Source organism: uncultured Sphingomonas sp. (assembly GCF_964244265.1).
Classification (GTDB): Bacteria; Pseudomonadota; Alphaproteobacteria; order Sphingomonadales; family Sphingomonadaceae; genus Sphingomonas.
This window is the reverse complement of record NZ_CAXTHV010000006.1, coordinates 1-112,304: the sequence shown is the minus strand read 5'-3', so window position 1 is coordinate 112,304 and position 112,304 is coordinate 1. Positions and strand designations below refer to the sequence as shown.

The window sequence follows — 112,304 nt, the reverse complement described above, 5'->3', positions numbered from 1 at the left end:
CCGAATACCTGGTGTCGGCGCTCAAGATTCCGTTCTATCTGGGGGGTACGAGCTTGTTGATCGTGGTCAACGTCACGATGGATACGGTGACGCAGATCCAGTCGCATTTGCTGGCGCATCAATATGGCGACCTGATCAAGAAGGCCAAGCTGAAGGGCGGCCGTCTCCGCTGAACCGAGCGGGAGGATAGGGGAGACGGGTGTGAACATCATTCTGCTGGGGCCGCCGGGCGCGGGCAAGGGAACCCAGGCAAGCCGGCTGGAGGCTGATCGCGGCATGGTCCAGCTGTCGACCGGCGACATGCTGCGCGCCGCGGTCAAGGCGGGCACGCCAACGGGCATCAAGGCCAAGGCGGTGATGGAAGCCGGCGAGTTGGTGTCCGACGAGATCGTCTCGGGCATCATCGGCGAGCGGCTCGACATGTCCGATACCGCGCAGGGGGCGATCTTCGATGGCTATCCCCGTACGGCGGCCCAGGCGGCCTCGCTTGATTCGTTGCTGGAGGAGCGCGGACGCAAATTGGATTACGTGATCGAGCTGGACGTCGACGAAGAAGCATTGGTCGAACGGATCGTCGGACGCTATACCTGCGCCGCTTGCGGCGCGGGGTATCACGACACCTTTCTTCGGCCCGCGACCGCCGGGGTCTGCGACGTGTGCGGCTCCGGGGACTTCAGGCGCCGGCCTGACGACAATGAGGTGACGGTGCGCACGCGCATGGCCGAATACCGCGCCAAGACCGCGCCGATCCTCCCGATCTACGAAAGGCGCGGCCTGGTTCGCCGGGTCGACGGCATGGCGGACATCGGCCGTGTGACGGCGGCGATCGCGGCTGTTCTCGACGGGCAATAAGTCAGCGGGCGGGGCGCCGTTGACGGAAAATCAATCCATTACGTCCGGCTTGCTTGACAGCCGTTTCATACCGACTTAGGTGATGTCGCTTCCGACACAACGGCTGCGACGGCGCTCCTTTGCGTCCGTCGTATTTTCGCGTTGCGCGGCTATAATGCGATGAGATGGGGTACGTGGCAGCCATGCCGTCCCCGTGGAGCTGGGAGAACAACTTTCATGGCACGTATCGCGGGCGTCAATATCCCGACCAACAAGCGCGTGGTGATCGCGCTGACCTATATCCACGGCATCGGTCCGACCAAGGCCAGGGAGCTCACCACCAAGCTGAACATTGCGCCGGAGCGTCGGGTTCAGGACCTGACCGATCAGGAAGTGCTGCAGATCCGCGAAGCGATCGATGCAGGCTATACGGTCGAGGGTGATCTTCGTCGTGAGACCGCGATGAACATCAAGCGGCTGATGGACCTGGCTTGCTATCGCGGCCTGCGCCATCGCAAGGGCCTGCCGGTCCGCGGCCAGCGCACGCACACCAATGCGCGTACCCGCAAGGGCAAGGCGAAGCCGATCGCGGGCAAGAAGAAGTAAAACGTCTGGGGGACGTTTTACTCCGCCGGGGGCAGGCATGAGGCTGACAGCCCGCCGCTCTCCGCATCAGGATTAGGGAATTAGACCATGGCACGTGAACCTCAGCGCATTAAGCGGCGCGAGCGCAAGAACATCACCTCTGGCGTCGCGCATGTGAACGCCAGTTTCAACAACACGATGATCACCATCACCGATGCCCAGGGCAATGCAATCAGTTGGTCGTCGGCCGGCATGATGGGGTTCAAGGGCTCGCGCAAGTCGACCCCCTATGCGGCTCAGGTCGCCGCCGAGGATGCCGGCAAGAAGGCCGCCGAGCACGGCGTCCGCACGCTGGAGGTGGAGGTGAAGGGCCCGGGTTCGGGCCGCGAATCCGCGCTGCGCGCGCTCCAGGCGGTCGGTTTCCAGATCACGTCGATCCGCGACGTCACCTCGATCCCGCACAATGGCGTACGCCCGTCAAAGCGTCGTCGCGTCTGATCCGCCCGTCCGGCGCGCGGTTGATCGCGCTGCGCCGGTTTTCTTCCATGCCGCGGACCAACGTCCGTGGCCCAAAATAGAGGGACCTCCCCCGTGTCCGTCAATGCAAAGAACTGGCAGGAATTGAAGAAGCCCAGCGGCCTGGAAAAGAAGGCTGGTGGCGATGGCAAGCGCAAGGCGGTATTCGTCGCCGAGCCGCTGGAGCGCGGCTTTGGCTTGACGCTGGGCAATGCGCTGCGCCGCGTGTTGCTGTCCTCGCTGCAGGGTGCGGCGGTAACGTCGATCAAGATCGAGAACGTCCTTCACGAATTCAGCTCGCTGGCGGGGGTCCGCGAGGACGTGACCGACATCGTGCTCAACGTGAAGCAGATCGCGCTCAAGATGCAGGGGGAGGGGCCCAAGCGCCTCCAACTGGCAGCGACCGGTCCGGCCGATGTAAAGGCCGGTGACATTGCGGTGTCGGGCGACATCGAGGTGATGAACCCCGATCTGCTGATCTGCCACCTGGACGAGGGCGCGACGCTCAACATGGAACTGACCGCCGACGTGGGCAAGGGCTATGTCGCGGCAATCGCCAATCGTCCCGCCGACGCGCCGATCGGGCTGATTCCGGTCGACGCGCTCTACTCGCCGGTTCGCCAGGTGTCGTACAAGGTCGAGAATACCCGCGTCGGGCAGGAGCTTGACTATGACAAGCTGACGCTCACGGTGGAAACCGACGGTACTCTCACTCCCGACGACGCCCTGGCCTATGCCGGCCGCATCCTGCAGGATCAGCTGGCGCTGTTCGTCCATTTCGACGATTCATCGATCTCGCGCTCGACCCCGATCGGTGTCGCCGTCCCCGCCGCCGACAGCGGCATCACCGGCGATACGCAACAGATCAACCGCTATTTGCTCAAGAAGGTCGACGAACTCGAACTGTCGGTGCGATCGGCCAATTGCCTCAAGAACGACAACATCATCTATATCGGCGATCTGGTGGGCAAGACCGAGGCGGAGATGCTGCGCACCCCGAACTTCGGCCGCAAGTCGCTCAACGAGATCAAGGAAGTGCTGTCGTCGATGGGCTTGCGGCTGGGCATGGAAATCCCCGGCTGGCCGCCCGAGAATATCGAGGAGATGGCCAAGAAGCTGGAACAGGAGATCATGGGCTGAGCCGTACGGATCAGCACAAGCTGATCCCAAGACGGCATAAGCCCGGCCGGCAGGTCGGCGAAGCCGGTCCTGTCCGACGACGCGGTTTGCCGCGGTGGGCTCCTACACCGCCTTTAATGGTGTCCTCCCTGAGCAGGCCGGGAGGAGCTGAAGAAGGCAATGGGTACTGGCCTCAACAGTACCTGGATCGGGGTACCTCATCCGGCCCCCCTACGAACGAAGGAATGAAACATGCGCCACAAGGTAGGCGGTCGCAAGCTGCAACGGACCTCGGCACATCGCGCCGCCCTGTTCCGCAACATGGCCGCCGCGCTCATCAAGCACGAGCAGATCACCACGACGGTCGCCAAGGCGAAGGAGCTTCGGCCCTATGTCGAAAAGCTGGTCACGCTGGCGAAAAAAGGGGGGCTGTCGAACCGCCGCCTGGCGCACGCCCGCCTGCTCGATGATGCGCAACTAACCAAATTGTTCGACGTGCTGGCCGATCGCTATGCCGGTCGCGCGGGAGGCTATATTCGTATCGTCAAGGCCGGTGTCCGGGCGTCGGATGCCTCGCCGATGGCAATCATCGAGTTCGTCGATCGCGATGTCGATGCCAAGGGGCAGGATTCTGGTCCGGTGACGGTCGACGACGACGAGTATGATGCCGCCGCCTGATCGCATCCGCTGCTGACAAGAAGGGGCCGCACTCCTCCCGGGAAGAGAAGAGTGCGGCCCTCTGCTATTGGAGAGTCAACGGCAGCGGACGTCGCTGTTCTGCTGGTCGACCGACTTGCCCAGCAACGCGCCCAATGCGCCGCCGATCAGCGTGCCGGCAACGCGGTTGCGTCCGCCATCGACCACGTTGCCCAGGACACCGCCCGCGGCGCCGCCGATGATCAGCCCGGTCGTCCCGTCCGAGCGCTTGCAATAATAACGGCCATCGGAACCGCGATAGACCTGGTCGTTGGCGCTCAGCCTGCGCTCCTGATAACGCGGATCGTCGCGATAGTCGCGCGAGGCATCATAGGTCGTGGCATAGCGGCTGTCGTCATAGCTCTGGTCATAGCGTGGATCGCGATATTGCTGGTCGCGATACGCACCGCTCCGGCGGCGGGCATCGTCATAATAGCCGCGCTCGCGATCATAGACCGTCTGCTCCTGCTGGAAGCGACGCTGCGCGGCGTCCCAGCGACGTTGTTCGGAAGCGGTCTGTGCGGTCGCCGGCACGGCCAGCGAGGTAAGCAGTACAGCCCCCAGGGTGAGTTGGCGGAACATCGTCATTTCTCCTTGATGGAATGCGTCAACGCGCGAGAAGCGTAACGGGTCCGTATCGGCTTCTTAGCGACGCCTGGGTTGCTGCCCGGTGAATGAGTGATAGTGTAACAACCTTCGCCTTCGTGGAGTATCAAGATGCGCCCTGCCGTCACGATTGCTCTTTTTGCCTTCGCCGTTCCCGCCATCGCCCAGACGAGTTCAATGGTCAGCCCCATCCCTTACCCGACCGCCGACCGTGGCGAAATCGTCGATGAGCAGTTCGGGGTGAAGGTCGCCGATCCCTATCGCTGGCTGGAGAACGACGTACGCACCGACCCGCGCGTCAAGGCGTGGGTAGAGGCCGAGAACAAGGTCACCGATGCCTATCTGGCGACCTTGCCGGGGCGCGCGATCTTCAAGGATCGGCTGAAGGCGCTGATCGATTACGAGCGCGTCGGCACCCCCATCAAGCGGGGTGGTCGCTATTTCTACACGCGTAATGCTGGGCTGCAGAATCAGGCGGTGCTGTACGTCCGGGACAGGGTTGATGGACCGGGGCGGGCGTTGCTCGATCCCAACGGATGGTCGGCCGATGGCGCCACCGCGCTGGGCGAATGGGCGCCGAGCGAGGACGGGCGCAAGCTGGCCTATGCGATCCAGGACGGCGGGACCGATTGGCGCACCATCAGGATCCTGGACGTCGACACCGGCAAGGTCATGGACGACATTGTGGAATGGGTTAAGTTCTCGGGCCTGGCATGGGCAAAGGATGGGTCGGGCTTCTATTATTCACGCTTCCCAGCGCCGCCTGAAGGCAAGAAGTTCCAGTCGCTCAACGAGAACCAGGCGGTCTATTTTCACCGGCTCGGCACGCCGCAAGCGGGCGACAAGCTGATCTATGCGACGCCCGACACTCCCAGGCGCGGCCACGGCGCGGAGGTGACCGACGACGGCAGGTGGCTGGTCATCACCACCACCGAGGGCACCGACAATCGCTACGAGATCACTGTCATCGACCTGACCGCGCCGATCCCGAAGCCGCGGACGATCGTGAAGGGGCTGGAGAATGAATGGACGCTGGCCGGCAATGTCGGCGGCAATTTCTACTGGAAGACCAACAAGGATGCGCCCCGCGGCCGGATCGTGGCGACCAACCTGGAGGCGCGCTCGGCCGACGTTCCGATGGTCGAGCTGGTGCCCCAGGAAAAGTCGGTGCTGGAAAGTGCGGTCATTGTCGGCGGGCGGCTGATTACCGAATATCTGGTCGATGTAAAGTCGGAGATCAGGCGCTTCACGCTGGACGGCAAGCCCGATGGCGTCGTGCCGCTGCCCGGGATCGGCGCGGTCAGCGGGTTCGGCGGCAAGGCCGATGAGGCCGAGACCTTCTTCGCGTTCACCAGCTATACGACGCCCTCGACGATCTATCGCTATGACGTGGCCAGCGGCCAGGCGACCGTCTGGGCCCGGCCGAAGGTCGCCTTCGATCCCGCCGACTATGTCGTTTCCCAGGTCTTCTGCCCCTCGAAGGACAAGACCGCGATCCCGATGTTCATCGTCCGCCGAAAGGACGTTACGGGGCCCGCGCCCACGTTGCTCTACGCCTATGGCGGGTTCAACATATCGATGACTCCCGCCTTTTCGGCCACGCGCGTGGCCTGGCTGGAGCAGGGCGGGGTGCTGGCCGTCGCCAATATCCGCGGCGGCGGCGAATATGGCAAGGCTTGGCACGATGCGGGGCGGCTGGGCAACAAGCAGAACGTGTTTGACGACTTCATCGCCGCGGGAGAATATCTAAAAGCCAAAAACTACACCGGCCCCAACCAACTGGCGATCGAGGGCGGGTCGAACGGCGGCCTGCTGATTGGCGCGGTGGTCAACCAGCGCCCTGATCTGTTCGCCGCCGCGCTGCCTCAGGTCGGGGTAATGGACATGTTGCGTTTCGACCGTTTCACCGCCGGCCGATATTGGGTCGACGATTACGGCTATCCGTCGAGGGAGGCCGACTTCCGCGCGCTTTACGCTTATTCTCCTTACCACAATATTCGCAGCGGGCGGCCCTATCCGGCGATCCTGGCGGCGACCGCCGATACAGACGATAGGGTGGTGCCGGGGCATACGTTTAAATATACCGCGATGCTGCAATCCATGGATCTGGGGCCAAAACCCCGCTTGGTGCGCATCGAAACGCGCGCCGGTCACGGTTCCGGCAAGCCGACCGACAAGATCATCGAGGAGACCGCCAGCGACTGGGCGTTCATTGCCAGATGGACGGGAATGACGGTCAAGCCGATGCGGTGATGACGCCGGCGTTGCGGCCCGGCGGTTGCCGGTGTCCTGCCGACCCTGGCCATGACCGCGCCAATTTGGTTGAAATCGGACTCGAACTTCCACCCGACAGGACGCACACTTTAACCGACAGCGTGGAGGGACGAGTCATGGGAAGTCAGATGTTCTTGAAAGCCAGCGAGATAAAAGTAAAAGAAACGGATATTCAAGGAGATGTACTGGTCGGCCTGCAGAAGAAGGCCGAGATATTCCTCTTTTTCAAGATCGTCGAATCGTCGCTTTTCAAAAAGGCGTTGAACGAACTTTCCAAGCACGTCGCGACGACGCAGCAGACCCGGATATACGAGGAAAGTCATCAGGGCGACGTGATCAAGGTCAATATCGCGTTTACGGCCAACGGCTTGAGGGACCTGGGGTCGCCCGCGCCGGCGAACGCCGACCCCGCCTTTCTCGACGGCATGAAGAAGCGTGCGGCGGCCTTGGGCGACGATGTCGCCCATGATTGGCGGCCCGAATATCGTGATGAGGTTTTCGATGGCGTCCTGCTGGTAGCGGCGTGGGACAAGGATCCGGAAACGGCCCGCAAGCTGGCGCGGCAGCGCGCGGACAAGGTGGTCGCCGATTTCGGCAAGACCCCCGCAGGCCACGGCGTCATGCTCGAAGCGCATCGCGAGGAAGGCGTGGTCAACGTATTCGTCGTCAACAACAAGCCGACATTCGGTCACGAGGCCTTCGGCTTTGCCGACGGTGTCTCGCAACCGGCGGTCGAGGGGCTGCATCGACCGGTGGTGGATGACGATCAAAGCTTTGCCGGGCAGGACATCGTCGCCGCCGGCAATTTCATTCTCGATCATGCGGCGCCGGCCCCGTGGATGGTCAACGGCTCTTACCTGGCGTTCCGGCGGCTGCGTCAGGACGTTCCGGCGTTCGACCATTATGTGAGCGCCAACTTTGCGGGGCTGGCGGATAACAAGGATCAGTTCGCCGCACGCCTCATCGGACGATGGAAGGACGGTAGCCCGATCGCCCGCGATCCGCTGGCGTCCAATCCGGCGCATAATGAAGACGTCCCGACCGAAAATAACGATTTCGATTTCGGGGTGCAGGGCACCGCGCAGGATCGATGCCCGTTCAATGCCCATATCCGCCGGGTCTATCCGCGCGCCGATATCCAGGATGGTCCCGGCAATTCGGAAGACCGCCGTATCCTGCGCGCCGGCATCGCCTATAATTACGAAAAGTCCCGGCCCGACGACCGGGGGCTGCTGTTCGCATGCTATCAGAGTTCGATCGTCGACAAGTTCGAATTCATCCAGATCAGCTGGGCGAACGCCTCCTCCATCCCTTTCCAGCCCCCATACGTGAAGGGGTCGAAGGGCGTCATGCCGGACAAGCCGGGGATCGATCTGATCATCGGCCAGGGCGCCCAGCCGCGCGATGCGACCTGGGCGACCGGAACGCTGAAGGCGGTGCCGAAATTCGTCACCTCGACCGGGGGCGACTATTTCTTTTCGCCATCGATCTCCGGGTTGCGCCATCTGGCCGGGTTCGGCTGATGCTGATTGCCCGCGGGCCCATGCGCCGCGGGCAGCGCAATGGACGGGCAACCATGCGTGGGGCAGCGGGCCGTGGCTGGGGCAGACATGTCTGGCGAGTCATAGCCTCACTGTCTATGGGGCGCCATGACCAAGCCAAGCGACTCGATCCTGATCGTCGACTTCGGCAGCCAGGTGACGCAGCTGATCGCCCGCCGCGTCCGGGAGGCGGGCGTTTATAGCGAGATCGTGCCATTCACCACCGCCGCCGACGCCTTTGCCCGGATGCGGCCGCGCGGCGTGATCCTGTCGGGCAGCCCGGCGAGCGTGCTGGACGCCGACAGCCCGCGCATTCCACTTGCGATCCTCGACAGCGGATTGCCGCTGATGGGCATCTGCTATGGCCAGCAGGTCATGATGCATCAGCTGGGCGGTACGGTCGAGCTTGGCGTCAGCGGCGAGTTCGGGCGCGCATTCATCACGATCGACGACCGTTGCGCGCTGTTCGACGGGCTGTGGGCGGAGGGCGAGACGCATCAGGTGTGGATGAGCCACGGCGACAAGGTGACCGCGCTTGCTCCCGGCTTCCGCCCGGTCGCCGCGAGTGCCGGCGCGCCGTTCGCGGTGATCGCAGACGACACGCGGCGCTATTACGCGATGCAGTTCCACCCGGAGGTCGTCCATACGCCCGATGGCGCCCGCCTGATCGCCAATTTCACGCGGCACGTCTGCGGGTTGACCGGCGACTGGACGATGGCCGAGTTCCGTGAAGCCAAGCTGGCGGAGATTCGCGCCCAGGTCGGCAACGGCCGTGTCATCTGCGGCTTGTCGGGCGGGGTCGACAGCGCGGTCGCCGCAGTGCTGATCCATGAGGCGCTAAAGGATTCGGGCGGCCACCAGCTGACCTGCGTGTTCGTCGATCACGGCCTGATGCGCGCAGGCGAGGCGGACCAGGTCGTCAGCCTGTTCCGCAACCATTACAACATCCCGCTCGTGCACGTTAACGCGGAGGCACTGTTCATGAACGGCCTCGCCGGGGTCACCGACCCCGAGGCCAAGCGCAAGTTCATCGGCAAGACCTTCATCGACGTGTTCGAGGAGGAAGCGTGCAAGATCGGCGGTGCCGAGTTCCTGGCGCAGGGCACGCTCTATCCCGACGTGATCGAGAGTGTGAGCTTCACCGGCGGCCCGTCGGTGACGATCAAGAGCCACCACAATGTCGGCGGACTACCTGCGCGGATGAACATGCAGCTGGTCGAGCCGCTGCGCGAACTGTTCAAGGACGAGGTGCGCGTGCTGGGCCGCGAACTGGGCCTGCCGGACGCCTTTGTCGGGCGCCATCCGTTTCCGGGACCGGGCCTGGCCATCCGCATCCCGGGCGAAGTCACGCGCGACCGCTGCGAAACCTTGCGGAAGGCGGATGCCATCTATCTTGAGGAGATCAGGAACGCCGGCCTGTACGATGCCATATGGCAGGCATTCGCGGTGCTGCTGCCGGTGCGCAGCGTCGGCGTGATGGGCGATGGCCGGACATATGACAACGTGCTGGCATTGCGCGCGGTGACGTCCACCGACGGGATGACCGCGGATGCCTTCCACTTTTCGGGCGAGTTCCTGTCGCGAGTCGCAACGCGAATCATCAACGAGGTTCGCGGCATCAATCGCGTGACCTATGATTACACCTCAAAGCCGCCGGGTACGATCGAGTGGGAATGAAGAAGACTCAATTATCGCACTAGGTGCGATTACGGGTTCATCCTTCGCTGCAGAGTGCCGCATGGCCTTCCGCCAGGCAGATTTCTGCCTTTCTGTCACTATAAGGCTGGAATCTGTTCATGTCAGCAGCTGTGTCGAAATGCCGAGCATCGAACCGGCTTCGGCAAACCGCCGGTCGAGCGTGTGCACCGTAGCGCCCTGAAAAACGCCATTTCCAGCCGAGCGGCTCTGGTGCCAAGCGACCGGCTGTTGCATCGTCGAGCGAATGAGGGAGCGTTGTACATGTGGTCGCTCATATTGCAGATAGCGATGATGACCATGCTTGGCGGCGTGGCGCTGGCCGCGCCGGGCAAGGATCCGGCGCCACTGGTGCTGGCGGGCGATGGCCTGGCCGCGGGCGGCAAGACGTTGAAATTCGATCGTACGGCCAAGGCGCAGGCGATCGCAATCGTCACGGTAGTGCGCGGCAAGCCGTTGAAGCTGGGTAATCACGGCGATTGCGGACAGGGTGACGAGATCGGTTTCGCGACCTTTGCGGGCGGACTTGAACTCTCCTTTGTCAAGGGCAAGCTGTCGGGCTGGACGGTGGACGAGGGCGGCGATGCCAGGCTCCGGACGGCCAGGGGCATCGGCCTGGGATCGACCCTGGCGGCGGTCAGGAAAGCCTATCCGGATGTCGATATAGAGGATTTTTCGGACAGCGGCGGACCCGGACCCAGCTTTCAGCGCGAGGGCGGTCCCAATGGCTTCCTCAACGGCAAGACCGCGTCGGCCAGGGTCACCGATCTCTGGGCGGGGGCGACGTGCATGGCCGGCATCTGACGGCCGTCGCTCTATCGGTGCGCCGCCAGACGGAGGACAAGGAACCCGGCCAGCCCCGACAGCAGCGAGCCGAGCAGGATGCCGATCTTGGCCTGTTCGACCAGCTGACCCTGACCCGGAAAGGCCAGCGCGCCGATGAACAGGCTCATCGTGAAGCCGATCCCGCAAAGCAGCGCGATGCCGTATATTTGCATCCAGCTCGCGCCGCGCGGCTTGCGCGCCAGGCCAAGCCGCACGGCCAGCAGGATGCCGGCGAAGATGCCGATCTGCTTGCCCAGGAACAGCCCGCCGGCGATCGCCAGCGGCAATGGCGACAGCAGGTCCGCCGGACCGATCCCGGCCAGCGACACCCCGGCATTGGCAAACCCGAATAACGGGACGATGGCATAGGCCACCGGCGGATGAAGCGCGTGTTCCAGCCGCAGCAGCGGCATATCGACTGGCTCGACCGGCTCGACCGGCTCGACCGGCTCGACGCCGGTGCGGGTCGGCACCACCAGCGCCGTCAGCACGCCGGCAATGGTCGCGTGCACGCCCGACTGGAACAGCGCGAACCACAGCAGTGCGAAGCCGGCCAGATAGGGCCACAGCGTCGTCACCCCGCGCCGGTTGACCATCACCAGCACCGCCAGGATGCCGGCGGCGATTGTCAGCCAGGCAAGTTCGACCCCGACGGTATAGACCAGTGCGATGATCGCCACCGCGCCCATGTCGTCGACGATGGCGACGGTGACGAGAAACAGCTTGAGCGAGGCGGGTATGCGGTCGCCGAGCAGGGCAAGCACGCCGACGGCAAAAGCGATGTCGGTCGCCGCCGGGATCGCCCAGCCGGCGGCCAGGCCGGGAGTGCGGCCGGCGCAGACCAGATAGACCGCCGCCGGCATGATCATCCCCGCCGCCGCGGCGACGAACGGCAAGCGACGGGCGCGGCGGCTGGACAATTCGCCATCGACCAGCTCGCGCTTGATCTCAAGCCCGACGAGCAGGAAGAACACCGCCATCAGGCCGTCGTTGATCCACAGATGGACGGTCATCGGCCCCTTTGCGGCTTCCAAGGTCGGGCCGGTCGGATATGCCAGGACATCGTGATAGGCCGGCGCCAGGGGACCGTTGGCGGCGATCATGGCCAGCGCGGCGGCGGCCATCAGGATGATGCCCCCGGCAGCCTCGCTCCGCAGGAAGTCGCGCACGGCAGAAACGGCGTCGGTCCGCCCGTTCACGCGGCGGCGCCGTGCCGGGGTGAGTCCATCGACATCCAGCCCTCAAAACGCATGTGTCACATCCAGATCGTTCGCGGACGGCCCGCGGCATAGTGCCGGCATGATGGACGCCGACCCGCCGCCGTCTTATGCTCGTGTACCATGCTGACGCTGTATGGCATTCCCAATTGCGACACCGTCCGCCGGGCGCGCTCGTGGCTGGCGCTACGCGGCGTGGGCCATGTGTTCCACGACTATAAGAAGCAGGGGATCGACGAGGCTGTACTGCGTCGCTGGGCGGCGGTTCTGGGGTGGGAGAGGATCATCAATCGCGCGGGCACGACGTTTCGCAAGCTGCCCGAGGGCGATCGTCAGGGACTCGATCAGGATTCCAATCAGGACAGGGCGATCGCGCTGATGCTTGCCCAGCCGTCGTTGATCAGGCGTCCGATGGTGGAGGGTGACGGCCTGTTGCTCGTCGGGTTCGCCGAGGAAGCCTGGCTCGCCGCCGGGATGTGACTTGCCACCGCCAGTCCGCAAGGGCAGTCTGGGTTGAAGCAGGAGAGAGACGATGTCGACCGGATTGAGGCCACCCGCATGGTTCTGGATCGTCGCCGTGCTGCTGGTGCTGTGGGAGGCGATGGGGGTGTTCTCCTGCATCCAGCAATTCCGCCTGGGCGCCGAGGCGATGGGACCGGCGACCAATTATGACCGTGCGCTTTATGCATCGCTGCCGGTCTGGTACAATTACGCCTATGCCGTCGCCACCTTCGGCGGATTGCTGGGCGGCCTCGCCTTGCTGCTCAAGGAAGCGCGCGCAGTCATCCTGTTCTGGATTTCGCTGATCGCGGTGCTGGTCATGTTCGGCTATCTGTTCGCGACCACAGATATCATTGCCCACAAGGGCGCCGGGACCGTGCTGCCGTTTCCGATCGTCATCGCGCTGGTCGGCGCCTTTTCCATCTGGTTCGCCACGATGGCGCGCGCGCGGCGCTGGATCGGCGGGCGTTAGCCCTAGGCAGTATTCGCCGGCCATGGCGACGCTGGCAGCGTCGGGCGCTAACCGCTAAGGCGTCCGCCATGTCCACGACCTTTACGATCGACACGTCAACCAGCCGCGCCACTCCCACGCCCGCGCCGATGAAACGGCTGACCGTGCCCGCGATCCAGCGGCGCAAGGTCGCAGGGCGGACCGCCGAGCCGCTGGTGATGCTGACCGCATACACCGTGCGCATGGCCCAGCTGCTCGATCCGCATTGCGACATCCTGCTGGTCGGTGATTCGCTGGGGCAGGTGGTCTACGGCCTGCCGTCGACGCTGCCGGTCACGGTCGACATGATGGTCGCGCACGGCGCGGCGGTGGTGCGGGGCAGTTACCACGCGGTGGTCGTCGTCGACATGCCGTTCGGCAGCTATGAGGCATCGCCCGCGCAGGCCTTCGCCAATGCCAGCCGTATTCTGGCCGAAACCGGCTGCGCCGCAGTCAAGCTGGAGGGTGGCGAGGCGATGGCCCCGACCATCCGCTTCCTGCGCGATCGCGGTATTCCGGTGATGGCGCATATCGGCCTTACGCCGCAGGCAATCAACGTCCTGGGCGGCTATGGCGCGCGCGGCCGGGGCCAGGAAGAGCATGCCAAGATCATGGCCGATGCCGTCGCGGTTGCCGGCGCCGGTGCCTTTGCGATGGTGCTGGAGGGCGTAATCGAGCCGATCGCGATCGAGGTGGCACGGACCAGCGACGTGCCCGTCATCGGCATCGGCGCTTCCGCCCAATGCGACGGCCAGGTGCTGGTCGCCGAGGACATGCTTGGCCTGTTCGAGCGCACGCCCAAGTTCGTCAAGCGCTTCGACGACATGGCCGGGCGCATTACCGACGCCGTCCAGCGTTATGCGGACGAGGTACGCCTCCGCCGCTTTCCGGGACCCGACCAGATCTATCCGATCAAGCCTTGACCGTCCCGCGCGTTGCGTTTGCCGTGCGCGGCGCTAAGGTCCCGCGCACTTTCCACCCGATCGGAGCTCTTGCCTTGGCCGTGCCGCCGAAGACCGATGAAGCCTTTCTCCGCGAGGTCGATGAAGAGCTGCGCCGCGATCAGCTTGCCGGCTTCTGGCGGCGCTATGGCCTGTATACGGCGGGAGGCGTCGTGCTGGTGCTGGCGGTCATCGGCGGCGTCCTGTGGTGGCAGAGCGCCGAGCGCGCGCGCGCCGAGCAACAGGGCGTCAAGCTGCAGCAGGCCTATGATGCTCTCGCCGCGGCCGACGCGGCCAAGGCCAAGCCGCTGATCGGCGATCTTACGGTGTCGGGAGAACCTGGCAATCGCGCCAGCGCGCTGTTCCTGCAGGCCGACCAGTTGCTTCAGCAACAGGATTTGAAGGGTGCGGCACGGCTGTTCGCGTCGGTCGCTGGAGATACGTCGATCGGCCAGCCGCTGCGTGACCTGGCGCTGATCCGCCAGACGTTGGCGGAATATGACACGATGAAGCCGCAGGCGGTGATCGATCGGCTCAGGCCGTTCACCGCCGGGGATTCGCCATGGCTGGGAACGGCCGGCGAGATGACCGCAGTCGCCTATCTGCGGCTGAACCGGCCCGACCAGGCGCGCGCGATGTTCCGGACGTTGGCCGCAGCTGAATCCGTTCCCGAGCCTATCCGTCAACGTGCCGTTCAGATGGCAACCGCAGAAGATCCCGCGAACGAGCAGAAGGGCAGATAATAACGATGAGGATGACCTGGAGGATGCCGGTCGCGCTGCTGGGCCTGGCGGCGCTGGGCGCTTGCGGGGTGCTGAAGGGCGGCGGCAAGAAGACGCCGGTGCTCGGCGAGCGTATCCCGATCCTGGTATCGGAAGGCGACGCCAAGATCGATCCGGCGATGGCGCAGGTCCAGGTCCTGCTGCCGGCGCCCGTCGCCAATGGCGACTGGACCCAGTCGGGCGGCAATGCCGCCAAATCCATGGGTCACTTGGCGCTGGGCGATTCGCCGGTACGGGCCTGGAGCGTCACGATTCCCGCGGGATCCAATCGCCAGCGGCTGGCCGCCGCCCCGGTGGTCGCCGACGGCAAGCTGTTCGTGGTCGACGTGAACGGTACGCTCCACGCCTTTTCGGCGACTGCCGGCGCCGCGTTGTGGACCGCGGCGGTGGCCAAGGACGACGAGAACAAGGCGGCACGATTCGGCGGCGGCGCCAGCTATGACGACGGCAAGGTGTTCGCCACCGACGGGCTGGGCGACGTGGTCGCAGTCAATGCCGCCGACGGTGCCGAATTGTGGCGGGTGAAGCCCGGCGGGCCCCTGCGCGGCGCACCGACCGTCCAGGGCGACCAACTCTATGTGCTCAGCCAGGACAACCAGCTCTATGCGCTGGCGGTCGCCAGCGGGAAGATCCTGTGGTCGTCGTCGGGATCATTGGAAAGCCAGGGCGTGTTCGGCGTCGCGGCACCCGCCGCCGCGCGCGGCACGATCGTCGCCGGCTTCTCCAGCGGGGAACTGAACGCCTATCGCTACGAAAATGGCCGTCCCTTGTGGCAGGATGCCCTGTCGCGCACCTCGGTCTCGACCTCGGTGTCCAGCCTGGCCGACATCGACGCCGATCCGGTGATCGACAGCGACAAGGTATTCTCGGTCGGGCAGGGCGGTCGCATGGTCGCCATCGACCTCGCTACCGGCCAGCGCCTGTGGGAACAGAATTTCGCCAGCATCGCCACGCCCTGGCTAGCCGGAGAATGGCTGTTCATCGTCACCGACCAGTCGAAGCTCTATTGCCTGTCGCGCGCCAACGGCAAGGTTCGCTGGATGAGTCAGTTGCGCGGGTTTCGCGTCGAGAAGAAGCGGCAGAAGAAGGACCCGCTGACCTGGTACGGACCGGTGCTCGCGGGCAACCGCCTGATCCTGACCAATTCGGTCGGCGATACCGTCTTCGTGTCGCCCGCCGACGGCACGGTCGGCCAGACGATCAACGGCAAGGTCGGCTTTTCGCTGGCGCCGGTGGTTGCGGCCGGCACCCTCTACACGCTTGACGAGCGCGGCAAGCTCTCCGCCTATCGGTAGCCGCGGCGCGGGGTGATTGTTTGGCCCCGCCCCGCGGGCTACAGCGCGGCGATGGTCCTTCCCGTTGTTGCCATCATCGGCCGACCCAATGTCGGCAAGTCGACCCTGTTCAATCGCCTGGTCGGCAAGAAGCTTGCGCTGGTCGACGACCAGCCGGGGGTGACGCGTGACAGGCGCGAGGGCGAGGGGCATCTGGTCGGGCTCGACTTTCGCGTCATCGATACCGCCGGTTACGAGGATCTCGACGCCGCGACGCTGCCCGGGCGGATGCGCCAGCAGACCGAGGCGGCGGTGGCGATGGCCGATATCGCGCTGTTCATGATCGACGCACGCGCCGGGATCGTGCCGCTCGATGAGGAGATCGCGCGATGGCTGCGCGGCACGACGACGCCGATCGTCCTGATCGCCAACAAGGCGGAAGGGCGCGCGGGCGAAAGCGGGGTGATCGAGGCGATGGCGCTCGGCCTGGGCGGTCCGGTGCAGCTATCGGCCGAGCATGGCGAAGGAATGGGGGACCTGTTCGATGCGCTGCTGCCGCACATCCCGCAGCCGGAGGCGGATGCGGTCGAGGACGAAGGTCCCGACGTGCCGCTCAAGCTGGCGATCGTCGGCCGGCCCAATGCCGGCAAGTCGACGCTGATCAACCGGATGCTCGGCGAGGATCGGCTGATCACCGGGCCCGAGGCCGGGATCACGCGTGATTCGATCGCGATCGACTGGCTGTGGGCCGATCCCAAGGGGCCGCCGCGCGCCGTCCGCCTGATCGACACCGCCGGCATGCGCAAGCGCGCCAAGGTCCAGGACAAGCTAGAGAAATTGTCGGTCGCCGACGCGCTCCACGCGGTCGACTTCGCCGAGGTCGTGGTGCTGCTGCTCGACGCGACCCTGGGGCTGGAGGCGCAGGACCTGCGCATCGCCGACCGCGTGCTGGAGGAGGGGCGCGCGCTGGTCATCGCGCTCAGCAAATGGGACGTGGCCGAGCACGCCTCGTCGTTGTTCAACGGCGTCAAGAAGGCGCTGGAGGATGGGCTGAGCCAGGTCAAGGGCGTGACGGTCGTGACCGTGTCGGGCGTCACCGGACGCGGCATCGATCAGTTGATCCAGGCGGCGTTCGACACGCGCGACGCCTGGTCGAAGCGCGTCGGCACCGGCGAGCTGAACCGCTGGTTCGAACGCGCGATCGCGGCCAATCCGCCCCCCGCGCCCGGCGGCAAGCGGATCAAGATGCGGTACGTCACCCAGGTCAAGACGCGGCCGCCCAGCTTCGTCATCTTCGGCACGCGCGTCGACCAACTGCCGGCGAGCTATGAACGCTATCTGGTCAACTCGATGCGCCGCGAGCTTGGTTTTGGCGCAGTGCCGGTACGGCTGACCCTGCGCGCGCCGAAGAATCCGTTCGATCGCGCCGCCTGATCTTCCATCAACCGCTCGTTTACGGGTTGTCGGTACATTGTGGCATCAGTCGGCGGCGCCCGATGCGCCGATGGAGGGAAATGTGGCGATCGACAGTAGCTCGCTGGTGGACTGGACCGCATTCCAGCAGGCGCGCAGCGAATTGGGCGCCGGTTTCGTGCGCATCCTGGGCTATTTCCGTGAAGACGGCGTGAAGTCGGTCGCGGCGATCGAGGAAGCGATGCGTTGCGGCAATGCGGCGGCGATCGTCCTCCCCGCCCATACGCTGAAAGGCGAATCGCGTCAGTTCGGCGCCGAACCGCTCGCCACCCTGGCCGAGGCGATCGAGCAGATCGGGCGCCAGTGCGTGGAGACCCGCGATCGGCCCGACGAGGCGCTGCCCCACGTCGTCAAGCTGCGCCCGACCTTCGAGGCGACGCTGACCATGCTCGAGCGCGAAGCCAACCCGCTGGTCCCACGCCGGGGCGGCTTCGGCCGCAAGGTCGGCTGATTCGGAGTTTGTTTTGATACTCGCGGAAGAGCGAGTTTCAGCGCGGTGCCGCCTAAAACGCGCCCTCAGCACGTTTTCAACCAGACTCTCTCAGGACGCCGCTACCTCCTCGGCCGGCTTTGAATTGAGCTGGATATAATTGGCGATGCCCATCCGCCCGATCATCTCGAACTGGCGTTCGAGCGTGTCGACATGCTCCTCCTCATTGTCGAGGATGCGGCGGAACAGGTCGCGGCTGACATAGTCGCGCACGGTTTCGCAATGCTGGATCGCGTCGCGCAGGTCGGCGATCGCCTCGACCTCGAGCGCGAGGTCCGATTTCAGCACCTCCTCGACCGTTTCGCCGATCCGCAGCCGCCCGAGCAGCTGGAAATTGGGGAACCCGTCAAGGAAGAGGATGCGCTCCGACAGCCAGTCGGCGTGCTTCATCTCGTCAATCGATTCGTGCCGCTCGAACTCAGCCAGCCGACGCACGCCCCAATGATCGAGCAGACGGTAATGGAGCCAATATTGATTGATCGCGGTCAGCTCGTTCCGGAGCACGGTGTTCAGGAACTCGATGACCTTGTCGTCGCCCTTCATCCCGCGGCCCTCCTGTTCATCATCGAACTAGGGGACCGCCGCCCAATCGGCAAGGATCAAGCGGCGTCCTGGCATAAGACGGAGGACATGGCCGCGCGCTCGTCATCGATGATCGCCCGGGCAAAAGGCGCGCACTGGCCGCACCTGGGTTGACGGCCGAGCGCGCGATAGGCCTTGCACGGCGTAGCGGCGCCATTCCGGGCCGCGCCCCGAACGTCGCACTCGCGGATTGCATTGCACACGCATACCATCATCGCCGGTCATCCTCCCGACGTTCTCATGCCACTGATGCAATCGATTCGCAAGACTATTGAGAAGCAGTCGCAAACTTTCGGGACGATAATGTCCCATGCCGCGACACCCAAAGTTCACCAAAGTTCACACCCTCGCGCCGCGGGGAGCGCCGGCGCCGCCATCCAATGCGGCTCCGGCCAGGGGCTATCATGAAGGCTGCTCCGTAGGAAAGCGTGGATCCCGCCCGGACCCGCCTAGGCGATCGTGTCGCCCATCAACCTGGGAAAGAATCCTTCATGCGCGGCGCGCAGGTCGCTCAGCGGGATCGCCCAGTCGCCTTCGTCGAGCTCGAAGATCAGGCGGTCCCGGATCGTGCGGCCGATCGGATCGGCCGGCACGTCGGCGGCACCGGCACGAGTCAGGAACTCGGTCAGCGCCGCGTCCGGGACGGTAACAAGGTAGAGCCCCTGATCCTCGCCAAAGAACGATCCGGCGACGTCGAAGGGCTGCGCCTCGTTGACCATCGCGCCGATGCCGCTGGCCAGCGCCATTTCGGCGAGCGTTACCGCCATGCCGCCGTCGGACACGTCGTGGCATGCGCTGATCAGGCCGCTGCCGATCGCCGAGCGGATGAAGTCGCCGGTGCGGCGTTCGGCGCGCAGGTCGACCGGCGGTGGGGGGCCTTCCTCGCGGTGATGGACCTCGCGCAGCCAGATCGACCGGCCGAGATGGCCCCCGCGCTCGCCGACCGCGATGATCGCGTCGCCGGTGGCCTTGAAGCCGATTGTCGCCGAAATGCGGTAATCGTCGAGCAGGCCGACGCCGCCGATCGCCGGGGTCGGCAGGATCGCGCTGCTTCCTCCCGGTCCATCCGGGCCGTCGTCATTCCGGGTTTCGTTGTACAGCGAGACGTTGCCGCTCACGATCGGGAAGTCGAGCGCGGTGCATGCCGCGGCCATGCCCTCGATGCAGCCGACGAGCTGGCCCATGATCTCGGGCCGCTGCGGATCGCCGAAATTCAGGCAGTCGGTTGCCGCCAGCGGCCTGGCACCGACTGTGCAGAGATTGCGCCAGGCCTCTGCGATTGCCTGTTTTCCGCCCTCGAACGGGTCGGCGAAGCAATAGCGCGGCGTGCAGTCGGTGGTGATCGCCAGGCCCTTTTGCGTGCCATGGACGCGCACCACCGCAGCGTCGCCGCCGGGGCGCTGGACGGTGTCGCCGCCGACCATGTGGTCATATTGCTCCCAGATCCAGCGGCGCGAAGCGATGTCGGGGGAGGCGAGCAGGAGCAGCAGGTCGGCGGCGAGATCGGTGCATTCGGGTTCGTCGGCCAGCTCGGCGGGCGGCGGGGTGCGAACGAACGGGCGGTCATAGGCCGGCGCCTCGTCGGCGAGCGGGTCGAGCGGAATGTCGCAGACGGTTTCGCCGTTGAAAGTCAGCACCATGTGCCCGGTTCCTGTCACGCGGCCGATGATCGCGAAGTCGAGCTCCCATTTCCGGAAGATCGCCTCGGCAAAGCCCTCGCGGCCGGGCTTGAGGACCATGAGCATCCGCTCCTGGCTCTCGCTGAGCATCATCTCGTAGGGCGTCATCCCGGCCTCGCGGCACGGCACCGCGTCCATGTCGAGCTCGATGCCGACGCCGCCCTTCGACGCCATTTCGACCGACGAGGAGGTCAGGCCGGCGGCGCCCATGTCCTGGATCGCGACGATCGCGTCCGACGCCATGAGCTCCAGGCAGGCCTCGATCAGCAGCTTCTCGGTAAACGGGTCGCCGACCTGGACGGTGGGGCGTTTCTGTTCGCTGTCCTCGTCGAAGCTGGCCGAGGCCATCGTCGCGCCGTGGATGCCGTCGCGCCCGGTCTTCGAGCCGACATAGACGATCGCATTGCCGATGCCCGACGCGGCCGAATAGAAGATCTTCGCGGTCTCGGCGACCCCGACGGTCATCGCATTGACCAGGATGTTGCCGTCATAAGCGGGGTGGAAGTTCACCTCGCCGCCGACCGTCGGCACGCCGACGCAATTGCCATAGCCGCCGATGCCGTGGACCACGCCCGCGATCAGGTGGCGCATACCGGGATGATCGGGCCGCCCGAAGCGCAGCGCGTTCATGTTGGCGATCGGCCGCGCGCCCATCGTGAACACGTCGCGCAGGATGCCGCCGACCCCGGTCGCGGCACCCTGATAGGGCTCGATATAGGATGGGTGGTTGTGCGATTCCATCTTGAAGATCGCCGCCTGACCGTCCCCGATGTCGATCACCCCCGCATTCTCGCCGGGGCCGCAGATCACCTGGGGGCCGCTAGTCGGCAGCTTTTTCAAGTGGATGCGGCTGGATTTGTAGCTGCAATGTTCGGACCACATGACCGAGAAGATGCCGAGTTCGGTCAGGTTGGGTTCGCGTCCCATGGCGTGCAGGACGCGGTCATATTCCTCGGGCGACAGGCCGTGTTCGGCGACGATCTGGGGCGTGATCTCGGTCATGACGAGCGCATAGCGAGGCGCGGCGCGTCCGTCACGCCCGGGCCGTCGACCCTGGACTACAATATCGCGCGCACCTTTTCCGGCGGGCGGGCCAGCACGACGCCCGTGGCGGTCTCGACCAGCGGGCGTTCGATCAGCGCGGGCGCGGCGGCCATCGCGGCGAGGATCGTCTCGTCGTCGGCGCCCGTCAGCGCTCTGGCGCCCTCTTCGGCCATGCGCAGGCCCTCACGCGGCGTGATGCCGGCGCGGGCATAGAGCCCCGCCAGCGTGTCGCGCGATGGCGGCTGCTTGAGATAGTCGATTACCTCGATGTCGGCGCCCGCCTCGGCCAGGATCGCCAGCGCCTCGCGCGATTTGGAGCAGCGCGGATTGTGCCAGATCCTGGCCTTCATTTCGCCGCCCCGGTGAAATCCATGTCGGTGCGCTCGGGCCCGATCGCGGTCCAGGTCACCAGCACGACCGCGGTGATCCCCGCGACCAGCGCCAGCGCGAAGCCGAAATTGCCGTCATTCTCCCCGGCGATCCAGGCCTGCAACGGGCCGTTGCGCGACGCGATCAGGTTGCCGAGCTGATAGGCGAAGCCGGGGAACATGCCGCGCACCAGCGCCGGCGACAGCTCGTTGAGGTGGACCGGCACGATCCCCCACGCGCCCTGTACCGCGATCTGGATCAGGAACGCGCCCGCCGCCAGCATCACCGGCGTGCTGCTGAACGCCCATAACGGGATGACCGGCAGCGCCAGCAAGGCGGCGACGATGATCGCGCGCTTGCGCCCGATCCGTTCGGACCAGATGCCGAAGCCGATCCCGCCGACGATCGCGCCGACATTACCGATCATCGCCAGCAGGCCGATCGTGTGGGTATCGAACCCGTGTTGTTCCCTGAGGAACGTCGGGTACAGGTCCTGCGTGCCGTGGCTGAAGAAATTGAACGCGGTCATCAGCACGACGAGATACAGCGCGATCTTCCAGTTCCGGGCCAGTTCGGCCAGCGGATTGACCGCGGCATGCCCCCGCCGCGCCTCGAAGGCCGGGCTCTCCTCGACATGGAGGCGGATCAGGAACACCAGGATCGCCGGCAGCACGCCGACCATGAACATGCCGCGCCAGCCGATATGGTCGAACAACAGGAAATAGACCAGGCTGGCGAGGAAGAAGCCCGACGGATAGCCCGATTGCAGCAGGCCCGACACCGGGCCGCGCAGCTTGGCGGGCACGCTCTCCATCACCAGGCTGGCGCCGATCCCCCATTCGCCACCCATGGCAAAGCCGAACATCGTGCGGATCACCAGCAGGCTGGTCAGCGACCAGGCGAAGCCCGACACCAGGCTGAAGAACGAGAATAGCAGGATCACCGCCATCATCACCGGTCGCCGTCCATGGCGATCCGCCAGCCAGCCGAACACGAAGGCCCCGAACGGCCGCGCCGCCAGCGTCAGGAACGTCGCCTCCGCCACGGTCTTGACGTCGGTGCCGAAGTCTTTCGCGATCGCCGACAGCATGAACACGAGCAGGAAGAAATCGAACGCATCGAGCGTCCAGCCGAGATAGCTCGCCCAGATCGACGCGCGCTGCGCCTTGGTGAGCTGTTGCAGGTCGCCGATCATCGATGTCCCCCTTGACCGGCGATCATGGTCAACCCCCGGCGATGCGGCAACCCCCGATCATTCTTCCTCCTCCTCGCCCGCCAGCCACTGCTCCAGCCATTTGATCGTATAGTCGCCGCGCTGGAAATCGGGGTCCTCGATCAGCGCCTGGTGGAGCGGGATGGTGGTCTTCATCCCCTCGATCACGAACTCCTCTAGAGCGCGGCGCAGGCGGCGGATCGCCCCGGCGCGGGTGGTGCCATAGACGATCAGCTTGGCGATCATGCTGTCGTAATAAGGCGGCACCCGATAACCGGCGTAAAGGCCGCTATCGACGCGGACGTTCATGCCGCCGGGCGCGTGATATTGCGTCACTAGGCCAGGCGAGGGGGCGAAGGTTCGCGGATCCTCGGCGTTGATGCGGCATTCGATCGCGTGGCCGCGGAACTCCACGTCCTGCTGGCGAAGCGTCAGCGGGTGCCCCTCGGCAATGCGGATCTGCTCGCGGACCAGGTCGAGCCCGGTGATCGCCTCGGTCACCGGATGCTCGACCTGGAGGCGGGTGTTCATTTCGATGAAGTAGAAGTCGCCGTCTTCCCACAGGAACTCGATCGTCCCCGCGCCGCGATAGGCCATGTCGGCCATCGCACGCGCGACGATGCCGCCCATCCGCGCGCGTTCCTCGGGGGTGATGACGGACGACGGCGCCTCTTCCAGCACCTTCTGGTGCCGGCGCTGGAGCGAGCAGTCGCGCTCGCCGAGGTGGATCGCCTGGCCCTTGCCGTCGCCGAACACCTGGAACTCGATATGGCGCGGATTGCCGAGATATTTTTCGAGATAGACGGTGGCGTCGCCGAATGCGGCCTTCGCCTCGCTGCCCGCCTGCTGCATCTGGGTTTCGAGCGCGTCGGGGTCGCCGACCACCTTCATGCCGCGCCCGCCGCCGCCCGATGCCGCCTTGATGATTACCGGATAGCCGATCCGCGCGGCGATCGCCCTGGCCTCGGCAAGGTCGCCGATCGCCCCGTCTGAGCCCGGCACCAACGGCAGGCCGAGCGCGCCCGCGGTGCGCTTGGCCGCCACCTTGTCGCCCATGGTGCGGATGTGTTCGGGCTTGGGCCCGACGAACAGCAGGCCGTGCGCCTCGACGATCTCGGCGAACCGGGCATTCTCGCTCAGGAAGCCATAGCCGGGATGCACCGCGTCGGCGCCGCTGATCTCGGCGGCCGAGATGATGTTGGCGACGTTGAGGTACGATTCGCTCGCCGGCGGCGGGCCGATGCAGATCGCTTCGTCGGCGAGGCGCACGTGCATCGCGTCGGTATCGGCGGTCGAATGCACAGCGACCGTCCGGATACCCATTTCGTGGCACGCGCGGTGGATGCGCAACGCGATCTCGCCGCGGTTGGCGATCAAAAGCTTCTTGATGTCAGGCATTATCTTGTTCCGTCGCGGTGCCAGTCCGCTCCCCCGTCCGGCCGCAGCGCCGAACGGCGCTCATTCAACGACGACCAGCGGCTGGTCGAATTCGACCGGCTGGCCATTGTCGATCAGGATCGCAGCGACGGTGCCGGCGGACGGCGCGAGGATCGGGTTCATCACCTTCATCGCCTCGACGATGACGAGCGTATCGCCGGCCGCCACCTTCTGCCCGACGGCGACAAACGGCCGGGCCTCGGGCGTGGCGGCGAGATAGGCGGTGCCGACCATCGGCGACCTGACCGCATTGGCCAGGCTCGGCGGGGCGGGCGGGGCGTCGACAGGCGGCGGCGCTGTCGGCAAGGTGGCGACAGCGGGCGCGCTCGCGACGATGGCGGCCGGCGCCGGCGCGGCGGCCGGCGCGCGCGCGACGCGGATGCGGCGGTTGCCGTCCTCGACCTCGATCTCGCTCAGATTGGTTTCGTCGAGCATCGTCGCCAGCTGGCGGACCAGCTCGACATCGACGCGCATTGCCCCCGCGTTTTCCGTCTCTTCTGCCATGCAATCCTTCTAACAGCCCCGGGTGGGCGCGCCGTGTGTCAGAGACGGGCGGCCGCTTCAAGCGCGAGCATATAGGACAGCGTGCCGAAACCCGAAATGGTTCCGCGCGCGGCACGACCGACGAAGCTCTGGTGACGAAACGAGTCGCGCGCCAGCGGGTTGGAAAGATGCACCTCGATCACCGGCGTGGCGATCGAGCGGATCGCGTCGTACAGCGCGATCGAGCTGTGGGTAAACGCACCGGCGTTGAGCAGCACCGCCTTCGCGCCGCCCCCCTGCGCCTCGTGCAGCCAATCGATCAGATGCCCCTCATGGTTCGACTGGCGCAAATCGATGGCAAGGCCCAGGTCGCGCGCGCGATCCTCCAGCTTGCCGGCAATGTCGTCGAGCGTGTCGGAGCCGTAAATGTCGGGTTCGCGCATTCCCAGCAGGTTGAGGTTGGGTCCGTTCAGGACAAAGATCGTGTCGGTCAACGCTGGCCTTTCGGTTGTGGCGCGAACGGTCGCGTCCCTATATCGCGATTCGTCATGAATACCACGCACGCCGACGGCACCATCTCGATCACGCTCAATGGCGAGCACAAGCGCGTCCATGCCGGGCTGACCATCGCCGCGCTGGCGCGCGAGCTCGGGCTGATGACGGAAAAGGTCGCGGTCGAGCGCAACCTGGAGATCGTGCCGCGCTCGACGCTCGACCATGTCATGGTCGAGGATGGCGACGAACTGGAGATCGTCCATTTCGTCGGCGGCGGCGATCACGCCGCGGCGGTGGATGCCGACACCTGGACCGTTGCCGGCCGTACCTTTCGCTCGCGGCTGATCGTCGGCACCGGCAAGTACAAGGATTTCGCGCAGAATGCCGCAGCGGTCGCGGCATCCGGAGCGGAGATCGTCACCGTCGCGGTGCGCCGCGTCAACATCAGCGATCGCGCCGCGCCGATGCTGACCGACTTCATCGACCCTGAAAAGATCACCTATCTGCCCAACACCGCCGGCTGCTTCGACGCCGAATCGGCGGTCCGCACGCTGCGCCTGGCGCGTGAGGCGGGGGGCTGGGACCTGGTCAAGCTGGAAGTGCTGGGCGAGGCGCGGACGCTGTACCCCGACATGCGCGAGACGCTGAAGGCGACCGAGACGCTGGTCCGCGACGGCTTCAAGCCGATGGTCTATTGCGTCGACGATCCGATCGCCGCCAAGCAGCTGGAGGAGGCCGGCGCGGTTGCGATCATGCCGGTTGGCGCGCCGATCGGGTCGGGGCTGGGCATCCAGAACCGGGTGACCATCCGGCTGATCGTCGAAGGCGCCAGGGTGCCGGTGCTGGTCGATGCCGGGGTCGGCACCGCATCCGACGCCGCCGTGGCGATGGAGCTGGGCTGCGACGGAGTGTTGATGAACACCGCGATCGCCGAGGCGCGCGATCCGATCGCGATGGCGGCGGCGATGAAGCTGGCGGTCGAGAGCGGGCGGCTGGCCTATCGCGCCGGGCGGATGGGGCGCCGGATGTACGCCGATCCCTCCAGCCCGCTTGCCGGCCTGATCTGATGACCCGGGCGCTGCGTCGATCTCTCCTGCCTGCTGTCTGCCTGCTGGCGATGGTCGGGTGCCGATCCAATTCGCCGATCGAAGACGGCGCCAGCGGCAACGCCACCGTCGTCGCCACCAACACCGCGCCGCGTGGCGAGCCGGTGCAGTTCAGGGCGGCGGACGGCGCGACGGTGTTCGCCGCTTATTACCCGGTCGCCAATCCCAAGGCGCTGATCCTGCTGTTTCACCAGGCCGATTCGTCGAAGGACGAATATGCCGCGATCGCGCCGCAGCTGAACCGGGAGGGCTATGCCGCGCTGGCGGTCGATCAGCGCGCCGGCGGCAAGATGTACGGCACCAACCAGACCGCCGCCGCCGTCGCCGCCAAGGGCGGGGAGAGGCCCGATTACCTGTCCGCGCTGGCGGACGTGGGCGGTGCGATCACCTGGGCCAGGGCAAGGCAGCTGCCGATCATCCTGTGGGGATCGAGCTATTCGGCCAGTCTGGTGTTCATGGCCGCGCCCCAGGCCGGCGACCAGCTGAAGGGCGTCGTCGCCTTTTCTCCCGGCGAATATTTCAGCGACAAGCTGATGGTCGAGCGCCTGGCGGCCAAGGTCGACGTGCCGGTATTCGTCGACCAGGCCAACGATGTCGGCGAGATCGCCGAGGCTAAAGCGATCGTCAAGGCGACCGCCAGCGTCGACCGCCAGCAATATATCCCGCGATCGGGCATCCACGGTTCCTCGACGTTGAACGCAACGCGCAACCCGGCCGGCGCCGACGAGAATTGGCGCGCGCTGCTGGCGTTCCTCAAACGCATCGCGCCGTGATGGCGGAACCCGGATCGCGGACAGTCGTTTCAACAAGCAGGTTATGTAGAGCGTCCGATTCCGGCCGCACCGAACATAGAGGAGCTTTCCATGGGCGAGCTGACCGACAAGATCAAAGGCAATGTCAACGAGGCGTTGGGCAAGGCAAAGCAGAACAGCGACAATCCCGCCAAGCGCGAAGAGGGCGCCGGCCAGGAAGTCAAGGGCAAGGCGCAGCAGTTGGCCGGCAAGGTCAAGGGCACGCTGGGCGACGATATCTGATCGCCGATCGAGTTGCGCCGTAAGCCGGCGGGAACAGGGTCGCTCCGGCATCGGTGCGGCCCTTTTTTTTTGGGGCGGCCGGACGGACGCCGATGATTGCCGGTGGCGGCAGCAAAGCCGGCAATTGGGCCGCTTGACCGACCCTCAACCCTTTGCCTAATCCGCGATGTCCAAGCCAAGGAAGTCGCGATGAACAAGCATTCCCTACGATGCGGCCGTCGCGATCGACAGACCGCCGGTCGATGGGATCGTGTCGGCGCGAACCGGCTTGCCGTCCTCGCGCTGGCCGTCGGTGTCATGGCCCTGAACGGATGCGCGACGACCGCGACGCCGGCGCCGGTCGTTGCCGCCGTTCCCGCGGCGCCCGTCGGGGTGCCGCCGGGCATGCAGTTCCTCTATGGCTCCGGGGAGGCCGCAGCGCTCAGCTATCAGGCCTATCAGGCGCTGGCCGCGACGATTATTGCGCGGGCGGCCGACCGCCGGCTGGGCCGCCCGGTGCCGTCGGTCGTGCTGGCGGCGGGCGCGACGCTGGAGGCGCCGGTGTTCGCGCCGTGCGGCGACCGGCCGCTGGCGGTGGTGTTCGACGTCGACGAGACCGCGTTGCTCAACCTGGGGTTCGAGGCGTCGGAGGCGCAGCGCGCCGGCCCCTATGACCAGTCGCGCTGGGAACGGTGGGAGCGCACCGGTGCCGCCGCGGTAATCGCCACGCCGGGCATGGCCGAGGTCGCGCGCGCGGCGCGTGACGCCGGGGTGACGATGGTGTTCAACACCAACCGCATGGCGGCGAATGCTGCGCAGACCGAGCTGGCGTTGACCGGCGCGGGGCTGGGGCCCGTCGCGCACGGCCGCAACCTGTGGCTGCAGGGCGATGCCGGTCCGGGCAGCGGCAAGGACGCGCGGCGCTGGGCGATCGCCGCGCTTTATTGCGTCGTCGCGATGGCCGGCGACCAGCTCGGCGACTTCAGCGACCTGTTCAATGCCGGCAATCCGCCGCCTGCGATACGCCGCGCGCTGACCGCGTCCGGCGGGGTCAGGTCGCTATGGGGCAGCGGCTGGTTCATCCTGCCCAACCCCGTTTATGGCACCGGGCTGAAGGGGAGCCTTGACCAGGTCTTCCCCGCCGACCGGCGCTGGACCGATCCCGGGCCGGACCCCGCGCCCGCGCCGAAGCCGGCGGCGCCGTGACCGACCCGCCGGTCCCGATCGATCTGGCCCCCCATGCCGACCTCATCGCGGGGTCGCGCGAGTTCCTGCGGGTGTGGGCGATGGAGGATGGGCCGGTCACCTGCTTCATGAACCCGATGCCGATCGGACCCGATCCGGTCGGCTATGGCATCGCCCTGGTCGACTGTATCCGTCACGGCGCCGATGCCTATGCCCAGGCCCTTGACATTCCGGTCGACGAGGCGCTTGCCCGCATCTGGGAAGGCGTCGATGCCGAACGCGCCTTTCCAACCGATCCGGCCGAGCCGGTCGGTTTGCCGCACCGCCGCTGATCCGCCATAGCGAGCGATGCGGAAGATATTGCGCCATGTCGCGCTGCTCATCGCAGCGTCGCTCGTCACGCTGGGCATCGCGGTCGCGACGGTGTCCCCGCCCGGTTTGCTGAGCTTCCTCGACGGCGTGTCGGGCGGTGGACGCGGGACGGCTCGGGCCGGCGCGGGGGTCGCGTTCGGGACCAAGGGGCAGCGGCTCGACGTCTGGCGCCCCGCGGACAAACGGCCGCGGCATCTGCCCGTGGTGATCTTCTGGTATGGCGGCGGGTGGGTGAAGGGCGATCGGGCCGCCTATGCCTTTGCCGCGCGGGCCTATGCCAAAGCGGGGTTCGTCGTGGTGATGCCCGATTACCGCAAGGTGCCCGGGGTGCGCTTCCCCGCCTTTGTCCAGGACGGCGCGCAGGCGGTGAAATGGACCCGTGACCATATCGCCGCGTTCGGCGGCGATCCCGGCCGCATCGCGCTCGTCGGGCATTCGGCGGGCGCCTATACCGTGGCGATGCTTGCGCTCGATCCGCGGTGGCTGCGCGCGGAAGGCGTCGATCCCCGGATCGTCAAGGCGGCGGTCGGGTTGTCGGGACCCTATGATTTCTACCCGTTCGACGCCAGGCGCGCGGTCGATGCGATGGCCGGCGTCCGCGATCCCGCCTTTACCCAGCCGATCAATTTCGCGCGCGCCGCCGCGCCGCCGATGCTGCTGGTCACCTCGACCCGCGACACCGAGGTGCGGCCGAGGAATGCCATCAACCTGGCCCGGCGGCTGCGCGCGCTTGGCAGCCCGGTGACGCTGATCGACTATGCCGGGCTGACGCACGAGGAGGTCGCCATGGCGCTGTCGCTGCCGTTCCGCGGCAAGGCGCCGGTGCTGGCCGACAGCGTGGCCTTCATCCGCCGGATGGCGCGATAGCCGGTGCGTGCCGCCGATTAGGCTTGCGGTGAAGCAACAAGCGATTACCGCGCGCGGATGGCTTCGCGTCCGCTCACGCTGTACGAAAAGATCTGGGACACGCACGTCGTCGAGCGCCGCGACGACGGCACCTGCCTGATCTATGTCGACCGCCACCTGGTCCATGAAGTGACCAGCCCGCAGGCGTTCGAAGGGCTGCGCGCCGCCGGCCGGCGGGTGCGACGGCCCGATCTGACGCTGGCGGTGCCCGACCACAACCTGCCGACGACACCGCGCGTCGATGCCGCCGGCGTCCCGATCCCGATTGCGGATGCGCAAAGCGCGACTCAGCTCGACGCGTTACGCCGCAACGTCGCCGAGTTCGGGGTGCCCTATATCGATGCGCTCGCCGCCGAACAGGGGATCGTCCATGTCGTCGGCCCTGAACAGGGCTTCACCCTGCCCGGCACGACGCTCGTCTGCGGTGACAGCCATACTTCGGCGCACGGCGCGCTGGGCGCGCTGGCGTTCGGCATCGGCACGTCGGAGGTCGAGCATGTGCTCGCCACCCAGACGCTGCTGCTCCAGCAGTTGAAGACGATGGACGTCCGGGTCGAGGGCAGCCTGGGCTTCGGCGTGTCCGCCAAGGACGTCGTGCTGGCGATCATCGGCCGGATCGGCGCGGCCGGCGGCACCGGCCATGTCATCGAATTCACCGGGGACACGATCCGCGCGCTGTCGATCGAGGGGCGTTTGACGATTGCCAACATGTCGATCGAGGCGGGCGCGCGCGCCGGGCTGATCGCCCCCGACGAGAGCACCTTTGCTTATCTGAAAGGACGCCCGCTGGCGCCCGCCGGCGAGGATTGGGCGCGCGCGGTCGCCTGGTGGCGGACATTGCCGAGCGACCACGGCGCGCGCTTCGACGCGACCGTGCGGCTGGCGGCGAGCGACATCGCGCCGACGCTGACCTGGGGCACCAGTCCCGAAGACGTCGTGCCGATCACCGGCCGCGTGCCCGATCCCGACAGCTTTGCCGATCCGTCGAAACGCGAGGCCGCGCGGCGGTCGCTCGATTACATGGGGCTGGCGCCGGGCACCGCGATGCAGGACGTCGCGGTCGAGCACGTCTTCATCGGCAGCTGCACCAACAGCCGGATCGAGGATTTGCGCGCCGCCGCGGCGATCGCCAACGGCCGTCATGTCGCCGACGGCGTGCGCGCCCTGGTCGTGCCCGGATCGGGGCTGGTCAAGCGTCAGGCCGAGCGCGAGGGGCTCGACCGCATCTTCGCCGCGGCCGGGTTCGAATGGCGCGAGCCCGGCTGTTCGATGTGCCTGGCGATGAATCCGGACAAAGTGCCGCCGGGTCAACGTTGTGCTTCCACTTCGAACCGTAATTTCGTAGGGCGCCAGGGTCCGGGGGCAAGAACACATCTGCTGTCCCCGGCAATGGCGGCGGCGGCGGCGGTGACGGGACGGCTGACCGACGTTCGGGACTTGATGGGGGCGGATTGATGCGACGGGCGCTGGCATTGCTGATTGCGGGATCGATCCTCAGCGGCATCGCCGCCTATGCCGCGATGGCGACCCCCGCCGAGCCGGCAATGGCGGCCAGGCGCTGAGCGCAGGAATGCGCGCGATCAGTATTGTCACGGGCGGCGCCTATCCGTGGGGCGCCAAGAACGTCGACACCGACGTCATCATCCCCGCGCACTGGCTCAAGACGATCAGCCGCGCCGGGCTCGGCAGGGGCGCGTTCGAGACGGTGCGCGCGCAGCCGGGCAACATCTTCGATGACCCGCTTTATGCCGGCAGCCCGATCCTGATCGCCGGCGACAATTTCGGCTGCGGCTCCAGCCGGGAACACGCCGCCTGGGCGTTGACCGAAATCGGCATCAGCGTGGTGATCGCACCGAGCTTTTCGGACATCTTCTCGGGCAATGCGATCAAGAACGGCATCGTCCCGGTGGTCCTGCCCCAGGCAGCGATCGACCGGCTGATCGAGGTCGCCGCGACCGATCCGATAACCGTCGACCTGGGGACGATGACCGTCACCACGCCGTTCCAGGACCGCTTCGCCTTCGCGCTCGATCCGTTCCGCCGCCAATGCCTGATCGAGGGGCTAGACGAGATCGGCCTGACGCTGGCGCGCGACGCGGCGATCGCGCGGTATGAAACGCTGGCCGCCGCGGCCATGCCATGGCTCGCGGTGCAGCCGGCTGCCGCCTGATCGCGTGACGGCGACCGGCTGACGGTTGCGGACGCCCCGCCGCCGGCTTATCTCGTGGCGACGATCATCACCGCCGGGAGCGACCATGACCACCTTCAACGACCGCGAGCGCGCTTTCGAGACCAAGTTCGCGCGTGACGAGGAGATGGTGTTTCGCGTCACCGCGCGGCGTAACCGCCTGCTCGGCCAATGGGCGGCGGGGTTGATGAAGCTGACCCCGGAGGAGACCGACGGCTATGCCAAGGCGGTGGTCCAGGCCGATTTCGAGGAAGCCGGCGACGAGGATGTGGTGCGCAAGCTGCTGGGCGACCTGACCGCCGCCGGGGTGGACATTGACGAGGCGCAGGTCCGCGCCGCGATCGAGACGCAGATGATCGAGGCGCGGCGCCAGATGCTGGAAGCCAAGTAAAGATGGCGATGGCCGCGACCGATATCGAGGCGCTGATCGTGGCCGGCATCCCCGATGCCATGGTCGTGATCACCGACCTGGCCGGGGATGGCAATCATTATGCCGCGCGCGTCGTCGCCGAAAGCTTTCGCGGCGTGTCGCGCGTCGAGTGCACGCGCCGCGTCTATGGCGCGCTCGGCGGCCGGATGGGGGGCGAGCTCCATGCCCTGCAACTGACCACCGGGGTTCCCTGATAGGAGAGATGATGTGACCGACGATTCGCAGACACGCATTGCCGACCTGGTCGGCAAGAGCGACGTACTGCTGTTCATGAAGGGCAGTCCCCTGTTCCCGCAATGCGGCTTTTCCAGCCGGGCGATCGCGATTCTCGATCATCTGGGCGTCGCCTATGACAGCGTCGACGTGCTCCAGGACCAGGAAGTCCGCCAGGGGATCAAGGCGTTCTCCGACTGGCCGACCATCCCCCAGCTCTACGTCAAGGGCGAGTTCGTCGGCGGCTCCGACATCATGATGGAGATGTACGAGACGGGGGAGCTGGCGCAGCTGATGAAGGAACAGGGCTTCACCGCCGGCGCCTGAGCCGGCAATGGCAAGCGAGCGGCCCCTGCTGCTGTGCGACCTGACCCAGAGCTATTCGCCGGCGGGGGGCGGCGGGATCAGCACCTATCTCCGCGAGAAACGCGACCACGTCCTGGCGCGTACCCCGCACCACCTGCTCCAGATCGTGCCCGGCCCGGCGGACCGGATCATCGTCGACGGGCGTCATATCTTTGCCGAGGTCGGCGCCGGCCCGGTCCGCGGCAGCCCCAATTACCGGTTCATCCTGCGTACCGGGATCGTCCGCGACATCCTGGCTCGATACCGTCCCGACATCATCGAATCCTTGTGCCCGTGGGTGCTGCCCTGGACCGCGATCCGGCATCGGCGCCGTTTTCCGCAGACGACCCTGGTGGCGGGATTTCGCACCGATTTTCCCAACGCGCATGTCTATCGCGTCGCGCGCCAGCTGTTCGGCGAGGCGATCGGGCGCGGCTTCCGATGGCTGAGCCATGGCTATGCCGAGATCACCTATCGTGAATTCGACTGGGTCTATACCCTGGGCGAAGATGCGCGGGCGGCGCTGGCGCGGCACGGGGTGCAGCGGACCGATGTCCTGCCGCTGGGCGTCGATCTCGACCTCTTCACGCCCAACGCGCGCGATCCGGGCTATCGGCGCGATTTGGGGCTGGCGGGCGAGGGGCCGCTGCTCGTCTATGCCGGGCGGCTGGACAACGAGAAGCGCGCCGACCGGCTGATCGCCATGTTCCGCCGCTTACCGCGCGACTTGGGCGCGGCAATGGTGATGATCGGCGACGGCAAGCTCCGTGACCGGCTGGTCGCTGACGCGCGCGGCCTGGCGATCGCCTTTCCGGGGTTCCTGCGCGACCGCGCGGCGCTCGCCCGTGCGCTGGCGTCGTCCGACCTCTACGTCTCGGCGATGGCCGACGAGACGTTCGGCATTTCCGTGCTGGAGGCGCAGGCGTGCGGCCTGCCCGTCATCGGCGTCGCCAGCGGGGCGATGCCCGAGCGGGTCCACCCCCGGCTGGGCTTGCTGGGGCCGGTCGACGACATGGCCGTGATGGCGGAGAACGTCGTCCGATTATGGCAAGCGGATCATGCCGCGATCGGGCACGCCGCGCGCGATCATGTCGCCGCCAATTTCACTTGGCGCGCGACGTTCGATGGTCTGCTGGACCACACCTATCCCAGGGCGATGGCGCATGCCGCCGGGCGCGCGGCGTCGGGCAAGGGGTGGCGTTTCAAGGAAGGAATGGATGAAGCGGGCGGGAAGAGCCGGGTGAGGACGGGCCGGCGCAACTGGGGGGAGCAGCCGGCCCGTCCTGCTGAAGCGGGGGGACCGCTCGGGCATCGTGAATAGTGCAGGGGGCGTGCCAGTTCATGGCAATGGCGGAAATGCGGGCATCGATTGGTTAACGACACTGATCGGTGCAAGCGCCCTGTAAGGTTTTCCGACACGACGTGATCTATTCATTATGCATTGACTACGATTGTGGTCAATGCGACTACATGGGTAGTCAACGGGAGTGAGTCGTGGCCGAACGGATCAGCGATGCCGAGCATGCGGTGATGGAAGTGCTGTGGGAGGAGAGCCCGCTGACGGCGCAGGATGTCGCCGAACGCGTGCCCGCCGACCGCGCCTGGAGCGCTAATACGGTCAAGACGTTGCTCGGCCGGCTGCTCGCCAAAAATGTCATTGCGCACCAGGAGGACGGTCGGCGCTACCTGTATCGGCCGCTGGTTGCGCGCGAGGATTATGTCGCCGGCGAATCGAAGCGCCTGATTGAGCGGCTGTTCGGCGGTCGCCTGACCCCGCTGGTCGCCAATTTGGCCGAGCGTGACCAATTGACCGCGCAGGACATTGCCGAGATCGAGGCGCTGCTGAAGGAGCTCAAGGCGTGAACGCGCCGGTAACGGTCGGCTGGATGGTCGAGGCGCTGGCGGCATCGGCGGTGCTGATGCTGGCGGTGCTGCTGGTGCGTGCGCCGGTGCGTCGCACCTTCGGCCCGGGGGTCGCCTATGCTTTATGGGCGCTGCCGGCGATCCGCCTGGCGCTGCCGCCGCTGCCCGCCGAGTGGCGCGATCGCGCGGCGCCGCCGATCGCACAGGCGGCCGAGACGATCACGCTCTATGTCGTCGCGCCGCTCGGGGATGGCGCCCCTGCCGCCGCTCAACCGGCCGCGCCTCTGCTCGGCCCGGTCCTGTTTGCGCTGTGGGGCGCCGGCGCGATGCTGTTCGTCGGCTGGCATGTCGTCAACCACATGCGCTTCTGTCGCCGCATGCTGACCGCGCGGCACAGCGCGAGCCGTGCCGGGTCGATCGAGGTGATCGAAAGCGACGCCGCGACCGGCCCGCTCGCGTTCGGCATCTTTCGCCGCTACGTCGCTTTCCCGCGCGATTTCACCGCGCGCTATGACGAGGACGAGCGCGCGCTGGCACTGGCGCACGAGCTCGGCCACCACGAACGCGGCGACCTGATCGCCAATTGGATCGCGTTGTTCGTTCTGGCTTGCCATTGGTTCAATCCGATCGCCTGGCGCGCCTTCCGCGCGTTCCGCGCCGATCAGGAAATGGCCAATGATGCGCGCGTCCTGGCCGGGCGCAATCCGATCGAGCGGCACATTTATGCCTGTGCCATCGTCAAGGCCGCGCATCCCGGGCCGTTCGGCGGCGCCGTGTCGACCGCCTGCCACCTTCATACCATCAACGACCTGAAAGGGAGACTGAGGATGCTGACCACCGGACGCCGCTCGCGGCTTCACCTGACCCTCGGCGGCACCGCCGTCGCCGCGATGACCGTCGCCGGCCTCGCGCTGACCGCATCGGGGACCGGCGCCGCCGCCACGATGCGCACCGGCGTCGAGCGCGCCACCGGCGTCGACATCGCCGCGATCGACGCGGGGCTGCAGTCCGCGCCCACGCCGCCGGCGCCTGCTGCACCTCCCGCCCCCGGCGCGCCGCCCGCGCCCGGCGAAACCGTGACCACCGAACGGACCGCCGATGGCCGCCTTGTCACCAAGCGCTATCGGGTGATCATCCGCGACAAGGACGGCAAGCTGACGTCCTACGATCCCGCCGACGTGCCGCCGCCGCCTGTGCCCGGCGCGCCCGACGCCCAAGTCAGCCGCGTGCGGGTGATGACGATGGATAAGGACGGCAAGGTACTGAGCGACGACGTTACCGGCATCCCTCAAATCTCGTCGGTCAATTGCGACCGCGACGGCAAGGGCGGCAAGCCCGGCGAGGAGATGGTCGTCACAACGACCAAGAACGGCAGGCAGCGCATGGTGATCTGCACCGACCGCATCGAGCGCGTCGCCGCCGCCGGGGCCGCCGAGGCCGAGCGATCGGGCGACGTGGAACGCCGCGCTTATGCCCGCGCGCTGGAGGGCCTGCGCGGCGCGCGCGCCAATGTCGCCCAGGACATGTCGATGTCGGCCGAGACCAGGCGCGAAGCGTTGGCGGGCATCGACCAGTCGATCACCGAGCTGGAAAGCGACCTGGCCAAGGCGGACTGAGCGGCGCGCGGGTGGGACCGCACGCCCGCGACGCTTGTCATTCGGCGCCGGGCGCGCCATCCCGTGAGGCATGACCGATCAGCTTCCCGGCGTGCCGCAGATCCTCGAGCCGCTGGTGACGCGGGTGCTGGCCAATAATCCCTCGCCCTTCACGGACACCGGCACGCAGACGCACCTGGTCGGCACGACTGACCTGGCGGTGATCGATCCCGGCCCTGATGATCCCGCGCATGTCGCCGCGTTGGTCGGGGCGATCGGCGCGCGCCCGGTGACGGCGATTGTCGTCACCCACACCCACCGCGACCACAGCCCCGCCTCCCGGGCATTGCAGGCGGCGACGGGGGCGCCGATCGTCGGCTGCGCGCCGCTCGCGCTTGACGATCACGGGCCCCGCGCCGATGCGAGTTTCGACACGGACTATGTCCCTGATCGCATCCTGGAGGAGGGTGACAGCGTCGCGGGCCACGGCTGGACGCTGGCTGCCCTGGCGACGCCGGGCCACACATCGAACCATCTCGCCTTCGCCTTGCCCGAGAGCGGCGCGCTGTTCAGCGGCGATCACGTGATGGGCTGGTCGACGACGATCGTCTCGCCGCCCGATGGCGAGATGGCGGCTTATATGGCGAGCCTGGCCAAGCTCCAGGAACGCGACGACCGCATCTATTACCCGGCACATGGCGACCGGGTCGATCGCCCGCAGCGGCTGGTGCGCGGGCTGATCGGGCATCGCAAGCAGCGCGAGGGGCAGATCCTGCGCCTCCTCGCCGACCGGCCGCAAACCATCCCGGCGATGGTCGAGCTGATGTATGCCGGCATCGATCGGCGGCTGTGGCCTGCCGCCGAACGGTCGGTGCTCGCGCATCTGATCGACCTGGCGACGCGCGGGTCGGTCGTCGGGCAGGGCGGGGAGTGGCGAACGACCTGACTGCCCCGTCCCCCGGCGCGATCCGCGACGGCTGGTGCATCGCCCGGCGAAATGATATTCTCTCCTGCATCGTTTTTCCGGGGGAGCATGGTCGCGCTGACGCGGCCGCTCGCCTCTTCGCCGCCGATGCTGGCGCTGACCCGCTATCTGGCGGGTTGATCGGGCGGGTGCCCGGGGCCATGTCCCGGCGTCACGGGTGGAGAGATCGGGATGGACGCGCGCAAGGGCATCGGCGGAACGCTGACCGGCCTCGACCTGCGGGCCGAGATCGACCGGCTGCGCAAGGATCGCAACGCGATCATCCTGGCGCATTATTACCAGAAGCCCGAGATACAGGACCTCGCGGATTTCGTCGGCGACAGTCTCGATCTGTCGAAAAAGGCCGCGGCGACCGACGCCGGGGTCATCGCCTTTTGCGGCGTGCGCTTCATGGCGGAGACCGCCAAGATATTGAGTCCCGACAAGGTCGTCGTGCTGCCCGACATGAATGCCGGATGCAGCCTGGAGGACAGCTGCCCGCCCGACCAGTTCGCTGCGTTCCGCGACCAGCATCCCGACGCGATCGCGCTGACCTATATCAACTGCTCGACCGAGGTGAAGGCGCTCAGCGATGTCATCGTCACCAGTTCGTCGGCGGAAAGGATCCTGAGCCAGATCCCGCTCGACCGGAAGATCATATTCGGCCCCGACAAGAACCTGGGCGGTTACCTGTCGCGCAAGACCGGGCGCGAGATGCTGCTGTGGCCAGGCGTGTGCATCGTCCACGAAGCGTTCAGCGAAACCGAACTGCTAAAGCTGCAACTCCAGCATCCGGGGGCGCCGATCGCCGCGCATCCCGAATGCCCGCCCTATATCCTCGACCATGCCGATTATGTCGGCTCGACCAGCGGCATCCTGGCGTTCGCGGGCGAGATGGCGGGCGATACGCTGATCGTCGCGACCGAGCCGCATATCATCCACCAGATGGAAAAGGCCGCACCGGACAAGCATTTCCTCGGCGCCCCGGGCGCGGACGGCAATTGCAACTGCAACATCTGCCCGTACATGGCGCTCAACACGCTGGAGAAGCTATACGTCGCGCTGCGCGACCTGGAACCGCGGATCGAGATCGAGGAAGGGCTAAGGCTTCGCGCCAAAAAGAGCCTCGACGCGATGCTAGCGATGGCGAGCGGCACGGTGGGGTTGGGGGACCTGGGGCCGGTAAAGGTGACGGGGGATTGACGCGAGACCATTACGGTAATGGTCTGAACAAACGGACGGGCCGTTTAAAAGTAACGCGCCAGGGCGAACCGCGCGCGGACCCGCGACGATGCGTAAAAGTCCAGGCTGCTGTCGATCCGGCCATAGCTGACGCTGATCGACGGCGAGAAGCCGAGCACGCGAATCGCCCGATTGCCGATCGCGAGGCGGCCGTTGAACCGCCAGTCGCGACGCGGATCGAGCGAGAAGAGCGCGATCGGCGCATCATACGATGCACGCGACGCGCCCGCCGAGACCGCGAAATTGAACCCCCAGGGCAATTCGCCACCAAGCCCCAGCATGCCGCCCGCCTCGACGCTGGAATAAGCCGGCGCGCGCAGCCAGTCGCGCCGCACATAGAGCGTGGCCGAAGCGATCATCGATTTGGCGACGACGCGTTCATAGGTGGCGTAGGCGCCGACCTGCCAGCCGTCATAATTGGCGTCGAACCGGGCATCGGTGCGGCGCGCGTCGATCTGGAGGCCAAGCCGCTGGGTCGCGCCCAGCGTCGTGTCGGCGCCCAGCTTCACGCCATATTGGCGGCTGGCGATGCGCGCGCCGTATAGCCGCTCGGCGACCACGCCCTGGATGCGCATGCGGGTCGCGTCGCTCACCTTCAATTCGGAGCCAGCGGCGCCCTCGAACGTGTAATCGTCGAATGCGGTGCCGTCATAATCGGCGCCCAGCGCATCGACATCGGCGACGATGGCGATGCGCTTGCCGACCGGCAGGCGCAGCCCCGCCTCGATCGTGGCGGTACGGCCGATCCCCGACCGGGCGCGCGCTTCCTGGTTGAGCGTCAGCGGGATCGGCTGGGCGCCGAACAGCACCGTGACCGTGTCCGAGGTCGTCGCGTTGTTGATGTTGGAATCCGGCGCCAGCCCGACATCGAAATTAAGCGACCAGGCGCGTTTCGAGCGGATGATGGTCCGCACCGAGCGGAGGGTGCGGGCAATGTCGGGGGGCAGTTCGTCATCGGCCTGGGCCAGGCGGAACTGCTTGTCGGCGCTCTGTGGCCGCCCCATCGCCAGCAGCGTGCGGCCCAGTTCCAGCCGGACACGCGTCTGGCGCGGATCCCTGGCCAGGATATCCTCGAAGATCGATGCGGCCTTTTTGTAGTCGCCGGTCTGCTCGGCGACATAGCCGGTCAGGAACTTTACCTCGAACCCAAATTCCGGCGCGCGGGCCAGCGCGGCGAGCATCGGCCCGGCCTCGTCGAAGCGGCGCGCGGCGATCAGCGTCTGGATTTCGTCGAGCAGCTCGCGCGGGGTCAGGCGCGCGACGCAGACCTGGGCGGTGCACTTGTCGACCAGCGCCTGCGCGTCGGCCGCGGCGGGCGCCAGCACCGCGGTGCCGGCCAGCGCCAGCGCCGCGGCGGGATGGCGGGTCATTTCTTGCCCGTGAACGCGCCGAGGATGTCGATCCGCTGGTCAGGCGTGCCGCCGACGACGCGGAAGCCGGCGCCGATCTCCTCGCCATTAGGACCGAAAAAGGCGCCGTCGACGCTCGACCCGGCGATCACGACGGTGAAGTCGGACATCCCCGGACGGGTGAACTTGGCATCGGTGAAAGTGCCCGAAAAGCCACCCCTGGCGGCCAGGTCGATCACCGCCTGCGCCGAGGCAGTGAAGACCGACCCGGCGGGCAGGTCATAGGTGCCGCTGGTATAGGCATCGAGCGCGGGCGCGACGACCTTGCCCGTCAGCGTCGTCACGACCTTCAGCGAGGCAAAGTCGATCGTCGTGGACTGCGACCCGTCGAGCCATTGCAGGTAGTTGGGCGCGTCGGGGCTGGTGTCTGGACGCGGGTTGAAGATCACCGTGGCGATCATGTCGCCGGTATAAGTGGCGGTCCCGGTCTTTGGCACGGCGCCATTGGTGGTGCGCTCCCCATACGCGAAGACGGCGCGGTCGAAGGCGTAATCCTGGCGGTAATAAGGGGTGACGGACCCGGTATCGGTCTGTTGCGAGGAAGTGATCGTGGTGCGCAGGAAGCCTGCATAGGTGACGTATTTCGTCGTCGTGCCCGGCTTCTGGTAGAAAAAGGTCTGCGACGTCGAGGTGTAGCCGGCGCCGCCGACCGGATAGTCGGTCTTGGTCTTGGGATAGGCCGGGTCGGTCGGCGACAGCAGCGGACCCGAACTCGACCCCGCGGTCAGATACTGGATGTTCTTGCTCGCGTCGAGATTCGGGGTGCCGGCCTGCGGCTCGCGCAGGCCGCCAAAGGCGGTGCGGTGCAGCGGGTCCTGGAACCGGCTGTTCGCCACCGAGACATTGCCCTTGGTGCGGTTGATGGTGATGTCGAAGATCGCGTCGCGCGGATCATAGGCGATCGTGATGCCGCTGTCGCGAGCGGTATTGGCGTCGCCGGCATAAAGCTGGCCGCTCTGTCCGATGCGGTCGGAGCGCGTGAAATAATCGAGATGCTGGACCGCGCCGATCCCTTCATAGGTCTTTGACTCAGTCGGGTTGACGAAGCTCGCGGCGGGCGTGGCCGTCCCGGTCGATCCGGCCGGAGGCGCGACGCTGGCGATGGTCTGTAGGCCGGTCCCGCTGCACGCGGCGAGAAGCGAGGCGGTGGCAAGCAGCAGATAGGTCCGCATGGCGGCAGGTTTCCCCCGGTTGATCGGTCCGGGAGTGGTACGACGACAGGGTTAACGAGCCGCTAAAGCGCGGGGCAGAATCGAGCCACGACCCGCTTCTTTATTTGCCGCGCTCCTTGCGATGCTGTTCCAGGTCGAGCACTGCATGGTCGGCGCCTTCGGGCAGCAGGCCGAGCCGTCGGGCGACCTCCTGATAGGCCTCGACCTCGCCCCCCAGGTCCTGACGAAAGCGGTCCTTGTCGAGCTTTTCGTTGGTCGCCATGTCCCACAGGCGACAGCCGTCGGGGCTGATCTCGTCGGCCAGGATGACGCGGCCGTAATCATTGTCCCAGATCCGCCCGAATTCGAGCTTGAAATCGACCAGCCGGATGCCGATGCCGGCGAACAGGCCGCTGAGAAAATCGTTCACGCGGATCGCCAGGTCGGCGATGTCGTGCATCTCCTCCTGCGTCGCCCAGCCGAAGCAGGCGATATGCTCCTCGGAAATCAGCGGGTCGCCGAGCGCATCGTCCTTGTAGTAATATTCGATGATCGTGCGGGACAGCTGGACTCCTTCCTCGATGCCCAGTCGTTTCGACAGCGACCCCGCCGCGACGTTGCGCACCACCACTTCGATCGGTACGATCTCAACCTGGCGAATAAGTTGCTCGCGCATGTTGAGACGGCGGATGAAGTGGGTCGGCACGCCGATCGTGCCGAGCAGGGTGAAGATATGCTCGCTGATCCGGTTGTTGAGCACGCCCTTGCCGCTGATCGTGCCCTTCTTCTGGGCATTGAAGGCGGTCGCGTCGTCCTTGAAATACTGGATCAGCGTGCCGGGCTCGGGACCCTCGTAGAGGATCTTGGCCTTGCCCTCATAGATTTGGCGGCGGCGTGCCATGATGCGCGGAGGTCCTGGAAATGAGCAGCCCCGGCAACGCCATCTGCGCGCCGGGGCGGGAAGATTCCCATCATAGCCGAGATGGCCGATGCGTGCAATCAGCCGGCGGCGGGGTCGTGGGGCGGCACCACCTGACGGGGCCGGCGCCGCCACGCGGCCGGCCAGAACCGGCGGGCCAGGAAGAAGATCAGAGCGAACAATATCGCCCAGGGCGCGATCAGGATCGCCAGCCGCGCAATCGTGTCCAGCCCGGTCACGAACAAGGCGCCCGACTGGCCGATCGTCTCGGCAATCGGGCCGCGCGCGCCGCCTGGCGCAGTGAGCGCGAGATAGTCGATGTCGATCGTCGACATGGCGACTCGTCCGGTGAGGTCGGCCAGCCGCGCCTTGGCGGCGTCGAGTTCCTCCTGCGCGTCGGCGACGCCGCGTTCCGCCTCGACCAATTCGGCGACGGTCCCCTCGCGGGTCTGCAGGATCTGGGTCAGACGCGCGACCAGCGCCTCGCGCTGGTGGATCCGCGCCGCGACGTCGGTCATGTCCTTCGAGACGTCGTCGGCGGTGATCGACTGGTCGGTGGCGCGCCCGCCGGCCCTGGCGACGCCGGCGATCAGGTCGGCGCCGAAGCGGCGGGCGATACCGGTGGCGACGCGCAGCTTCAGCGATGCGGTGCTGTCGTCGCCGGACTGGGCCTGGGACGCGACAAGCTGGCATCGCGTCGCACCGAGCCGGTCGCACAGAGCGAGGTGGGCGGCCTGGGTCCGGGCAACCGCGTCGCCCGGCAGGCGGAAGGCATAATGATAGCTATAGGCGATCTGCGGCAGGGTGACGGCGACGGGCGCCGCGCCGCTCCTGGCGGCAGAGGCGCCTTCGCCCGATGGAGCGGCGGCGCCGTCGGGCGAGGCCATCGGGGTGGAGCCGCTGTCCGACCGGCTGCACCCCGCCCCGACGATCGCCGTCGCCAGCAAGATAGAAGTGATCCGCATTGTCGTTCCCCCCCGATACGCCTGACTGGTGACTATGGGCGGCTGAGCAATCCCGTCAGTAATGTCACGACGTCGCGCGCTTAACGGTAGGCGGCGGCGATCAGGCGTTTCGCCTCCGCCCAGGCCGCCGTCTCCGGGGCGACCAGATCGACATGGCCGGTGGCGGGAACGGTGTGGAGGGTGACCGCGTCGCCCTTGGCTCTGGCCTTGGCAATATAGCCGGTCGCCAGCCGATAGGGGATGATGCGGTCCTGGCGTCCGTTGACCAGGTCGGTCGGCACGCCGATCGGCAACAGCCGCGGCAGCGACGTGTCGGCGTAGGGATCAGGCCGTCCGCTGCCGACAAGTTTGCCGACGACCTCGGTGCCGCACCCATTGTCGGGGCTGGCGGCGGTCGCCTCCAGATCGGGCAAACCGCCCAGGCTGATCACGCGCGCGATCGGCAAAGGGGTCGCGCGCCACAACGGGCTGACGCGCGGCAAGCGGGGGCGCGCCGCCAGCCACAAGGCGAGATGGCCGCCGGCCGAATGGCCGATCGCCACGATGCGCTTGGTATCGAGCCGGTATTCGGCGGCCTTGGCGACCAGCAGGTCGGCGGCGGCGGCGGTATCGGCGAATGTACCGGGATAGCCCCCGCCGGGACGATCAACTCCTCGATAGTCGATGTTCCACACCGCATATCCCGCCTTGCGCAAATCGTCGGCGACCCAGTTCATCAGCGTGCGGTCGGCGATCCGGGTCGTCCAGCAGCCGCCATGAACCATCACTACCACCGGGAACGGCCCGTCGCCGGCGGGCAGCCACAGGTCGACCTTCTGATACGGATCGTCGCCATAGCTCAGCGTCGCCTGCGGGACGGGGCGGGGCCGGACGAGCAGGTCGGACCAGGTCAGCGGTTTGGCGGTCGGAGACTTGGCGGTCTTGGACGCGGCGCTCATCATTCCGGCAAGCGCCAGCATCGCGATCATAATAAGGCGGATCATCGGTTTAGCCTTAGCGTCTGTTTGAAAACGTGGCGAGGGCACGTTTTGCGGGAAGGCACCGTACCGAAACTCGCTCTTTCGCGAATTTCCAAACAGCCTCTTAGCCCGGTACGCGTCAAAAGCGAGCGACTAGGCAAGCTGCCCGTCAATCCGCCCGGCGAGCGGAAGCCGCCGGCCGTTCATGACGGCTAGCGGAAATGCCCGGATCTGGGGCAAGGCGCGTGGCATGGAACCGGCTCGCGAAAAAATGGTCTCGTCGCGATGCGCAAGATAGTCCTCGCCACGATCGGGACGCTGGGCGATCTCCATCCCTTCATCGCGATCGGTATTGCCCTGAAGCAAAGCGGTTGCCGACCGGTGCTCGCGGTGCCGGCCGACCATGTCGAGCGGGTCGAGGCGGCGGGGCTGGAGGCGGTGGCGATCTTCCCCTGTTTCGATGCCGTGCGCCAGCGGATGGGGCTGAACCAGGATGCCGCGGTCGAGATGCTGATGCGCGACCAGCGCAACATCATGGACGAGGTGCTGTTCCCCGAACTTGCCTCGTCGGCGCGGCTGCTCGACGCGGTCGCTCAAGATGCCGACGCGATCGTCGGCTCGATCTTCGCGTTCGCGGCGCCGATCGTCTGCGAAAAGCGTGGCATCCCGTTATTCGCCGTCGTGTTGCAGCCGATGGCGATGCTGTCGCCTTACGATCCGCCGCGCACGCCCGATTTCCGGATGTTGCGGTCGCCGCCGGTGCGCGGCGCCGGGCTGCGCTGGAACCGCCTGATCTACGCTGCGCTGCGCCTCGTCCTCCAGCGTCGTTACGGCAAGGCGATCGACCGGGTCCGGGCCGAGCACGGACTGCCCCCGCGCGGCGCGCGGCGCCTGTTCGAGCCGGGATCCGGCGCGGCGCGCATCCTGTGCTGCTATTCCACGACGTTCGGACCGCTGCCGCTCGACGCGCCGGCCAATGCGCGGTCGGTCGGCTTTCCCGTATTCGACGCGCCGCAGGCCGAGGGCGAACTCGATCCCGCGCTTGCCGAGTTTCTTGGCGCGGGGGCAGCGCCTTTGGTGTTCACTCTCGGCTCGTTTGCGGTGCTCGCCGCGGGCAATTTTTATGTCGAAGCGGCCAAGGCAGCGCGGCTCGCGGGACGGCGCGCGGTGCTGCTGACCGGCAACGGGGAGGACGGCAGGCAACAGGGTGACCTCTTCATCACCGGCTATGCGCCGCATTCAAAACTGTTCCCGCGTGCCGCGGCGATCGTCCATCATGGCGGCGTGGGCACGACCGGGCGGGCGCTGGCATCGGGCAAGCCGCAATTGGTGGTGCCGTATATGGGCGACCAGTTCGATCATGCCCACCGCATCCGCCGGATGGGCATCGGCCGGGTGCTGGAGCCGGCGCGGTTCACCGCCGACCGCGCGCTACCCTTGCTGAACATCCTGCTGGAAGATGGAGCGATGCAGCGCGAGGCGGCGCGGATCGGCGCGCTGATCGCCGCCGAAGACGGTGCTGGCAATGCGGCGCGGGCGATCCTCGATTTGCTTTGAGGCGCGTTTCGGCGGTGCCGGCCCGCTCCCCCTCGACACGCGTTCATCCAGACTCCGAGAGGCCGTCACGGCGCGGGTGTTCCCTCGCGCCGCAATCCGCTTTAACCGTGGTCAATGGCTTCCGACACCGACCTTCCCGAAAAGCCGCTGGTCGGCGTGCTCGATGCCCCGTTCGACAGCGCGTTGTCCGAGCGTTACCTCGTCTATGCGTTGTCGACGATCACCGCGCGGTCGCTGCCCGACGTCCGCGACGGGCTGAAGCCGGTGCATCGCCGCCTGCTCTGGGCGATGCGGCTGCTCAGGATGGCGCCCGGCGATGCGTACAAGAAATCGGCGCGTGTCGTCGGCGACGTGATCGGCAAATATCATCCGCATGGCGATCAGTCCGTCTATGACGCGATGGTGCGCCTGGCGCAGGATTTCGCCCTGCGCTATCCGCTGATCGACGGGCAGGGCAATTTCGGCAATATCGACGGCGATAACGCCGCGGCCTACCGCTATACCGAGGCCCGCCTGACCCAGGTCGCAATCGACCTGATGACCGGCCTTGACGAGGATGCCGTCGGCTATCGCCCGACCTATAATGGTGAGGACGAGGAACCCGAGCTGATGCCGGGGCCGTTCCCCAATTTGCTCGCCAACGGCGCCAGCGGGATCGCGGTGGGGATGGCGACCAGCATCCCGCCGCACAACGCGGCCGAGCTGCTCGACGCGGCGATCGCAATGATCGACGATCCCCGGGCGGCCGATCCGCTCGCCTTCGTTCAGGGTCCCGATTTCCCGACCGGCGGGCTGGTGGTCGACAGCGCAGCGTCGATCGTCGAGGCCTATGCAACGGGGCGGGGCGGGTTTCGCGTGCGGGCGCGCTGGCATGTCGAGGAACTGGGCCGGGGCACCTGGGCGGCAATCGTCACCGAGATGCCGTACGGCACGCCCAAGAACAAGCTGATCGAGCAGATCGCGGCATTGATCAACGACAGGAAGCTGCCGATCCTGGCCGACGTCCGCGACGAATCGGACGCAGAGGTGCGCGTCGTCCTCGAACCGCGTAGCCGAACGGTCGATGCGGGGATGCTGATGGAAAGCCTGTTCCGATTGTCCGACCTGGAGGTTCGCGTACCGCTCAACCTAAACGTGCTCGACGCCATGCGGACGCCGCGCGTCATGAGCCTTAAAGATGCGCTGTCGGCGTGGATCGACCATCAGTTCGTCGTCCTGCGCCGCAAGTCGCAGCACCGGCTAGCCAAGATCGCCGACCGGATCGAACTGCTCGACGGCTATCTGGTCGCGTATCTCAATCTGGATCGGGTGATCGAGATCATCCGCGCCGAGGACGAGCCCAAGCCGGTGATGATCGCCGAATTCTCGCTTAGCGATCGCCAGGCGGAGGCGATCCTGAACATGCGGCTGCGGTCGCTGCGCCGGCTGGAGGAAATGGAGCTGCGCGGCGAACGCGCGGGCCTGGAAAGCGAGCAGGCCGAACTGACTCAGTTGCTTGGCAGCGACGCGCGCCAGCGTACGCGGCTGAAGCGCGAGCTGGGCAAGATCCGCGATCGTTATGGTCCGGCGACCAGGCTCGGCAAGCGGCGTACGACGATCGAGGAAGCCGCCCCGGCGCTGAACATCCCTCCCGAGGCGATGATCGAGCGCGAACCGATTACCGTGATCCTGTCGCAACGTGGCTGGATCCGCGCGATGAAGGGACATGTCGAGCCGTCGTCGGCCGAGGCGCTGAAGTTCAAAGAGGGCGACGGCCCGCGCTTCGCCTTCCATGCCCACACCACCGACAAGCTGTTGCTGATCGCTGAGACCGGCCGGTTCTATACGCTGGGCGCCGACAAGCTGCCCGGCGGACGCGGCCTGGGCGAGCCGGTGCGGCTGATGATCGACCTCGACGGCGACGTTCCGATTATCGCGTTGATGCGGGCAGGAGACGCGGAGCGGCTGTTGCTGGTTGCGAGCGACGGGCGCGGTTTCGTGCTGAAGATCGCCGACGCCATCGCCGAGACCCGCAAGGGCAAGGCGGTGATGATGCCGCGCGCCGGCTCCAGGCTCCACGTGGTGCGCGCCGTTGCCGCGGATCACGATTACGTCGCAGCAATCGGCGACAATCGCAAGATGCTGGTCTTCCCGCTCGATGAAGTCGCCGAGCTTGCCAAGGGACAGGGCGTGCAACTCCAGCGATATCGCGACGGCGGCCTGTCCGATGCGATCACCTTTCGCTTCGCCCAGGGATTGAGCTGGACGATGGGCGGCGACAGCGGCCGGATCCGCACCGAAGCCGATCTGGGGCCGTGGCGCGCGGCGCGCGGTGCCGCCGGGCGCATGCCGCCGACCGGGTTTCCGCGCGACAATCGTTTCTAACGTACGCGCAAGTATCTGACAACGCTTCAGGCTTCAGGCGGTCTTAACCTCTAATCTTTACACGACGGGCAATGTCGCTCGGCTCTTCGCGTGCGTTCTCCGCCAAGTCAGCCCGCGCCGCGGCGGGGGCGGTCGGCGCATGCCCGCCCGAGATCGACGACACCGCGATGCTCGTCGAGCTGATCCCGGTGGCAATGGCGCTGGTCGGTGTGACTGCGGCGGGTGGTGTCGTGATCCAGGCCAGCAATCGGGCCTTCCGCATCGCCGGGCTGGGCATGCCGAAATGGAATTCGCCTCTGGTTGTGGCGATTGGCGCCAGGATCAAGGATTTCATTGCCAGCCGGGAGGTAAGGCGCACCTTTCCCTGGGAGTTTGGCGACGCCGTCGACTGCCGCCATTTCTGCGTCACGCTGGCTCGCGGCAGGGCGGGGACCGACCGCTGCCTGGTCACGCTGGTCGACCAGACCGGCGAGTTGCGCACCGAGCGCAATCTGCGCCGCGAGATGATGACCGACAGCCTGACCGGGCTGCCCAACCGTGCCGGATTCAGCGAACGGCTGGAGCAACGCATCGCCATTGCCGGCGATAGCGTGCGTTATGCGGTGCTGATGATCGATCTCGACCGGTTCAGCCGGGTCAATGCGTGCTTGGGATCGATGGCGGGCGACGAATTGCTGATCACCGTGGCCCGTCGCCTGAAGGGCGCGCTCCGCGCGGTCGACGTGCTGGCACGCACGGGCGGCGACGAGTTCGGCATCCTGTTGACGCTGGAGGACAGCCATGACGAGGCCGAGCAGGTCAGCCGCCGCATCCAGGGTGCCCTGGCAGCACCGTTTCGCCTTGCCGATTACGAGATCCGCGTCGCCTGCTCGATCGGCATGGCATTCGGCTCGGACGCAATCGAGGATCCCGAGGACCTGATCCGCCAGGCTCAGTTCGCGGTGAAGCGATCCAAGACTTCGGGTCATTCCGAGCTTTACGAGACGCAGGCCTTCGACATCGCGCGCGCGCAATTCGGCATCGAGACAGAATTGCGCCGGGCGATCGAGAATGGCGCGTTGCGGTTGAGTTACCAGCCGATCTGCGACCTGGCGACGGGCCGGATAGTATCCTTCGAATCGCTTGCGCGGTGGACCGACGAATGCGGTCGTGAGCGCTCGCCGGTCGATTTCATCCCGGTCGCCGAGGAATCGGGGCTGATCGTGCCGCTGGGCCGCTGGGCGATGGAGGAGGCGGCGCGCACGCTCGCCGCATGGGACGCGCGCGCCGGTGGCAATTGCGGCGTGCGCTTTGCCGTCAATGTGTCGGCGATCCAGTTGCAGCGCGACCAGATTGCGCCGATGGTCGAAAGCGCGCTCAGCCGCCACGGCCTGGACGGCTGCCGGTTTACGCTGGAGCTGACCGAAAGCGTGCTGGTATCGGACCCGGCCCGCGTCGCCGCGACGATGCGTGCGCTCAAGCTGCTTGGCACGACGCTGGCGATGGACGATTTCGGGACCGGCTATTCGAACCTGGCATATCTCCAGAAGCTGCCCATCGACGTGCTCAAGATCGACCGCAGCTTCGTTACCGGCATGCTTGCCGATCGCGACAAGATCGCGATCGTCCGCGCGATCCTCAGCCTGTCGCAGGCGCTCGGCATGCAGACCATCGCCGAAGGCGTCGAAACCAATGAGCTTGGGCAGACGCTGGCCGCGCTTGGCTGCACTTATGGCCAGGGCTTTGCCTATTCGGCAGCGCTGGAGGCCGACCCGGCCTATGATTTCCTGATCGCCGCCAACGCCTGAGCAATCTCGTCGGCGGCGATCGCGTGGGCGCGGGCGGTGTCGGGAAACCCCTCGGCGATCCAGCGATCCTCGATCCGGTGGAGCGTGCGCGCGACGTCCGGCCCGCGGGCCAGCCCGCGCTCGACAAGCATGCCGCCGCTGATCGGAAGGATCGGGGGCTCCCAGTCGACGATCGCCGCGATGCGGTCGGTTACTTCGTCGTCGGGCAGGTCGGACAACAGCAATTGGTCGATCGCCCCCTGCCGTCCCAGGCGATAGCGCAACGTCCGGGGATCGTCGCGCGGCGCCGCGACCGCGATCGCCATCCGCTTGCGGTCGGCATTGGACAGCTTGAGCCGCGCGCCGATGGCGTCGACCGCGCCGGCCGGGAGCAGCGCGGCCAGTCGCAGCGTCGCCGATGGCGCCTGGCCGCTCGCCGCCTCCCGATCGATCGTGCGGCGCAGCCGTCCCGGCCGGGTAATCTCGGGCAGGACCGGCGCCAGGATGGCATGATCGAGCATCAGCGCGACGATCGCCGCTGCCCCCGGCGCGACGAGCAGGCGCAGCAACTCGCCGGCGATCCGCTCGCGCGACAAGGCCATCAGGTCGTTGGCCCGCGCCGCGCACGCCGCCAGCCCGGCGGCATCGGGCTCGTCGCCGAAGCGCGCTAGGAAGCGGAAGAAGCGGAGGATGCGCAGGTGATCCTCGGCAATCCGCGTCAAGGGATCGCCGATGAACCGTACCCGGCGCGCCATCAGATCGTCGAAACCGCCGAAATAGTCGAACAGCGCCCCGCCCGCCGGGTCCGCATAGAGCGCGTTGATCGTGAAGTCGCGCCGTGCTGCGTCCTCGCGCCAGTCGTCGGTGAAGGCAACCGTGGCATGCCGGCCGTCGGTGGCGACGTCGCGGCGCAGCGTGGTTACCTCATAGACTTCGCCGTTCGCGATGGCGGTGATCGTGCCGTGCCGGAGTCCGGTCGGCACCGGCTTGATACGCGCGGCATCGAGCAGGTCGATCACGCGATACGGATCATGAACGGTCGCCAGGTCGATATCGGCGGTGTCGATCCCGATCAGCGTGTCGCGCACCGCGCCGCCGACGATCCGCGTAGTGCCCGGCTCCAGCGCCGCGATCACCCGGGCAAGGCCCGGCCGGTCGCGCCATGCCGCCCGCGGCAGTATCAGCCGGTCCAACGCAGCCGCCGCGACAGGTTGACGATCATCGCCGCGGTGGCGCCCCAAATGCGTCGGTCCCGCCACGTGATCTCATAATAACGCCGTGCCCGCCCCTCCCATTGCACGCTCGCCTCGCCGACATTGCCAGGATCGAGGAGGAACGCCAGCGGCACCTCGAACACCGCAGCGACCTCCGCCGTGCTCGGCCGAAAGGTGAGGTCGGGCGGGATGACCCCGACGATCGGCGTTACGCCATAGCCGGTGCCCGTCAGATAATGGTCGGCCGGCCCGATCACCGTGACCGCGGCGGGCGGCAGGCCGATTTCCTCCTCCGCTTCGCGCAGCGCGGCGGCGGTAGCGTTTTCGTCCTCGGTGTCGATGCGGCCGCCGGGAAACGCGATCTGGCCGGCATGGCGCCGCATCGTCTCGGTGCGCCGGGTCAGGATCACCCCCGGATCATCGCGATCGGTGATCGCCACCAGCACGGCGGCGGGCGCGGGCGGGGCGCCGTCGTCGGGCAGGCCGGGCAGGTCGCCGGGGAGCAGGACCGGTGCGTGATCCTCGGCAAGGGCGACCCGCAGCCGATCGGCCAGCGTCACGCCGGCCCCTCGAGCGGGAAGAACGTGCCGCCGCTCCACAGGCCCGGCGGATCGTCGTCGCCGGCGATCGCCAGGTCGGCCAGCTCGTAATAGACCGGCCGCGCGACCAGCGCCTCGAGCCCGCCGCGCACCAGCAGATAGGGCCGCGGACCGTCGTCATGCTGCTCGAAGCGCAGGGGATGGTCGGCATCGGCGACGACCAACTCGCCGGTATTCAGGCGAAAGGTCAGCATGGCCTCGCGGCCCGACCCCGCGACCTTCAGCTCGACGCCGACGAACGGCGCATCGTCGACCGCGATGTCGAGCTTCTCGACCGGGGTGACCAGCACGAACCCGCCATCGGGCTCGCGACGCAGGATCGTCGAGAACAGGCGGACCATCTCGGCGCGACCGATCGGCGATCCCTGATGGTACCAGGTGCCGTCGCGCGCGATGCGCATCTCGCTGTGGCCGCAATGCATGGGCTGCCAGCGCTCGACCGGCGGCAGGCGCTGTTCGGCGACCAGCCTGGCAATCTCGGCCAGCGACAGGCCGGCGAGGTCGGGAAGGGAGGGCATCGGCATCGCGCGCCCTCGCTAGGGTCCATACCCGATTCCCGCAATGGTCGTGATCGCCGGGCCGGGTACAGCTTCAGGCGCCAACGGCCCGGCGCGGCCCCAACATGCCGGGGACCGCCGGCACCGCGGGCCCGCGCGCGAGCAGCCGGCGTCGCTCGACCGGGCCGGGAAGGCGCCAGTCCGCCGTGCGATCGGCGGTGAAGCCGAAGAACCGGCCGTAATATTCGGAGTCCCCGATCAGCATCATTGCCCGATCGTCGCCGGTCCGCCGTGCCGCTTCGAGCGCCAGCGTCACCAGCCGGCGGCCCAGTCCGCCGCGCTGACGGTCGGGCGCGACCGCGACCGGCCCCACCATCGCCAGCGGATAGGCGACATTGTCGTCGCCGCCCAGCTCGACCGGCCAGCACTGGATGGTGCCGACCAGCGCGTCGCCGTCAGTCGCTGCGAAACTCAGCGCGGCGAGCATCGCCCCGCTGCCGCGAATGGCATAGGCCGTCCGCTTCCTGCGTTCCGGTCCGAACGCGCCATCCAGCAGCGCCTCCACCCGGTCGCTGGCGATGCTGGCAAGTGGTATGAAGTCGGGCACGGCGCTGATTCTCGGTATAACCCAATGACGGAGCGGCAATGCCCGGGGCGCGCGGCTGTAGCCTGCGCCTCGACGAAGACAAGCAAAACCGAACAGGCCGCCAGTCTCGCCAGGTATGCCGGGCGCCACGGCTGCGCGGCGCAGGGGCTTGATTGCCGCCGCGCGCGAGGGCAGGGGCGCGGACCCGGCGCACTCCATGCCGCAGAGCGAGGACGATAGGTTGGACGACCGACTGCAACTGCAGGTGCACGACATCGAAACGATGGTCCTGACCGGGATCTATTCCGAGGAGACCCGGTTGCCGCAGCCGCTGCGCCTCTCGGTCACCGTCGACCTTGACGTGGCGCCGCGCTTTGCCGCCGACGCCCCGCTATCGCTGTCCAAGAATTACCTCGACCTGAAACGCGCGGCGACCTCGGCCTTGCCGCCAGGGGTGCATTTCACGCTGATTGAGGCAGTCGCCGACCATATCTGCGAGACCTTGCTGCTCCAGGACGGCCGCGTGCGCCGGGTCGAGGTGAAGATCGTCAAGCTCGCCATCGCCGAGCATCGCGAATCGATCGGCATGACGCTGACGCGGCATCGGCGGTAGCTCAGGGCCAGCGCCGGTTTCTGCCCCATCCATGCCGGCGGTCGCCAATTATCATCCGGCTGTGCCAGTTCGGCACGGACCCAGTGCTCGGCGGACCAGCCGGTAATCCTCGCGCGCGATCGCGGCATTTGCCGGATCGTCGCCCGCCATGATGGCGTCGGGCAACGCCGCGGGCAGTCCACCGCAGGCCAGGCGATACCACAGGAAGGTGTCGCGCGCCGGCGGCGGCAATGCCTGGTCGACGATCTCGTTGAGCGCGACCGCCCAGGTCGGCGGCTGGTCCTGGCGGCGCTGGATACCGATCGAAACCGGGCCGCCGGTCGTCGTCAGGAAGATCTGCGTCTCGCCTTCGCCGGGCAGCGTGCCTGGGGTATGGAAGGCGTTGCCGATCCCGGTCACCCGGGGCGCCGCATCCGGGGCGGCAAATGCGGCGGCGATGGCGCGGGTCATTGCCTCGGCCGGCGGCGTCCAGCCGATCTGGGCATCGGGCTCGACCAGCTGGATCTGGTCGATCCGGCCGGCCACCGGCCGGGCGAACAATAGCACCCGCGCCTTGCGCAACTTGGGAATACGGCCCGCCGCATCGAGCGGCACGTCATAGACATAGCCGAGCCGGGCGGGAGCGCCCGCCGGCGCGCGGATCAGCGCCACGACATCGACCGTCACGTACAATCTCTGGTATCCTTGCGCGACGCTCGCCGCTTCCGCGCCGCGGATTCTGGTGGTGTCACGGACGGTCGCGTCGATCACCATCGGTGCCCCGGTCACCAGGTCGGCAATGTCGGCATAGGCCGGTGCCGCAACGGCGGCAGGCGGCAGATTGCCGCGCGGGATAATGGTCTGCCCCGCGGAGGGCGCGACGGCCATGGCCAGCGGGAGCATCCCGAGCACCCGAAATGGGGAAAGCGCGTGCATCACCATCGCCTAGCCGAACACCGTCCGTCCACCCAGACATAAATATCGGCGATCGATTGCACGTGTCATGGGTCCGACAAAGCGTTTGCGTCGTTATTAACCTCACGATAGGGACTCGTCGACCGCCCGGCCGGGTGCTAGCCTCGTGCTTGCCCAGCGAATCTCACGGTTCATCGGTCGATGGGCGGTCGATATCGCAGGTCCGGGCAGGTCGGGTTAGGGAGTTCAGTTGCTGGATGGCATACGCTGATCGTGATACCAGTGGCAGCCGGATCGTGGCGATCATCATCGTCTCGTTGATCGTTGCCGGCTTTGGCTACGCCTTTGTGACCGGGCTGGCGATGGACGCCGTCAAGAAGGTTGCTGAGAAACTCAATACATTCGACGTCGCGCCGCCGCCGCCGCCGCCGCCGCCGGACAAGCCGCCGCCCCCTCCGCCGGATCAGCCGAACCTGCCGCCGCCGCCGACTCAGGTGGTCGTGCCGCCGCCGCCGATCCAGGTGCCGGCGCCGCCGCCGCCGTTCAGCGTGACCTCCAATATCCAGCCGCCGCCGCCGGTGACCCCGCCGGCGCCGCCTGCACCCCCGGCGCCGCCCGCACCGCCCAGGGTAGCCACGCCGGTATCGCCGCGCGGCAATCAGGGGTCATGGTTCCCGCAGGATTCCTATCCTGCTGCGGCCAAGCGCGCCGGCGCGTCTGGCAAGGTATCGGTGCGCGTCAGCGTGGGGACCGATGGCCGCGTAACGAACTGCACCGTCACTTCATCCAGCGGCAATGCCGATCTCGATGCGACCACGTGCAATCTCGCCAAGCGCAACGGCCGGTTCAATGCCGCCAAGGATACTAGTGGTGCGGCGGTCGCGTCCGAGTTCACGCTGCGCAACGTCGTCTGGCGGCTCGAGGATCAGTGACGTCGTTTCGGAGCCCGGTCCGCCGGGCGCTTACCCCCTAATTCTGCCCAGTTAATTCTGCACGGTCATCGCACGACATCTAAGAGGAAGCATCGGACATGAACATCAATATCCTATCGGCCGGTGCCTCCGGCAATGCCGCCGAACAGTTCGGCGTCCTGAACGCCCTCCAGCAGGGCGGTTTCATCTCGTGGAGCGTCGCTATCATCCTGACGGTGATGCTGTTCTTCTCGCTCTACATCCTGTTCACCAAGGTGTTCGAGCAGCAGAAGATCATCAGTCAGGGCCGACGCGTCCGGGCGACCTTCTGGAATTCCAATTCGCTGCGGGAAGGCGCCGCCAAGCTGGAGAAGAATTCAGCCTATAAGCAGATCGTTGATGACGGACTCGCCGCGCAGGACCAGCATTCGCGGCTGACCGATCCGGTCGAGGCGCATGACTGGCTGCACGGTTCGCTGTTGCGGTCCGAAAATCTGATCAATTCCCAGCTCAACGGCGGCCTTGCCTTTCTGGCGACGGTGGGCGCCACGTCGCCGTTCATCGGCCTGTTCGGCACCGTGCTTGGCATCTACCGCGCGCTGATCGCCATCGGCCAGGCCGGCCAGGCGTCGATCGACAAGGTCGCTGGCCCGGTCGGCGAGGCGCTGATCATGACTGCTTTCGGTCTGGTCGTCGCGGTTCCGGCGGTGCTCGCCTACAACTTCCTCCAGCGCCGCAACAAGGCAATCGCCGAGCATCTGAGCGCGTTTTCGAACGACGTGCTCGGCTATCTCGCCTCGAACGGCGCGGTGAAGCCGACCGCGGCGGCGCGCAAGGCGCAGACCGCGCCGCCGGCCAAGCCGACGACGCCGACCAGCACGGCCGGTTCGGGCGGCGGCGTTCAGACCCGCGCGTAAAAGATCGACGGCGGGGTGCTTGCGCTATGCGTCCCGCCGCCCGTCCCGGCCGCTTACGGCCGGCAGTATCAAGATAGGATTGTTCTTCCATGGCGATGAGTTCTGGGTCCAGTGCCGAAGACATGCCGATGTCGGACATCAACACGACGCCGCTGGTCGACGTGATGCTGGTGCTGCTGATCATCTTTCTGATCACGGTTCCTGTCGTGGTCCAGAACATCAAGCTGAAGCTGCCCGACGTCCGTTACGACCCGACCCAGACCAAGCCGGAGAACGTATCGCTGTCGATTACCGCCAATGGCGGGACTTGCCAGGTCTATTGGGGTACCTCCCCGATCACCTCGAAGGAACTATACGAGCGCGCGTATAAGAAGCTCGACGCCGACATCAAGCGGCTGAAGGCGGCCGGCACGATCAGCCCCGACGACCTGCCCGAGGTGCACATTCGTGGTGACGTGAGCACGCCTTATCGTTGTATCGGAGGCGCTATCTTCCAGATGCAGTCGGCCGGTTTCCAGAAGGTGGGCTTCATTTCCGAGCCGCCGCCCCAGGGCGGTCCGTCAGCCTGATCCCCGCACGACATCCAGGAGTTATCAAGTCATGGCAATGAGTGGCGGCAAGGACGACGGCTCGCCGATGATGGAGATCAACACGACGCCGTTAATCGACGTCATGCTGGTGCTCCTCATCATGTTCATCATCACCATTCCGATCCAGTCGCATGCGGTGAAGGTCGATCTGCCGGTCAACCAGCCCAACCAGCCGCCGCCGGTCGATGCGCAGAAGAACAAGATCTACATCGACCCGCAGGGTGTGGTGACGTGGAACAGCGTGCCTGTCGACGATGGCACACTGGCCCAGTTTCTCGAGCAGACCAAGAAGATGCCGATCGAGCCCGAACTGCACTTTCAGCCTGATCCCGCGGCACGCTATGAAGTGGTCGATCGCATCCTTGCGGTGATCAAGCGGTCGGGCATCACTAAGCTGGGCTTTATCGGCAACGAGCAATATCGCAACGACTTCTGATATCCGGCCGATCGTAAGGACATGGGGCGGTCGCGGTGCGGCCGCCCTTTTCGTGCGTCTTGCTTATGCATGCTCGGTGGATGAGTGGAGTTGTGTGGATGCTTGCCCCGCTGCCATGCGGTCGCCCGACGTGCTGCAACAGGACGCCATTCTGTTACAGAAATGTTGCATTCCTGTAATATAGATGTCATCATCCCATCATCGAACCGTAATCCGGCTTTGTACCGGAACCATCGGGAGGTCGACGATGCGTACATTGCTCCTTGGACTTTCGATCATCGGCACGTTGGTCAGCCTGCCGGCCATCGCGGACGACCGGATCGGCTATGCCCAGATCCGGGCGGGCGACTATAGTGCAGCCGAGCGGATGATCCAGGCCGAGCGCCGTATCTATCCCAACAAGCCCGAACTCCTCCTCAACCTGGCGGTCGTGTACAACCGTACGGGTCGCGAGAAGGAGGCGTCGACCCTTTACCGCCGGGTACTGGCGCAGCCCGAGGTCATGCTCGATACGGCGACGGATAGCATGTCGTCATATGCGGTCGCGCGCGCCGGCCTGGGCCAGACGGATTTCGCATCGCGCTGAAGGCGCGTTTCACCTGACGGAAATCCGTTCTTTCAAGAATTTCTAAATGGACTCATCGTATCCGGTCCGGTGGGCCCGCCGGCCCCGGCGGTAATCGTCCATTACCCGCCGATCATCGTGATCGGCGCATGATGCATCACAGCCGGGGCAGGGTCACGCCGCGTTGGCGCATATATTTACCCGCGCGGTCGGCATAGCTGGTCTCGCACGGCTCGTTGCCCTTGAGGAAGAGGAACTGGCAAGCGCCTTCATTGGCGTAGATCCTGGCCGGGAGCGGCGTGGTGTTCGAGAATTCGAGCGTCACATGCCCCTCCCATTCCGGCTCCAGCGGGGTCACGTTGACGATGATCCCGCACCGCGCATAGGTCGATTTGCCAAGGCAGATTACCAGCACGTCGCGCGGCACGCGGAAATATTCGACCGTGCGCGCCAGCGCGAAGCTATTAGGCGGGATGATGCAGATGTCGGTCTTGCGGTCGACAAAGCTGTTGGCGGCGAAGTTCTTAGGGTCGACCGTCGCCGAATCGACGTTGGTGAAGATCTTGAACTCGTCGGCGACCCGGGCATCATAGCCGTAGGAGGAGAGCCCATAGCTGATGCAGCCGTCGCGGCGCTGCGCCTCGACGAACGGCTCGATCATGCCGTGCGTGGTCGCGGCCTCACGAATCCAGCGGTCGGACAGGATGGACATAGCGGCTCCCCTTTTCCGGCGCCGCTTTCGCGGCAATGTCGGCAATCGGCAAGCACGTTTCAGGATAGGGAGGAACAGACGTCAGACGTCCGCCACCTCCCGGCCCAGGCTTGCCGGTCCAAAGGCGTGCGGCAGTAGGTCCGACAGCCGATATTCCTCGACAGCGCCGCCGGTCAGCCCCGAACAGAAGATCGACAGGTCGCGTCCGCCGACCTGCGCGGCCTCGTTCAGGACTTGGCGGCAGCGCCCGCAAGGCAGGACCGGGGTGTCGCCGGCGCCCTCCGTCATCCCGCCGACAATGCCCACCGCGACCACGTCCGCCATCCGCCCCGCCGCGCTGGCCGAGGCGATCGCTACCGTCTCGGCGCACAAGGACAGGCCATAGCTCGCATTCTCGACATTGGCGCCGCTGACGATCGCGCCATCGGTCATCAACAGCGCAGCACCGACCTTGAATCGCGAATAGGGCGCGTAAGCATTGCCCGCCGCCGTGCGCGCCGCCGCGAGCAGCGTGGCGGCGGGCGATCGGTCGGTCGTCATCGTCATCCCCGAATGTGCAGCACGCAGATCAGCGTAAACAGGCGTCGCGCGGTATTGAAATCGATCTCGATCTTGCCGTCCAGCCGCTCGCCGAGCAGCCGCGCGGCATCGTCATGGACCCCGCGCCGCGCCATGTCGACCGTCTCGATCTGCGCCGGCGTCGCATTGCGGATCGCGGCATAATAGGAATCGCAGATCGCGAAATAGTCGCGGATCGGCCGGCGCAGGGTGCCGAGCGACAGGATCAGGGTTTCCAGCGGGCTGTCGTCCTCGCGCGCGAGCGACAATACCAGGCGCCCTTCCTCGACCCCCAACGTCAGCAGATACGGGCCCGCATAGCCGTCGGGATAGACGCGCCACGGCCGGAATAGATTGCCCTCGATCAGGTCGTATATCGCGATGCGCCGTTCCTGTTCGACATCGGCGTTGCGCCACAGGATCGAGCGCTCGTCGAGTCTCACGTCCTTGATGCGATGATCGGCCACGATGCACGTCCTACCGTGGCGGGGGGGGATTATCCACAATCGCCTGTGTCGGCCCGTTGGCCCCCGGCGATGCGGCGCGTACAAGCCGTGGATGGCCACCGCGATCCTTCCCCATCCCCGCCCCGATGCCCCCGCGCTGCCGCAGAATGTCGAGGCGGAGGCGGCGTTGCTGGGCGCGATGATGATCGACAACCGCATCGCCGACGACATCAGCCGGCTCAGGCCCGATCATTTCTTCGAGCCGCTGCACGGACGGATCTTCGCCGCGATCAAGACGGTGCGCGACAAGCAGCTGAATGCCACCCCGGTCACGCTGCGGCCAATGTTCGAGGCCGATCCGGCGATGATCGAATTGGGCGGGCCGGGCTATCTCGCCCGGTTGACGGGCAGCGGCGCTGGGTTGATCGGGGCGCGGCAGTTCGCCGATCAGATTTATGACCTGGCGATGCTGCGCACATTGATCGGTGTCGGGCGCGAATTGATCGACAAGGCGATGGATACGTCGAAGGAAGTCAATCCGCGCGGCCAGATCGAGGAGGCCGAGGAGGCGCTGTTCAAGGTGGCGGGCGACGACGCCGGCGAGAATATCGTCAAGACCTTTGCCCAGGCGACGATGCTGGCAGTCGAGATGGCCGACCGCGCGCTCAATTCGGGGGGGGGCGTGTCCGGCGTGACGACGGGACTGTCGTCGATCAACGGCAAGATGGGCGGCCTGCACCGCTCCGACCTGATCATCCTCGCCGGCCGCCCCGGCATGGGCAAGACGAGTCTGGCGACCAACATTGCGTTCAACGCCGCCCAGCGCTGGATGCAGGATGACGAGGACCGGATCGAGGACAAGAAGCGCGTCGGCGCCAAGGTCGCGTTCTTCAGCCTCGAAATGTCGGCCGACCAGCTCGCCACGCGCGTGCTTGCCGAACAGGCGCGGATCAGCAGCCAGGACCTCCGGATGGGCAAGATCAGCCAGGCGGAGATGGACCGGCTGGTGGTGACCGCCGGCCAGCTCCAGAACCTGCCGTTCGTGATCGACGACACGGCCGGACTGACCATCGGACAATTGCATACCCGCATGCGACGGCTGCAGCGCCGGCACCAGGGCGCGATCGGGCTCGTCGTCGTCGACTATCTCCAGCTGTTGTCGGGCAGCGGCCGGCACGCCGGCGAGAACCGCGTCCAGGAGATTTCGGAGATCAGCCGCGGTCTGAAGACCCTGGCCAAGGACCTCAACGTGCCGGTGCTGGCGCTGTCGCAGCTGAGCCGCGCGGTCGAACAGCGCGAGGACAAGCGCCCGCAGCTGTCGGACCTGCGCGAATCGGGATCGATCGAACAGGATGCCGATGTCGTGATGTTCGTCTATCGCGAGGATTATTACCTCCAGGCCAAGGAGCCCAAGCACCCGGCACCCGGCGACGACGCACGCGTGTTCGAGGACCATGCCCGCTGGTCCGACGACATCCAGCGCATCGCGGGGCTGGCCGAGCTGATCATCGCCAAGCAGCGCCACGGCGCGACGGGCAAGGTGACGCTGCGCTTCGAGCCCGAAATTACACGGTTCAGCGACTATGCCGGTGCGTGACGCCCCGCCGGGGGTGTTGGCGCCGGCGTCATCGCGGCGTTGATGGCGAGCGCAGGCGCCGGAGCGGGCGATAGGCGATCGTCGCCTTGCCTTCGGCCCTGACCGGCATGAACAGCCCGCCGCCGGTCACCCTGATGCGGCCATTGGCGACGTCGGTCACGTCGACCGACAGGATGAAGTCGCCCTCGCGACGCTGGCCGATCGCCTTGCGCGCGGCGGCCAGCACGCGCTGGTAATCGGGTGCGAAATCGTGGGTCAGCGAGCGGCGGACGCCTTCCTGGACGCGGGCATCGTTGAACAAGGCGAACAGCACGTTGACGATTCCGCTGTCGGTGGTCCCGGCGAGCTGGACGTCGCGGGCGCGGACGACCTGCGAACCAGGGTCGTTATAGGGTAGCGCCGACAGCCAGATCTCGCCCTTGGTGGTGGTCAGCGTGCTGGCGCGGGCACGCGCCTTGGCCTCCACGCCGATCGCAATGTGCCCGCCGGTGGTGGCGTAGACCGTCACCTTGCCGAATTCGGCGTCGACCGGCCCGACGCCGCGCAGGGTGATGCCACGCGCGGCGATCTTGCGCAGCGTGCGCTGGATCACCAGCTCTAGCTGGGCGTAATCCGCCACGACCGGCACGAAGAACCTCAGGCCCGGCGTTCCCGCCGTGCGCGTCGGCGGGGGCAGGGGAGTGGCGACCGGATCGGCCGGACGGTTGCCGACGAACGTCTCGGTCAGCGCCTCGCCGGACAACAGCATGCTAAGCTGGCGGCCGGCGATGCGATAGCCGCCGAACCCGAGTTGCCGCGGCGTCACCCGCAGCCATGCCGGCGGCTTGTCGCGGTTGAGCTCGATCGTCGTGAAGGCGCGGCTCCAGACGGCGGCGAGCCGCTGGCGCAGCCGCAGCTTGGCGAGTTCGCCGGGCAGCGAGCGTTCGAGCCCCGCGATCACGCCCTTCAGCTTGGCATCCGCCTTGCTGGCGAAGGTGATCCGCTTGCCCAGGAAGTCGATGCCGGGCGGGTCCTTCCAGTCATAGGCGATCGCCACGCTGGCGCGGGGCGACCAGTCGCGGGCGATCGACAGGCGGGCGACCGCACGCACGACGGCGCTGCCGGTCGCGGTCTTGTTCTTGATGATCCCACCAACGTCCTGCGCGCTGATCGCGGCATGAACAGGGAAGGTGACGATCAGCGTGTCGCCCCGGCCGCTGAGCGAAATCGTGCCGCGGGTCACCTGGCCGACGATCCGGCAGCCGATATCGGGCAGCACCTTGACCTTGCCGATCTTGAGTTTGCCGATGCCGATCTTGACGCGCTGCGCGGGCAGGCAATCGGGCTTGCGCTCGTCGATACGCCACAATTGCCGTGGCGCCGATCGGTTGATCCCGGCGGCGAGCTGGTCGAGATCGGCGGTAACCGGCACGACGATGATCGATGATTGCGCGGGAAGCGTCGTCGCCTCGTCGATGCGCGGCGGCGCGGGATTGCTGACGTTGCGCGCGCAGCCCCCGGCCACGGCGACGCCCGCCAGCGCAAGCATCCTCGCAAACCGCGTGAGATCGACCCTCAAGCTGTTGCCGTCGCCTCGTCGCATCGGCGGCACCATATACCGAATGAGGAATCGATCCAGTGCGCAACCCGTCCGTCAGCCGTCCGTCAGAATGCCGGTTCCTCGCCGGGTTTTTCGGGGACGTGAATGCCGCATTCGGTCTTTTGCCAGCCGCGCCAGCGCCCCGCGCGGGGATCCTCGCCCGCCAGCACCTTGCTGGTGCAGGGCAGGCAGCCGATCGAGGAATAGCCGTCGGCCTCCAGCGGATGGCGCGGCAGGCCGAATTCCGCGAAATAGGCGTCGAGATCGGCCTTCAGCCAATCGCCCAGCGGATTGACCTTGAGCCGCCCGTGTTCGATCTCGAACCGGGCGATGTCCTGCCGGGTCTGCGACTGGAACGCCTTGCGTCCTGAAATCCAGCTGTCGAGCCCGGCCTTGGCGCGGCGGAGCGGCTCGACCTTGCGTATGTCGCAGCAGCCGTCCGGGTCGTACGACCAGCGCAGGCCGTTGGCATCCCTGGCCGCCAGAGTATCCGCCTGTGGTTCGAGGGTGCGATGATCGGTCAGCCCGAAGGCGGCGAGCAGCGTGTCGCGATAGGCAAGCGTTTCCGGGAACATCTTGAGCGTATCGACGAAGATCACCGGGGTCGCCGGATCGGCCCGTGCGACCAGGTGGAGCAATACCGCGCTTTCGGTTCCGAACGACGACACCACCGCCGTCCTGCCCAGCATGTCCGCAGCGAACAGGGTCTTGAGCATGTCGAGCGTGTCGACGCCGGCGAACCGATCGTTGAGCGCGGCTGCATCGGCCTGGATAAAGGCGGGACGAACGTCGATCAGGTCCAGCTTGCGGATGGGCTCACCCATGGCGCAATTTCCAGACAGGCACCGCGGCATCGGCGGCGCGCTGATACACATGGTCATAACGGCCGAGCGATGCCGCAAGCGTCGTGCGGTCGATCGCGGCGATGGGGGCGAAGCTGTCGAACCCGCACCGCCGCATCAGCAGCATCTGGTCGACCAGCACGTCGCCTGTTGCGCGCAACTCGCCGGCATAGCCTGCCTCGCGCAGGAGGCGCGCCGCCGAATAGCCGCGCCCGTCGCGAAAGGTGGGGAAGGCGATCTCGGCCAGCGCAATGCGGTCGAGGTGCGGCAGCAGCGCGCGCGCGTCGTCGGCGGATTCGAGCCGGACCGCGGTGGCGTTGGAGGCGCCGAGGAACACGGCAAGCGCGACCGGCGTCTCGCCGACCGGCACGTCGTCGCGAAGACGAAGGGAGGCGTCCGCCTTTCCCAAGAAGCGACCGTCAACCATAGATCGCCTCCTTGAACGGCGCCATGCCGACGCGGCGATAGGTATCGAGGAAGCGTTCGCCGTCGCCGCGCACGGCAAGGTATCTGTCGGTCACGCGCTCGATCGCGTCGACGATGCCGTCCTCGTCAAATCCGGGGCCGGTGATCCTGCCGAGCGACACATCCTCGGCGCCCGATCCGCCGAGCAGGAGCTGGTAATTCTCGGTGCCCTTCTTGTCGACGCCCAGGATGCCGATATGACCGGCATGGTGGTGGCCGCAGGCGTTGATGCAGCCGCTGATCTTGAGCTTGAGTTCGCCCAGATCGCGTTGCCGCCCGGGATCGGCGAACCGCGTCGCGATCTTCTGCGCCACCGGGATGGACCGGGCATTGGCCAGGCTGCAATAATCCAGCCCCGGGCAGGCGATGATGTCGCTGATCAGGTCGAGATTGGCCTCGGCAAGGCCGGCCTTCCCCAAGGCCGTCCACAATGCCGGCAGGTCGGCCTGGCGGACATGCGGCAACACGATGTTCTGGGCGTGGGTAACCCGCAATTCGTCGAAGCTATAGCGTTCGGCGAGGTCGGCCATGGCGTCGATCTGCTCGGCCGAGGCGTCGCCGGGGATGCCGCCTGTGGGTTTCAGGCTGATGGTGACGATGGCGTAGCCGGGCTGCTTGTGCGGCTTGACGTTCTGGTTGCGCCACCTGGTGAAATCGGGGGCGAATTCGGTATCGTTCGTCGCGCCGGCCGATGCCGGGGCGATGAACGGCGGGGGCGCGAACATCGCCGTGATCCGCTCCAGTTCGGCTGCCGGGGGATCGAGCCCCAGCGTCTTGACGTGGGCGAACTCCTCCTCGACCTGGCGGCGATACTCGTCGGCGCCGATTTCGTGGATCAGGATCTTGATCCGCGCCTTGTAGATGTTGTCGCGCCGGCCGTAACGATTGTACACGCGCAGGCACGCCTCGACATAACTGAGCAGGTCGTCGGCGGTGACGAACTCCTTGATTTCCGGCGCGATCATCGGCGTGCGGCCCATGCCGCCGCCGACGAACACCCGGGCGCCGAGCACGGCATTCCCGTTTTCGTCGGTCCGCTCGACCAGCTGGATGCCGATATCGTGCAGCCGCATCGCCGCGCGATCCTCGTCGGCGGCGATCACCGCGATCTTGAACTTGCGCGGCAGATAGCTGAATTCGGGATGGAAGGTGCTCCACTGGCGGAGCAGTTCGGCCCAGGGGCGCGGATCGGCGACCTCGTCGGCGGCGGCACCGGCGAACTGGTCCGAACTGATGTTGCGGATGCAATTGCCCGACGTCTGGATGGCATGCATCTCGACCGTGGCGAGATCGGCGAGGATGTCGGGCGCCTGATCGAGCTTGATCCAATTATACTGGATATTCTGCCGCGTTGTGAAATGGCCGTAGCCGCGATCGTAGGTGCGGGCGATGTGCGCGAGCATCCGCATCTGGCGGCTGTCGAGCGTGCCGTAGGGAATGGCGACGCGCAGCATATAGGCGTGGAGCTGGAGGTAGAGGCCGTTCATCAGCCGCAGCGGCTTGAACTGGTCCTCGGTCAGCTCCCCGGCGAGGCGGCGCGCGACCTGGTCGCGGAATTCGTCGACGCGCGCGTCGACGATCGCCTGGTCGTACCGATCGTATCTATACATTGGTTCCTCCCACCGAGGATGTCACAGCACCACCTCGGGCGACACGCCAGGCTTCAGGGTCAGGTCCATCCGCACCGTCGGCCCCAAGGCGCGGACGCGGTCCTTGATGTGCGCCGGGCGCGGGCCGTCCGGGGCGGCGGCGGCGTCGATCACATAGGGCGCGTTGACCAGCCGCGCGGCTTCCTGGGCGGTCGCGATAACGGCGCCTTCCTCGCCGACATCGACGGCATCCTCGACATGGCGCGACCAGTTCGAGCCGGTCCACCAGATGACGTCGCCCGACGCCAGGTCGTTTCCGGTCACTATCCTCATGCCTGGGCGCTTTCGGCAATCCGGGCCCAGCGCGCCAGCTTGTCCTCGGCGTCGGACAGGTCGACAACCTCGCCGACGACGATGATCGCCGGGCTGACGACACGTTCGCGCGCCACCATCTGGCCAAGGTCGGTGAGCAGGGTCCTGAGCGCGCGATGTCCCGCCAGCGTGCCTTTTTCGAGCACGGCGACCGGCATGTCCGGCGTCACCCCGTCGGCGATCAGCTTGTCGGCGATGTCGGCCGCGGTGGCGACGCCCATGTAGATCACCAGCGTCCGGCCCTTGCCCGCCAGCCCCGACCAATCCTGGTCGGCCAGGCCCTTGCACTGGCCGGCGACGAAGCTGACCACGCTGGCATGGTCACGATGGGTCAGCGGCAGCATCGCCTCCGCCGCGCAGCCCAGCGCCGCCGAAACGCCGGGAACGACCTCCACCGGCAGGCCCGCGGCGCGCACCGCCTCGACCTCCTCGCCGCCGCGCCCGAAGATGAACGGATCGCCCCCCTTCAGCCGCACGACGATCGCGCCGGTCCTCACATGCGCGACGATCAGCGCGTTGATCGCCTCCTGCGGCAGGGTATGCCGCGCGCGCTGCTTGGCGACCGAGATGCGGTGGGCGCCCGCCGGCACGAGATCGAGCACGCGCGGGTCGATCAGCCCGTCATGGACGACGACATCGGCGACCCCCAGCGCCTCGACCGCGCGCACGGTGAGCAGCCCGGGATCGCCGGGCCCGGCCCCGACCAGGATCACCCGGCCGCGCGATGAAGGATCGAGAAGGTTTGCCATTTCCATCAGATGGTCCGTACGGCGTTGCGACGCAATTCACGCATAGTTTTCGCAGCGCAAGCGGAGCTATGGGATCACCCGTCGCGCAGGCCGATGCCGATCGTCGCGCGTGCCGCGTCCGATTCGTTGCTCACCACCGGATAGGCGCAATAATCGGCGGCATAATAGGCGCTGGGCCGGTGGTTGCCCGACCAGCCGATGCCGCCGAACGGCGCCGACGAACTCGCGCCGTTGGTCGGGCGGTTCCAGTTGATGATGCCGGCGCGGGCATTGGCCCAGAACCGGTCGTAGAGATCCGGGTCCTGGCTGACGAGGCTGGCCGACAGGCCGTAGCGGGTGTTGTTGGCTTCTTCGATGGCGGCGTCGAAATCGTCCGTTCGGATCACCTGCAGGATCGGGCCGAACAGCTCGACGTCGCCCCGCGCCGCCGTCGTCATGTCGATGATGCCCGGGGTCAGGAACGGGCGATCGGCGACGGGGCGGCCGATATGGCGGATCGGGCGCCCGCCCTGCACCATCATCGCGAGGAAGCTTTCGGTCAGCTGGTCGGCGGTCTCGTTGTCGATCACCGGGCCCATGAACGGCGCCGGATTGTCGTGCGGCGCCCCGACGATCAGGCGATTGGCAAGCTTGACGATCTCCGCCACCAGCGGTTCGTAGAGAGCGTTATCGACGATCAGCCGCCGCGCCGCGGTACAGCGCTGGCCGGCGGTGGCGAAGGCCGATTGCACCACCAGCACGGCGGCGGCGTGGAGATCGGGCGTGCTCCACACGATCATCGGGTTGTTGCCGCCCATCTCCAGCGCCAGGATCTTTTCCGGATGCGCGGCGAACTGGCGGTTGAGCGCAAGTCCCGTGGCCGCCGAGCCGGTGAACAGCAGCCCGTCAATGCCGGGATGGCCGGCCAGCGCCTTGCCTTCCGCGGGGCCGCCGACCAGTAGCCGGACGCAGCCTTCCGGTATCCCGGCCTGGCGCAGGCAGTCGATCAGGAACGCGCCGGCGGCGGGCGCCTTTTCGGACGGCTTGAACACCACGGCATTGCCCGCCAGCAACGCCGGCACGATGTGGCCGTTGGGCAGGTGCGCGGGGAAATTATAGGGGCCGAGCACCGCCAATACCCCATGCGGCTTGTGACGCAGCGCCATGCGGCTGCCCATCGGCGAGTCCAGCCGCCGCTGGGCGGTGCGTTCCGAATATGCGGCGACCGAAATGTCGACCTTGGCGATGACGCTGTCGACCTCGGCCTGCGCTTCCCACAAGGGCTTGCCGGTATCGCGCGCGATCACGTCGGTGAACGCCTCCGCTTTAGTGCGGACGACATTGGCGAAGCGGCGCATGGTCTCGATGCGGTTGGTGACCGGGCGCGCGGCCCAGGCCGCCCAGCCGGCGCGGGCGGCGGCGACCTCGGCATCGACATCGCCGATCGGCCCGCGCCACAACGCGGCGCCGGTCGCCGGTTCGGTGGAGATGAGGTCACCGGTCATGGCCGGAGCCCTTGGCCTAGTTCGCCGACTTTTGCCACCCGTCCAGCGCCTCGCCCATTCGGCGGATCGCGGCGATCTTGGCGTGGAAGGGGGCCCAGTCGTCCGCAGTGTCGATCGCGCGCCAGATCGCCTCGACCTCGTCGATCAGCATCGCGCACGGCTCGGGATCGGCAAAATACGGGTGGCCGCGCCCCTGGCGGATTGGCTCGAACGCCGCAAACAGCGCGCGCGCGTCGTCCCACGCCGCGCCATAGCCCGGGGGCAGAGCGCCGCCATAAGCGTCGAAGAAGAACCGGTCGATCGACACGCCGGTCGCCGTCAGCGTCTGGCCGATCGCCTGGACCAGCAATGCCGCCGCCTCCGGCGACGATTTGTGCAGGCCGAGACGGCGGAGCGCCCGGTTACCCAGCGCGGCACGGTAATGAGCGCCGAACCGTTCGAGGCATGCGATAAGCGGAGGCGCCTCGCTCAACAGCCTGAGCGACGCCGCCAGCTGGCCGACGTCCCAATGGATCGCCTCGGGCTGGCGGCCGAAGGCGTAGAGTCCGGCATGGTCGAAATAGGCGGCAGTGAAACTCGCATCCCAGGTCGGCGCGAATCGCCACGGCCCGTAATCGAAGCTTTCGCCGGTGACGTTGATATTGTCCGAATTGAGCACGCCGTGGACGAAGCCGGCGATCATGTAGCTCGCCGCGAGACGCGCGGTATGCGCGACGACCAGATCGAGGAACTGCGCCACCGGATCGGCGCCGGCCGGCACCCTGAACAGCTCGGCGAGGCAATAATCGACCAGTCGGCGCATGCCCGCCGCATCGCCCTCGTAAGCGAGGCGCTGGAAGGTGCCGATGCGGATATGCCCCAGGCTCATCCGCACCAGCACCGCCGACCGCGTGGGCGACGGCTCGTCGCCGCGATCGAGCGCCTCGCCGGTCTCGATCAGCGAGAGGCTGCGCGAGGTGCGCACGCCCAGCGCCTCCAGCATTTCGCTCGCCAATATCTCGCGCACGCCGCCTTTCAAGGTCAGGCGCCCGTCGCCGAACCGGCTGAACGGCGTCTGCCCCGAACCCTTGGTGCCCAGGTCGAAAAGGTCGTCCCCGCCACCGCGCAGCTGCGCGAAGGTGAAGCCGCGCCCGTCGCCGATATCGGGATTGTACACCCGGAACTGGTGGCCGTGATAGCGCAGCGCCAGCGGCCGGGTGAGCGTTCCCGGCAGCGGATCGAACCGGCCGAAATATGCCAGCCATTCTTCGTCGGTCAGCGCATCGAGTCCGACCTCGCTTGCCGCGCGATCGTTGCGGAAACGCAGTATCGTCCGGGGAAAGCGCGCCGCGTCGACGGGCACGTAGAACGTATCGCCCAGGGCCAGGATGGCGGTTTCGGGGCGATAAGCTTGCGGGTCGACGGGCATCCCGTGATATGAGGGCGCCGCCCATAAGGACGCAACCATGGCCGAGTATGAAAATCGCTACTGGTGGTCCAATGACGGCGTGCGGCTGCACTATCGCGACTATCCCGCGCGCAATGCCCTGGCGGAGGGGCGGCCGCCGATCCTGTGCCTGCCCGGGCTGACCCGCAACGCGCGAGATTATGCCGACCTCGCGGCGCGGCTGTCGGCCGGCTGGCGCGTGCTCGCGATCGAGCTGCGCGGTCGCGGCGACAGCGGCTATGCCAAGGATCCGATGAGCTATGTCCCGCTGACCTATGTCCAGGACATCGATGCGTTGCTTCGCGAGCTGGCGATCGAGAGGTTCGTCGCGTTCGGCACCTCGCTGGGCGGCATCCTGACCATGCTGCTGGCGTCGGCGGCGCCCGAACGGATCGCCGCGGCGCTGATCAACGATGTCGGCCCGGCGATCGAGCCGGCCGGGCTCGGCCGCATCCGCGGCTATGTCGGCCGGGCCAATACCTGGCCGACCTGGATGCATGCCGCGCGCGCGATGCAGGAGGGCAATGCCGATATCTATCCCGGCTGGACGATGGAGCAATGGCTGGCAATGGCCAAGCGCCTCTACCGGCTCAACGCGGCGGGGCGCATCGTGCTCGACTATGACATGAAGATTGCCGAGCCTTTCCGGGTTCCGGGCAACGAGGCCGGCCCAGACATGTGGCGCGCGCTGGCGGCGTTGCGGGAGGTGCCGACGCTGCTGGTGCGCGGTGCGCTGTCCGACGTGCTGGGCGCCGATACGCTGGCGCGGATGCAGGCCGCGCTCGACCGGGCGGAAACGGTCGTTGTCGCCGAGGTCGGACATGCGCCGACGCTGTCGGAACCGACGGTGACGCAGGCGATCGACCGCCTGCTGGATCGCGTTGCCAAGGAACCTCGGGCGGCCTGACGCGTCTCCTGGCATGAACGGGAGAAGCGGATGGAATTGGCGATCGATCGACCGGCGACGGATGTTGCCGCGGACGGTGATGCCAGGCCGCTTGCGGGCCGTCGGGTGGCGATCACCGGCGGCACCACCGGTATCGGCCGGGCGATCGCGATAACCCTGGCGCGGGCCGGCGCGCGGATCTTCATCTGCGGCCGCAGCCAGGACCATCTGGACGATGCGCTGGCGGCGATCGGCGATGTCGGGCAGGGCGACGGCATCGCGCTCGACCTTGCCGACCCCGACAATAACGTGCTGTTCATCGATCGCGCCGTTGCCGCCATGGGCGGGATCGACGTCGCCGTCTTCAACGCCGCGATCGCGGCGGGCGCTCTGACCGACATGGACGAGGCCGACCTGCGCCGGGCCATCGCCACCGATTTCACCGCCTATCTGCTCGGCGCGCATGCCGCCGCCGGGGTGCTGGGCGACGACGGCGCGATCGTGCTGATCGGATCGATGTCGGCGCATGTTCTCGGGCCGAAATCGACCGTCTATGCGGGGATCAAATACGGCATTCAGGGTTTTGCCGAGGCACTACGCCGCGAATTGGGACCCAAGGGCATAAGCGTGTCGCTGGTCGAGCCCGGCAAGACCGGCAGCAACATGCAATATCCCGACATTCCCGACGACAAGCAGCGCGAGATGATCGGGAAGGAAGAGATGCTGCGGGCCGAGGACATTGCGGCAGGCGTGCTTTACCTACTGGTCCAGCCGCGCCGGGTGGTCGTCCAGCAGCTGACGATCGTGCCGCGCCTGTCCGGTGGCGAATAGCCCGGGCCGCCACGATCCGGCGCCGACGCCGACGCCAGAAGGATATGCGCCACGATGACGTCATACAGCTTTGACGCGCTGGTGCTCGATCCGCGCGACATCGACCTCGGCCAGGGGCCGCTCGCCGGCCGGATCGATGCCGAGACCTATGTGCTGGGCGCCTTCAACCCCGGGATGACGCGCCTGCCCGACGGCAACCTGCTGCTGATGGTCCGCATCGCCGAAGCGCTGAAGAAGCCGGTCTTCGACGGGCATATCCACGCCATCCGCTGGGATGCGGGCACCTATCGCCTCGACGCGTGGCCGCTCGAACATGTCGACACCGCCGATCCGCGCAAGTTCGTGATGCGCGGCGGTGGATGGAAGGTGATGGCGCTGACCAGTCTGTCCTGGCTGCTGCCGGTCGAGCTCGATGCCGAGGGGCGATCGGTGGTGGCGATCCATTACGACCGGGCGATCGCGCCGCGCGCGCCGTACCAATGCTATGGCGTCGAGGATGCGCGGATCAGCAAGATCGGTGATCGCTGGCTGATGACGACCTGCTCGGTCAGCCCGGAACGCCATTCGACGACGCTCTATACTTCCGATGATGCCCGCGACTGGCGGCTGGAGGGGATCGTCCTCGATCACCAGAACAAGGACATGCTGATCTTCGAAGGGCTGATCGACGATCGGCATTGGGCACAGACGCGGCCGCTCGGCGATCTCTACTTCGCCTATCCGCCGGGCAGCGAATGGCGCGCGGGACCGTCGATCAACCTGGCGACCTCGCCTGACGCGCTGCACTGGAAGCCGTGCGAGCGGCCCGGTATCCGCCCGCATGCGGCAACCATGGCGACCGCGCGGATCGGCGGGGGCAGCCCGCCGGTTCTGACGGACAAGGGCTGGCTGACGCTGTGGCACGGCGTCGAGCCGTCGGGCGTGGTCGGCATCTATCGCACCTATTGGTCGCTGCTCGATGCCGGCGATCCGTCGATCGTCGTCGGCGGTGCGCATCACCCGCTGCTGGCGCCCTCGCCGGCCTTAACCGAGCCGCTGAAGGACCTGATGTACCTCGATGACGTGGTGTTCACGACGGGGATCGCGGATGGCGGCGATCATTATGTCGTGGCCAGCGGTGAGGCCGATCTGGCGTGCCGCATCACCCATGTTCCCAAATCGGCGCTGGGGCTCGCTTGATCGCGCGGGGCAAAGCCCGGTAACGCATGCGCGATGGCCGCGCCGCTCAACATCCTCCACATGCATTCGTCGTTCAGCCTGGGCGGCAAGGAGGCGCGCGCGGTACGCCTGATGAACGCGTTTGGCGACACCGCGCGGCATATGATCGTCTCGGGGGTGGCCGACCAGCTCGATGCGCGCGACGCGATCGCCCCGGGCATTCGTTACGAGATCGCGCAGGACCCGCCGCCGCTGACCGGCCGGCCGTCGGTCGCCCGGTACGAGCGGATCGCCAGGTTCATGCGCCGCTTCGACCTGGTCCTCAGCTATAATTGGGGGGCGATCGACGCAGTGATGGCGAAGCGCGTATTCGCCAGGGGGGCGCCGCCGGTGGTCCATCACGAGGACGGCTTCAACGCCGACGAGGCGGCCCGGCTGAAGCCCGAACGCACGATCTATCGCCGGATCGCCTTTCCCGCCGCCCATGCCGTGGTGGTGCCGTCGCGGACGCTGGAATGGGTGGCGACCACGCTCTGGAAACAGTCCGCGCCGCGGCTGCGCCGGATCCCCAATGGCATCGCGACCCCGGCCTATGCCGGCAAGCCCGACGTCCGGGCGATCCCCGGGTTCCGCCGCCAGCCCGGCGAAGTGGTGGTCGGCGCGCTGGCCGGGCTGCGCGCGGTCAAGAACCTGCCGGCCCTGGTCCGCGCGGCGGGCGGGGTCTCGGCGCGGCTGCGTCTCGTGATCGTTGGCGAGGGACCGGAACGCGCGGCGATCGAGCAGGCCGCGGCGGCGATGGGCATGGCCGACAAGGTGCTGCTGCCGGGCTTCCTGCCTGATCCGCATCGCTATGTCGGCCTGTTCGACATCATCGCCTTGTCGTCGATGAGCGAGCAGTTCCCGATCTCTGTGATCGAGGGAATGGCCGCCGGGCTGCCGGTGGCGGCGATGCCGGCGGGGGACATCAAGGCGATGGTATCGTCCGAGAACCAGCCGTTCATCACCGACCATAGCGGCGAGGTGGCGCTGCGCGACGCGATCGAGAAGCTGGCGCTCGACCCCGCGCTGCGCAAGGCGGTGGGGCGTGCCAACCAGGCAAAGGCTCGTGCCGAATTCGACGAAGCGGCGATGATCGCGGCGTACGCCGCTCTGTATGGCGACGCCGCCGGACGCCCGGGAACACTGGCCGGCATGCCGGGGTGATGCTATTTTCTCGCGCCGCCGCATCCGCGCGCTATACCGTACGTTCCTTTTTCAGGAGACGCGCGTGTTCAAGGGCCTGAAGCCGATCATCTATAACGGCGGCGAGGTATGGCCGCTGGTCGAAGGCGGCAAGGGCGTGGCGGCGACCAATCATGCCTCGGCCGGGGCGTGGGCCGCGGCCGGGGGGATCGGCACGGTCAGCGCGGTCAACGCCGACAGCTATGATCCCGAGGGTCGGATCATTCCCCAGATTTACCGCGCGCTGAACCGCCGCGAGCGCCACGAGGAGTTGATCGACTATGCGATCGAGGGCGCCGTCCAGCAGGTCAAGCGCGCCTTCGACATCGCCGGCGGCAAGGGCGCGATAAACATCAATGTGCTGTGGGAAATGGGCGGCGCGCAACGCGTGCTGCACGGCGTGCTGGAGCGGACCCGCGGGCTGGTCGCGGGCGTCACCTGCGGCGCCGGCATGCCGTACAAGCTGAGCGAGATTGCCGCGTCATACAACGTCAACTACCTGCCGATCATCAGTTCGGGCCGTGCCTTCCGCGCGTTGTGGAAGCGGGCTTATTCCAAGGCGTCGGAATGGCTGGCGGCGGTGGTCTATGAGGATCCCTGGCTGGCCGGCGGGCATAACGGCCTGTCCAATGCCGAGGACCCGCTGGTCCCGCAGGACCCCTATCCGCGCGTCTGCGACCTGCGCGCGACGATGCGCGAAGGCGGGATTTCGGACGAAGTGCCGATCGTGATGGCCGGCGGGGTCTGGTATCTGCGCGACTGGAACGACTGGATCGACAATGACGAGCTCGGCGCGATCGCCTTCCAGTTCGGCACCCGCCCGCTGCTTACCAGGGAAAGCCCGATTCCCCAGGCGTGGAAGGACCGGCTGACCACGATCGAGGAGGGCGACGTCCTGCTCCATCGCTTTTCGCCGACCGGTTTTTATTCCAGCGCGGTGCGCAATCCGTTCCTCCGCCACCTGGAGGCACGGTCGGAGCGGCAGATCGCCTTTTCGACACAAGAAGCGGGAGACCACAATTTCCAGCTCGACGTGGGCGTGAAGGGCAGAAACTTCTGGGTGACGCGCAACGACCTGCTGCGGGCCCGCGCCTGGTTCGGCGAGGGCTTTACCGACGCACTCAAGACCCCTGACAATACGCTGGTGTTCGTCACGCCCGACGAAAAGAACGTGATCCGCAAGGACCAGGCCGATTGCATGGGCTGCCTGTCGCAATGCGCGTTTTCGAGCTGGGCGGATACCGCGACCAACTCGACCGGGCGGCTGGCCGACCCGCGCAGCTTCTGCATCCAGAAGACGCTGCAGGACATCGCGCATGGCGGCCCGACCGAGGAGAACCTGATGTTCGCCGGCCATTCGGCGTATAATTTCAAGCGAGATCCATTCTATTCGAACGGCTTTGTGCCCAGCGTGAAGCAATTGGTCGATCGCATCCTGACCGGCGATTGACAAAAGGCACTGTCCACAATGTCGCTGACGATGTGGACGCGAGTTGGTGATGTCCAATGCTATGACGTTAAACGTCAGGGTGGATGACGCACTCCAGGAACATATTGCCGCCTGCATTGGCAAACGGCGTGTACGACAATGCCAGTACGTATGTTCGCAACCTTATCCCCCGCGATTTGCAAAGGGATGAGCATATTGGCGCGATCGCCATCGTCGCCATCCTCCACGAACGGCTGCACCAAATCGAACGTTTACGCCGACTCATCGAGGGCGAGGATTAAACCCACCCTTCCAGCACCTGGTCGGGCGGGCGGTGGCCGTCGGTCCAGTGCTGGATGTTGCGGATCACGCGCTCGCCGGTCGCCGCGCGGCCTTCGTAGGTTGCCGATCCCATGTGCGGCAGCATGACGACGTTGGGCAGCGCCAGCAGGCGCGGGTCGATCGCCGGCTCGTACTTCCAGACGTCGAGCCCGGCGCCGGCCAGCCGTCCGCCCTTCAGCGCCTCGACCAGCGCCTCTTCGTCGACGATGCCGCCGCGCGCCGCGTTGATGACATAGACGTGCGGCCCCATCAGCGCGATGCGGCGGGCATCGATCATGTTCTCGCTGTCGGCGTTGCGGGGGGTGTGGATCGTCAGGATGTCGATCGCCCCCAGCATCTCGTCGAGGTCGCCGTGCCAGGTCGCGCCGAATTCCTCCTCGGCAAGCAGCGGCAGGCGGCGGCGATTATGGTAGTGGATCGTCAGCCCGACGCTGCGCGCGCGGCGCGCGACGGCCTGGCCGATGCGGCCCATGCCGACAATGCCCAATGCCTTGCCGCCGACGCGGTGACCCAGCATCCCGCCCGGGCTCCAGCCCTTCCACTCGCCCGACCGCACCAGCTTCTCGCCCTCGGCCAACCGGCGCGGCACCGACAGGATCAGCGCCATCGTCATGTCGGCGGTGTCCTCGGTCAGGACCCCCGGCGTATTGGTGACGATGATGCCGCGCGCGCGCGCCGCGGGCAGATCGATATGGTTCACGCCGGCACCGAAATTGGCGATCAGCTTCAGCCGGTCGCCCGCCGCCTCGATCAGGTCGCCGTCAATCGCATCGGTCACGGTCGGCACGAGCACGTCGGCATCGGCAAGCGCGGCGACGATGTCGTCGCGGCTCATCGCGACATCGTCGCGGTTCAGCCGGGCGTCGAACAGCGTCGCCATCCGGTCCATGACCGCGTCGGACAGCTCGCGCGTCACGACCACCCGCGGCTTCCGTCTCGAACTGGGCATGGCACAGGCTTGGAGTAGCCACCTGTCCAGGTCAACTCGGTTGATGGACGGCCCTGGCAAAAGCTAAAGGTGCAGACCAATGGTGAATGGGGGAGAACAGTCGGTGCGAATCGCCAAAACCCTGTCGACGATCGCAGCGCTTGCCCTGATTGCGCCGGCGCTGGCGGCGCTGGTCGAGCGCAAGCCGCCTTATTACGCCTCGATCACCGCCGCCAAGGCGCGGATGCGGACGGGGCCGGGGAGGGTCTATCCGGCCAGCTGGATATACCGCCGCGCCGGCCTGCCGGTAAAGGTGATCGGCAGCTTCAACGAAAAATCGGGCCCGGTCTGGCGCAAGATCGAGGATCCCGACGGCACGCAGGGCTGGATGCAGTCGAACCTGATCTCGGACAGCCGCACCGCAATGGTGACGGGGGTGATCGCCGAACTGAAGGACACGCCGCGCGTCGCCGGCAAGGTGCAGTGGCGCGCGGCCCCCGGCGTGGTCGGGCGGATCGGCAAGTGCCGGCGAGGCTGGTGCTGGTTCGATGTCCATGGCCGGGCCGGCTATGTCGAGATCAGCCATCTATGGGGGGTCGAGGCGAGCGAGGCGCTGGAGTGACGTTCGAGCAAGTGAGGTTGCGGGACGTGAGGATCGAGGTCGATGATCTCTCCCGGCCGCAGGTCATCGCGCTGATCGACCATCATCTGCGCGAGGCGCATGCCAATTCACCCCCGGGCCAGGTTTTCGCGCTGGGCCCTGCCGGCCTCCGCGACCCGGCGATGACGGTGTGGACGATGTGGGAGGATGACGCGTTGCTGGCGATGGGCGCGCTCAAGCGGCTCGATCCGAACCATGGCCCCGAGCATGGCCCCGACCATGGCGAGGTCAAGTCGATGCGGACCGCGCCCGCTCACCTGCGCCGCGGGCTGGGCGGGCTGATGCTCGGTCATCTTGTCGCCGAGGCGCAGCGGCGCGGCTATCGCCGGCTGAGCCTGGAAACCGGCAACAACCGCCAATATGCCCCGGCATGGGCGATGTACGAGCGGGCGGGTTTCGTCGCGTGCGGCCCGTTCGCCGACTATCGGGACGAGAGCTTCAGTCGGTACTTCACTATGGAGCTATAGCCCGGCGTGTCTTGCGTGGGCGCCGGCCGGCGTTAGGGAGACTGATGCAAACATTGACGACGATGTTGAAATGGGTTGCCTCGGTCAGCGGGGTGATCGCGGCGGCAATGGTCGCGCTTGATTATGGTCGTCGCACCACCGGCTGGGGCTTCGTGATCTTCGTCGGCTCGTCGCTGGCGTGGATCGCCGGCGCGGCGCTGACCAGGGATGGCGCGCTGGGCACCCAGAACGTCGTGTTGCTCGGCATCAACCTGTTCGGCGTCCACCGCTATCTGATCCGCAAGAAGGCCGATGCCTGACTGGAGCTGGCTGGTCGGGCTCGGCCTGCTCGGGCTGGTGATCGGCAGCTTTGTCGCGACGCTGGTGATCCGCTGGCCGGCCGGGCGATCAGTGATTCGCGGCCGGTCCGCCTGCGATGGCTGCGGTCGCGTGCTCAGCGCGTGGGAATTGGTGCCGCTGGCCGCCGGGCTGGTCCGTCGCGGCCGCTGCGCGACCTGTGGTGCTGCGATCGATCCCCGGCATTGGCAGATCGAGATCGGCTGCGCGGCGATCGGCGTGGGAAGCGCGCTGGCCGTGCAGGGATTGCCCGCGCTGGCCGGGGCGGTGTTCGGCTGGCTGCTGGTGGCGCTGGCCGCGCTCGACATCGCCGCCTTCTGGCTGCCAGACCGGCTAACCGCGACGCTGGCGGGGTCGGGGGTTGTTGTCGGACTTGCCGGCATCCCTCCCGACATGACCGACCGCCTGGTCGGCGGCGTTGCCGGATTCGCGATATTGTGGAGCATTGCCGCCGGCTATCGATGGTGGCGCGGGCGTGAGGGACTCGGCGGGGGCGATCCCAAGCTGCTCGGGGCGATCGGCCTGTGGCTCGGCTGGCGCATGCTGCCGTTCGTCCCGTTGCTGGCCAGCCTGGTCGGTCTGGCGGCGGTCGCGGCGGCGATGGCGCGCGGCCGGCGGGTGGCGGCGACCGACGCCATGCCGTTCGGCGCGCTGATGGCGATCGCGGCTTACCCGCTCTGGCTGGTCATGATAGGGCTTGCGCCATGAAGAAGCTTTCGCTGATGCTGCTGTCGGTACTGGCGACGCCGGTGCTGGCGCGCGACAAGCCGCCGCCCGCCCCTGTCGCCAGGCCGCCGGCGGTGAGCGTCGATGGACTGCCGGTGGGTTCGATCCCGCGGCAGAGCCTGCCCGACAAGGGGTGCGCGGCGTTCCTGTGGACGCTGACGCCCAGTCACGCGCTGGTGGCGATGGTCACCGCCGAGCCGGCGCAGCTGCGCATGACGATCGACGGCTCGGTGGCCGATTTTGTGCGCACCGCGCAGGTCGGCGCCGGCGGCTTCGGTTTTTCGCAGACCAGCGAGTTCCGGGGCGGGGATGTTACCGCCACGCTCGACATGACGGTGGCGACGCGCGGCGATCTGGCGGGCGGGGCGGCGGTTCCCGAAGCGACGCTCAGGCTCGATCGTCCCGGCAAGGACACGCTGGTGCTGCCGGTGGCGGGACTGATCGGGTGCTCCTGAGGGCGGGGCGTTGGTCCGCCCGGTGGCGCGGACCCGCCAGGCGCAGCTTGCAGGTCTTGGAAAATGCAGCACAATCTTATAGTGCATCATTGAGTGATGGTGCGTTGCGGTAGAAAAGGGCATGACTTGCGATGCCCGCAAAGGGGTGTCGGCTTGCCGAGGTTGGTGGTTCATTGCTGTACGGCGGCGGCGATCGGTGCGATCTTTCCCGGGTTGTTGGTCGCCCAGTCGACGCCGGCGCCCGGGGCCAGCCCGACCGCGCGACCCACCCCCATCCCCGACGCGCCGCTGGACCGCAGCGTGAAGGTCCGGCCGCTGCCCCCGCCAGACCCCCAGACGCCGATCGTCCCCGATGCCGAGTTCAACGCCGCCCTGCCGCCGCTGTCGGGCGACATCAACGCGCCGCTCGAGCCGATGCCCCCGGCGAGTGCGCCGCAAACGGTGATCGACCAGAACGCGCCGTTCACGCCCCAGGCCGTTCTCGATCCCGAACTGGCCCAGCCGCTGGCCCCGCTCGGCACGTTCAGCACGACGCCCCCCGCCGACATCGCGGATGCCGGGCCGAAGACCGGCGCCGAGATCCGCTACGACACCGTCGTCAACGGGCTTGACGTGCTCGGGCTGACCGGGCGGTTCAACGCGCTGTCGGCGTTGCGCAAGGGCAAGGGCAAGGCGGCCAATTCGGCGCAGGTCAACGCCCGGGCACGCGAGGACGAGGCGCTGGCGATCAAGCTGATGAAGAGCCTGGGCTATTATGACGGCACCGCGGTGTCGACGATCGAGACCGTCGCCAACGACCCCGGCCGCGTCCGCGCGGTCGTCAACGCCGCGCCGGGTCAACTCTACCGCCTGGGCAGTGTCGCGGCGGACAGCGAGCCGGTGGTGCCGGCCACGCTGATCACCGACAATTTGCCGCTGCGCACCGGCGACCCGATCGAGGCCGACCGCATCCAGGGCGCCGAAGCCAATGTCAGCCTGCAACTGCCCGAAAACGGCTATCCGTTCGTCAAGCTGGGCATGCGCGACATCCTGCTCGACGAGAACAGCCTGACCGGCGACTATACGCTGCCGCTCGATCCCGGTCCGCGATCCAGCTTCGGTGCGATCTCGACCGTGGCGTCCGCCGGCGGCAAGCTCGCCTTCGATGTCGATCACGTCCGCGTGCTGCCTCGCTTCGCCACCGGCGAGCTGTACAAGGCCAGCCTGGTCGATGATCTGCGCAAGGCGCTGGTCGCGACGGGGCTGTTCGAAACGGTCAGCGTCGAACCGGTCCGTACCGGCAGACCGGGGCCCGACGGCACCGAGATCGTCGACCTGCTGGTAACCCAGACCGAGGGCAAGACCCGCAGCGTCGCCGGGACCGCCGGCTATTCGACCGGGCAGGGGCTGCGCGCCGACGTCACCTATACCGCCCGCAACGCCTTTCGGCCCGAAGGCGCGCTGATCGTCGGACTGGTCGGCGGCACCCAGGAACAGGGCGCGGCGCTGACCTTCCGCCGGTCGAATGCCGGCAAGCGCGACCGCACCGTGACGCTGACCGCCTCGGCCGATCATGCCAGCTATGACGCCTATAGCGCGTTCACCGGCACCATTGCCGGCCGCATCTCGTACGATTCGACCCCGATCTGGCAAAAGCGCTTTACCTATGGCTATGGCTTCGAACTGACCGGCACCAACGAAAGCGTCTATGACTTCGGTCTCCGCGATCGGCGGCGCGGCACCTATTTCATCGTCGCTTTGCCGCTCCAGGCGGCGTTCGACACGTCCGACAATTTGCTCAACCCGACCAGGGGCTATCGCCTCAAGCTGTCGCTCAGCCCCGAGACGTCGGTGCGCGGCAAGGCCAGCCCCTATGCCCGCGCGCTGATCGAGGGCAGCATCTATTACCCGGTCAGCAACAGCCTGGTGATTGCCGGCCGGGCCCGCGCCGGGTCGATCGTCGGCATCTCCCGCGATGATCTCGCGCCGTCGCGCCGTTATTATGGCGGCGGCGGCGGTTCGGTGCGCGGCTATGGCTATCAGCGGCTCGGCCCGTTCGACCCCGATGGCGATCCGGTCGGCGGGCGCAGCGTCAACGAATTCGCGCTGGAGGCGCGTTACCGCTTCGGTAATTTCGGCATCGTCCCGTTCTTCGACGCGGGCAATTCGTACGAGAGCAGCTATCCCAGATTGAGCGACCTGCGCTACGGCGCCGGCATCGGCGGGCGGCTGTACACCAATTTCGGACCGTTGCGGATCGACGTCGCCACGCCGCTGAACAAGCGCAAGGGCGATTCCAGGATCGCGCTGTACATCTCCATCGGCCAGGCGTTCTGATGGCCGAGGATGTCGCGCCCGCCGAGGAAGTCGTTATCGTCCGTACGCCGTGGTGGCAGCGGGTCGTGCGGGGGCTGGCGATCGCGCTGGCGGCGATCCTGTGGCTGGTGATCCTGCTCTATGTCGTGCTCGATACCGCCCCGGGGCATCGCTTCATCGCCTCGCAGATCGGCAATTACACGACCGAAGGCGGGCTGAACATCCGGGTCGGGCGCATCCGCGGATCCCTCTACGGCAGGATGGAGCTCGCCGACCTGCGCGTCAGCGACCCCCAGGGCGTGTTCCTGACCGCGCCGGTGGCCGAGATCGAGTGGCATCCCTTCGCGTTCATCGGCAACCATGTCGACGTGACGGCGATGCGTGCGCCGCTGGTCACCTTCGTCCGCTCGCCCGCGCTCAAGCCCACGGTCAGCGACCCCAACGCGCCGCTGCTGCCCGACATCGACATCGATATCGGGGGGCTGGTGGTCGACCGGCTGGTGTTGAAGCCGGCGGTCACCGGCCAGTCGCATATCATCAGCCTGGACGGCAGTGCGCACATCGCGGATCGCCGCGCGCAGCTGACGGTCAAGGCCGGCGCGGTGCGCGCGCCCGGCATCGCCGGCGGGGACCGGCTGGCGCTGGTGCTCGATGCGCGGCCCGACGACGACCGGCTGGCGCTCCAGGTCAAGCTGGATGCACCCGCCAACGGCGTCGTCGCCAGCATGAGCGGGGTGGCCGCGCCGTTGGCGCTGCGCATCGGCGGACGGGGCGACTGGAAGCTGTGGCGGGGCAAGGGCCAGGCGATGCTCGGCGGCCAATCGCTCGCCGACCTCGATCTGGGTGCGCAGAACGGGCGGTTCCGTATCCGGGGGCTGACCCATCCGGGCCTGTATATGAAGGGTCCGGTCGAACGGCTGACCGCGCCGGGGCTGGCGGTCGACATCGACGCCATGCTCGACAAGCGGCGCGCCGACACGCGGATGGCCTTCAAGTCCGACGCGCTGGCGGTCGCGGCAAACGGCGCGGTCGATTTCGGCACCAACAAGTTCGGCGGGTTCACCGTCGACGCCCGGCTGCTGACGCCGGGGGCGATACTGCCCAATCTGGCCGGGCGAGACGTCATGGCCCATGTCGTGCTCGACGGGCCGTTCGGCACGCCGACGATCAATTACCAGCTGAGCGCCGCGGCGCTCGCATTCGGGACGACGGGCGCGGAGGGGGTGACCGCTTCCGGTATCGCGGTCATCGACGCCGATCACATCAAGGTACCGATCAAGGCGAGTGCGCGGCGCGTCGTCGGGCTGAACGCGGCGGCCGGCGGGCTGCTGACCAACGTCGCGATCGACGGCGATTTCGCCTATGCCAACGGCAAGTTGCTGTCGGACAATTTGCGGCTGCGCTCCGACCGGATCGACGCGACCGCGATCGTCGTCGCCGACCTGCCGAGCGGGCATTATACCGGCGCGCTGAAGGGCCGGGTCAACGATTATACGATCGACGGCATCGGCATCGTCAACCTCACGACCGACGCGAAGCTGGTGACGATCCCGCCCAGCGGCTTCGGCATCACCGGTCATGTCGTCGCCCGGACGTCCAAGATCTTCAACGCCGGCGCGGCGAGCTTCCTGGGCGGCAACGCGATCGTCTCGACCGATATCGGTTATGACACCAACGGCGTCGCCACGCTCAGCAACCTGAAGGTCGCCTCGCCGCAATTCGCCGTGCTGCGCGGCGCCGGGCGGTACGATCCCCAGGGCGGCATCGTGTTTTCGGCGGATGCTTTCTCGAAGGTCTACGGGCCGCTGACCGCGCGGGTGAACGGCACGGTCACCCAGCCGGTGGTGGTCGTGCGCGCGCCGCGGCCGGGGGTCGGCGTCGGGCTGGTCGACCTGGTGGCGACGATCCGCGGGAAGGGCGAGGCGTATGCCGTGCTGGCCAAGGGGGGGACCGATTACGGACCGTTCGGGGTCGACCTGCTGGTGAAGACCGCGCCGGTTTTGACCATCGACATCCATCGGGGCAGCAGGTTTGCCGGTGTGGGGTTCGACGGCACCGTTCGCGCGACGCCGGCGGGGCCGTTTGCCGGTCGCGTGCAGTTCGCCGGATCGGGCGTGACCGGCACGGCGTTGCTGTCGGCCGAGGGCAAGGCGCAGCGCGCCGATGTCGCCGCCCATGCCTATGCCGCGACGATCCCGGGCATGGTCGATTTCACCATCGGCCGCGCGATCCTGAACGCCAGGGTCGTGCTCTATCCCAGCGGCCCGCGGGTCCTGGCCGATGCCCAGGTCGCCAACCTCCGCTATGGCGCGACGGTGATCCAGGCGGCGCGCGCCAAGGTGGATTACGCCAATGGCGCCGGCCTGGTGCAGGCGCTCGCGACCGGGTCGAGCGGCGTGCCGTTCCGGCTGGCGGCGAACGCGAAGCTTTCGCCCCGGCTATGGCTCGTGGCGTTGCAGGGCCAGGCCAACGGCATCGGCTTTCGCACGCCACAGCCGGCGCGGATCGACCTGGCGGGATCGTCCTATCGGCTGGAGCCGACGCGGATCGATTTCGACAAGGGATCGGCGCGGATCGCGGCGCTCTATGGCAAGGGCACGCAGGTGCAGGCGCGGCTCGACAAGCTCGATCTGTCGGTGGTCGATGCATTGGTTCCGAACCTCGGCCTGGGGGGGACGGCGACCGGCAGCCTGGACTATGCCCAGGCCTCGGCGGCGGCGGTGCCGCGGATCGACGCGCGGCTGCAGGTCGGCAACTTCACCCGCACGACGCTGGCGCTGGTGTCCGAGCCGGTCGACATCGCCTTTATCGGATCGCTCGACGGATCGGGCGGAGAGGCGCGCGCGCTGGTCAAGCGCGGCCCGGCGGCGGTCGGCCGGATGGTCGCTACGGTGCGGCCGCTGGGCGGTGGCGCGGGCTTCGTGCAGCGGCTGCTCAACGCGCCGCTGGGTGGCGGCATCCGCTATAGCGGGCCGGCCGCGACCCTGTTCTCGCTCGGCGGCCTTGCCGGGCAGCAGCTGACCGGCGGCATCGCGGTCGCCGCCGACTTTGCCGGCCAGCTCGGCCAGCCGCGGCTGAACGGCGTGGTTCGCGCCGACAACCTTACCTATGAGAATACCAGCTTCGGCACGCGGTTGACGCAGATGAAGCTTGCCGGCCAGTTTACCAACGACCGTTTCGAGTTGACCGAGCTTCAGGCGCGCGCCGGCGACGGCACGGTGGGCGCGCGCGGCACGGTCGGGCTGGCGGCGAACAGCGGCTTTCCGATCAACCTCCAGGTTCAGCTCAACAATGCGACGCTGGCCAAGAGCGATTCGCTGGGTGCCACCGCGACCGGGCAGATCGCGATCACCAACGGCCCGGACGGCGGCCTGATCAAGGGCAAGCTGGTGATTCCCGACGCGCGCTATGAGGTCGTTTTCCAGGGCCAGGCGGACGTGCCCCAATTGGCCGGCGTGCGACGCAGGGCTGATATCGGACGCGGCGATCCGCAGCGCGGCAAGGTGGCCGCCGCTGCTCCGGCAGGCAATTTCAAGCTCGACCTCGATATCCGCGCAGACAACAAGCTCTATGTGTCGGGCATGGGGCTGGAATCCGAATGGCAGCTGGCAATGCATGTCGGTGGCACCTCGGCCCAGCCCATCGTTTCCGGCCGTGCCGACGTCGTACGCGGCACCTACAGCTTCTCGGGCAAGCGCTTTGACCTTGATCGCGGCACGGTGCGGTTCAACGGCGGTCCTTTGTCGGATCCCGACATCGACATCGCGGCCAGCACCAGCACCAACGGCATCACCGCGCAGATCGTCATCAGCGGCACCGGCCAGCGTCCTCAGATCGCCTTTACCTCGACTCCCGCGCTGCCCCAGGACGAGGTGCTCAGCCGCCTGCTGTTCGGGTCAAGCCCCGAAAACCTGTCCCCGACCGAAGCGATCCAGTTGGCCGCCGCGCTCAATTCGCTGCGCGGCTCGGGCGGCGGGTTGAACCCGCTGGGCAAGCTGCGCTCGGCGACCGGCATCGACCGGCTGCGCATCCTCGGCGCCGACGAGGCAACCGGGCGCGGCACCGCGCTTGCCGCCGGACAGTATATCACCAAGAACATCTACGTCGAAATCATCACCGACTCGCGCGGCTTCACCGCCACCCAGCTCGACATCGCGCTGTCGAAGAGCCTGAGCCTGTTGTCGCAGACCGGGTCCTTCGGCGGGTCGGGGGCGAGCATCAAATATCAGAAGAATTTCTGAACAGGTAGCTGCTACGCGATCCGCAGCAGCGTCACTTGGGCCTTGCCATAAGTCTTCTCTGCGTCGGCAGTGAAGCCTGCGACCTCCACCTTTTCGCCGCGGGCGGTCTCAATGCTGATCCACGTCGCGGGGCCGGTCCAGCCGAGGCGCGCCAGGCGATCGAGCGCCACCGCGCCGGCGCTCGTGCCGTAGGGCGGGTCAATCAGGATCAGGTCGAGGGGGGCGGCGGCGGCGCCCAGCGCCAACACCGATTGCGCGCGCACGTCGCCAGTGGCGCCCAATCTCCCAAGGTTCGCGCGCAGCGCATAGAGCGCGGCCCTGTCGTGCTCGACGAAAAGACAGGACGCCGCGCCGCGCGACAGCGCCTCGATCCCCAGCGCGCCCGATCCGGCGAAGAGGTCGGCGACCGCCAGCCCCTCAAAGCTGACGAGACGGCTGGCCAGCATCGAGAACAGCGCCTCGCGCGTGCGATCGGCGGTGGGGCGCGTGACGTCTCCCTTGGGTGCCACGAGCGGTCGCCCGCGCCACCGGCCGGCGATGACACGCATTATCTGCGCGGGCGCGGCGGCCGCGCCCCGGGCTTGCCGGCCGGGCGGGCGCCAGGGGGACGCGCCGGGCTCGCCGCATCGCCGCTGGCGCCGCGACGCGCGTCGCGCGCCGCCTTGGTCGGCACCGCGACGCTGCCGTCGGCGCGCCGGCGGAGCGGGCGACCGCTTTGGGCCTGGCCTGAGGAGGGGGCTGCCTTGGGCTTGCCCCGGCCGCCGGCAGGTCCCTTTGCCGGACGTTCGATGGTTGCGCGCGGGATGCGCGGCTTGACCGGCGCCGCGCGCGAGGCCGACCGCTCCGGTTCGCGCCGTGCCACCACCGGCCGGACCGCCGTATCGCGGACGCGCGCCGGCTGGGGCAGATCGAGCCGATCGGGGTTCTTCGCGAACGAGGCGACGTCATGCGCGCGCACCTCGCCGACCGCGCCCGGCCGCAGATCGCCGAGCACGAACGGGCCATAGCGCGTGCGGATCAGCCGGCTGACCTTCAGCCCGAGATGCTCGAGCACGCGCCGTACCTCGCGGTTCTTGCCCTCCTTCAGGACCAGTTCGATCCACACATTGGCGCCGGTGCGCCGTTCCAGATTGGCGTCGATCGCGCCATAGCGCACGCCCTCGATCTCGACGCCCTCGATCAGGTCCTCCAGCTGGGCCTGCGTCACCGCGCCATAAGCACGCGCGCGATAGGCCCGCTCGACTCCGGTCGCCGGCAGTTCGAGCTGACGCTTGAGCCCGCCATCGTTGGTCAGCAGCAGCAGCCCCTCGGTATTGAGGTCAAGCCGTCCCACCGGCACGACCCGCGGCAAATCGGGCGGCAGGCGATCATAGATGGTCAGCCGCCCGCCCGGATCGCGCTCGGTGACCAAGAGGCCGACGGGCTTGTGATAGAGGAACAGCCGCGCCGCGCTCGGCTCCTCGACCGCCACGCCGTCGACCGTCACCCCGGCGAGCGAGGCGAGCAACGTCGCCGGCGTGTTGATCGCCGCGCCGTTCAGCGCGACGCGGCCGTCGGCGATCATCCGCTCGACCTCGCGGCGCGAGGCGATCCCGGCGCGGGCGAGCAACTTGGCGATGCGGTGGAGCAATGGTTGGGACATGGATCGATCGATAGTATGATCGCGCCGCGCGGCAAAATAATTGCGACGCAAACGTGGTTCCCGGCGTTAAGGGACGCACGCGTAACCAGATCGGCATCAGGCGGCCGGTCCAGTAATGGGGCGGACAGGACAGTGTTCGGACGACGCAAGAGGCTGATCACGCGGCTGCTCATCGCCGAGGACGAGCCGCTGGTCGCGTTCGACAACGAACACCATCTTGCCGACGAAGGGTATCGGATCGTCGCCACCGTCGATCGCGTCGCCGACGCGCTGTCGGTGATCGGCGACGGTGCGGAGATCGACCTGGTCTTGGCCGACATCAGCCTGGCCGACGGCAGCGGCATCGACATCGCCCGCGCGGCCCATGCCCGCGGCATCGCGGTGGTGTTCGTGACCGGCGACTGCTCCGCCGAGGGGCGGCCGTTCGCCATGGGGTGCCTGGCCAAGCCGTACAGCCCGCGCGATCTGGTCGCGGCGATCGCCGCGGTCGACGGCGCGATGCAGGGGGCCGCGCGGCCGCGCCGGCTGCCCGCTGGCTTTACGCTGTTCGACGACGCCGGCTGAACGCTTGCCCGGCCGGGCCGGCAGCGGCTATCTGCCGCCGCATGACCGAAATTCTCAGCACCGCCGCCCCGTCGTCCTACCGCATCCGCGGCGCCACCGGCGAGTGGGAGGTGATCATCGGGCTGGAGGTCCACGCCCAGGTAACCAGCCGGGCCAAGCTGTTCTCCGGCGCCGCGACCGCATTCGGCGCAGAGCCCAACAGCCAGGTGAGCCTGGTCGACGCGGCGATGCCGGGCATGTTGCCGGTGCCCAACGGCGAATGCATCCGCCAGGCAGTGCGCACCGGGATGGCGATCGGCGCGCGGATCAACAAATGGTCGCGGTTCGATCGCAAGAACTATTTCTACGCCGATCTGCCGCAGGGCTATCAGATCAGCCAGCTCTATCATCCGCTGGTCGGCGAGGGCGCGATCGAGATCGCGCTGGAGGGCGAGGCCGAACCGACCAAGGTGATCGGCGTCGAGCGCATCCATGTCGAGCAGGATGCCGGCAAGCTGATGCACGACCAGCATCCGACGCGGTCCTATGTCGACCTCAACCGATCGGGCGTCGCGCTGATGGAGATCGTCAGCAAGCCCGACATGCGTTCCCCTGCCCAAGCAGGGGCTTATCTGAGGAAGCTGCGTGCGATCCTACGCTATGTCGGATCGTGCGACGGCAATATGGAGGAAGGGTCGATGCGCGCCGACGTCAACGTCAGCGTGCGCCGGCCCGGCGGCGAGTTCGGCACGCGGACCGAGACCAAGAACGTCAATTCGGTGCGCTTCGTGATGGCCGCGATCGAGCATGAGGCGGCGCGCCAGGTCGAGACGCTGGAGAACGGCGGCAGGATCGCCCAGGAAACCCGCCTGTTCGATCCCGACAGCGGCACCACGCGGTCGATGCGATCGAAGGAGGACGCGCACGATTACCGGTACTTCCCCGATCCCGATCTGTTGCCGCTCGAACTCGCCGACGGATTCCTGGACGAATGCCGCGCCAGCCTTCCCGAGCTGCCCGACGCCAAGCGCGCGCGGTACGAGGAGCTGGGCATCAGCGCCTATGCCGCCAACGTCCTGACCGCCGAGGTCGAGGCGGCGCGCTGGTTCGATACCTTGCTGGCGGCGGGAGCCAAGCCGGTCGCGGCGGCGAACTGGACGACGTCGGAATTGTTCGGCGCGCTCAATCGGCTCGGCAAGGGCATCGAGGAATCGCCAGTCGCCCCCAGCCAGGCCGCCGAGCTGCTCGCTTTGGTCGCCGACGGCACGCTGTCGGGCAGTCTCGCCAAGCAGGTGTTCGAGGTAATGCTTGAAACCGGCGACGCGCCCGGCGCGATCGTCGCGGCGCGCGGTCTCAAGCAGACCAGCGATACGGCGGCGATCGAGGCGGTGATCGCGGAAATGCTCACGAAGAACCCTGCCCAGCTCGCCCAATATCGTGGCGGCAAGGAGGCTCTGTTCGGCTTCTTTGTCGGCCAGACGATGAAGGCGATGGCGGGCAAGGCCAACCCGGCGGTGGTCAACGACCTGCTGAAGAAGGCGCTGGGCGAATGACGCGGGGGTTGTTGCTGTCGCTGGCACTGGCCCTGTTTGCGCCGCTCGCGATCGCGCAGACCGCGCCGACGCCGGTTGTGACCCCGAGCCCCTTGCTCCCGCGCGTCGCGATCGAGACCAGCGTCGGACGGATCGTCGTCGAGATCGAGACCGGACGCGCGCCGGTCACCGCCGCCAACTTCCTCAAATATGTCGACCAGAAACGGCTCGACGGCATTACCTTCTACCGCACGGTCAAGGTGGCGGACCATTTCGGCTTCGTCCAGTTCGGGGTGAACGGCGACGCCCGCCGCGTACTGCCGCCGATCAGGCACGAGGCGACGACGGCTACCGGCATCAGGCATCTCGATGGCGTGCTGTCGATGCCGCGGCGCGAGCCGGGCACGGCGCAGGGCGAGTTCACGATCATGGTCGGCGACCAGCCGTCGATGGACGCAGACCCGACCAGGCCCGGCGACACTCTCGGCTATGCCGCGTTCGGCCGCGTCGTCGAGGGCATGGACGTGGTACTGAAGATCTTCGACGCCGCCGTTTCGCCGACCGCGACGATCCGCGGCGGGTTCAGGGGCGAGGTGCCCGCCGCCCCGGTCAAGCTGCTGACCGCGCGGCGAGTGAAATAATGGGAGCAGGACGAGGTTTACTTAGGTTCTGCCTTTGCCTTGCGAGCAAATTCGGCAAATCGGCCTTAAAACGTCTAGAAGTTCGTCATTTGCCGCCTTTATTACGGCGGGATCGTCCCCCTTTGCCGGGAACAGCTTCAGACCATTACCACGCCAATTCTTATAGATTGCCGGTTTGTCTCGGGCTGATCCAAATTTCCGCAAGATGAAAAGAGTTTTTAGTGATCGACCATAGATGGGTGATTTCTGGTAGAACAGATCGGCGACAATCAATTCGGCATAGCAGGATGAGGCAGAGTCCGACCGGCGGGTCGAGACCTTGTTCAGTGTCTTACGGTCAAGCGGCTCACTGTGGAGGACGATCTTGCTGGGCGTGATCCCTAAAAGTGCGCTCAGGTCGAGCGCGCCGAGGGCTTTGGCTTGGGCATCGCTATCGAGTGCCGATCCTAGCGCCGTTACGCGCGCCTTGTCGCCCTTGGCGTGGCCAGACATGTCCGCGAGTGCGCCAAGCATGCCCCTACCGGACAACCATCCTGAAGTCTGCGCGGTAAAGCGAGCGGCGGGCCAGACGTGAATTTCGCAGTCTCCGATTTGCACTGGTGCACCGGCCGAATTAGGCGTCTGTGGAGCTGTGTTCGCATCCTGAGCCAGAGCTTGTCCACAGACCGTAAGTAAACCAACCAACAGCCCACCGAGCCGAAAAACTTCGCCGATCATAAACACCCCCAATGCCGGCCTTCCCAGACTGATTGGGCAACTATTATACTGAAATAGATTAATCCAGCGGGTTGGCGAAGCCGGGGCGGACCTCGCCTGGCGAGGGTATGTCGACATCCGTTCCCGGCGGACCCACTTCGGGCGGCGGCGCGGCGGGCTGAATCGGCGGGCTTGGCTGAGGCGGCATTTCGGGCGGGGGCTGGGTGGCCATCATCGTTCTCCTCGCTGTCATGAACGCTTCGGCGAAGACGAGGTTGCTCGCGGCGGGTTACCCTACATCTCCGATCGTTTGTCGGGTTGCCCCGACGGGGACACTTCGCTAGACGCGCTCGCGCACCGGCGGTGTCCCAAGCGGGCGTGGCGGAACTGGTAGACGCAGCAGGTTTAGGTCCTGCCATCGCAAGATGTGGGGGTTCGAGTCCCTTCGCCCGCACCAGTTGCGAAGACTGGAAAATGTCCGGGGGACATTTTTCGGCTTCGCAACTCCCGAGCGTCAGCGAAGGGGTCGCCCCTCTAAAACACGAGATTGAAGAGAGCTATGCAGACTGTCGAGACGTTGAACGAGGGCCTGAAGCGCGGTTACACGCTGACGATCACTGCCGGGGAGATAGACGCCAGGGTCGATGCCGAGGTCAAGCGGGTCGCCCCGCAGGTGCGGATGCCCGGCTTTCGCCCCGGCAAGGTGCCCGCCAATCTGGTGCGCAAGATGCACGGCGAGGCGATTGCCGCCGACGCGCTCAACAGCTCGATCCAGGACGGCGTTCAGCAGCTGATCGCCGACCAGAAATTGCGTCCGGCGGCCCAGCCTTCGGTCAGCCTTGAGGACGGCTATGATCGCGGCCGGGACGCCGCGGTCAAGGTCGAGATGGAAGTGCTGCCCGACGTGCCCCCGCCGGCGATCGACGATATCAAGCTCGAACGGCTGACGGTGCTCGTCGACGATGCCGCGATCGATGCGCAGCTGCGCAAGTTCGCGGACCAGCAGAAGAACTGGGAGGATGCCGGGGATGACCGGGCGGCGGTGCTCGGGGATCTGGTCACGGTCGATTTCGTCGGCAGGACCGCCGACGGCGTCGCGTTCGAGGGCGGCACCGGCGAGGACATGGCGATCGAACTGGGATCGGGCCGGCTGATCCCTGGTTTCGAGGACCAGGTGGTCGGCGTCAGGACCGGCGACGAAAAGCAGATCGCGGTGACTTTTCCCGAGGATTATGCGGCCAAGGACCTGGCGGGAAAGCCGGCGACATTCGACCTGATCGTCAAGTCGGTCAAGACGGCCGGCGAGACGAGGATCGACGATGCGCTCGCCAAGTCGCTGGGGCTGAATGACCTCGACCAGCTGCGCGGGCTGATCAAGGGGCAGATCGAGCAGGAGCTGAACGGCCTGACGCGCACGCACATGAAGCGCAAGCTGCTCGACCGGCTTGCCGCGGGGCATGACTTTCCAGTGCCGCCGTCGATGGTGGATGCCGAGTTCGACCAAATCTGGGAGCAGCTCAAGCACGAGACCACGCATGAGGCCGATCCGGCGGCGGCGCTGGCCGAGATGGAGAGCGAGCGCGACGATTATCGCGCGATTGCCGAGCGTCGCGTGCGGCTGGGCCTGCTGCTGTCCGAAATCGGCCAGGCCAATGGTGTCGAGGTGACGCAAGCGGAGATGAACCGCCTGATCGCCCAGGCCGCGCAGCAATACCGCGCCGAGGATCAGCAGCGTTTCATGCAATATCTCCAGCAGGAACCGATGGCCGCCGCCCAATTGCGCGCGCCGCTATATGAGGACAAGGTCGTCGACTGGCTGTTTGGCACCGCCGAGGTCACCGACCGCGAAGTAACGCGCGCGGAGCTTGAAGCGGCAATCGAATCCGAGGATGGCTTTGCCAGCGGCACGCATCTTCACAATCATGACCACGACCATGACCATCATGACCATGACCATCATGACCATGGCGACCATGATCATGACGCCAGGCCGGTAACCGACGCGGATGTCGCGCCCCCCGCCTCCGGCGACGCGCTGGTCGAGGCCGAGCCGGTGAAGAAGGCGGCGACGAAGAAGGCGCCCGCGAAGAAGGCCGCGGCCGACCAGGCCGATGCCGATCCCGCCACGACGCCCGCGGCAAAGCCCGCCGCAAAGAAAGTGAAGAAGAGCGAGGCGTGATCCGCTAGCCCGGGAGCGGGGTCCCGGGGTTGGACGCCAGGCGCGAATGGCAGGGGGGGTAGATGGTGACCGAACCACGCATTGCGGTCCTGCTGCCCTGTTATAACGAGGAAGCCGCTGTCGCGCAGACGGTGGCGGGCTTCGTCGCCGCGCTGCCGGGCGCGACCGTCTATGTCTATGACAATAACAGCGCCGATGCCACGGTAGCGGTCGCGCGCGCGACCGGCGCGATCGTCCGCAGCGAACGGATGCAGGGCAAGGGCAATGTCGTGCGCCGCATGTTCACCGATGTCGACGCCGACATCTATGTCATGGCCGACGGCGACGCGACCTACGACGCCACCGCCGCCCCCGATATGGTCCGCCTGATGATCGACGAGCAGCTCGACATGGTCGTCGGCAGTCGCGTGACGCAGGCCGATGCGGCTTACCGCCGCGGGCATGTGATGGGCAACCGGCTGCTCACCGGCATGCTCGCGCGGCTGTTCGGGCGCAGCTTCAGCGACATATTATCTGGATACCGCGTCTTTTCCCGCCGGTTCGTCAAGAGTTTCCCGGTGCTGTCGGGCGGGTTCGAGATCGAAACCGAGATCAGCGTCCATGCCCTCGAACTGCGCATGCCGGTGGGCGAGGTCGAGACGCGGTATTTCGCGCGGCTTGAAGGCTCGGCGTCGAAGCTGAGCACCTATTCGGACGGCTTTCGCATCGTCGGCACGATCGTTACGCTCTACCGCATCGAACGCCCGCTGCTGTTCTTCGGCGGGATCGGGGGGCTGTTGGCGCTGGCCGCGATCGTGCTCGGTGCGCCGCTGGCGGTCACCTACATGCATACCCATCTGGTCCCGCGGCTGCCGACGGCGGTGCTGGCGACCGGGCTGATCATCCTGGCCGCCTTGTGCGCGTTTGCCGGGCTGATCCTGGATACCGTCGTGCGCGGACGGCGCGAGGTGCGCAGGCTGGCCTATTTGTCGCATGCCGCGCCGGGCGGGGATCAACCATAGCCGGCGATTACGCACGCCGGCCGCGCCGTTCACCATCCGGTCCCCCTTGCGCCTCGCCGGGGGGGCGCCGATGTAGGGTGTCGCAAGGGCATAAGGACCAAGAGACTTCCCATGAACAATCCGTTCGAAACCGGCCAGTTCGCCCCTCCGGGCTTTCGCGTCGATCCCGTCACCGGCGGCCTTGTGCCGATCGTTATCGAGCAGTCCAATCGCGGCGAGCGCAGCTTCGACATCTATTCGCGGCTGCTGCGCGAACGGATCATCTTCGTCGTCGGACCCGTCGAGGACCATATGGCGTCGCTGATCACCGCTCAGCTCTTGTTTCTCGAATCGGAGAACCCGAAGAAGGACGTGTTCATGTACATCAACTCGCCGGGCGGCGTCGTGACGGCGGGCATGGCGATCCATGACACGATGCAATATATCCGCCCCCGGGTCGGCACGGTGTGTATCGGCCAGGCGGCGTCGATGGGCAGCTTCCTGCTCGCCGCCGGCGAGCCGGGCATGCGCGTCGCCTTGACCAACGCGCGGATCATGATCCACCAGCCGTCGGGCGGCGCCCAGGGCATGGCCAGCGACATCGAGATCCAGGCCAAGGAAATCCTGCGCATCCGTGCGCGGATGAATACGCTCTACGCGCATTATACCGGCCAGCCGCTCGAGGTGATCGAGAAGTCGATGGACCGGGACAATTTCCTGGAAGCCGATGAAGCCAAGAAGTTCGGGCTGGTCGACGAGGTGTTCGACAAGCGCCCAGCCCCCGCCGACGAGGCGAAGGCGGCGTGAGGCCGGCGACCATGCGAACGTCGTGAACGCGGTATTTTGACGATTGTGATATGGAATGGCGTCGGTCTAACATGACCGACGCTGAAACATGCGCCGATGACCGGCGCCAAGGATGGTATCGATGACTAAGCTCAGCGGCGGCGATTCGAAGAGCACGCTCTATTGCTCGTTCTGCGGCAAGTCGCAGCATGAGGTGCGCAAGCTGATCGCGGGGCCGACCGTCTTCATCTGCGACGAATGCGTCGAGCTGTGCAACGACATCATCCGCGAGGAGACGAAGTCGGCGCTGGTCAGCAAGAAGGATGGCGGGGTCCCGACACCGCAGGAAATCTGCGACGTGCTGGACGATTACGTGATCGGCCAGAAGCGTGCCAAGCGGGTCCTGTCGGTGGCGGTGCACAACCATTACAAACGGCTCAATCACGGCACCAAGGGTGCCGATGTCGAGCTGTCCAAGTCCAATATTCTCCTGGTCGGCCCGACCGGCTGCGGCAAGACGCTGCTCGCCCAGACCCTTGCCAGAATCCTCGACGTGCCCTTCACCATGGCCGATGCGACGACGCTGACCGAGGCGGGCTATGTCGGCGAGGATGTCGAGAACATCATCCTCAAGCTGCTCCAGGCGTCGGACTACAACGTCGAGCGGGCGCAGCGCGGGATCGTCTATATCGACGAGATCGACAAGATCAGCCGCAAGGCCGAGAATCCCTCGATCACCCGCGACGTGTCGGGCGAGGGCGTCCAGCAGGCGCTGCTCAAGCTGATGGAAGGCACCACCGCATCGGTCCCCCCCCAGGGCGGGCGCAAGCATCCGCAGCAGGAATTCCTCCAGGTCGACACGACCAACATCCTGTTCATCTGCGGCGGCGCGTTTTCGGGGCTCGAAAAGATCATCGGCGACCGGCTGCAGGGCAAGTCGATCGGCTTCGGCGCCTATGTCGCCGCACCCGAGGAGCGCCGCACCGGCGAGACGCTGAAGGCGGTCGAGCCCGAGGACCTGCTCAAGTTCGGGCTGATTCCCGAGTTCGTCGGCCGCCTGCCGGTGATCGCGACGCTCGAGGATCTCGACACCGATGCCTTGGTCAAGATCCTGTCCGAGCCGAAGAACGCGCTGGTCAAGCAATACCAGAAGCTGTTCGAGATGGAGGCGGTCAAGCTGGGCTTCACCGACGATGCGCTGGTGACCGTTGCCAGGAAGGCGATCGACCGCAAGACCGGCGCGCGCGGGCTGCGCTCGATCCTGGAGGGCATATTGCTCGACACGATGTTCGACCTGCCGGCGATGGACGGCGTGGACGAGGTGATGGTCGATCGCGATGTGGTGGAGGGCCGCAAGGAACCCGTCCGGGTCTACACCAAGAAGGAAAAGAGCGGCGCCGCCTGATCGCTTCGTCAACCAAGCCGGCGGCTTTCTTGTCAACGGATCGCGACGTCATACGCCAGGCTGGTGACGGCGATCGCGCCGCCGTGGCGACCATGCTGGCACGGGCCTTTGCCGGCGATCCGGCGATGACGTATCTCTTCCCCGACCGCGCTACGCGTCCCGCACGACTGTCGCGGCTGATGCGGCTGCTCTACGATAGCGACGGGCGCGGCGGCATGCGGCTGGTGACGGGCGCGGCCGAAGCCGCGACATTGTGGCGCGGGCCAACCGCGGCGAACGTCGGATGGGGAGAGGTGATCGCGTCTCTCTGGCCGCTGCTGGCGACCTTTGGTCCGGCGCTGCCCCGCGCGCTGCGGCTGAGCCGAACGATCGAGGCGCATTTCCCGCCCCAGCCCTTCTGGTATCTCCACGTTGCCGGGGTGGAGCCGGCGCTGCAGCGGCGCGGGCTGGGCAGCGCCGCGATCCGTGCGGGGCTGACCCGCGCGACGGCGGACGGCATGCCGGCGTATCTCGAAACCGCGACCGAACGGAACGTCCGGCTGTATCGGTCACTGGGGTTCGAGGTTACGGGCGAGTGGCAAATGCCCGGCAACGGCCCGCATTTCTGGTCGCTGATGAAGTCGGCTTGAGCCTGTCTGGAAGCAAATCCTAGAACACTCCCGGCACGAACCGCTTCACTCGCGCGGCATAGGCGTCGTACGCCGCGCCGAACTGGTCGCGCAGCAGCCTTTCCTCGTGGCTGATGCGCATCCACGTGCCGAAGGCGTAAAGCGGTACGCCGACGATGAGGTTGCGAGAATGGCCAAGCGCCGTGGCCAGCGCCAGCATGTAGAGGAATAGGGCAACGTAGATCGGATGACGGACGATCGCGAACGGGCCGTTCGTCACCAGCGTATGATCGTGGCGCGTTTGCGCGACGAGCGCCCAGTTCCTGCCCATCGCCCGCGACGACGCGTCGAACAGCCCGATCGACCCCGCCACCAGGACCAGCACGAGCAACCCCTCTACGATCGCGGTCGCCGAATACGGATCGAGCGTCACCCGAACCTGCCCGATGCCGGCGCAGGCGAAGCCGATCCCCTGAACGGCGATCCACCACCACGATTTCGACGCGCGACTCGTGATCGCCGGCGCTCCGCCGCTCGCGGCACGCGACCGCGCCGCCACCAGGGCCACGACAAACACGAAAAGACCCAGATACAGGACAGCCAGCCCAGGCAAGCCTATTGGATCAACGACAATGAAACGCATCCCCACCTCCACGTCCGTTCCTATACCTACCGTGTTATGGCTGCAATACACCCTGTCTGGCTCATTGCGGCAGGGCGCGCCATGCCCGGGCATCCTCGATCGCCTGCGACCGACGCAGGATGCGGGCGAACGGATCGAGGACGACGTGCGTGTCGGCGGGAACGGTGATCGTCGCGGTGTTGCCCGGCATCTCGACGCGCCGCATCTGGTCGCCGACCAGCACCTCGACCGGCATCGGGAAGGGCAAATTGTCGGGCGCGGCCCAGGTCAGCGTCAGCGTGTCCCCCTGGCGCTTCTCGATCAGGTCGGGTAGCGCGGCGCGGCGCAGATAGACGTCGAAGAACCAGTCCAGGTTCCTTCCGGTCACGCGCGTGACGAAGCCCTGATATTCGCGGGTCGAGCCGTAGCGCGGCGCGAAATTCCCCGGCCTGGGATCGGGCCGGCCATAGACTTCCAGCCGCGTCACGTCCCAGAATGCCTTCTCCCCGATCAGGAATCGTAGCGTGTGGAGCATCCACGCGCCCTTGCTGTAAATGTCTCCTCCCGGACCGCCCTTTTCCGGCTCGTACACTTCCTCCTCGGTCAGCGGCCGGTCGCGGATCAGCGGCACCTTGGCGACGATGGTGAGGCGTTGCGCCTGCATCATCGTGGCGTATCGCGCATAGCCCTCGCGCCACAGTCCGTAAGCGGGCTGCATGTACTGGCCATAGCCTTCGTGCAGCCAGTAATCGTCCCAATTGGCGGCGGTCACCTGGTTGCCGAACCATTCGTGGCTAAATTCGTGCTGGAACAGCCAGTCGAAGCCCTCGGGCGCCTTGGCATAGCCATTGCCATAAGCGTTGATCGTCTGGTGCTCCATGCCCAGATGCGGCGTCTCGACCACGCCGACCTTCTCGTCGCCGAACGGATAGGGGCCGACATTGGCCTCGAAGAAATCGAGCGTAGGCGCGAATTCGGCGAACAGCCCGCGCGCCTGCTGCTCCTCGCCCGGCAGATACCAGTAGAACATCGGGATCGTGTTGCCATAGCGGCTCCGGTAACTGCCGCGCAGCTCTTCATACGGCCCGACATTGAGGGCGATGCCATAGGTGTTGGGATGCTTGACCTCCCAGTTCCAGGTGGTGCGGCCGTCGGCCAGCGTATCGACGCTCCTCAGCACGCCGTTGGACGGCGCCTTCAGCCCCGCCGGCACGGTGATGTGGAGCGCGACCCTGGCCGGCTCGCCGGTCGGAAAATCAAGGCAGGGCCACAATATGTCGCAGCCGAAGCCTTCGCTGGTCGTCGCGAACCAGAGCCTGCCGTCCTTGGTCGTCGACCACACGACGCCGTCGTCCCAGGGCGCGCGCACGGCGACGTGCGGCGTCCCGCCGAAGACGATCGTCGCGCGCAGCGTCTCGCCGGCGGCATAATGGCGGGGCAGGGTGACGATCAGCTTGCCTTGCGGATTGGTGAAGGCGCCGGCCGGCAGCGCAATGCCGTCCACCGCCACCGATCGTGGCCCCAAATTGCGGTCGAGGTCGATCAGCAGCCGGTCGATCGGTGCCTTCGTCGTGAAGGCCAGCACCGCCCTGCCGCGCAGTTGGCGCGTTGCGGGCAGGACTTCAAAGCTCAGGTCGGCCAGGTCGAAGCGCAGCGCGGCCTGCGCCGGATCGACCGGGCCGCCCGATTTCTGCGTCTGCGCGGTGATCGGCGGTTCGCCCTTTCCGGGCAGCGTGGCGGCGCCCGACGATCCGGCCAGCGCCAGCGCCGCCATCGCCAGCTTCACCGGCGAACCTCCGTGAGGGCGGGCGCGCCGCCGCCGATGATCATACGCCGATTGATGGATTTGCGGGCGATCCCATATAGGTGATGAAAGATGCCCCGGGCGGGCATTGTCGGAGTATCCATGACCCAGTCCTTCCCCGTATTGCCGCTGCGCGATATCGTCGTCTTCCCACACATGATCGTGCCGTTGTTCGTCGGCCGCGACAAGTCGGTCGCCGCGCTCGAGACCGCCATGGCCGCCGACAAGGAGATCTTCCTGGTCGCCCAGCTCGATCCGGCGGAGGACGATCCCGGGCGCGACGACCTGTATTACATGGGCGTCGTGGCGACGATCCTCCAGCTGCTCAAGCTGCCCGACGGCACCGTCCGCGTGCTGGTCGAGGGCAAGTCGCGTGCGCGGCTCGTCGAGTTGGGCGGCACCCGGGATCACCTGATCGCGAGCGTCGAGGACGTGGCCGAGGAGAATGTGACGAGCGTCCACATCGCCGCGCTGATGCGGTCGGTGGTCGATCAGTTCGAGAATTATTCGAAGCTCAATCGCAAGCTGCCCGCCGAGACGGCGGTGCAGATGAGCGAGATCGAGGAAGCGTCGCGACTGGCCGATTCGATCGCCGGCAATATCGCGATCAAGGTTGCCGACAAGCAGGCGCTGCTGGTCGAGCTCGACCAGTCGAAACGGCTGGAGATGGTGTTCGCCTTCATGGAGGGCGAGTTGGGCGTCCTCCAGGTCGAGAAGAAGATCAAGAGCCGTGTCAAGCGCCAGATGGAGAAGACCCAGCGCGAATATTACCTCAACGAGCAGCTCAAGGCGATCCAGCGCGAGCTGGGTAATGAGGGCGACGAGAGCGACGGCGACGAGATCGCCGAGCTGACCCAGAAGATCGCCACGCTCAAACTGTCGAAGGAAGCGCGGACCAAGGCCACCGCCGAGCTCAAGAAGCTCAAGACGATGGCTCCGATGTCGGCCGAGGCGACGGTCGTGCGCAACTATCTCGACGTCCTGCTGGGCCTGCCCTGGGGCAAGAAGTCGAAGATCAAGAAGGATATCGCGACCGCACAGGCGGTCCTCGACGAGGACCATTATGCGCTGGAGAAGGTCAAGGACCGGATCGTCGAATATCTCGCGGTGCAGGCGCGGACCAACAAGCTGAAGGGGCCGATCCTGTGCCTGGTCGGCCCGCCGGGAGTCGGCAAGACGAGCCTCGGCAAGTCGATTGCCCGGGCGACCGGGCGCGAGTTTATCCGCCAATCTTTAGGCGGTGTGCGCGATGAAGCAGAAATTCGGGGCCACCGGCGCACCTATATCGGCTCGCTGCCGGGCAAGATCGTCACCAACCTGAAGAAGGCGGGGGCCAGCAACCCGCTGTTCCTGCTCGACGAGATCGACAAGCTCGGCCAGGATTTTCGCGGCGATCCGGCGTCGGCGCTGCTCGAGGTGCTCGATCCCGAACAGAACAACAAGTTCAACGACCATTATCTCGAGATCGACATCGACCTGTCCGACGTGATGTTCGTGACCACCGCGAACACGCTCAACCTGCCGCAGCCATTGCTCGACCGGATGGAGATCATCCGGCTGGAGGGCTATACCGAGGACGAGAAGGTCGAGATCGCCGAGCGCCATTTGCTCGCCAAGCAGGTCGAGGCGCATGGCCTGAAGGGCGGCGAGTTCACGCTGACCCAGGACGGCCTGCGCGCGCTGATCCAGAAATACACGCGCGAGGCGGGCGTCCGCACGCTGGAGCGCGAGATTGCCAAATTGTGCCGCAAGGTGCTGCGCCAGATCCTCGAAGGCAAGACCGCGAGCGTGACGATCACGCCCGACAACCTCGCCGGTTTCGCCGGCGTGCAGAAGTTCCGACATGGCCTGTCCGAGACCGAGGACCAGATCGGCGCGGTCACCGGTCTGGCCTGGACCGAGGTCGGCGGAGAGTTGCTGACGATCGAGAGCGTCACCGTGCCCGGCAAGGGCATGGCTAAGGTCACCGGCAAGCTGGGCGACGTGATGAAGGAATCGATCGAGACCGCCTTCTCGTTCGTGAAGGCGCGCGCGCCTTCCTATGGCATCAAGCCCAGCCTGTTCGCGCGCAAGGACGTCCACATCCATCTGCCCGAAGGCGCGGTGCCCAAGGACGGCCCGTCGGCGGGCATCGGCATGGTGACGTCGATCGTCTCGACGCTGACCGGCGTGCCGATCCGGCGCGAAGTCGCGATGACCGGTGAAGTGACGCTGCGCGGCCGCGTCCTGCCGATCGGCGGCCTCAAGGAAAAGTTGCTGGCGGCATTGCGCGGCGGCATCGAGACCGTGTTGATCCCGTCTGAGAACGAGAAGGATCTCGTCGAGATTCCCGCGAACATCAAGGCCGGCCTGAAGATCGTGCCGGTCGAGCATGTTGATCAGGTGCTCGCCCTAGCGCTGGTCGAGCCGCTGACCGCGATCGACTGGACCGAAACGGACGAACTGGCGGCACAGCCGCCGGCGACGGTCGCGGCGGTGGGCGAATTGCATCATTGATCGATGCAGGGCGGGGCCCCGCTGCGGTCGGTGTCCCGCGCCGGCGCAACTTGGCGCATTGTTGCGACAATGCACCTGAATTGCTTTGACACGTCAAGGTGCAGCCGCCTTACTGGCTCGCTTGGAACCAGCGAGTCTGGTGTCCACGACCTGGACAAACGGGGGTTTTGCCAATGAACAAGCAGGAACTGATCGGGTCGGTCGCCGATACGGCCGGGCTGAACAAGGGGGATGCGGTCAAGGCGGTCGAGGCCGTATTCGATACCATTGGCAATGCGCTCAAGAAGGGCGACGAGGTTCGCCTGGTCGGTTTCGGCACATTCTCGGTTTCCAAGCGAAAGGCATCGACCGGCCGCAATCCGCGCACGGGCGAGCCGATGACGATCAAGGCGTCGTCACAGCCGAAGTTCAAGGCCGGCAAGGGGCTGAAGGATTCGGTAAACTAGGACGATTGCTCCAGGTCGCCGTCATCGACCCCGCGGTTGCCGGGGCTGGACAGGGCCCGGACGCTTTCGTAGAGGCGCCTTTACCGACCAATAGCCAGGTCACGGGCGCGTAGCTCAGCGGTAGAGCACACCCTTCACACGGGTGGGGTCACAGGTTCAATCCCTGTCGCGCCCACCAGGTTGCAACGGAGGCAGGGCGCGGGCCGCTTGCCATGGTTGACGGCGTATCGCCTTGCGGATCGGCGACTTGGAGTTGATCGGCAGAATTGCGCCGGTCATGAGGCCGCGATCACGAATTGAGGGGTTATTGATGCGTTTCGTCCTAATGCCGTCCTTATTGGCGTGCGCCGCCTGCACGTCGCAAGGGTCCAACGCGTCGCATACCGATACAGCCAACCTTGCCACCGCGGCGACCGGTGGAATGTTGGGCGCCGAACCCAAGACATCGGCCAGCGCGCGGGCCGCGCGCGCCATCGTGGTGCGTTACTTCAACCTGATCAAGCAAGGTGACTATCGCGGCGCGTACCTGCTATGGGGCAATCAAGGGGCGGATACGCGGGGAAGCGTCAACGATTTCAAGGCCAGCTTCGCGCCTTACTCGACTTATGACGCAGTCGCCGGCGAGCCGACCGATATTAGGGTGGCCGATCGCCAACAATATGTCCTGGTGGCGGCTAAGCTGCGCGTCATCGGCCGCAAGACCGGCCGAATATCTAATCGCGCCGGGTCGGTGATGCTGCGCCGTTCGGCAGATCCCAAGGCGTCCTCGGCCGACCAGTACGCATGGCGAATCTGGGGGGTGGACCTTCGCGAGTCGCACTGAATACCAAGATATTCCGTCGCCATCGCCATATCCCGAACAGACTGCCTAATGTGACTGAGAAGTTTCTAGGATATGACAGAAATATTGCTTGACTAGCTAGTCTGGTAGCTGGGAACTTACCCCCGTTTATCTTTGCTGACTGTCACATTAATATAACTTGTGCACTCTAGTCGCCCGTCCATCGGTATCGCAGCCTGGCAACGACCGTCTGCGCTCCATAGTCATTTCTCTGGCACCGCCGGTGAAGCAAAAGGGGACAGTCATGAAGGTTCTTCGTAACGCGCTGCTGGCGAGCTGCTCGGCGGTCATTCTGAGTGGCTGCGGCGCGGCCGACATCGCTTCGCCGGGCACCGGCGGCAATGTCACGATCATCAACAATCCGGCGCCGACCCCAACGGCAACCCCGACGCCGACGCCCACCACGACACTGGTGACGCCAGCTACCGGCTGCCCGACGATCGCCGATGCGCAAGGGTTGCGAGATCAGGGAACGATAACCGGGCCGACCGGCAGCTATCGCGTCTGCGCGCTGCCGTCGCGCATCGTGCGCAGCATCACGCTGAACAAGATTGCGGGCGTGCTGTATCAGCTGCCCGGCCGCGTCGACGTCGGGTATGACAATGGTCCGACGCCGCTGAGCGCAACCAACACCAGGACAGTGACCCAGCCCGACGGCACGACGACGACGCTTACCGCCGATTCGAACGTGACGCTGACGATCCAGCCCGGCGTGATCGTCTATGCCAATACCGGGGTTTCCTGGCTGAACATCAATCGCGGCAACAAGATCAGCGCGGTCGGCACCGCCACCTCGCCGATCATCTTCACCAGCCGCGACAATGTCCTTGGCCTGAACACTGATACGTCGTCCGGCCAATGGGGCGGCGTCGTGCTCTCGGGCCGCGCGCAGATAACCGATTGCGCCGCGCCCAATGCGACCCCGGGCACGGTCGCCTGCGAGCGCCAGACTGAAGGCGCAGTGGATCCCGCGCTGTACGGCGGCATCAACAACAGCGATAATAGCGGCCAGATCAGCTACATGCAGATCCGCTATTCGGGGTATATCCTCTCGGCCAATACCGAACTGCAGTCGCTGACCACCCAAGGCATCGGCGATGCCACTGTCATCGACCACGTCCAGTCGTTCAACAGCTCGGATGACGGCGCCGAATTCTTCGGCGGCCATGTCTACATGAAATATTATATTTCGGTGGGCGCGGAGGACGACAACCTGGACACCGACACCGGCATAAAGGGTAATTTCCAGTACGTCATCGTTGCCCAGCGCCCTAACAGCGCCTCGGCGGGAGCCGATTCGATGATCGAGGCTGATTCGGATAACACGGTCGATGGCGACAATCCGCGCCACAACGTCATACTCTCGAACTTCACCTTCATCGACCGGGTCAACAACGCTGCCTCCGACATCGCCTCGATCCTGATCCGCGGCGGCGCCGATTATACCCTGGTCAATGGCATCCTGGTCAACCAAGTCGCCAATCCCTGCCTGCGCCTCAGCCGGGCGCAGACCGCATCGACGACGCAGAATGCCGCAATCGACGAGATTGGCGCACCGATCTTCCGCTCGGTGGTCTTCTCGGGATGCGCGACGCAGAAATATGTCGGCTCGAACGGCCCCACCGATGCCCAGGTTGCGGCTATCTTCGGCACCGGCACCAACAATAATAACGATGCCTTCACGTCGACGCTGACCAGCCTGTTCATCAATGGCGCCAACGAGACTGCGGTGCCGGCGTTCGACGCCAGCACGCTGAACGGTTTTTCGTTCAACGGCATCAACGTGACCAAGGCCGGCTTCTTCGACAAGACGACCTATATCGGCGCGGTCAAGGATTCGACCGACACTTGGTACAGGAACTGGACCTGCAACAGCACCTCGGCCGATTTCGGCGCCAGTAATACCGGCCTGTGCACCTCGCTCCCGACGACCTGAGGCACGCTGCATGACGGGAGCGGGGCGCCGGCCGGCGACCCCCGCCCTTGCCACAAGGGTTGAAGAGGGGGTTCGAAGATGCCGAGGTCGTTGCCGCTAGCCAGCTTGCTGCTGTTGTCATCCGCGCTGGTGGCGCCATCCGTTGCCAACGCCCAGACCAGCTCCGGTGGTGCCGGTGGATCGGGTGGCCAATCAAGCGGCACAATCACGCCGCCGGCCGACCCCCAGACCACTCCGGCCGAGGAGCCGACCGACGTGTCGGTGCCGGGATCGAACGGCGACATCGTCATCGTCGGCCGGCGCTCCAGCGACTTGTCGCGGACGCGGCCGCAGGTTGTCTCGGTATTGTCGAGCGCCGACATCGCGCGCACCGGTGAAGGCGACATTGCGGGCGCGCTCGGCCGCGTCACCGGTCTCAGCGTGGTCGGCAACGGCTTCGTCTATGTCCGCGGGCTTGGCGACCGCTATTCTCTTGCGCTGCTTAACGGGTCGCCGCTGCCAAGCCCCGAGCCGCTCAAGCGCGTGGTACCCCTGGATATCTTCCCGACCAGCGTGATCGCATCGTCGCTGGTGCAGAAGAGCTACTCGGTCAACTTTCCCGGCGAGTTCGGCGGCGGTGTCATCAACCTCACGACCAAGGCGATCCCGACCGAATCGTTCCTGGCGGTCGGGGGCGGCATCGGCGTCGATACCGAAGTCACGGCCAGGCTCGGTTATACCTATTTCGGCAGCTCGTCCGACTGGACGGGCTTTGACAACGGCACACGTGATTTGAAGCCCGCGCTCGCCGCCTATCTGCGGAGCGGCAACCGGATCAGCTCGGGCACGGTCGATACGCAGGCGATCGCCAGCCAGCTGGTTACCGGGCGCAATTCGGTGATCCAGCGCAACACCGACATGCCGCCGAACACCGCCGCGACCATCACCGGCGGGACCTATGCCGATATCGGCTCGGTGCGGCTCGGAATGATCGGGTCGGCTGGCTACAGCAGCAAGTGGCGGACGCGCGACACGCTCCAGCAGACGGCGTCGACCCGGGACCTGTCGCAGAAGGAGCTAGATTTCGAACGCGTCATTACCGACGACCGCATCGTCGTGAACGGTCTGCTCGGCTTCGGGCTGGAATTTGGCGAGAACAAGATCCGTTGGACCAATCTCTATATCCGCGATACGCTCAAACAGGCACGGCTGGGCGTCGGCACGCGCGCGACCTCGGGCTCGGGGACGCTGCAGCAGCAGGATACCGCCTGGTTCGCCCGCCAGTTGATCGATACACAGATCGTCGGCGAGTTCACGATCACGCCCGAAATCAGCCTCGACCTGCGTGGTGGCTATGCCAACTCGAAACGCCAGTCACCCGACGAGTTCAGCTTTGAATATTCGCGCAGCAATTCGCCGACCGACATCTATGGCAGCTATTTCGTCAACCGGCTGAATAACGGCCAATCGGGTAGCGGGACCGTCAGTTACTCGAACCTGAACGAGGACCTTTATTCGGCTGGCGCCGATCTGACGTACAAACCCGCATCCTGGTTGACGACAACGGTCGGCTATGGCTATTCCGATACCCAGCGAAAGACCGAGCGCCGCGACTTCCAGTTCAGCGCGCCCGGCACGCTGCCGGCCGGCGTCTCGCTGCTTCGACCCGATCTGCTGCTCGAACCAACCGTCATCAATTATTTTAAGATCAACCTGATCGACACCAACGAAGCAAATCCGGTGTTCCTGGCGAAACTGCGCAACCATGCCGGTTACCTCCAGCTCCAGGCGCAGTTCACCCCCGAGCTCAGCCTAGATACCGGTGTGCGCTACGAGGCCGCCAACCAGACCGTGACGCCGGTTCAGGTATTTACCGTACCTACCGCGTCGCTGGCGGGCACCGCGCTGAAACGCAATTATTGGTTGCCTGCGGCGACACTGACCTACAAGTTGACCGATCAGATGCAGCTTCGGCTGAATGCGTCGAAGACGATCGCGCGGCCACAGTTTCGCGAGTTGATCTATCAGCTATATTACGATCCAGACAGCAACCGCCAATATCGTGGCAACCCGCTGCTCGTCGACAGCCAGCTGTACAATGCCGAAGCAAGGTTCGAATGGTATTTCGCGCCCCAGCAACGATTCTCGATTGCCGGTTTCTACAAGCGCATCGACAAGCCGATCGAGACCTTCGCAAGCTTCAGCGACAATGCCGTCGTCAGCAGCTTTGCAAATGCGCCCAAGGCTGATCTGTACGGTGGCGAAGTGGAGGCGGTAAAATATTTCGACCTGGGCGGCCTGGGCGCAGTGTTCGATACGCGGCGGCTGGTGGTCAGCGCCAATTACACCTACACCAAATCGAAGATCAAGGTGACGGCTAATGATACCGTTGCAGTATTTGCGGTTTCCTCGACCAGAGCGACGGACTTCTTTGTCGATGGCTCGCCCCTGACCGGCCAGTCGGATCACCTTGCCAATTTGGAGATCGGGTTCGAGGACAAGGATCGATTGTCGCAGCAAACGTTGTTGCTGACCTATGCGAGCGACCGCGTGACCAATCGTGGCGCATCTGGTCAGCCCGATATCATCGAACGGCCCGGCTTCCACCTGGACCTGGTGTTGCGCGAGGGCTTCGATTTTCTTGGCCTGAATAGCGAGTTGAAGTTCGAGGCGCGCAACCTGACGAGCACAAAATACCAGGAGTTCCAGCAGTCCGGCGCCAACCGGGTCTATTACAATCGCTATAATGTCGGCACGGTCTTCAACCTGAGCTTCGGCGTCAAATTCTGAATGCGTGCGGCGCAACCAGAAGCTCGGGATGTGGCATCGTAAGCGTCTGCCAAGGTCGCTGGCGGAACCACTTTGTGATGACGTACTTCACGCCCGCGCGGACCTGCATGCCTTGGTGAAGGGTGCTCGGATTGACGCTGCCGTCAGGACGCAGATTGTTCCAGGCGAGCAGCTTACCGGCCTCCGGCTGGACGATCTTGTCGATCGCCTTGAAGCGGGTGGCGCCGCCGGCGGGGGGGGCGTTTAGATAGATCATCACGGTCCAGGTGCGGTTGCCGGCGGCAGATGTGTATTTTTCATAGTCGACGCCGGTCGGATCGAAGTAATCGGTATGCCCCTTGAATTGCTGACCCACCGCATAACGCTGGCCCTGCATCGGTTCGCCATGCGCGGGATCGAGGCCGATAAAGTCGGCGATCAACCCGTCCACCGCGGCGACGACCGGGTCATCAGCGCCGAGGTCGCAGGTCTCGCTGGTCCTGAACTGGGCATCGCCATTGAAATTGGCCACTTCAGACGGCCGCCGCTGCGCCTCGATCCGGTCGATGAGCGCGGCGCACGTCGCGCCGTCCAGAAACGCCCGGCGCTGGAACAGCGTCAGCCTGGCGGTCGGCGTGCGCTGGACGCCGGGGGCAGCGGTCAGCCGCGCGATGACCGGTTCGGGGGGAAAGCCCGATCCCGGCCCGGATTCCGGCAGCGGCACGATCGACGAGTCGGCGGACATGACGCGATCCACCTGCCGCAAAACCAACACCATAGCCAGCCCCGCAACCTTCCCCTAAACAGCCGCCTTGTGGCAATCAGGGTCACCCATCGCCTGACCGGCAGGGGACCAAGCGGGGGAGCCGAATGCGTTTGTCGTTGAACCCCGGCGCGCGGGCGCTGCTGCGCCGGTTGCCCAGGACCAACCCCTATTCGATCGCCGAGCTGCTGCTGCTGGCGGTGCTGGCGGTGCAGAGCGCGCGGCTGGTCTGGGCAATGGTGACCCCGCTCGGCCCGCTGGGCGACTGGCGGCTGGCCGAGCCGGGCGTGGCGGGGTCGCCGGTGGCGATCCTGAAGGGGTTCGACCCGTTCTTCCGCACCAGCGCGGGCACCGCGAAGACGTCGGTGGTCACCTCGCTCCAGCTGACCTTGTTCGGCACCACGATCGGCGCCGGCGGCGGATCGGCGGTGATTGCGGGGCCGGACGGAGTGCAGCAGAGCGTCGGGGTCGGCGAGGACATCGTCCCCGGCGCCAGGCTGAAGGCAGTGGCGTTCGACCATGTCACGATCGATCGGGGCGGCGCCACCGAGGAACTCTATATCGACCAGTCGGGCGCCGTACCGGCGGGCGTTCCTTCCGCTGCGGGGTTGCCGCCGTCGAGCGCCCCGGTCGGCCGTCCACCGACCGGCCCGGGCATCGGCGTCTCGGCCGCAGAGATCAAGTCGGACATCGCCTTCATCCCGCGCATCGACGGCGGGCGGATCAGCGGCCTGGTGGTCCGCCCGCAGGGCAGCGGCGGCGCGTTCCGGGCAGTCGGGCTGCGCGACGGCGACGTCGTCACTGCCGCCGGCGGACGGCCGATCGCCGCCCCGGCCGATATCGACCGCATCGTCGCCGGGCTGACCCCCGGCGCCAACCTGTCGCTAACCGTCGAGCGGGGTGCCGACACCCTGCCGATCGCCGTCACCATAAGGGGCCAATGAAGAAATCGATCCTTCCCGTCGCGCTGGTCGCGGCGATCGCGCTGGCCGTCACCGGCCCGGCCGCCGCGCAGACCAGCGTCAACATGCGCGATGCCGATATCCGCGCCTATATCGCCGATGCGGGGCGCGTCACCGGACGCACGTTCATCATCGACGCGCGCGTCCAGGGCAAGGTGACGGTGATCAGCGAACGCCCGCTGTCGCGGTCCGAATATTTCGAGATGTTCCTGGCGACCCTGCGCGCCAACGGCTTTGTCGCGGTGCCGACGTCGAACGGGGCGTTCCGCATCCAGCCGCTGGACAATGCCGCGTCGCAGCCCAGCCGCATCGGCAGCGCCGGCGCCAACCGCAACCAGTTCGTGACCGAGATCGTCCGGCTGCGCTCGATCGACGCCGCCGCCGCCATCGACAGCGTACGATCGCTGGTCAGCCCGCAAGGATCGGTGAGCGCCAATCGCGGATCGAACGCGGTCGTCATCGTCGATTTCGCCGACAATGTCCGCCGCGTGCGCGAGGTGTTGCGCCAGCTCGATACCGATCGCGCCGCGACCAGGGTGGTCGCGCTGAAGAATGCCAGCGCCAAGGAGATCGCCGCCGCGCTGACCGCGCTGATCGGCGGCGGCGGCGGGGCGGGCGCGCCCGGATCGGGAGGCTCCGGCGCGTCGGTGGTGGCGGTGGAAAGCTCCAACGCGGTGGCGATCCGCGGCGATGCGGCGACCGTGGCGCGGCTGGCCGCAATGGCCCAGGACCTCGACCAGAAAGCGCGCAACGGGCAGGAAATCCGTGTCGTCTTCCTGGAAAATGCCGATGCCGAACAATTGCTGCCGGTGCTCCAGCAGCTGGTCGGCGAGCCGGTCACCCAGCCGAGCACGTCGCCGCCGCTGAGCTCTGCCGCCAGCCTGTCGAGCGGGTCGAGCGGCGGATCGACGACGGGCAGCACGCCCGCCCCGACCGTCGCGCCGGCGCCCGCCATAGCGGGCGCGACAGGCGGCACCGGCACGCCGGCGATTACCGGTATCGGCGGTCGCACCGCCGCGGTCATCACCCGTTTCGCGGGCGCCAACGCGATCGTCATCGCCGCGCCCAGCGACGTCCAGCGCCAGCTCGCCGACGTCATCGCCAAGCTCGATACGCGGCGCGAACAGGTGCTGGTCGAGGCGATCGTCGCCGAAGTGTCGGACAGCACGGCATCGCGGCTGGGCGTCCAGTTCCTGCTCGCGGGCCTGCCGGGCAGCGGCATCCCGTCGGCAGCCAGCACCTTTTCCAACACCGCGCCGAACCTGCTGACGATTGCCGGCGCGATCGGCGCGCGCGAACTGGCGACGACCACCACGACCGTCAACGGCCAGACCACCGTCACCTCGACCAACAATGCGGTCAGCGATTCGCTGGCGCAATCGGCGGTGTCGTCGATCCTGTCGGCGACCGGCGGGTTCGGCGGGCTGGCGACGACGATCGGCAAGGACGCGATCTTCGGGTCGATCATCAACGCGGTGAAATCCGATACCACGTCCAACCTGCTCCAGGCGCCGTCGGTCATCACGCTCGACAATAACGAGGCGCGGATCCTGGTCGGGCAGGAGATACCGATCACCACCGGCCAGGCGCTGTCGACCAATTTCGACAATGCGTTCCGCACCGTCCAGCGCGAGAATGTCGGCATTCAGCTGCAGGTGAGGCCGCAGGTCAATTCGTCGGGCGGCATCAAGCTGTACCTGCGCCAGCAGGTCAGCTCGATCGCCGGGCCGGTCAGCGGCGACAATTCGGACCTGATCCTCAACAAGCGCGAGGTCGAGACCGTGCTGACGGTCGATGACGGGCAGATCGCGGTGATCGGCGGGCTGCTGAGCGACGACGAGCGGCGGACGATCGAGAAAATCCCGCTGCTCGGCGACATCCCCGGGATCGGCGCGCTGTTCCGGTCAAAGGCGCGGACGCGGACCAAGACCAATTTGATGATCTTCATCCGTCCGACGATCCTGCGCACGGCAGAGGATACCCGCCGCGTCACCGAGCAGCGCTATGGCTATTTGCGGCTGCAGATTTCCGGGCAGAAACCCGATGAGGAACCGTCGATCGACCAGCTGGTCCGCGATTACCTGGGAACCGCGCCGCCGATCCCGTCATCGCCGATCCCCGGCAATATCGACGATCCCCGGATCACCGTGCCGACCATCGGCGGCAGTTCGAGCACCATCATCAAGGCGAAGTAGATGAACGTCACGATCCGTACCGGCGACGCGATCGATGCGCAGGACGCGATCGCGGCAGCGGGGGCGCCGCCGGTCGTCGCAACGGTCCTGCCGCCCGAGACGATTGCAATGCCCTATCTGTTCGCGCGCCGGTTCGGCGTGGTGCTCGACCGCGGCGCCGACGGGAAATTGACGGTTGCGATGCGCGAAGGCGCCGATCCCAAGGTCCTGCTGGAGGTGCGCCGCCACCTGATGCGGCCATTCGCGGTCGAGATCGTCGCACCCGCCGCGTTCGACCGGCTGCTCGGCGAGCGTTATGCGATGGACGGCCAGGCCGCCGCCGCCGCCGCGGGATCGCTGGGACTGGGCGACGACCTAGACATCCTGGCGACCGACCTGCCGACCGCCGACGATTTGCTCGATACCGCCGACGACGCCCCGGCGATCCGGCTGATCAACGGCATTATCGCCGACGCCGCGCGCAACGGCGTGTCGGACATCCATATCGAGCCGTATGAGACGGGCCTGGTGGTGCGGATGCGGATCGACGGCGTGCTGCGTGAAACGCTGCGCATGCCGCCCCATGTCGCCCCCGTCGTGGTCAGCCGGATCAAGGTGATGAGCCGCCTGGACATTGCCGAGCGCCGCGTTCCCCAGGACGGGCGGATGGGGCTGACGCTGGGCGGCAAGCTGCTCGACGTACGCGTCTCGACGCTGCCCAGCCGCGCCGGCGAGCGCGTCGTGCTGCGTATCCTCGACAAGGACAATGCCGGGATCGACCTCGACGTGCTCGGCATGACGCCGGCGCTCAACCAGATGATGCATTCGATCCTGTCGGAGCCGAACGGCATCGTGCTGGTCACCGGGCCGACGGGATCGGGCAAGACCACCTCGCTCTATGCCGCGCTGCGCACGCTGAACGACGGCAGTCGCAACATCCTGACGGTCGAGGACCCGGTCGAATATGCCATTGACGGCGTCGGCCAGACCCAGGTCAACCCCAAAATCGGGCTGACCTTTGCCGCGGGCCTGCGCGCGATCCTGCGCCAGGACCCGGATGTCGTGATGGTCGGCGAGATCCGCGACCGCGAGACCGCCGAAATTGCGGTGCAGGCGTCGCTGACCGGGCATCTGGTGCTGTCGACGGTCCACACCAATGACGCGGTCGGCGCGATCACCCGGATGCGCGACATGAAGGTCGAGCCGTTCCTGC

The 112,304-nt window shown here is 66.6% G+C and carries 112 protein-coding genes and 2 tRNA genes (1 of these 114 running past the window's edge); 74 read left to right on the top strand and 40 right to left on the bottom strand.

The genetic code is table 11. The annotated features are described in order from the left end of the window. From secY to rplQ, 6 genes are all read left to right on the top strand, one after another. A protein-coding gene (gene secY, locus ACFE7K_RS04030) for a preprotein translocase subunit SecY (protein WP_375396874.1) crosses the window boundary here: on the top strand, positions 1-173 show its 3' portion. The gene continues 1,174 nt to the left of window position 1, outside the view; only the last 173 of its 1,347 coding nucleotides appear in the window; the start codon falls outside the window, past its left edge; its stop codon occupies positions 171-173. Positions 174-201: 28 nt separating this feature from the next. After that, entirely contained in the window at positions 202-852 is a 651-nt protein-coding gene (locus ACFE7K_RS04025) for an adenylate kinase (RefSeq protein ID WP_375396873.1), read from the top strand. 216 nt (positions 853-1,068) lie between these two features. Further along, positions 1,069-1,437 (top strand): 30S ribosomal protein S13, encoded by a 369-nt coding sequence (gene rpsM, locus ACFE7K_RS04020; protein ID WP_375396872.1) that lies wholly within the window; start codon positions 1,069-1,071, stop codon positions 1,435-1,437. 87 nt (positions 1,438-1,524) lie between these two features. Then, positions 1,525-1,914, top strand: a complete 390-nt coding sequence (rpsK, locus tag ACFE7K_RS04015; protein WP_034161671.1) for a 30S ribosomal protein S11 — start codon at positions 1,525-1,527, stop codon at positions 1,912-1,914. Positions 1,915-2,007: 93 nt separating this feature from the next. Next, positions 2,008-3,072, top strand: coding sequence for a DNA-directed RNA polymerase subunit alpha (locus tag ACFE7K_RS04010; protein ID WP_375396871.1), 1,065 nt, complete (start codon positions 2,008-2,010; stop codon positions 3,070-3,072). 231 nt (positions 3,073-3,303) lie between these two features. After that, positions 3,304-3,729, top strand: coding sequence for a 50S ribosomal protein L17 (rplQ, locus tag ACFE7K_RS04005; RefSeq protein ID WP_375396870.1), 426 nt, complete (start codon positions 3,304-3,306; stop codon positions 3,727-3,729). A gap of 75 nt (positions 3,730-3,804) precedes the next feature. Here rplQ and ACFE7K_RS04000 read toward each other — a convergent pair whose 3' ends face one another. Together ACFE7K_RS04000 and ACFE7K_RS03995 are read right to left on the bottom strand one after the other, a co-directional pair. Then, positions 3,805-4,329 carry a glycine zipper 2TM domain-containing protein gene (locus tag ACFE7K_RS04000; protein WP_375396869.1) on the bottom strand — a complete coding sequence of 175 codons (525 nt, stop codon included), beginning with the start codon at positions 4,327-4,329 and terminating at the stop codon, positions 3,805-3,807. Between the two features lie 2 nt (positions 4,330-4,331). Further along, a complete protein-coding gene (locus ACFE7K_RS03995; RefSeq protein ID WP_375396882.1) occupies positions 4,332-4,544 on the bottom strand; it encodes a hypothetical protein in 213 nt (70 codons plus the stop codon). Here ACFE7K_RS03995 and ACFE7K_RS03990 point away from each other — a divergent pair. The 4 genes from ACFE7K_RS03990 to ACFE7K_RS03975 all read left to right on the top strand — a co-directional run bounded on the left by ACFE7K_RS03990 (position 4,465) and on the right by ACFE7K_RS03975 (position 10,667). Beyond that, positions 4,465-6,606 (top strand): prolyl oligopeptidase family protein, encoded by a 2,142-nt coding sequence (locus tag ACFE7K_RS03990; protein WP_375396868.1) that lies wholly within the window; start codon positions 4,465-4,467, stop codon positions 6,604-6,606. The two genes, ACFE7K_RS03995 and ACFE7K_RS03990, sit on opposite strands and share 80 nt — an antisense overlap. Further along, positions 6,573-8,150: a Dyp-type peroxidase gene (locus ACFE7K_RS03985; RefSeq protein WP_375396867.1), complete on the top strand. Its 1,578-nt coding sequence runs from the start codon at positions 6,573-6,575 to the stop codon at positions 8,148-8,150. The genes ACFE7K_RS03990 and ACFE7K_RS03985 overlap by 34 nt, the downstream gene beginning before the upstream one ends. Before the next feature lie 126 nt (positions 8,151-8,276). Further along, positions 8,277-9,845 (top strand): glutamine-hydrolyzing GMP synthase, encoded by a 1,569-nt coding sequence (guaA, locus tag ACFE7K_RS03980; protein WP_375396866.1) that lies wholly within the window; start codon positions 8,277-8,279, stop codon positions 9,843-9,845. Between the two features lie 309 nt (positions 9,846-10,154). Next, positions 10,155-10,667, top strand: coding sequence for a hypothetical protein (locus ACFE7K_RS03975; protein ID WP_375396865.1), 513 nt, complete (start codon positions 10,155-10,157; stop codon positions 10,665-10,667). 11 nt (positions 10,668-10,678) lie between these two features. On the opposite strand, the gene nhaA is transcribed toward ACFE7K_RS03975, so the two are convergent. Beyond that, positions 10,679-11,887 (bottom strand): Na+/H+ antiporter NhaA, encoded by a 1,209-nt coding sequence (gene nhaA / locus ACFE7K_RS03970; protein ID WP_375396864.1) that lies wholly within the window; start codon positions 11,885-11,887, stop codon positions 10,679-10,681. Positions 11,888-12,028: 141 nt separating this feature from the next. On the opposite strand from nhaA, the gene ACFE7K_RS03965 reads away from it, so the two are divergent. From ACFE7K_RS03965 to ACFE7K_RS03935, 7 genes are all read left to right on the top strand, one after another. Then, on the top strand, positions 12,029-12,385 hold the full coding sequence (locus ACFE7K_RS03965; protein WP_375396863.1) for an arsenate reductase: 357 nt from the start codon (positions 12,029-12,031) through the stop codon (positions 12,383-12,385). Positions 12,386-12,437: 52 nt separating this feature from the next. Continuing rightward, complete coding sequence (locus ACFE7K_RS03960; RefSeq protein ID WP_375396862.1) at positions 12,438-12,878, top strand: hypothetical protein; 441 nt, start codon at positions 12,438-12,440, stop codon at positions 12,876-12,878. 68 nt (positions 12,879-12,946) lie between these two features. Then, complete coding sequence (panB, locus tag ACFE7K_RS03955) at positions 12,947-13,819, top strand: 3-methyl-2-oxobutanoate hydroxymethyltransferase (RefSeq protein WP_375396861.1); 873 nt, start codon at positions 12,947-12,949, stop codon at positions 13,817-13,819. A gap of 80 nt (positions 13,820-13,899) precedes the next feature. Beyond that, positions 13,900-14,580, top strand: a complete 681-nt coding sequence (locus ACFE7K_RS03950) for a tetratricopeptide repeat protein (protein ID WP_375396860.1) — start codon at positions 13,900-13,902, stop codon at positions 14,578-14,580. A gap of 5 nt (positions 14,581-14,585) precedes the next feature. Continuing rightward, positions 14,586-15,914: a PQQ-binding-like beta-propeller repeat protein gene (locus ACFE7K_RS03945; protein ID WP_375396859.1), complete on the top strand. Its 1,329-nt coding sequence runs from the start codon at positions 14,586-14,588 to the stop codon at positions 15,912-15,914. Positions 15,915-15,965: 51 nt separating this feature from the next. Further along, complete coding sequence (gene der, locus ACFE7K_RS03940) at positions 15,966-17,327, top strand: ribosome biogenesis GTPase Der (RefSeq protein WP_375396858.1); 1,362 nt, start codon at positions 15,966-15,968, stop codon at positions 17,325-17,327. A gap of 82 nt (positions 17,328-17,409) precedes the next feature. Next, positions 17,410-17,817 carry an Hpt domain-containing protein gene (locus ACFE7K_RS03935; RefSeq protein WP_375396857.1) on the top strand — a complete coding sequence of 136 codons (408 nt, stop codon included), beginning with the start codon at positions 17,410-17,412 and terminating at the stop codon, positions 17,815-17,817. 90 nt (positions 17,818-17,907) lie between these two features. Here ACFE7K_RS03935 and bfr read toward each other — a convergent pair whose 3' ends face one another. The 8 genes from bfr to aroQ all read right to left on the bottom strand — a co-directional run bounded on the left by bfr (position 17,908) and on the right by aroQ (position 25,157). After that, positions 17,908-18,399: a bacterioferritin gene (gene bfr, locus ACFE7K_RS03930; RefSeq protein ID WP_375396856.1), complete on the bottom strand. Its 492-nt coding sequence runs from the start codon at positions 18,397-18,399 to the stop codon at positions 17,908-17,910. A 56-nt stretch (positions 18,400-18,455) separates the two neighbouring features. Next, positions 18,456-18,650 (bottom strand): bacterioferritin-associated ferredoxin, encoded by a 195-nt coding sequence (locus ACFE7K_RS03925; protein ID WP_375396881.1) that lies wholly within the window; start codon positions 18,648-18,650, stop codon positions 18,456-18,458. A 237-nt stretch (positions 18,651-18,887) separates the two neighbouring features. Beyond that, complete coding sequence (purL, locus tag ACFE7K_RS03920) at positions 18,888-21,119, bottom strand: phosphoribosylformylglycinamidine synthase subunit PurL (RefSeq protein ID WP_375396855.1); 2,232 nt, start codon at positions 21,117-21,119, stop codon at positions 18,888-18,890. Positions 21,120-21,175: 56 nt separating this feature from the next. Continuing rightward, the gene (locus tag ACFE7K_RS03915; protein WP_375396854.1) at positions 21,176-21,511 is read right to left on the bottom strand and encodes an ArsC/Spx/MgsR family protein; all 336 of its coding nucleotides are present in this window, start codon (positions 21,509-21,511) and stop codon (positions 21,176-21,178) included. Continuing rightward, positions 21,508-22,725 carry an MFS transporter gene (locus ACFE7K_RS03910; protein WP_375396853.1) on the bottom strand — a complete coding sequence of 406 codons (1,218 nt, stop codon included), beginning with the start codon at positions 22,723-22,725 and terminating at the stop codon, positions 21,508-21,510. Before ACFE7K_RS03910 ends, ACFE7K_RS03915 begins: the two co-directional genes overlap by 4 nt. 57 nt (positions 22,726-22,782) lie before the next feature. Continuing rightward, positions 22,783-24,141: an acetyl-CoA carboxylase biotin carboxylase subunit gene (gene accC / locus ACFE7K_RS03905; RefSeq protein ID WP_375396852.1), complete on the bottom strand. Its 1,359-nt coding sequence runs from the start codon at positions 24,139-24,141 to the stop codon at positions 22,783-22,785. A 60-nt stretch (positions 24,142-24,201) separates the two neighbouring features. Continuing rightward, a complete protein-coding gene (gene accB / locus ACFE7K_RS03900; protein ID WP_375396851.1) occupies positions 24,202-24,684 on the bottom strand; it encodes an acetyl-CoA carboxylase biotin carboxyl carrier protein in 483 nt (160 codons plus the stop codon). A 38-nt stretch (positions 24,685-24,722) separates the two neighbouring features. Further along, positions 24,723-25,157 (bottom strand): type II 3-dehydroquinate dehydratase, encoded by a 435-nt coding sequence (aroQ, locus tag ACFE7K_RS03895; RefSeq protein WP_375396850.1) that lies wholly within the window; start codon positions 25,155-25,157, stop codon positions 24,723-24,725. Positions 25,158-25,211: 54 nt separating this feature from the next. Here aroQ and thiS point away from each other — a divergent pair, with 54 nt between their 5' ends. From thiS to nadA, 16 genes are all read left to right on the top strand, one after another. Continuing rightward, positions 25,212-26,225 (top strand): sulfur carrier protein ThiS, encoded by a 1,014-nt coding sequence (gene thiS, locus ACFE7K_RS03890; RefSeq protein ID WP_375396849.1) that lies wholly within the window; start codon positions 25,212-25,214, stop codon positions 26,223-26,225. Continuing rightward, positions 26,225-27,037, top strand: coding sequence for an alpha/beta hydrolase (locus ACFE7K_RS03885; protein WP_375396848.1), 813 nt, complete (start codon positions 26,225-26,227; stop codon positions 27,035-27,037). Before thiS ends, ACFE7K_RS03885 begins: the two co-directional genes overlap by 1 nt. A gap of 90 nt (positions 27,038-27,127) precedes the next feature. Next, on the top strand, positions 27,128-27,298 hold the full coding sequence (locus tag ACFE7K_RS03880; RefSeq protein ID WP_375396847.1) for a CsbD family protein: 171 nt from the start codon (positions 27,128-27,130) through the stop codon (positions 27,296-27,298). A gap of 297 nt (positions 27,299-27,595) precedes the next feature. After that, a complete protein-coding gene (locus tag ACFE7K_RS03875; protein WP_375396880.1) occupies positions 27,596-28,483 on the top strand; it encodes an HAD family acid phosphatase in 888 nt (295 codons plus the stop codon). Next, complete coding sequence (locus tag ACFE7K_RS03870; protein WP_375396846.1) at positions 28,480-28,794, top strand: DUF5076 domain-containing protein; 315 nt, start codon at positions 28,480-28,482, stop codon at positions 28,792-28,794. Before ACFE7K_RS03875 ends, ACFE7K_RS03870 begins: the two co-directional genes overlap by 4 nt. Positions 28,795-28,810: 16 nt before the next feature. Beyond that, positions 28,811-29,701: an alpha/beta hydrolase gene (locus ACFE7K_RS03865; RefSeq protein WP_375396845.1), complete on the top strand. Its 891-nt coding sequence runs from the start codon at positions 28,811-28,813 to the stop codon at positions 29,699-29,701. A gap of 57 nt (positions 29,702-29,758) precedes the next feature. Then, positions 29,759-31,195 carry a 3-isopropylmalate dehydratase large subunit gene (leuC, locus tag ACFE7K_RS03860; RefSeq protein WP_375396844.1) on the top strand — a complete coding sequence of 479 codons (1,437 nt, stop codon included), beginning with the start codon at positions 29,759-29,761 and terminating at the stop codon, positions 31,193-31,195. Positions 31,196-31,310: 115 nt separating this feature from the next. Next, on the top strand, positions 31,311-31,910 hold the full coding sequence (leuD, locus tag ACFE7K_RS03855; RefSeq protein ID WP_375396843.1) for a 3-isopropylmalate dehydratase small subunit: 600 nt from the start codon (positions 31,311-31,313) through the stop codon (positions 31,908-31,910). Between the two features lie 85 nt (positions 31,911-31,995). After that, positions 31,996-32,319, top strand: coding sequence for a DUF1476 domain-containing protein (locus ACFE7K_RS03850; protein WP_375396842.1), 324 nt, complete (start codon positions 31,996-31,998; stop codon positions 32,317-32,319). Between the two features lie 2 nt (positions 32,320-32,321). Beyond that, positions 32,322-32,552, top strand: coding sequence for a BolA/IbaG family iron-sulfur metabolism protein (locus ACFE7K_RS03845; protein ID WP_375396841.1), 231 nt, complete (start codon positions 32,322-32,324; stop codon positions 32,550-32,552). Between the two features lie 13 nt (positions 32,553-32,565). Continuing rightward, positions 32,566-32,898 carry a Grx4 family monothiol glutaredoxin gene (gene grxD / locus ACFE7K_RS03840; protein WP_375396840.1) on the top strand — a complete coding sequence of 111 codons (333 nt, stop codon included), beginning with the start codon at positions 32,566-32,568 and terminating at the stop codon, positions 32,896-32,898. Positions 32,899-32,905: 7 nt separating this feature from the next. Further along, positions 32,906-34,237, top strand: coding sequence for a glycosyltransferase (locus ACFE7K_RS03835; protein WP_375396839.1), 1,332 nt, complete (start codon positions 32,906-32,908; stop codon positions 34,235-34,237). A 173-nt stretch (positions 34,238-34,410) separates the two neighbouring features. After that, positions 34,411-34,779, top strand: coding sequence for a BlaI/MecI/CopY family transcriptional regulator (locus ACFE7K_RS03830; protein ID WP_375396838.1), 369 nt, complete (start codon positions 34,411-34,413; stop codon positions 34,777-34,779). Then, a complete protein-coding gene (locus ACFE7K_RS03825) occupies positions 34,776-36,395 on the top strand; it encodes a M56 family metallopeptidase (RefSeq protein ID WP_375396837.1) in 1,620 nt (539 codons plus the stop codon). The genes ACFE7K_RS03830 and ACFE7K_RS03825 overlap by 4 nt, the downstream gene beginning before the upstream one ends. A gap of 70 nt (positions 36,396-36,465) precedes the next feature. Then, positions 36,466-37,320 carry an MBL fold metallo-hydrolase gene (locus tag ACFE7K_RS03820; RefSeq protein ID WP_375396836.1) on the top strand — a complete coding sequence of 285 codons (855 nt, stop codon included), beginning with the start codon at positions 36,466-36,468 and terminating at the stop codon, positions 37,318-37,320. A 210-nt stretch (positions 37,321-37,530) separates the two neighbouring features. Next, the gene (nadA, locus tag ACFE7K_RS03815) at positions 37,531-38,541 is read left to right on the top strand and encodes a quinolinate synthase NadA (RefSeq protein ID WP_375396835.1); all 1,011 of its coding nucleotides are present in this window, start codon (positions 37,531-37,533) and stop codon (positions 38,539-38,541) included. A 44-nt stretch (positions 38,542-38,585) separates the two neighbouring features. Here nadA and ACFE7K_RS03810 read toward each other — a convergent pair whose 3' ends face one another. The 5 genes from ACFE7K_RS03810 to ACFE7K_RS03790 all read right to left on the bottom strand — a co-directional run bounded on the left by ACFE7K_RS03810 (position 38,586) and on the right by ACFE7K_RS03790 (position 44,007). Continuing rightward, positions 38,586-39,950, bottom strand: a complete 1,365-nt coding sequence (locus tag ACFE7K_RS03810; protein ID WP_375396834.1) for a surface lipoprotein assembly modifier — start codon at positions 39,948-39,950, stop codon at positions 38,586-38,588. Beyond that, entirely contained in the window at positions 39,947-41,161 is a 1,215-nt protein-coding gene (locus ACFE7K_RS03805; RefSeq protein ID WP_375396833.1) for a transferrin-binding protein-like solute binding protein, read from the bottom strand. Before ACFE7K_RS03805 ends, ACFE7K_RS03810 begins: the two co-directional genes overlap by 4 nt. 100 nt (positions 41,162-41,261) lie before the next feature. Continuing rightward, positions 41,262-42,041: a phosphoribosylaminoimidazolesuccinocarboxamide synthase gene (gene purC / locus ACFE7K_RS03800; RefSeq protein WP_375396832.1), complete on the bottom strand. Its 780-nt coding sequence runs from the start codon at positions 42,039-42,041 to the stop codon at positions 41,262-41,264. Between the two features lie 98 nt (positions 42,042-42,139). Further along, positions 42,140-43,024 (bottom strand): DUF4349 domain-containing protein, encoded by an 885-nt coding sequence (locus tag ACFE7K_RS03795; protein ID WP_375396831.1) that lies wholly within the window; start codon positions 43,022-43,024, stop codon positions 42,140-42,142. A gap of 80 nt (positions 43,025-43,104) precedes the next feature. Continuing rightward, positions 43,105-44,007, bottom strand: a complete 903-nt coding sequence (locus ACFE7K_RS03790) for an alpha/beta hydrolase family protein (protein WP_375396830.1) — start codon at positions 44,005-44,007, stop codon at positions 43,105-43,107. A 261-nt stretch (positions 44,008-44,268) separates the two neighbouring features. Here ACFE7K_RS03790 and ACFE7K_RS03785 point away from each other — a divergent pair, with 261 nt between their 5' ends. The 3 genes from ACFE7K_RS03785 to ACFE7K_RS03775 all read left to right on the top strand — a co-directional run bounded on the left by ACFE7K_RS03785 (position 44,269) and on the right by ACFE7K_RS03775 (position 49,691). After that, positions 44,269-45,540, top strand: a complete 1,272-nt coding sequence (locus ACFE7K_RS03785; protein WP_375396829.1) for a glycosyltransferase — start codon at positions 44,269-44,271, stop codon at positions 45,538-45,540. Positions 45,541-45,654: 114 nt separating this feature from the next. Further along, on the top strand, positions 45,655-47,904 hold the full coding sequence (parC, locus tag ACFE7K_RS03780; RefSeq protein ID WP_375396828.1) for a DNA topoisomerase IV subunit A: 2,250 nt from the start codon (positions 45,655-45,657) through the stop codon (positions 47,902-47,904). A gap of 71 nt (positions 47,905-47,975) precedes the next feature. Beyond that, entirely contained in the window at positions 47,976-49,691 is a 1,716-nt protein-coding gene (locus tag ACFE7K_RS03775; RefSeq protein ID WP_375396827.1) for a putative bifunctional diguanylate cyclase/phosphodiesterase, read from the top strand. Here the strand turns inward: ACFE7K_RS03775 and ACFE7K_RS03770 are convergent. The 4 genes from ACFE7K_RS03770 to ACFE7K_RS03755 all read right to left on the bottom strand — a co-directional run bounded on the left by ACFE7K_RS03770 (position 49,661) and on the right by ACFE7K_RS03755 (position 52,587). Beyond that, a complete protein-coding gene (locus ACFE7K_RS03770) occupies positions 49,661-50,863 on the bottom strand; it encodes a CCA tRNA nucleotidyltransferase (RefSeq protein ID WP_375396826.1) in 1,203 nt (400 codons plus the stop codon). The genes ACFE7K_RS03775 and ACFE7K_RS03770 overlap by 31 nt on opposite strands. Further along, positions 50,851-51,444: a CoA pyrophosphatase gene (locus ACFE7K_RS03765; protein WP_375396825.1), complete on the bottom strand. Its 594-nt coding sequence runs from the start codon at positions 51,442-51,444 to the stop codon at positions 50,851-50,853. The genes ACFE7K_RS03770 and ACFE7K_RS03765 overlap by 13 nt, the downstream gene beginning before the upstream one ends. After that, positions 51,441-52,001 (bottom strand): DUF1285 domain-containing protein, encoded by a 561-nt coding sequence (locus ACFE7K_RS03760; RefSeq protein WP_375396879.1) that lies wholly within the window; start codon positions 51,999-52,001, stop codon positions 51,441-51,443. The genes ACFE7K_RS03765 and ACFE7K_RS03760 overlap by 4 nt, the downstream gene beginning before the upstream one ends. A 73-nt stretch (positions 52,002-52,074) precedes the next feature. Beyond that, complete coding sequence (locus ACFE7K_RS03755; protein WP_375396824.1) at positions 52,075-52,587, bottom strand: GNAT family N-acetyltransferase; 513 nt, start codon at positions 52,585-52,587, stop codon at positions 52,075-52,077. A 220-nt stretch (positions 52,588-52,807) separates the two neighbouring features. Between ACFE7K_RS03755 and ACFE7K_RS03750 the strand changes: the two genes are divergently transcribed. Next, on the top strand, positions 52,808-53,179 hold the full coding sequence (locus ACFE7K_RS03750) for a dihydroneopterin aldolase (RefSeq protein WP_375396823.1): 372 nt from the start codon (positions 52,808-52,810) through the stop codon (positions 53,177-53,179). 51 nt (positions 53,180-53,230) lie between these two features. On the opposite strand, the gene ACFE7K_RS03745 is transcribed toward ACFE7K_RS03750, so the two are convergent. Continuing rightward, on the bottom strand, positions 53,231-54,094 hold the full coding sequence (locus ACFE7K_RS03745) for a hypothetical protein (RefSeq protein ID WP_375396822.1): 864 nt from the start codon (positions 54,092-54,094) through the stop codon (positions 53,231-53,233). Positions 54,095-54,330: 236 nt separating this feature from the next. On the opposite strand from ACFE7K_RS03745, the gene ACFE7K_RS03740 reads away from it, so the two are divergent. The 5 genes from ACFE7K_RS03740 (at position 54,331) to ACFE7K_RS03720 (ending at position 57,513) form a co-directional block, all read left to right on the top strand. Beyond that, positions 54,331-55,005 (top strand): energy transducer TonB, encoded by a 675-nt coding sequence (locus ACFE7K_RS03740; RefSeq protein ID WP_375396821.1) that lies wholly within the window; start codon positions 54,331-54,333, stop codon positions 55,003-55,005. A 98-nt stretch (positions 55,006-55,103) separates the two neighbouring features. Then, positions 55,104-55,901, top strand: a complete 798-nt coding sequence (locus tag ACFE7K_RS03735) for a MotA/TolQ/ExbB proton channel family protein (protein ID WP_375396820.1) — start codon at positions 55,104-55,106, stop codon at positions 55,899-55,901. An 89-nt stretch (positions 55,902-55,990) separates the two neighbouring features. Continuing rightward, positions 55,991-56,470 carry an ExbD/TolR family protein gene (locus ACFE7K_RS03730; RefSeq protein WP_375396819.1) on the top strand — a complete coding sequence of 160 codons (480 nt, stop codon included), beginning with the start codon at positions 55,991-55,993 and terminating at the stop codon, positions 56,468-56,470. 31 nt (positions 56,471-56,501) lie between these two features. After that, positions 56,502-56,927 carry an ExbD/TolR family protein gene (locus ACFE7K_RS03725; RefSeq protein ID WP_375396818.1) on the top strand — a complete coding sequence of 142 codons (426 nt, stop codon included), beginning with the start codon at positions 56,502-56,504 and terminating at the stop codon, positions 56,925-56,927. 247 nt (positions 56,928-57,174) lie between these two features. After that, positions 57,175-57,513 (top strand): tetratricopeptide repeat protein, encoded by a 339-nt coding sequence (locus ACFE7K_RS03720; RefSeq protein ID WP_375396817.1) that lies wholly within the window; start codon positions 57,175-57,177, stop codon positions 57,511-57,513. A gap of 136 nt (positions 57,514-57,649) precedes the next feature. Here the strand turns inward: ACFE7K_RS03720 and dcd are convergent, their stop codons facing one another. From dcd to ACFE7K_RS03705, 3 genes are all read right to left on the bottom strand, one after another. After that, the gene (dcd, locus tag ACFE7K_RS03715; RefSeq protein WP_375396816.1) at positions 57,650-58,204 is read right to left on the bottom strand and encodes a dCTP deaminase; all 555 of its coding nucleotides are present in this window, start codon (positions 58,202-58,204) and stop codon (positions 57,650-57,652) included. A gap of 81 nt (positions 58,205-58,285) precedes the next feature. Next, positions 58,286-58,750: a cytidine deaminase gene (gene cdd, locus ACFE7K_RS03710; protein WP_375396815.1), complete on the bottom strand. Its 465-nt coding sequence runs from the start codon at positions 58,748-58,750 to the stop codon at positions 58,286-58,288. Continuing rightward, positions 58,747-59,229 (bottom strand): UPF0262 family protein, encoded by a 483-nt coding sequence (locus ACFE7K_RS03705; RefSeq protein ID WP_375396814.1) that lies wholly within the window; start codon positions 59,227-59,229, stop codon positions 58,747-58,749. The genes cdd and ACFE7K_RS03705 overlap by 4 nt, the downstream gene beginning before the upstream one ends. A 91-nt stretch (positions 59,230-59,320) precedes the next feature. Between ACFE7K_RS03705 and ACFE7K_RS03700 the strand changes: the two genes are divergently transcribed. Beyond that, positions 59,321-60,805 (top strand): replicative DNA helicase, encoded by a 1,485-nt coding sequence (locus ACFE7K_RS03700; protein WP_375396813.1) that lies wholly within the window; start codon positions 59,321-59,323, stop codon positions 60,803-60,805. 28 nt (positions 60,806-60,833) lie between these two features. On the opposite strand, the gene ACFE7K_RS03695 is transcribed toward ACFE7K_RS03700, so the two are convergent. The 8 genes from ACFE7K_RS03695 to ACFE7K_RS03660 form a co-directional block, all read right to left on the bottom strand. Next, positions 60,834-62,333 carry a DUF4403 family protein gene (locus ACFE7K_RS03695; RefSeq protein WP_375396812.1) on the bottom strand — a complete coding sequence of 500 codons (1,500 nt, stop codon included), beginning with the start codon at positions 62,331-62,333 and terminating at the stop codon, positions 60,834-60,836. Between the two features lie 116 nt (positions 62,334-62,449). Further along, the gene (locus tag ACFE7K_RS03690; protein ID WP_375396811.1) at positions 62,450-63,208 is read right to left on the bottom strand and encodes a phosphoadenylyl-sulfate reductase; all 759 of its coding nucleotides are present in this window, start codon (positions 63,206-63,208) and stop codon (positions 62,450-62,452) included. Next, entirely contained in the window at positions 63,201-63,653 is a 453-nt protein-coding gene (locus ACFE7K_RS03685; RefSeq protein ID WP_375396810.1) for a DUF934 domain-containing protein, read from the bottom strand. The genes ACFE7K_RS03690 and ACFE7K_RS03685 overlap by 8 nt, the downstream gene beginning before the upstream one ends. Next, positions 63,646-65,301: a nitrite/sulfite reductase gene (locus ACFE7K_RS03680; protein ID WP_375396809.1), complete on the bottom strand. Its 1,656-nt coding sequence runs from the start codon at positions 65,299-65,301 to the stop codon at positions 63,646-63,648. The genes ACFE7K_RS03685 and ACFE7K_RS03680 overlap by 8 nt, the downstream gene beginning before the upstream one ends. Before the next feature lie 21 nt (positions 65,302-65,322). Further along, positions 65,323-65,613 carry a DUF2849 domain-containing protein gene (locus tag ACFE7K_RS03675; protein WP_375396808.1) on the bottom strand — a complete coding sequence of 97 codons (291 nt, stop codon included), beginning with the start codon at positions 65,611-65,613 and terminating at the stop codon, positions 65,323-65,325. After that, a complete protein-coding gene (gene cobA, locus ACFE7K_RS03670) occupies positions 65,610-66,401 on the bottom strand; it encodes a uroporphyrinogen-III C-methyltransferase (RefSeq protein ID WP_375396807.1) in 792 nt (263 codons plus the stop codon). The genes ACFE7K_RS03675 and cobA overlap by 4 nt, the downstream gene beginning before the upstream one ends. Positions 66,402-66,475: 74 nt before the next feature. Further along, entirely contained in the window at positions 66,476-67,885 is a 1,410-nt protein-coding gene (astD, locus tag ACFE7K_RS03665) for a succinylglutamate-semialdehyde dehydrogenase (protein ID WP_375396806.1), read from the bottom strand. A gap of 16 nt (positions 67,886-67,901) precedes the next feature. Next, positions 67,902-69,293 carry a protein adenylyltransferase SelO family protein gene (locus ACFE7K_RS03660; protein WP_375396805.1) on the bottom strand — a complete coding sequence of 464 codons (1,392 nt, stop codon included), beginning with the start codon at positions 69,291-69,293 and terminating at the stop codon, positions 67,902-67,904. A 37-nt stretch (positions 69,294-69,330) separates the two neighbouring features. Here ACFE7K_RS03660 and ACFE7K_RS03655 point away from each other — a divergent pair, with 37 nt between their 5' ends. The 6 genes from ACFE7K_RS03655 to ACFE7K_RS03630 all read left to right on the top strand — a co-directional run bounded on the left by ACFE7K_RS03655 (position 69,331) and on the right by ACFE7K_RS03630 (position 75,138). Further along, positions 69,331-70,218: an alpha/beta fold hydrolase gene (locus ACFE7K_RS03655; protein ID WP_375396804.1), complete on the top strand. Its 888-nt coding sequence runs from the start codon at positions 69,331-69,333 to the stop codon at positions 70,216-70,218. A 30-nt stretch (positions 70,219-70,248) separates the two neighbouring features. Next, complete coding sequence (locus ACFE7K_RS03650) at positions 70,249-71,028, top strand: SDR family oxidoreductase (RefSeq protein ID WP_375396803.1); 780 nt, start codon at positions 70,249-70,251, stop codon at positions 71,026-71,028. 54 nt (positions 71,029-71,082) lie between these two features. Next, entirely contained in the window at positions 71,083-72,207 is a 1,125-nt protein-coding gene (locus ACFE7K_RS03645; protein ID WP_375396802.1) for a glycosidase, read from the top strand. 33 nt (positions 72,208-72,240) lie between these two features. Then, the gene (locus ACFE7K_RS03640; RefSeq protein WP_375396801.1) at positions 72,241-73,389 is read left to right on the top strand and encodes a glycosyltransferase; all 1,149 of its coding nucleotides are present in this window, start codon (positions 72,241-72,243) and stop codon (positions 73,387-73,389) included. A gap of 64 nt (positions 73,390-73,453) precedes the next feature. After that, complete coding sequence (locus ACFE7K_RS03635) at positions 73,454-74,857, top strand: NAD(P)H-dependent flavin oxidoreductase (protein ID WP_375396800.1); 1,404 nt, start codon at positions 73,454-73,456, stop codon at positions 74,855-74,857. Between the two features lie 128 nt (positions 74,858-74,985). Next, entirely contained in the window at positions 74,986-75,138 is a 153-nt protein-coding gene (locus ACFE7K_RS03630) for a hypothetical protein (protein ID WP_375396799.1), read from the top strand. On the opposite strand, the gene ACFE7K_RS03625 is transcribed toward ACFE7K_RS03630, so the two are convergent. Beyond that, entirely contained in the window at positions 75,135-76,127 is a 993-nt protein-coding gene (locus tag ACFE7K_RS03625) for a 2-hydroxyacid dehydrogenase (RefSeq protein ID WP_375396798.1), read from the bottom strand. The genes ACFE7K_RS03630 and ACFE7K_RS03625 overlap by 4 nt on opposite strands. A gap of 103 nt (positions 76,128-76,230) precedes the next feature. Between ACFE7K_RS03625 and ACFE7K_RS03620 the strand changes: the two genes are divergently transcribed. The 7 genes from ACFE7K_RS03620 to ACFE7K_RS03590 all read left to right on the top strand — a co-directional run bounded on the left by ACFE7K_RS03620 (position 76,231) and on the right by ACFE7K_RS03590 (position 85,287). After that, positions 76,231-76,728, top strand: coding sequence for an SH3 domain-containing protein (locus tag ACFE7K_RS03620; protein ID WP_375396797.1), 498 nt, complete (start codon positions 76,231-76,233; stop codon positions 76,726-76,728). Positions 76,729-76,754: 26 nt separating this feature from the next. Continuing rightward, positions 76,755-77,234 (top strand): GNAT family N-acetyltransferase, encoded by a 480-nt coding sequence (locus ACFE7K_RS03615; RefSeq protein WP_375396796.1) that lies wholly within the window; start codon positions 76,755-76,757, stop codon positions 77,232-77,234. Between the two features lie 44 nt (positions 77,235-77,278). Beyond that, the gene (locus ACFE7K_RS03610) at positions 77,279-77,533 is read left to right on the top strand and encodes a hypothetical protein (protein WP_375396795.1); all 255 of its coding nucleotides are present in this window, start codon (positions 77,279-77,281) and stop codon (positions 77,531-77,533) included. Next, entirely contained in the window at positions 77,526-78,278 is a 753-nt protein-coding gene (locus tag ACFE7K_RS03605) for a prepilin peptidase (RefSeq protein WP_375396794.1), read from the top strand. Before ACFE7K_RS03610 ends, ACFE7K_RS03605 begins: the two co-directional genes overlap by 8 nt. Next, complete coding sequence (locus ACFE7K_RS03600; RefSeq protein ID WP_375396793.1) at positions 78,275-78,751, top strand: hypothetical protein; 477 nt, start codon at positions 78,275-78,277, stop codon at positions 78,749-78,751. The genes ACFE7K_RS03605 and ACFE7K_RS03600 overlap by 4 nt, the downstream gene beginning before the upstream one ends. Positions 78,752-79,024: 273 nt before the next feature. Next, positions 79,025-81,067 (top strand): autotransporter assembly complex family protein, encoded by a 2,043-nt coding sequence (locus ACFE7K_RS03595; RefSeq protein ID WP_375396878.1) that lies wholly within the window; start codon positions 79,025-79,027, stop codon positions 81,065-81,067. After that, complete coding sequence (locus ACFE7K_RS03590) at positions 81,067-85,287, top strand: translocation/assembly module TamB domain-containing protein (protein ID WP_375396792.1); 4,221 nt, start codon at positions 81,067-81,069, stop codon at positions 85,285-85,287. Before ACFE7K_RS03595 ends, ACFE7K_RS03590 begins: the two co-directional genes overlap by 1 nt. An 11-nt stretch (positions 85,288-85,298) precedes the next feature. Here the strand turns inward: ACFE7K_RS03590 and rsmD are convergent, their stop codons facing one another. Next, entirely contained in the window at positions 85,299-85,835 is a 537-nt protein-coding gene (rsmD, locus tag ACFE7K_RS03585) for a 16S rRNA (guanine(966)-N(2))-methyltransferase RsmD (protein WP_375396791.1), read from the bottom strand. After that, positions 85,835-86,929: a pseudouridine synthase gene (locus tag ACFE7K_RS03580; RefSeq protein WP_375396790.1), complete on the bottom strand. Its 1,095-nt coding sequence runs from the start codon at positions 86,927-86,929 to the stop codon at positions 85,835-85,837. The genes rsmD and ACFE7K_RS03580 overlap by 1 nt, the downstream gene beginning before the upstream one ends. A gap of 132 nt (positions 86,930-87,061) precedes the next feature. Here ACFE7K_RS03580 and ACFE7K_RS03575 point away from each other — a divergent pair, with 132 nt between their 5' ends. Genes ACFE7K_RS03575 through ACFE7K_RS03565 form a run of 3 tightly spaced genes read left to right on the top strand, consistent with a single transcriptional unit; the run spans position 87,062 to position 89,645 of the window. Continuing rightward, positions 87,062-87,493: a response regulator gene (locus ACFE7K_RS03575; RefSeq protein ID WP_375396789.1), complete on the top strand. Its 432-nt coding sequence runs from the start codon at positions 87,062-87,064 to the stop codon at positions 87,491-87,493. Between the two features lie 41 nt (positions 87,494-87,534). Continuing rightward, positions 87,535-89,025, top strand: a complete 1,491-nt coding sequence (gene gatB / locus ACFE7K_RS03570; RefSeq protein WP_375396788.1) for an Asp-tRNA(Asn)/Glu-tRNA(Gln) amidotransferase subunit GatB — start codon at positions 87,535-87,537, stop codon at positions 89,023-89,025. Then, on the top strand, positions 89,022-89,645 hold the full coding sequence (locus ACFE7K_RS03565; RefSeq protein WP_375396787.1) for a peptidylprolyl isomerase: 624 nt from the start codon (positions 89,022-89,024) through the stop codon (positions 89,643-89,645). The genes gatB and ACFE7K_RS03565 overlap by 4 nt, the downstream gene beginning before the upstream one ends. A gap of 21 nt (positions 89,646-89,666) precedes the next feature. Here the strand turns inward: ACFE7K_RS03565 and ACFE7K_RS03560 are convergent, their stop codons facing one another. Both ACFE7K_RS03560 and ACFE7K_RS03555 read right to left on the bottom strand, forming a co-directional pair. After that, positions 89,667-90,368: a hypothetical protein gene (locus ACFE7K_RS03560; protein ID WP_375396786.1), complete on the bottom strand. Its 702-nt coding sequence runs from the start codon at positions 90,366-90,368 to the stop codon at positions 89,667-89,669. Positions 90,369-90,420: 52 nt separating this feature from the next. After that, complete coding sequence (locus ACFE7K_RS03555) at positions 90,421-90,573, bottom strand: hypothetical protein (protein ID WP_375396785.1); 153 nt, start codon at positions 90,571-90,573, stop codon at positions 90,421-90,423. A 140-nt stretch (positions 90,574-90,713) separates the two neighbouring features. Here ACFE7K_RS03555 and ACFE7K_RS03550 point away from each other — a divergent pair. From ACFE7K_RS03550 to ACFE7K_RS03525, 6 genes are all read left to right on the top strand, one after another. Further along, a tRNA-Leu gene (locus ACFE7K_RS03550) sits at positions 90,714-90,798 on the top strand. A 102-nt stretch (positions 90,799-90,900) separates the two neighbouring features. Further along, positions 90,901-92,520, top strand: coding sequence for a trigger factor (gene tig / locus ACFE7K_RS03545; RefSeq protein ID WP_375396784.1), 1,620 nt, complete (start codon positions 90,901-90,903; stop codon positions 92,518-92,520). A 62-nt stretch (positions 92,521-92,582) separates the two neighbouring features. After that, positions 92,583-93,521: a glycosyltransferase family 2 protein gene (locus ACFE7K_RS03540; protein ID WP_375396783.1), complete on the top strand. Its 939-nt coding sequence runs from the start codon at positions 92,583-92,585 to the stop codon at positions 93,519-93,521. A 111-nt stretch (positions 93,522-93,632) separates the two neighbouring features. Next, positions 93,633-94,307, top strand: a complete 675-nt coding sequence (locus ACFE7K_RS03535; RefSeq protein ID WP_375396782.1) for an ATP-dependent Clp protease proteolytic subunit — start codon at positions 93,633-93,635, stop codon at positions 94,305-94,307. Positions 94,308-94,428: 121 nt separating this feature from the next. Continuing rightward, the gene (gene clpX, locus ACFE7K_RS03530; protein ID WP_375396781.1) at positions 94,429-95,691 is read left to right on the top strand and encodes an ATP-dependent Clp protease ATP-binding subunit ClpX; all 1,263 of its coding nucleotides are present in this window, start codon (positions 94,429-94,431) and stop codon (positions 95,689-95,691) included. Positions 95,692-95,720: 29 nt separating this feature from the next. Continuing rightward, positions 95,721-96,320, top strand: coding sequence for a GNAT family N-acetyltransferase (locus tag ACFE7K_RS03525; RefSeq protein WP_375396780.1), 600 nt, complete (start codon positions 95,721-95,723; stop codon positions 96,318-96,320). A gap of 19 nt (positions 96,321-96,339) precedes the next feature. Here the strand turns inward: ACFE7K_RS03525 and ACFE7K_RS03520 are convergent, their stop codons facing one another. Then, positions 96,340-96,876 carry a methyltransferase family protein gene (locus ACFE7K_RS03520; protein ID WP_375396779.1) on the bottom strand — a complete coding sequence of 179 codons (537 nt, stop codon included), beginning with the start codon at positions 96,874-96,876 and terminating at the stop codon, positions 96,340-96,342. Positions 96,877-97,003: 127 nt separating this feature from the next. Continuing rightward, positions 97,004-98,695, bottom strand: coding sequence for a M1 family metallopeptidase (locus ACFE7K_RS03515; protein WP_375396877.1), 1,692 nt, complete (start codon positions 98,693-98,695; stop codon positions 97,004-97,006). Between the two features lie 132 nt (positions 98,696-98,827). Between ACFE7K_RS03515 and lon the strand changes: the two genes are divergently transcribed. The 6 genes from lon (at position 98,828) to ACFE7K_RS03485 (ending at position 107,213) form a co-directional block, all read left to right on the top strand. Beyond that, entirely contained in the window at positions 98,828-101,221 is a 2,394-nt protein-coding gene (lon, locus tag ACFE7K_RS03510) for an endopeptidase La (protein ID WP_375396778.1), read from the top strand. 173 nt (positions 101,222-101,394) lie between these two features. Then, positions 101,395-101,667, top strand: a complete 273-nt coding sequence (locus ACFE7K_RS03505; protein WP_375396777.1) for an HU family DNA-binding protein — start codon at positions 101,395-101,397, stop codon at positions 101,665-101,667. 103 nt (positions 101,668-101,770) lie between these two features. Beyond that, positions 101,771-101,845: transfer RNA gene (locus tag ACFE7K_RS03500), tRNA-Val, on the top strand. Positions 101,846-101,899: 54 nt separating this feature from the next. Beyond that, positions 101,900-102,490: a hypothetical protein gene (locus tag ACFE7K_RS03495; protein ID WP_375396776.1), complete on the top strand. Its 591-nt coding sequence runs from the start codon at positions 101,900-101,902 to the stop codon at positions 102,488-102,490. Positions 102,491-102,752: 262 nt separating this feature from the next. After that, positions 102,753-104,444 carry a hypothetical protein gene (locus tag ACFE7K_RS03490; protein WP_375396775.1) on the top strand — a complete coding sequence of 564 codons (1,692 nt, stop codon included), beginning with the start codon at positions 102,753-102,755 and terminating at the stop codon, positions 104,442-104,444. A gap of 78 nt (positions 104,445-104,522) precedes the next feature. Beyond that, complete coding sequence (locus ACFE7K_RS03485) at positions 104,523-107,213, top strand: TonB-dependent receptor domain-containing protein (RefSeq protein WP_375396774.1); 2,691 nt, start codon at positions 104,523-104,525, stop codon at positions 107,211-107,213. Here the strand turns inward: ACFE7K_RS03485 and ACFE7K_RS03480 are convergent. Next, positions 107,203-107,937, bottom strand: coding sequence for a prolyl hydroxylase family protein (locus ACFE7K_RS03480; protein ID WP_375396773.1), 735 nt, complete (start codon positions 107,935-107,937; stop codon positions 107,203-107,205). The two genes, ACFE7K_RS03485 and ACFE7K_RS03480, sit on opposite strands and share 11 nt — an antisense overlap. A 125-nt stretch (positions 107,938-108,062) precedes the next feature. Between ACFE7K_RS03480 and ACFE7K_RS03475 the strand changes: the two genes are divergently transcribed. From ACFE7K_RS03475 to ACFE7K_RS03465, 3 genes are all read left to right on the top strand, one after another. Beyond that, positions 108,063-108,899: a type II secretion system protein N gene (locus ACFE7K_RS03475; RefSeq protein WP_375396772.1), complete on the top strand. Its 837-nt coding sequence runs from the start codon at positions 108,063-108,065 to the stop codon at positions 108,897-108,899. Continuing rightward, a complete protein-coding gene (gene gspD, locus ACFE7K_RS03470; RefSeq protein WP_375396771.1) occupies positions 108,896-111,112 on the top strand; it encodes a type II secretion system secretin GspD in 2,217 nt (738 codons plus the stop codon). The genes ACFE7K_RS03475 and gspD overlap by 4 nt, the downstream gene beginning before the upstream one ends. A 108-nt stretch (positions 111,113-111,220) precedes the next feature. Beyond that, positions 111,221-112,304 (top strand): GspE/PulE family protein (locus ACFE7K_RS03465; protein WP_375396876.1); only part of this gene is annotated, 1,084 nt, incomplete at its 3' end.

What these genes read in the sequence shown, in the direction of transcription:
- ACFE7K_RS03695 (WP_375396812.1), bottom strand. Translation starts at nt 62,333, where the DNA reads ATGCTTGCGCTGGCGGGCGTCGCCGTGGCCGGGGGCTGCGCGCGCAAC.
- clpX (WP_375396781.1), top strand. Translation starts at nt 94,429, where the DNA reads ATGACTAAGCTCAGCGGCGGCGATTCGAAGAGCACGCTCTATTGCTCG.
- ACFE7K_RS03835 (WP_375396839.1), top strand. Translation starts at nt 32,906, where the DNA reads ATGGCAAGCGAGCGGCCCCTGCTGCTGTGCGACCTGACCCAGAGCTAT.
- ACFE7K_RS03730 (WP_375396819.1), top strand. Translation starts at nt 55,991, where the DNA reads ATGGCGATGAGTTCTGGGTCCAGTGCCGAAGACATGCCGATGTCGGAC.
- ACFE7K_RS04000 (WP_375396869.1), bottom strand. Translation starts at nt 4,329, where the DNA reads ATGTTCCGCCAACTCACCCTGGGGGCTGTACTGCTTACCTCGCTGGCC.
- ACFE7K_RS03490 (WP_375396775.1), top strand. Translation starts at nt 102,753, where the DNA reads ATGAAGGTTCTTCGTAACGCGCTGCTGGCGAGCTGCTCGGCGGTCATT.
- astD (WP_375396806.1), bottom strand. Translation starts at nt 67,885, where the DNA reads ATGACCGGTGACCTCATCTCCACCGAACCGGCGACCGGCGCCGCGTTG.
- ACFE7K_RS03600 (WP_375396793.1), top strand. Translation starts at nt 78,275, where the DNA reads ATGAAGAAGCTTTCGCTGATGCTGCTGTCGGTACTGGCGACGCCGGTG.
- ACFE7K_RS03735 (WP_375396820.1), top strand. Translation starts at nt 55,104, where the DNA reads ATGAACATCAATATCCTATCGGCCGGTGCCTCCGGCAATGCCGCCGAA.
- ACFE7K_RS03690 (WP_375396811.1), bottom strand. Translation starts at nt 63,208, where the DNA reads ATGGGTGAGCCCATCCGCAAGCTGGACCTGATCGACGTTCGTCCCGCC.
- ACFE7K_RS03675 (WP_375396808.1), bottom strand. Translation starts at nt 65,613, where the DNA reads ATGAGGATAGTGACCGGAAACGACCTGGCGTCGGGCGACGTCATCTGG.
- ACFE7K_RS03645 (WP_375396802.1), top strand. Translation starts at nt 71,083, where the DNA reads ATGACGTCATACAGCTTTGACGCGCTGGTGCTCGATCCGCGCGACATC.
- lon (WP_375396778.1), top strand. Translation starts at nt 98,828, where the DNA reads ATGACCCAGTCCTTCCCCGTATTGCCGCTGCGCGATATCGTCGTCTTC.
- ACFE7K_RS03680 (WP_375396809.1), bottom strand. Translation starts at nt 65,301, where the DNA reads ATGTATAGATACGATCGGTACGACCAGGCGATCGTCGACGCGCGCGTC.
- ACFE7K_RS03535 (WP_375396782.1), top strand. Translation starts at nt 93,633, where the DNA reads ATGAACAATCCGTTCGAAACCGGCCAGTTCGCCCCTCCGGGCTTTCGC.
- ACFE7K_RS03925 (WP_375396881.1), bottom strand. Translation starts at nt 18,650, where the DNA reads ATGGTATGCGTGTGCAATGCAATCCGCGAGTGCGACGTTCGGGGCGCG.
- guaA (WP_375396866.1), top strand. Translation starts at nt 8,277, where the DNA reads ATGACCAAGCCAAGCGACTCGATCCTGATCGTCGACTTCGGCAGCCAG.
- ACFE7K_RS03660 (WP_375396805.1), bottom strand. Translation starts at nt 69,293, where the DNA reads ATGCCCGTCGACCCGCAAGCTTATCGCCCCGAAACCGCCATCCTGGCC.
- ACFE7K_RS03945 (WP_375396859.1), top strand. Translation starts at nt 14,586, where the DNA reads ATGAGGATGACCTGGAGGATGCCGGTCGCGCTGCTGGGCCTGGCGGCG.
- rplQ (WP_375396870.1), top strand. Translation starts at nt 3,304, where the DNA reads ATGCGCCACAAGGTAGGCGGTCGCAAGCTGCAACGGACCTCGGCACAT.
- rpsM (WP_375396872.1), top strand. Translation starts at nt 1,069, where the DNA reads ATGGCACGTATCGCGGGCGTCAATATCCCGACCAACAAGCGCGTGGTG.
- bfr (WP_375396856.1), bottom strand. Translation starts at nt 18,399, where the DNA reads ATGAAGGGCGACGACAAGGTCATCGAGTTCCTGAACACCGTGCTCCGG.
- ACFE7K_RS03885 (WP_375396848.1), top strand. Translation starts at nt 26,225, where the DNA reads ATGACCCGGGCGCTGCGTCGATCTCTCCTGCCTGCTGTCTGCCTGCTG.
- panB (WP_375396861.1), top strand. Translation starts at nt 12,947, where the DNA reads ATGTCCACGACCTTTACGATCGACACGTCAACCAGCCGCGCCACTCCC.
- cdd (WP_375396815.1), bottom strand. Translation starts at nt 58,750, where the DNA reads ATGACGATGACGACCGACCGATCGCCCGCCGCCACGCTGCTCGCGGCG.
- ACFE7K_RS03740 (WP_375396821.1), top strand. Translation starts at nt 54,331, where the DNA reads ATGGCATACGCTGATCGTGATACCAGTGGCAGCCGGATCGTGGCGATC.
- leuC (WP_375396844.1), top strand. Translation starts at nt 29,759, where the DNA reads ATGGCTTCGCGTCCGCTCACGCTGTACGAAAAGATCTGGGACACGCAC.
- ACFE7K_RS03960 (WP_375396862.1), top strand. Translation starts at nt 12,438, where the DNA reads ATGTCGACCGGATTGAGGCCACCCGCATGGTTCTGGATCGTCGCCGTG.
- ACFE7K_RS03590 (WP_375396792.1), top strand. Translation starts at nt 81,067, where the DNA reads ATGGCCGAGGATGTCGCGCCCGCCGAGGAAGTCGTTATCGTCCGTACG.
- thiS (WP_375396849.1), top strand. Translation starts at nt 25,212, where the DNA reads ATGAATACCACGCACGCCGACGGCACCATCTCGATCACGCTCAATGGC.
- nadA (WP_375396835.1), top strand. Translation starts at nt 37,531, where the DNA reads ATGGACGCGCGCAAGGGCATCGGCGGAACGCTGACCGGCCTCGACCTG.
- ACFE7K_RS03685 (WP_375396810.1), bottom strand. Translation starts at nt 63,653, where the DNA reads ATGGTTGACGGTCGCTTCTTGGGAAAGGCGGACGCCTCCCTTCGTCTT.
- ACFE7K_RS03475 (WP_375396772.1), top strand. Translation starts at nt 108,063, where the DNA reads ATGCGTTTGTCGTTGAACCCCGGCGCGCGGGCGCTGCTGCGCCGGTTG.
- cobA (WP_375396807.1), bottom strand. Translation starts at nt 66,401, where the DNA reads ATGGCAAACCTTCTCGATCCTTCATCGCGCGGCCGGGTGATCCTGGTC.
- ACFE7K_RS03910 (WP_375396853.1), bottom strand. Translation starts at nt 22,725, where the DNA reads ATGATCGGCGACCTGCAACAGCTCACCAAGGCGCAGCGCGCGTCGATC.
- ACFE7K_RS03785 (WP_375396829.1), top strand. Translation starts at nt 44,269, where the DNA reads ATGCGCAAGATAGTCCTCGCCACGATCGGGACGCTGGGCGATCTCCAT.
- ACFE7K_RS03810 (WP_375396834.1), bottom strand. Translation starts at nt 39,950, where the DNA reads ATGACCCGCCATCCCGCCGCGGCGCTGGCGCTGGCCGGCACCGCGGTG.
- purL (WP_375396855.1), bottom strand. Translation starts at nt 21,119, where the DNA reads ATGACCGAGATCACGCCCCAGATCGTCGCCGAACACGGCCTGTCGCCC.
- ACFE7K_RS03915 (WP_375396854.1), bottom strand. Translation starts at nt 21,511, where the DNA reads ATGAAGGCCAGGATCTGGCACAATCCGCGCTGCTCCAAATCGCGCGAG.
- ACFE7K_RS03790 (WP_375396830.1), bottom strand. Translation starts at nt 44,007, where the DNA reads ATGATCCGCCTTATTATGATCGCGATGCTGGCGCTTGCCGGAATGATG.
- parC (WP_375396828.1), top strand. Translation starts at nt 45,655, where the DNA reads ATGGCTTCCGACACCGACCTTCCCGAAAAGCCGCTGGTCGGCGTGCTC.
- ACFE7K_RS03985 (WP_375396867.1), top strand. Translation starts at nt 6,573, where the DNA reads ATGGACGGGAATGACGGTCAAGCCGATGCGGTGATGACGCCGGCGTTG.
- ACFE7K_RS03995 (WP_375396882.1), bottom strand. Translation starts at nt 4,544, where the DNA reads ATGGGGCTGACCATTGAACTCGTCTGGGCGATGGCGGGAACGGCGAAG.
- ACFE7K_RS03725 (WP_375396818.1), top strand. Translation starts at nt 56,502, where the DNA reads ATGGCAATGAGTGGCGGCAAGGACGACGGCTCGCCGATGATGGAGATC.
- ACFE7K_RS03975 (WP_375396865.1), top strand. Translation starts at nt 10,155, where the DNA reads ATGATGACCATGCTTGGCGGCGTGGCGCTGGCCGCGCCGGGCAAGGAT.
- ACFE7K_RS03850 (WP_375396842.1), top strand. Translation starts at nt 31,996, where the DNA reads ATGACCACCTTCAACGACCGCGAGCGCGCTTTCGAGACCAAGTTCGCG.
- ACFE7K_RS03650 (WP_375396803.1), top strand. Translation starts at nt 70,249, where the DNA reads ATGGAATTGGCGATCGATCGACCGGCGACGGATGTTGCCGCGGACGGT.
- ACFE7K_RS03875 (WP_375396880.1), top strand. Translation starts at nt 27,596, where the DNA reads ATGGCCCTGAACGGATGCGCGACGACCGCGACGCCGGCGCCGGTCGTT.
- ACFE7K_RS03555 (WP_375396785.1), bottom strand. Translation starts at nt 90,573, where the DNA reads ATGGCCACCCAGCCCCCGCCCGAAATGCCGCCTCAGCCAAGCCCGCCG.
- ACFE7K_RS03565 (WP_375396787.1), top strand. Translation starts at nt 89,022, where the DNA reads ATGACGCGGGGGTTGTTGCTGTCGCTGGCACTGGCCCTGTTTGCGCCG.
- ACFE7K_RS03505 (WP_375396777.1), top strand. Translation starts at nt 101,395, where the DNA reads ATGAACAAGCAGGAACTGATCGGGTCGGTCGCCGATACGGCCGGGCTG.
- accB (WP_375396851.1), bottom strand. Translation starts at nt 24,684, where the DNA reads ATGGCAGAAGAGACGGAAAACGCGGGGGCAATGCGCGTCGATGTCGAG.
- ACFE7K_RS03540 (WP_375396783.1), top strand. Translation starts at nt 92,583, where the DNA reads ATGGTGACCGAACCACGCATTGCGGTCCTGCTGCCCTGTTATAACGAG.
- ACFE7K_RS03760 (WP_375396879.1), bottom strand. Translation starts at nt 52,001, where the DNA reads ATGCCCTCCCTTCCCGACCTCGCCGGCCTGTCGCTGGCCGAGATTGCC.
- ACFE7K_RS03700 (WP_375396813.1), top strand. Translation starts at nt 59,321, where the DNA reads ATGGCCACCGCGATCCTTCCCCATCCCCGCCCCGATGCCCCCGCGCTG.
- tig (WP_375396784.1), top strand. Translation starts at nt 90,901, where the DNA reads ATGCAGACTGTCGAGACGTTGAACGAGGGCCTGAAGCGCGGTTACACG.
- ACFE7K_RS03580 (WP_375396790.1), bottom strand. Translation starts at nt 86,929, where the DNA reads ATGTCCCAACCATTGCTCCACCGCATCGCCAAGTTGCTCGCCCGCGCC.
- ACFE7K_RS03795 (WP_375396831.1), bottom strand. Translation starts at nt 43,024, where the DNA reads ATGCGGATCACTTCTATCTTGCTGGCGACGGCGATCGTCGGGGCGGGG.
- ACFE7K_RS03625 (WP_375396798.1), bottom strand. Translation starts at nt 76,127, where the DNA reads ATGCCCAGTTCGAGACGGAAGCCGCGGGTGGTCGTGACGCGCGAGCTG.
- gspD (WP_375396771.1), top strand. Translation starts at nt 108,896, where the DNA reads ATGAAGAAATCGATCCTTCCCGTCGCGCTGGTCGCGGCGATCGCGCTG.
- ACFE7K_RS03720 (WP_375396817.1), top strand. Translation starts at nt 57,175, where the DNA reads ATGCGTACATTGCTCCTTGGACTTTCGATCATCGGCACGTTGGTCAGC.
- der (WP_375396858.1), top strand. Translation starts at nt 15,966, where the DNA reads ATGGTCCTTCCCGTTGTTGCCATCATCGGCCGACCCAATGTCGGCAAG.
- ACFE7K_RS03805 (WP_375396833.1), bottom strand. Translation starts at nt 41,161, where the DNA reads ATGCGGACCTATCTGCTGCTTGCCACCGCCTCGCTTCTCGCCGCGTGC.
- ACFE7K_RS03965 (WP_375396863.1), top strand. Translation starts at nt 12,029, where the DNA reads ATGCTGACGCTGTATGGCATTCCCAATTGCGACACCGTCCGCCGGGCG.
- ACFE7K_RS03845 (WP_375396841.1), top strand. Translation starts at nt 32,322, where the DNA reads ATGGCGATGGCCGCGACCGATATCGAGGCGCTGATCGTGGCCGGCATC.
- ACFE7K_RS03865 (WP_375396845.1), top strand. Translation starts at nt 28,811, where the DNA reads ATGCGGAAGATATTGCGCCATGTCGCGCTGCTCATCGCAGCGTCGCTC.
- gatB (WP_375396788.1), top strand. Translation starts at nt 87,535, where the DNA reads ATGACCGAAATTCTCAGCACCGCCGCCCCGTCGTCCTACCGCATCCGC.
- ACFE7K_RS03610 (WP_375396795.1), top strand. Translation starts at nt 77,279, where the DNA reads ATGCAAACATTGACGACGATGTTGAAATGGGTTGCCTCGGTCAGCGGG.
- dcd (WP_375396816.1), bottom strand. Translation starts at nt 58,204, where the DNA reads ATGTCCATCCTGTCCGACCGCTGGATTCGTGAGGCCGCGACCACGCAC.
- leuD (WP_375396843.1), top strand. Translation starts at nt 31,311, where the DNA reads ATGCGCGCGATCAGTATTGTCACGGGCGGCGCCTATCCGTGGGGCGCC.
- ACFE7K_RS03655 (WP_375396804.1), top strand. Translation starts at nt 69,331, where the DNA reads ATGGCCGAGTATGAAAATCGCTACTGGTGGTCCAATGACGGCGTGCGG.
- ACFE7K_RS03775 (WP_375396827.1), top strand. Translation starts at nt 47,976, where the DNA reads ATGTCGCTCGGCTCTTCGCGTGCGTTCTCCGCCAAGTCAGCCCGCGCC.
- ACFE7K_RS03745 (WP_375396822.1), bottom strand. Translation starts at nt 54,094, where the DNA reads ATGCACGCGCTTTCCCCATTTCGGGTGCTCGGGATGCTCCCGCTGGCC.
- ACFE7K_RS03515 (WP_375396877.1), bottom strand. Translation starts at nt 98,695, where the DNA reads ATGGCGGCGCTGGCGCTGGCCGGATCGTCGGGCGCCGCCACGCTGCCC.
- rpsK (WP_034161671.1), top strand. Translation starts at nt 1,525, where the DNA reads ATGGCACGTGAACCTCAGCGCATTAAGCGGCGCGAGCGCAAGAACATC.
- ACFE7K_RS03485 (WP_375396774.1), top strand. Translation starts at nt 104,523, where the DNA reads ATGCCGAGGTCGTTGCCGCTAGCCAGCTTGCTGCTGTTGTCATCCGCG.
- ACFE7K_RS03880 (WP_375396847.1), top strand. Translation starts at nt 27,128, where the DNA reads ATGGGCGAGCTGACCGACAAGATCAAAGGCAATGTCAACGAGGCGTTG.
- purC (WP_375396832.1), bottom strand. Translation starts at nt 42,041, where the DNA reads ATGGCACGCCGCCGCCAAATCTATGAGGGCAAGGCCAAGATCCTCTAC.
- ACFE7K_RS03480 (WP_375396773.1), bottom strand. Translation starts at nt 107,937, where the DNA reads ATGTCCGCCGACTCGTCGATCGTGCCGCTGCCGGAATCCGGGCCGGGA.
- ACFE7K_RS03640 (WP_375396801.1), top strand. Translation starts at nt 72,241, where the DNA reads ATGGCCGCGCCGCTCAACATCCTCCACATGCATTCGTCGTTCAGCCTG.
- ACFE7K_RS03820 (WP_375396836.1), top strand. Translation starts at nt 36,466, where the DNA reads ATGACCGATCAGCTTCCCGGCGTGCCGCAGATCCTCGAGCCGCTGGTG.
- ACFE7K_RS03605 (WP_375396794.1), top strand. Translation starts at nt 77,526, where the DNA reads ATGCCTGACTGGAGCTGGCTGGTCGGGCTCGGCCTGCTCGGGCTGGTG.
- ACFE7K_RS03990 (WP_375396868.1), top strand. Translation starts at nt 4,465, where the DNA reads ATGCGCCCTGCCGTCACGATTGCTCTTTTTGCCTTCGCCGTTCCCGCC.
- accC (WP_375396852.1), bottom strand. Translation starts at nt 24,141, where the DNA reads ATGCCTGACATCAAGAAGCTTTTGATCGCCAACCGCGGCGAGATCGCG.
- rsmD (WP_375396791.1), bottom strand. Translation starts at nt 85,835, where the DNA reads ATGCGTGTCATCGCCGGCCGGTGGCGCGGGCGACCGCTCGTGGCACCC.